Here is a 111,679-nt window from a genome sequence, read left to right on the forward strand (position 1 = left end):
GACAGGAAGTCGGAGGACATATCGGTAATCAGCGGCGCCGATGCTGCGGTATCGCAGACCGGAAACTGCAAGCCCTCCACGGTCTCGTTCGACACATAGTGGAGATAAGCAGCGCCGGGCGCGACGTCGAGGCGGTCGAGCGCGGGCAACTGCCGATATCCGGTCGCGCGGCCATCCCATGCAACCTTGCGATGGGTCACTTTGGCGGCTTCGGCAGTCGCCCGATTGCTCCAGTAGCCGGAAGTCACGTATTCGGGCGGCGCCTTCGCGCGCGCAGCAAAGTTCATCGGAATCATCGCGAACTGCAGACTGCTGCCGCCCTGAAGAAACGTCACCGCGTAGTCGGCCGGGATGTCGAGCAGATGCCGCAGGTTCTGCTCGGCCTCGTCCAGAATCGCGCGGAACCAGTCCGACCGGTGACTCATGCCGAGCACGGGCAGGCCGGTTTCAGGCAACGCGACGATCGCGTCGCGTGTTTGCGCCAGCACCGCGTCCGGCAGCGCACCGGGACCGCCGGAAAAGTTCAGGGCGTTGTGGGTCATGGTCAGGTCGAAAGTCTTTAGTCAGGTTGATGTGGGCGCAATGAGGCAGATGCCGATAGAGCGGTCCGTATCGTCAGACTATCAGTGCCAGAGACTCGACAAAGGACGGAGGAAAGGACAGAAGCGCGGTCAATTCAGCGCCGCAGCCGCATTGGCTTTCGGACAGATGACACAATCTTCGCTTTCCTCCTGCAACGTGGCCCGCCCGTTCTGACCACTCTCCGCAGCGATGAACCCAACCCACTGAACCGTGACCACCCACGCGGGCCTGTAACCCACCCACCACCGCTTCTGTGCTGGTAGAATGAAATCATCATGCGACACAGCAGCCGATTCCCCTCCGTTCTCCTCTTCTTCGCCTGGCGTTAAGCCAGCCGAGTTCTCACACGCCCTGCGCGGGCATCCCCCATCTGCATGGGGTCAAACAGGAATGGGTTGAAATCCGGGTGAAAAATCACGCCCGATGCCCTCAGAATCTGCAAACTCCACTACTTTCAATAAGTTAGGAGCAATCATGCTGCTCATGATCGACAACTACGACTCGTTCACCTATAACCTGGTCCAGTACTTCGGCGAACTCGGCGAAGACGTAGAGACCTACCGCAACGACGAAATCACCCTCGACGAGATCGCAAAGCTCAATCCCGAGCGCATCTGCCTGTCGCCTGGACCGAGCAATCCGCAACACGCGGGCATCACGCTCGACGTGCTACGCAGGTTTTCGGGCACGATTCCGATTCTCGGCGTATGCCTCGGCCATCAGGCGATCGGCGAAGCGTTCGGCGGGCGCGTCGTGCGCGCGCAGACCATCATGCACGGCAAGGTGAGCCAGATCGAAACCGACTGCAAAGGCGTGTTCGCCGACCTGCCGAAGCATTTCACCGTGACGCGCTACCATTCGCTCGCCATCGAGCGCGAGTCGCTGCCTGACTGTCTCGAGGTGTCGGCCTGGACCGACGACGGCGAGATCATGGGCGTGCGTCACAAGGAACTGGCCGTCGAAGGCGTGCAGTTCCACCCGGAATCGATCCTGTCCGAACACGGCCATGCACTGCTCGAAAACTTCGTGAAGCAGTCGAAGCTCGTCCACGCTGGCGCGGCCCACCGCAACGCCTGAAGAAAAGAGGAAACAACATGTCGATCACTCCGCAGGAAGCGTTGCAGCGCACGATCGAGCATCGTGAAATTTTCCACGACGAAATGCTGCATCTGATGCGTCTCATCATGCGCGGCGAACTCTCGCCGGTGATGTCGTCGGCGATCATCACGGGCTTGCGCGTCAAAAAAGAGACCATCGGCGAAATCACGGCCGCCGCCACCGTGATGCGTGAATTCGCCAGACAGGTCGAAGTGAAGGACAACTCGAACTTCGTCGATATTGTCGGCACCGGCGGCGACGGCTCGCACACCTTCAATATCTCGACGGCCACCATGTTCGTCACGGCCGCTGCGGGCGCGAAGGTCGCGAAGCACGGCAATCGCGGCGTGTCGAGCAAGTCGGGCAGCGCCGACGTCCTCGAGGCGCTCGGCGTCAATATCGATCTGCAGCCCGAGCAGGTGGCGGCATCGATCGCTGAAACCGGCATGGGTTTCATGTTCGCGCCGAACCACCATCCGGCAATGAAGAACATCGCGCCGGTGCGTCGCGAACTCGGCGTGCGGACCATCTTCAACATACTCGGGCCGCTGACTAACCCGGCCGGCGCGCCGAACCAGTTAATGGGCGTCTTCCATCCGGATCTCGTCGGCATCCAGGTGCGCGTGATGCAGCGGCTTGGCGCAAAGCACGTGCTGGTCGTCTACGGCATGGACGGCATGGACGAGGTTTCGCTCGGCGCGGCCACCCAGGTCGGCGAACTGCGCGACGGCGAGGTTCATGAGTACGAGATCCATCCGGAAGACTTCGGCATGCAGATGGTGTCGAACCGGACGCTGAAAGTTGCCAATGCCAGCGAATCGAAGGTCATGCTGCTCGAAGCGCTCGATAACAAACCGGGCGTCGCGCGCGAGATCGTCGTGCTGAACTCAGGCACGGCGCTGTACTCGGCAAACGTGGTGGCGTCGATTGCGGACGGCATCCAGATCGCACGCGAAACGATCGCGAGCGGCCGCGCGCGCGCGAAGGTCGATGAACTGGTGCGCTTTACCCAGCAATTCAAGCAGTAATTTCTGTATCGGGACACCCATGAGCGATATTCTGGAACGCATTATCGCGGTCAAGCGCGACGAAGTCCGCGCCGCGGAAATGAGCGCACCGCTCGAAGAACTGCGCCTTGAAGCATCGGCGCGCGACAAACGCGATTTCGTCGGCGCCTTGCGTGCAAAGCACGCGGCAGGTCAGGCTGCCGTGATCGCCGAAGTGAAAAAGGCGAGTCCGTCAAAGGGTGTAATGCGTGACCCTTTCGTGCCGGCCGACATCGCACGCTCGTACGCGAAGCACGGCGCGGCCTGCCTTTCCGTTCTCACCGATGTCCAGTTCTTCCAGGGCAGCGCCGCCTATCTGGAAGAAGCGCGCGCCGCGTGTGATCTGCCGGTGCTGCGCAAGGACTTCATCATCGATCCGTACCAGATCGTCGAAGCCCGGGCGATGGGCGCCGATGCGATCCTGCTGATCGCCGCCGCGCTCGAAACGTCGCAGATGCAGGATCTCGAAGCGTTCGCCCACTCGCTGGGGCTGGCGGTGCTCGTCGAAGTGCACGACAGGGACGAACTGATGGAAGCCCTCACGCTGAAGACGCCGCTCATCGGCATCAACAACCGCAATCTGCGCACCTTCGAAACGTCGATCGAAACGACAATCGGCATGCTCGAATCGATGCCTGACGACCGCATCGTCGTAACCGAATCCGGGATCCTGTCGCGCCTTGATGTGGAGCGGCTGCGGGCGATGGACGTGCATACATTCCTCGTCGGCGAGGCGTTCATGCGCGCGGAAGAACCGGGCGCGGAACTCGCGCGGATGTTCTTCTGATCGAAGCGGACGAGGTGCGCGATGGGTATGGAGCGTGAAATCAAGCTGGCGTTGCCGGCAGATCAGTTTGATATGGCCACGCAGCTTTTCATCACGCGCACGGGCAACACCGGTCACGCAATCAGGCTCGAAAACATTTACTTCGATACGCCTGCATGGACGCTCGCCCGTTCGAAAAGCGCACTTCGGCTGAGACGCACGCCGGATGGCTGGCTTCAGACGTTCAAGACAGCAGGCGCGGCGAAGGACGGACTGCATAGCCGCCATGAGTGGGAAATGCCGGTGGCGGGCGAAGCGCTGGAAATCGATGCGCTGCTGCGCGAGTGCGATGTACCCGATGTCGCAGCGGCGCTTCGTCAGGCCGCGCCGAAGTTGATCGAACTGTTCCGCACCGATTTCACGCGAACGCTTTGGCTGGTGCAGCAGGATGGCGCCGAAATCGAAGTGGCGATCGATCAGGGCGAAGTCATCGCCGAGGTGAACGGCGCCACTCGCCGTGCGCCCATTTCCGAAGTCGAACTGGAACTGAAGCACGGCGACGAAGCGGCGCTACACGCGCTTGCCCGGGAACTATCGGCGCACATTCCCGGCCTCGCGCCCGACGATATCAGCAAGGCTCAGCGCGGATACCGTCTACGCGAGCAGTGAACCGCGCTCGTGTGAGAAGTCACACGTCTTGAGCTACGCACAGTTTGCTGCGACACTCCCCGGTCATGACCTCCGCTACCCGCTCCCGTTCTCCGTCGTCGCAGGCTTCGCTGTTCAGCGACCAGACAGACAGTCACGACAAGGCTTCGTCGTCGACCCAATCGACAGACATCATCACGCTCGAAGCCCAGTTCGACGCACTGCCGCCCGCCTGGCGCACACATCTGCGTCCGTTCATCGACAGTGATGCCTACGCACCGCTTTGCCGTTTCGTCGACGGTGAGCGCGCAGCGGGCAAAACCGTCTATCCCGTCGACGTTTTTCGCGCACTGCGCCTCACCAGCCCCGACGACGTCAAGGTCGTGATCCTCGGCCAGGATCCATATCACGGTGAAGATCGCGGCACCCCGCAGGCGCATGGACTTGCGTTCTCTGTACCGCCGTCGGTTCGGCCGCCACCGTCGCTGCGCAACATCTTCAAGGAAATCGCCGCGAATTTCGGTCATGACACGCCGCGTCACGGCTGTCTCGACACCTGGGCACGGCAAGGCGTGCTGTTGCTGAACACGGTGCTGACCGTTGAGCGTGATTCGGCGGCAAGCCATGCAAAACGCGGCTGGGAAAAATGCACCGACACGCTGATTCACGAACTCGCGATGCGTCACGAAGGGCTCGTGTTCATGTTGTGGGGCGCGCATGCGCAGGCAAAGCGCGGGTTGCTCGGCGGTCGATCGCACTGCGTGCTGGAGGCGCCGCACCCATCGCCATTGTCGGCACATCGCGGTTTTCTCGGTTGCCGGCATTTCGTGCTGGCCAACGAATACCTTAAACAACGCGGTCGCCAGCCGATTGACTGGCGTCTGCCGGAAGAAGCGCAGACCCTGGCCTAGGCTTCGGCGACCGGAAATACGATGCGCTCTATGGTGCGCAGGCGAAAAACACCCTCCATGCATCCGGCCACCCGCGCAAAAAAAACGCCACGAAATCCGATTCCGTGGCGTTTTTTTTCGTGCGGGATGACGGACGAGCCGTCAACCCGCAGCACCAGCCTCACACAGCAGCGATGGCTTCGCGTGCACCGGCGAGAGCGGCATTCGCTACTTCCGGGCCCATGTTCAAGCCTTCAGCGTAGATGAAGTTCACGTCGGTCATGCCGAGGAAGCCGAGGAACGTCTTCAGGTACGGCGTCTGGCTGTCGCCCGGCGTGCCAGCGTACTTGCCGCCGCGTGCCGACACGACGTGCACCTTCTTGCCCGTCACGAGGCCTTCCGGACCATTCGCGCCGTACTTGAACGTGATGCCAGCGCGGGCGATGAAGTCGAAATAGGTCTTCAATTGCGACGACACGCCGAAGTTGTACAGCGGCGCGGCAATCACAATGACGTCAGCGGCTTGCAGTTCGGCGATCAGCGCTTCGCTGCGAGCAGCAATAGCCTGCTGTTCCGGCGTGCGCTGCTCTGCGGGCGTGAAGAACGCGCCGAGGATCGCGTCGTCGAGGTGGGGCAGCGGCTCGGCCTGCAGGTTACGGACGACGACTTGCGCGCCCGGTTTCGACTGTTGCAGCTTCGCGGTCAGTTCGTTGGCAAGCAGCGTCGAGTTTGCGCCTTGCGAGCGGGCTGCCGAGTTGATTTGCAGAATCGTGGTCATGGTTGACTCCAGTTGGGGCGCGCAGTGTTGCGCGAGTGGAGCCATTGTGTTTTTTTAACGGGGTGGGAAAAAGTACCGCGCAAGCGACGGATTGTTGCATGAGTAGAACAATCCGTCGGATGGCCCGTGAGCCGGTGGCTGGTCGGCTGAATCTGGAAGCCGGAACCGGAGCCGGTGGCCGGTGATCGTTGGCCGGGCGACCTGCAAGCCGTCAGCCCGCGAGCCAGCGCTCGCGCCAGTTACGCGCCGCCCGCTTATCGGTCACCGAAAGCTTGTACCGCGTCACCTCCGGGCCGTCGAGCTTGACCTGCGCCGTGCGAAGCTCATCGCGCCGGAACGCGTGAACCTCCACTTTTGCGCCCGGCAGATAGCGCGACAGCAACGCATCGAGATTGGAGCCTGTGACGCGCAGGCCATCGATCGCGACGAGCACGTCGCCGGCCGACAGGCCCGCCTTCTGCGCCGCGCTGCCGTCGTGCACGGCCGTCAGCGTGCAGTCCGCGCCGCCGCGCACGCGCGCGCCGAGCGAGGGCTTGCCGTTTTTGTCCGTCTCCGGCGCCATGCCCACCCCGAACGGCGCGAGCAGCGTCTCGAGCGGCAGGTCGCGCGTGCCGTGCACGCCCTGGGCGAACACCTCGACAAGATCCGCGCCCGTCGCTTCCGCGAACAGCGCCTCGATCTGTGCCTCGGAAACGCCGACCGGATTGCCGCGATAGAAATCGCGGCCAAAGCGGTGCCACAGCAGCCGCATCACGTCGTCGAGCGATTTGCGGTTGCCGGTCTGCGCGCGAATCGTCAAATCGAACGCGAGCGCGACGAGCGAGCCCTTCGTGTAATAGCTGACGATGGCATTGGGGGCATTCTCGTCCTGGCGGTAATACTTGACCCATGTGTCGAACGAGCTTTCCGCCACCGTCTGTTTCTGCCGCCCGCTGCCGCGCAGCACGCCGCCCACCACCTTGCCGAGCAGGCCGAAATAGTCATCCGGGGTGATGAGTCCGCTGCGCACCAGAATCAGATCGTCGTAGTACGAGGTGAAGCCTTCGAAGAGCCACAGCAGCGACGTGTAGTTCTCGCGCGTTAGATCGTACGGCACGAAGGCCGCCGGCTTGATGCGCTTCACATTCCACGTGTGGAAGTATTCATGGCTGCAAAGGCCCAGATAGGTCCGGTAGCCCTCGCTGGTCTCGGGCCGTCCCGTGACCGGCAGATCGGCGCGATTGCAGATCAGCGCGGTGGAAGCGCGGTGCTCGAGGCCCCCATAGCCATCGCTGACCGCCTGCGTCATGAACACGTAGCGATCGACAGGCGCCTTCTTCGATTTCGGTTCGAACAGCGCGATCTGCGCTTCGCAGACGCGCTTCAGGTCGGCGGCAAGACGGTCCATGTCGAGCGCAACCACGCGACCGGCGATGACGATATCGTGCGGCACACCGTGCGCCTTGAACGTCCCCAGCGCGAACTCGCCGAGCGTCACAGGATGATCCACGAGCTCATCGTAGTTGTGCGCGCGATACTCGCCGAAGCCGTAGCGACGTGTGCCGCGCGCCTCGGGCAGCGCGGTCGCGACGCGCCAGTTGCGGTATTCGTTGCCCGCTGGCTTCTGGATGTCGACGACACACTGCGCTTCCTCGTGCCCCACCGCCGACAGAAACACGCTCGTGCCGTTGAAGAATCCCGTCGTGTCGTCGAGATGCGCGGCACGCACCGACATATCCCACGCGTAGACCTCGTAACGCAGCGTCAGCTCGCCTTTGACCGGTGCGGCCTGCCACGACTGCTTGTCGGTTTTCTCGATGCGGACCTTGCGGCCCGCGTCATTGAAGGCGCGCAGCGTCACGATGTTGCGCGCGAATTCGCGCACCATGTAGCTCCCCGGAATCCACACGGGCAGCATGAAACGCTGGCCGGCCGGATCAGGATCGGCGACGGTGACGGTGACTTCGAACAGATGGGCGGCGGGTTGCTTCGGGACGATGGTGTAGCGGATCGGCTTCATCGGCAGGACATCAGGCAAGGGGCGTTAAAACGGCAGGAGGCGCATGACGCGCCTCCTGATCGACGACGGGCGATGCGCGCCCTCAATGTACGGCGGACAGTTCCTTGTCCAGCCGGTCGGCCGGCACGGCGCCCGGCAGGCGACGGCCGTCCGCGAGGAAGACCGTCGGCGTGCCGTTGACGTTCATCTGCTGGCCGAGCGCCAGGTTCTTGTCGATGGCGGTCGTGTCGCAACTGGCGGCTGCCGTCGGCACATGACGGTCGAGCATCCACGATTCCCACGCCTTGGCGCGATCGGCCGAACACCAGATCGCCTTCGACTTCGCCGTCGAATCGGCCGATAGCACCGGATACAGGAACGTGTAGACCGTGACGTTATCGATCGACTTCAGCGTCGTCTCGAGCTGCTTGCAGTACGGGCAGTTCGGGTCGGAGAACACGGCGATCTTGCGCGCGCCGTTACCCTTCACGACCTTCACGGCGTCGCCGAACGGCAGGTTGGCGAAGTCGATCTTGTTGGTTTCCGCGAGACGCGCTTCGGTGACGTTGGTGCGCGACTTCGCATCGACGATGTCGCCCAGCACGAGGTAGTCGCCGATTGCATCGCTATAGATGATCTGCGTGCCGAGGTTCACCTCGTACAGCCCCGCGATCGGCGATTTCGAGATGCTCTTGATCGTTGCGTCGCCAAGGCGCGGTTGCAGCGTGGCCTTCAGCTTGTCGGTGGTCTGGTCGGCCTGCGCGGAACAGCCGAGTGTGGCGGCGGCAACGGCCAGCGCCATTGTCGCGATACGGATACGTCTTTTCATGTTCGATTCCCTGAGTCAGTCGCACGCGCTGCGGCGTGCGTTCGTGTGTTCTTGTGTTCTGTGAAGCCCTGCGTGCCTGAAGTTCAGCCCAGCGCCGCCGACACCAGCCAGCGCTTGAGCAACGGCTGCGCGCCGACGAAAGCCATACCGGTATTGCGAACCGCTCGTGCAATCGTGCCCGGGACGGCGAAAAGCTTTTGCAGGCCATCGGTCGCGATCATCAGGCCGCGGATGTCCTCGCGACGCGAGCGTTCGTAGCGACGCAGCAGCACTGTGTCGCCGAGATCGCGGAATGCTTCCTTGCCGGCGATCACGTCGACGAGCGACGCCGCATCGCGCAAACCCAGATTCATGCCCTGACCGGCCAGCGGATGAATCAGATGCGCGGCGTCGCCGATGAGCGCGACACGCGGCGCGATCAACCGGTCGACGGTCTGCAGCGCGAGCGGGAAGCCTTTGGCCGGTGTCACGCACTCGAGCGCGCCAGACATGCCTTGCGTGACGCGCTCGACCTCGGCCGCGAGTTGCGCCGGATCGAGTTCCAGCAGTTCGCGCGCGTGTTGGCTGGCCGCCGACCAGACGAGCGATACATGTCCGTCCGGCAACGGCAGCAGCGCGATGATCTCGCCGTCCCTGAACCACTGGTAAGCGGTATCGCCGTGAGGGCGCGCCGCCTTGAAGTTCGCGACGACGCCCGTCTGCCTGTAATCGCGCCGGTGAACCTTCGAGCCGATCTGCGCGCGTACCCACGAATGGGCGCCATCCGCGCCGACAACCAGATCCGCCTCCAGCACATCGCCGTTCGCGAGGCCGATCGCTGCGGCGTCGGCCTTGACGTCGAGCCCCTGTGCGCGCGTATCGAGCCACGTCAGATTGGGCTGGAAACGCAGCGCAGCATCGAGCGCACGCTCGATCAGCGACGATTCGGCAATCCATGCCAGTTGCGGCACGGACGCCTGAAACGCGGAGAAATGGAGTTCGGCGGCGGCATCGCCGAACACGCGCATGTCGTAGACGGGCGCGAGGCGCGACGGATCGAGCGCCTGCCAGACGCGCAACCGCTCCAGCAGCGCTTGCGAACTGGCGGACAGCGCATAGACGCGCGCGTCGAAGGCCGCCCCGGCCGGCGGCGCCGCGCAAGGCTGCGCGAGCAGCGCGACGCGCTTGCCGCCCTGCGTCAGCGCGAGCGCCGCCGTCTTGCCGACAAGGCCGCCGCCGATCACGACGGCGTCAAAGGTCTGATGGTGAACATTCATGTACGCATTATAGCTGTGGGGATTCGCGGGGCCGGATGCGGCGTGCGCGGCATTTCCGCTCTTGTACAGGCGGCTTCCCGGACCACGGTTTTGAAGACAAACAGGCCCGGCCAGGGCCGCGGAGTTCGCCGACGGCACGGGTACGGCCCCGGACAGGGTTACAATTGCGGTTTTCGGTGACAGCCGTCACCGGCACAAGACGTCTGCCTGCGCCGCGACGTCCGGCGCTGTCCCGCTCGCGGACTTTTGCCGGCGCGCAATGTCGATACCGGAGCTGTTCGTCCGCCCGTTCGATGCTGGACCCACGTAAGGCACGTCACCACCCGATTTTTAGAGAAACTCCATGAGCCTCCAATGCGGCATCGTCGGCCTGCCTAACGTCGGCAAGTCCACCCTGTTCAACGCCCTGACCAAGGCGGGCATCGCCGCCGAAAACTATCCGTTCTGCACAATCGAGCCGAACGTCGGCATCGTTGAAGTGCCGGATGCGCGGCTTCAGGCGCTGGCCGCCATCGTCAAGCCGGAGCGCATCCTGCCGGCGGTGGTCGAATTCGTCGATATCGCGGGCCTCGTGGCCGGCGCGAGCAAGGGCGAAGGGCTCGGCAACCAGTTCCTCGCGAACATCCGCGAAACCGACGCGATTACGCACGTCGTGCGCTGCTTCGAAGACGAGAATGTGATCCACGTCGCGGGGAAGGTCGATCCGCTGTCGGATATAGAAGTCATCAACACCGAACTCGCGCTGGCTGACCTCGCGACGGTCGAAAAATCGCTGACCCGCTACGCCAAGGCTGCCAGGTCGGGCAACGACAAGGAAGCGGTCAAGCTTGCGGCCGTGCTGGAAAAGGTCCGCGCCCATCTGGATCAGGCGAGGCCAGTGCGCGCGCTCAGCCTGTCGGACGAAGATCAGGCGCTGCTCAAGCCGTTCTGCCTGATCACCGCGAAGCCGACGATGTACGTCGCCAACGTGAAGGAAAACGGCTTCGAGAACAACCCGCATCTGGACGCGGTGCGCAAGTATGCGGAAGCGGAAAAGGCGCCGGTGGTCGCGGTGTGCGCCGCGATCGAAGCGGAAATCGCCGATCTCGCCGACGAAGACAAGGAAGTGTTTCTCGCCGATATGGGCATGGAAGAGCCGGGCCTGAACCGCGTGGCCCGCGCCGCCTTCAAGCTGCTCGGCCTGCAGACGTACTTCACGGCCGGCGTGAAGGAGGTGCGCGCATGGACGATCCATATCGGCGATACGGCACCGCAGGCGGCGGGCGTGATTCACACCGATTTCGAACGCGGCTTCATTCGTGCACAGACGATCGGCTTCAATGACTTTGTGGCCTTCAAGGGCGAACAGGGCGCGAAGGAAGCGGGCAAGATGCGCGCAGAAGGCAAGGAATATGTTGTGCATGACGGCGACGTAATGAACTTCCTGTTTAACGTGTAAGGACTGCGGCGCTCTCGCCGCTCATCCCGCAAACCTCGCGGAAAACCCCGTAAGCCCAGGTGGCTACGGGGTTTTTTCATGCCTTGCAACAAGCAGACGCCGCTCGCGCGTCACCCTTTCGCTTCAGAATCGCTGGTGCTAGATTGCGGCTTTTGCAAGCCCAAAACGCCTGCTCAAGTACAGCGGCGCCGCAACCCTGCGCCAGCAAGCCACGAAATATGACCGTTCATTGCGTGCGCAACGAGGATCATCGCGTGACTGTCATCGAACGTAACTAGAATCGCGCAACCCAACCCTGCGCTCGACCCGAAGAAGGAGACCATCGATGAGTTGCAAGCCCCTGTTCCGTTCGTTTTCCATTGCTGCGATGCTGGCCTTTGGCACCGGCCAGGCCGCCCATGCCGCGACAGAAATCCAGTTCTGGCACGCGATGGAGGCTGCACTCGGCGAGAGACTGAACGACATCGCGAATGACTTCAACGCCTCCCAAAGCGACTACAGGATTGTCCCGGTGTTCAAGGGCAGCTACGACCAGACGCTCGCCGCGGGTATCGCAGCGTATCGCAGCGGCAATGCTCCCGCGCTCCTGCAGGTCTACGAAGTGGGCACCGCCACGATGATGCAGGCGAAGAAGGCCGTGATCCCGGTTTCGGACGTGTTCAAACAGGCCGGCGTGCCATTCGACGAAAAGGCATTCGTGCCGACCATCGCGGGCTACTACAGCGATGCAAAGACCGGCCATCTGATCTCGATGCCGTTCAACAGCTCGACGCCAGTGCTGTACTACAACAAGGACGCCTTCAAAAAGGCCGGCCTCGATCCCAACCAGCCGCCGAAAACCTGGGCCGAACTGCAACAGGATGCGCAGAAGCTGAAGGCGTCGGGCATGTCATGCGGCTATTCGTCAGGCTGGCAGAGCTGGATCCAGCTCGAGAACTACAGCGCGTGGCATGGCGCACCGTTCGCGTCGAAGAACAACGGTTTCGACGGCGCCGAGGCGCAGCTCGAATTAAACAAGCCGCTCCAGGTCGCGCACATCCAGTTCCTGCAGAACATGGCGAAGGACGGCACGTTCACCTACGTCGGTCGCAAGGACGAGCCGGTATCGAAGTTCTATAGCGGCGACTGCGGAATCATCACGAACTCGTCGGGCTCGCTTGCCACGATCAGGAAGTACGCGAAGTTCAGCTTCGGCACCGGCATGATGCCGTACGACGCGAGCGTGAAAGGCGCGCCGCAGAATGCAATCATCGGTGGCGCGAGCCTCTGGGTGCTGTCGGGCAAGGATCCAGCCGTCTACAACGGCGTGGCGAAATTCCTCGCGTATCTGAGCTCGCCGCCGGTGGCGGCGAAGTGGCATCAGGACACGGGCTACCTGCCCGTTACTACAGCAGCCTATCAACTGACGCAGCAACAGGGCTTCTACGAGAAGAATCCAGGCAGCGACACGGCGATCCGCCAGATGCTCAACAAGCCGCCGCTGCCGTACACCAAAGGACTGCGTCTGGGCAACATGCCGCAGATCCGCACGATCATCGACGAGGAGCTCGAGCAGGTCTGGGCACAGAAGAAGTCCCCGCAGGAAGCGCTCGACTCCTCGGTCTCGCGCGGCGACGAGTTGCTGCGTCGCTTCGAAAAGGCCGGCGGCTGAGCGACGGCCACGTTCAGTGCGTGATCAGAACCGGTGCACGTCGTCACGGCACCGTCTGACGCACTGAACGCCGGCTGGTTTCTGCGGGCGCAACGAACGCGCTCGCGTGCATCCTCTTCGGGAACACTCGATGGAAAAGCGATCCCGCTTCGGCACAGGCGTCCTGCCTTATCTGCTGGTCGCGCCGCAACTCGCAATCACGCTGCTGTTCTTTCTGTGGCCTGCCGCCGTGGCGCTATGGCAGTCCACGCAAACCCAGGATGCGTTCGGCACGTCCAGCGAATTCGTCGGGCTCGGCAATTTCAGACAGCTCTTCGCCGACCCGCTCTATCTGGCGTCGCTCGAGACGACGCTGATTTTCTGTTCGCTCGTCACGGTCAGCGGGCTCGTCATTTCGCTTCTACTCGCGGCCTGCGCCGACCGCGTGACGCGCGGCGCAAAAGCCTATCAGACGCTGCTCATCTGGCCGTATGCGGTCGCGCCCGCCATCGCCGCCGTGCTCTGGTCGTTTCTCTTCAATCCGAGCATCGGGCTTGTGACCTATGCGCTCGCCCGATACGGCATCGTATGGAATCACGCGCTCAACGCCGGACAGGCCATGTTCCTGGTCGTGCTCGCCTCGGTCTGGAAACAGGTCAGCTATAACTTCCTGTTCTTCTACGCCGGGCTGCAGGCCATTCCGCGATCGCTGATCGAAGCAGCCGCCATCGATGGTGCGGGTCCGGTGCGCCGTTTCTTCGGCATCGCGTTGCCCCTGCTGTCACCGACGAGCTTCTTCCTGCTCGTCGTCAATCTCGTCTACGCGTTTTTCGACACCTTCCCGATCATCGATGCAGCCACCGGCGGCGGCCCCGCGCAATCGACCCGGACGCTGATCTACAAGATCTTCGCCGAAGGCTTTCAGGGGCTCGATATCGGCAGTTCAGGCGCGCAGTCGGTCGTGCTGATGGTGATCGTCATCGCACTGACCGTCGTGCAGTTCCGTTTCATCGAGCGCAGGGTCCAGTACTCATGATCGAGAACCGACGCGCGTTCGACCTCTTCTGCCACGCGGTGCTGATCATCGGTGTGGTGCTGGTCGCGTTTCCGGTGTACGTCGCATTTTGTGCCGCGACGATGAATGAGCACCAGGTCTTCAGCGTGCCGCTTGCGCTCGCGCCCAGCACGCATCTGTTCGACAACATCGCGACCGTGTGGTCGCACGGCAGCGGCAACGCCGCGAGTCCGTTCGGCCGCATGCTGCTCAACAGCCTCGTGATGGCGCTCGTCATTACGATCGGCAAGATCGCTGTATCGATGCTCTCCGCTTACGCGATCGTGTTCTTCCGCTTTCCGTTCAAGAATCTTTCGTTCTGGCTGATCTTCATCACGCTGATGCTGCCGGTCGAAGTGCGTATCTTCCCGACCGTGCAGGTGGTCTCGTCGCTGCACCTGAGCAACACATACGCCGGGCTGACGCTGCCCTTGATCGCCTCGGCCACGGCAACCTTCCTGTTCCGGCAGTTCTTCATGACGCTGCCGGACGAGCTGATGGAAGCCGCGCGTATCGATGGCGCCGGGCCGCTGCGTTTCTTCTGGGACATAGTCGTGCCGCTGTCGAAGACGAACATGGCGGCGCTGTTCGTTATCACCTTCATATACGGCTGGAACCAGTATCTGTGGCCGATCCTGATCACCAGCCAGCAATCGATGACCACGGCGGTGGTCGGCATCCGGAGCATGATCGCGTCCGGCGATACGGCGACTGAATGGCATCTCGTCATGACCGCGACGCTGCTCGCGATGCTGCCGCCACTCGTCGTCGTGCTGGTGATGCAGCGCTGGTTCGTGCGTGGCCTCGTGGATGCCGAAAAATAGGCGGCTCAGGCTTTTGTCCTCAACTGAAAACATCGCGGTCGCGCATTTCGAGCATGGCGCGACTGAAAAAAGGTGAGCGGGAATGGCTGCACTGACGTTGAAGAGCGTGAAAAAGACCTACGACGGCAAACAGTTCGTGCTGCACGGCATCGACGTGGATGTTGCCGACGGCGAATTCGTCGTCATGGTCGGGCCGTCAGGCTGCGGCAAGTCGACACTGCTGCGCATGGTGGCAGGACTCGAGCGCATATCCGAAGGAACGATCTCAATCGACGGCAAGGTCGTCAATACGCTCGAGCCCAAGGACCGCAACATCGCGATGGTGTTCCAGAACTACGCGCTCTATCCGCACATGAGCGTCGCGCAGAACATGGGGTACGCGCTGAAGATCGGCGGCGTGGATCGCGCGACCATCGAACGGCGCGTCGAGGCCGCGGCGAAGATTCTCGAACTCGAACCGCTGCTGGCCCGCAAGCCGCGTGAGCTGTCCGGCGGACAGCGGCAACGCGTCGCGATGGGCCGGGCGATCGTGCGCGAACCGGCAGTGTTTCTATTCGACGAGCCGCTCTCGAATCTCGACGCGCGGCTGCGGGTGCAAATGCGCCTGGAAATCCAGCGCCTGCATGCGCGGCTCGCCACGACGAGCCTCTACGTCACCCACGACCAGATCGAAGCGATGACCCTGGCCCGGCGGGTGATCGTGATGAACCGCGGCCACGCGGAGCAGATTGGCGCGCCCACCGATGTCTACGAGCGCCCGGCGACGGTGTTCGTCGCCAGTTTCATCGGCTCGCCGGGCATGAATCTGCTGGAAGGCCGCGTATCCGGCGACGGCGCGTTTTTTGAAGTGGCGGGCAGCGGGCCGAAGCTGCCGCTAGCGGGGATGCCGGGCATCGGTGGCGCACTGGCGGCTGGACGCGAGTGGGTTGTCGGCATCCGTCCCGAGCATATGACGCCCGGTCAGCCGGGCGTTGCGCACGTGACGCTCCCGGTCGACTCCTGCGAGTTGCTGGGGGCCGACAATCTGGTCCACGGTCGTTGGGGCAAGCACGACGTTACGGTCCGCCTGCCTCACGCACACCGGCCGGCGCGCGGCGAGGCGCTGGAAGTGGCGCTTCCCGCTCAACGGCTCCACTTTTTCGACCCGTCGACAGGCAAGCGCATCAATTGACTGATCCGCAACCGAGCGGCGCAACGGTGCTTTCGCCCTGGAGCGCGAAGTACAATGGCGTTTCTCCCACGCGCGCCGGCCTGCCGGCGCCGGCCGGGAACCCGACAAACCCATATCCATCCACCCACGACCGCCGCCGTTCGCGGCAGGCGGCGTCAACGCGTGACTTCAAGCAAATGGCCCAATACGTATTCACCATGAACCGGGTCGGCAAAATCGTGCCGCCCAAGCGTCAGATCCTCAAAGACATTTCGCTGTCGTTTTTCCCCGGCGCGAAAATCGGCCTGCTCGGCCTGAACGGCTCGGGTAAGTCGACGCTGATCCGCATCATGGCGGGCGTCGACAAGGACATCGAAGGCGAAGCCACGCCGATGCCGAACCTGAACATCGGCTATCTGCCACAGGAGCCGCAACTCGATCCGCAAAAGACGGTGCGCGAAGCAGTCGAAGAAGGTCTTGGCGACGTGTTCAACGCGCAAAAGAAGCTCGATGAAATCTATGCCGCATACGCGGAGCCGGACGCCGACTTCGACGCGCTCGCTGCCGAGCAGGCCAAATACGAAGCGATCCTCGCCACGGCCGACGGCGGCAGCCCGGAGCAGCAGATCGAAGTCGCCGCTGACGCACTGCGCCTGCCCGCCTGGGACGCGAAGATCGAGCATCTGTCGGGCGGCGAGAAACGCCGCGTCGCGCTATGCAAGCTGCTGCTGGAAAAGCCGGACATGCTGCTGCTCGACGAGCCGACCAACCACCTGGACGCCGAGTCGGTCGAATGGCTGGAGCAGTTCCTCACGCGCTTCCCGGGCACAGTGGTTGCTGTGACCCACGACAGATACTTCCTAGACAACGCCGCGGAATGGATTCTCGAACTCGACCGTGGCTACGGCATTCCGTGGAAGGGCAACTACAGCAGTTGGCTCGACCAGAAGGAAGAGCGGCTGAAGCAGGAAGAAGCATCGGAATCGGCGCGCCAGAAGGCGATCAAGAAGGAGCTGGAGTGGGTGCGCCAGAATCCGAAGGGCCGTCAGGCGAAGTCGAAGGCGCGGATTGCGCGCTTTGAAGAATTGAACAGCCAGGATTACCAGAAGCGCAACGAAACGTCGGAAATCTTCATTCCGGTCGGTGACCGGCTCGGCAATGAAGTGATCGAGTTCAAGAACGTAAGCAAGTCATACGGCGACCGTCTGCTGATCGACAATCTGAGCTTCAAGATTCCGGCGGGCGCGATCGTCGGCATCATCGGGCCGAACGGCGCCGGTAAGTCGACGCTGTTCCGCATGCTGACCGGCAAGGAACAGCCGGATTCGGGCGAGATCGCACAAGGCCCGACCGTGAAGCTCGCTTACGTCGATCAGAGCCGCGATGCCCTCGATGGTTCGAAGTCCGTGTTCGAAGAGATTTCCGGCGGCGCGGACGTGCTGACGGTGGGCAAGTACGAGACGCCGTCGCGTGCGTATATCGGCCGCTTCAACTTCAAGGGTGGCGACCAGCAGAAGATTGTCGGCAACCTGTCAGGCGGTGAGCGCGGCCGGCTGCATCTGGCGAAAACGCTGATTGCGGGCGGCAACGTGCTACTGCTCGACGAACCGTCGAACGACCTCGACGTCGAAACGCTGCGCGCGCTCGAAGACGCGTTGCTCGAATTCGCGGGCTCGGTGCTGGTGATTTCGCACGATCGCTGGTTCCTCGACCGGATCGCGACCCACATTCTGGCCTTCGAAGGCGATTCGCAGGCGACGTTCTTCGACGGCAACTATCAGGAATACGAGGCGGACAAGCGTAACCGTCTTGGCGAGGAAGGCGCGCGGCCGAAGCGACTGCGCTACAAACCGATCAGCCGATAAGGAACGCGGGCGGCAACCCGGGCGGCGGCCAAGGCCACGCACCTTGAGCGGCCGGGCGACGAGGAGGCAGGCATGGCGTTGTCGAAGGGCGGGCGCGTGGCCGTTGCAGTCGCTGGCGTCGTTGCTGCGCTGATCGTCGCCGCGCTCGCCGGCCTCTATTTCGTCCAGCACGAAGTAAAAGAGCGCGTGATTCAGGCGCTCGGCCCGCTTGGCAGCGCCGACTCGATCGATGTCGGCCTGACCTCCGTCCGCCTCACCAACGTTCGTCTAAAGCCACCCGAAGGCTGGCCCGCGGGCGACCCGCTGCACGCCGACGAGATCACGGTGACGCCGGACGTCCACGAGCTGATCCAGCGGCGCGTGCATCTGCGCAGTGTCGTGATTAGCGGTTTCACGCTCACCGTGGTGCGAACACCGGACGGCAAGCTCAAGTTGCTGCCGAATCTGCGAGAGTCGTTGAGCAGCCCCAGCAGCACCGGCCCGAACACTGCGAGCAGTACGGAAAAAACGCCGCTGCCGCCCGAAAAGCTCTTCGATCACATCGAATTCCGCCAAGGCACGTTCGTGTTCTACGACTTCGAAGTGAGCAAACCAGCGTACAAGATCATCGTTAGCGACGCTAACGCCAGCATCAATCACATCCATCTGCCCGATCTCAACGAACCCACCACTGTCGCCGTCAACGGCTCGATCAAGGGGCCAGCACATACCGGCAAGGTTTCGTTTGACGGGTGGATAAAAATCGCCAGAAAGGATTCGCAGACCACCACGACGCTACGCGGCGTCGACATCAAGACGCTCGATCCGTATCTGTTGAAGAAAGCCCGGTCAAGGGTCTCGGCAACGCACTGCTGAACCTGATCGGGAAGTAATCGCCCGCATCGCACCGATGCGATACGGGTTGGAGCGCTCGTCAACTCAAACCGGCAGCCCTAGTTCGCGCAGCTTCGCATCGGTCTTCGCGGCGCTCGTGTGATGAACGCCATGCCAGCCGAGCGCGGTCGCGGCTTCGGCGTTCTTCCGGTCATCGTCGATAAAGACGAGTTCCGCCGGCTGGATACCTGGAAGATGGCTTTCGACGCGCTTCACCATCTCGGCGAAAATCGCCGGATCAGGCTTGACGAGTTTTACGCGGCCTGACACCACGATGTCCTTGAAGCGTCGCAGCACGGGGAAGTTTTCCCACGCATAAGGGAACGTCTCCGCCGACCAGTTCGTCAGGCCGAACAGCGGCACGCCAGCCGAGTCGAGTTTCTCGAGCGTTGCGATGCCATCGTCAAGCACCCCTGCGATCATCTCGTGCCACCGTTCATAGAACGCTCGGATCAGCGTTTCATGCTCGGGAAACTTCGCGATCAGTTCGGCGGTGCCCTCGACGATCGTCTGGCCGCCGTCCTGCTGGATCACCCAGTCCATCGCGCAAACGTCGGTCAGAAACCAGCGGCGCTCCGTTTCGTCCGGAATCAGCGTCCGGTACAGGTATTCGGGGCTCCAGTCGATCAATACGCCGCCGAAATCGAAAACGACTGCCTTGATGCTCATGCAAACTCCCTCACAAGCACATCGGAAAGCGGGCTCACGCAGACGCGATTGCCCGCCATAGACGAATTCGCCCACACCCAGTTGTGATGGGCGACGATCTGCTCAGGCATGAGATGCGCTCTTTGCTGCGTGGTATGCAGATCGGAAACGACCGTGGTCCGGTAGCCGAGCGTGACGGCCCGGCGCGCTGCCGTGTCGACGCAGAACTCGGTCGCGTAGCCGCAAACCAGCAGGCGGTCGATGCTGAGGCGTTCGAGCTGTCCGTCCAGCGTCGTCTCGTGAAAGGAATCGCCGACGGTCTTATGCACGACGCAGTCATCGCCAGTTCGTAAAAGCGCCGGATGCAGTTGCCAGCCTTCGGTGCCGAGCGCGACTTCCGCACCAGGCGCGCCGTCATGCTGAACGAAAAACACCGGCGCGAGCGCCAGACGCGCGGCAGCGGTAAGTCGGTTGATACCGCCGATCACTTCATCGCTTCGATACGACGCTGACGGGCCACAGAAAAACTCCCGCTGCACGTCGATAACCATCACCGCCACGCCTGCCATGTATCAGGTTCCCCTATGAATTCGCTATAGCCCCGGGCGCCCTCGCCTGCCTCGCCCGGCAATGACTCTCCGCACCGGCGGGCCGCGCTCGAGCCCGCGCGACAATGAACCGCCGGTTGCCGGCCCGCCTCAGACCGGTTGCGTACGCATTTCGAGCCACGCCTTTGCATCGCCCGAAACATGCGGCGATACGCGAGTGCGCACCGTCTCGTGATACGCGTTGAGCCACGCGCGCTCGTCGTCACGCAGCAGCGCGAGATCGACGCACCGTGTGTCGATCGGACACAGGGTCAGCGTCTCGAACTTCAGGAAATCGCCGAACTCGGTCTGTTCAGCCGGGCGGTTCAGCACGAGGTTCTCGATCCGGATGCCCCACTTGCCCGGTCGGTAGATGCCCGGCTCGATCGATGTGATCATCCCTTCTTCCATTGCCGTCCACGCTTCGGCCGGCGCGTAGTGCGAAATCACCTGCGGACCTTCGTGCACATTCAGGAAGTAGCCGACGCCGTGACCCGTTCCGTGGCCATAGTCCGCGCCTGCCTCCCAGATCGGCGCGCGCGCAATCGAATCGAGCATCGGCGAGCGGATGCCACGCGGGAACTGCGCGCGCGACAGCGCCATCGTGCCCCTGAGCACCGTGGTGAAATCCCCACGGTGTTCGGCCGTGATCGAGCCGATCGGCACCACGCGCGTGACGTCCGTCGTGCCGCTCAGGTACTGGCCGCCCGAATCGATCAGCAACAGCCCGTTGCCCTCGATCGTCGCGTGCGACGCTTCGGTCGCGCGGTAATGCGGCATCGCGCCGTTCGCGTTGAAGCCCGCAATGGTGCCGAAGCTCAGCGTGACAAACCCCGGCCGACGCGCACGCGCAGCCGTCAGGCGCTCGTCGATGGTCAGCTCAGTGATCGTTTCGCGACCCAGCGCGCCTTCGAACCACGCAAAGAATTCGGCAAGCGCCGCGCCGTCCTGCTCCATCGTCGCGCGGACGTATTCGGCCTCGGCCTCGGTCTTGCGCGATTTGAGGAACGTCGACGGGTTCACTGCCTCGACGATCTTCACCTCCGGCGGCACCGCTTTCAGCAGGCCGAAGGTAATGCGGCGCGGATCGATCAGCAGAGTGGCGCCTACCGGCAGGGCGGAGAGCGCGTCGGCGGCCCTGGCGTACGGCTCGACGCGGATGCCGTCGCTCGCCAGCGCGTCGGCGAGTGCCTGCGGCACCTTGCCGTCAGCGACGAACAGGGACGCACGATCGAGCCCGACCAGCGCGTGCGCAACGAATACCGGGTTGTAGCTGACGTCGGCGCCACGCAGATTCAGAAGCCACGCGAGATCGTCGAGCGTCGAGATGAAATGCCACTGCGCGCCCTTTTCCTGCATCGCGCGACGGATCTGGTCAAGCTTGTCGGCGCGCGCGACGCTCGCGTGCGGAGCCGCGTGTTCGTACACCGCTTCGGCCGGCAACGAAGGCCGCTGCGGCCAGATCGCGTCCAGTAGATCGACGTCGGTGCGTAGCTTGACGTCGCGCGCTGTCAGCATTTCGGTCAGCGTGCGCGCGGCAGCGACGCCGAGCACGGCGCCGTCGACGCCCACCGTCGCGCCGCTCTCGACGTTCTGAGCGAGCCAGTCGACATGAGGCGTGCTTTGCTGGCCGGCCATCATCTTCATCAGTTGCACCCCGGTGCCGGCGAGTTGCGCTTCGGCCTGGACCCAGTAGCGGCTATCGACCCACAGGCCGGCGAAGCTATCCGTCACGACCAGCGTGCCAACCGAGCCAGTGAAGCCCGACAGCCATTGCCGCCCCTGCCATCGCCCGGGCAGATATTCGGAGAGGTGCGGATCGGCGGACGGCACCAGGTACGCAGCGAGACCTTCGCGCGCCATCGCACCGCGCAGCAACGCGATGCGTTCAGGAATGGAGGAGATTTCGGGGAGTCGGGCGTTCATTGTTCACCTGCAGGTTCATCGACGGGATAACAGGCCGACCGTCACGGCGACGGCGACCAGCGCAAAAGTGGTACACGCCAGCCACTCGAGCGTATCACCATCATGGAAGAGACCGGTCACGTTACCGGCCATCAGCGCAAAAGCCGAGCCGGCCACGCCGGCGATGAGCGCGACCCACACGCGTGCGCGTCTGCCGCGCCGCAGCGGATGCAACCACCAGCCCACGAAGCCGACCACCGCACCGAGGATCACGATTCCCACCCAGCCCATCAGCGACACACCTTGTGCGCTTTCGGACTGATCCTATAGGTTCGGGTCGTTTCCAAAGCTAGCATTTTTGTCTCATTAACCAACAGGTCAGCACGGCGCTTTCCGCGTAGCGGTTGAGTTTAGGGGCCGGGATAACGTAAGGCAAGCCACAGCACGGCATGTGCTGTCAGCCCATCCCGCCTGCCACGCTGAAAGCGCACCATGCGAATTGCCCTCATCGAGCCCGACCGGCGTCATGCCGAAATGGTTGTCCGCCTGCTGTTCGCGGGCGGTCACGCGTGCCAGCATTTCATCTCCGTGAAATCGTTCCTCGCCCACGCCGCCGGCGAAACCTTCGATCTTCTCCTGACCGACATCCGGCCCAGCGATCTCGCCGCCGAAGACGCCATCCCACTCGCCCGCCAGATCCTGCCCGGTTTGCCCGTGATCGTCCTGATGACGGTGCCACGCGAAAGCGAGATCGTCGCAAGCCTGCGCGCCGGCGCCGACGATTGCCTGTCCAAACCCGTACGCGGCCCGGAAATGCTGGCCCGCGTCGATGCGGCGCGCCGGCGTCCGCCGCCCGTCGAAGCGGCCGCGCAACGTGTTCGGTGACTACGCGTTCGATACGTCGGGCGGCGTCGTCGCGTTCCGCGGGGAGCGAGTCGAACTGACACCGAAGGAATTCCTGTTTGCGCTCCTGCTGTTCACCAACCTGTCGCGTCCAGTCTCGCGCGCGCAGATCCGCGAAAACGTCTGGACGCACAGCCGCGAAGTTAAGTCACGCACGCTGGATACGCACGCGTGTCGCCTGCGTACGAAACTCCAGCTACGCCCGGAGAACGGCTATTTGCTGACGCCGCTGTACGGTTACGGCTACCAGCTCGACCGGATCGGAGAAGCGTAAGCCGTCCCCAATCTGGCGGCGTCAATGAAAGAATCGCCGAAACGCTATAATATTGGGCTAAATCATAGAGTCCCACGATTGCGCCCCTAATGTTGCGCCTCCTATGCAGCTTTTAACGATCGGAATCAATCACCACACCGCGCCCGTCGCTTTGCGCGAACGCGTGGCGTTTCCGCTCGAACAGATCAAGCCTGCACTGGCAACCTTCAAGGAAATCTGGCTGGGCCCGGCAGCCCGCACAGCGCCGGAAGCAGCGATTCTTTCCACCTGTAACCGTACCGAACTCTACTGCGCCACCGACGACCAGGCCGCCCGCGACGCGGCGATCCACTGGCTGTCCCGCTACCACCGCCTTCCTATCGACGAACTCGCGCCGCACGTCTATGCGTTGCCGCAGTCCGAAGCGGTGCGCCACGCGTTTCGCGTCGCGTCGGGGCTGGATTCGATGGTGCTTGGCGAAACCCAGATCGTCGGCCAGATGAAAGATGCCGTCCGCACCGCGTCCGAAGCCGGCGCGATGGGCACGTATCTGAACCAGTTGTTCCAGCGCACCTTCGCGGTCGCGAAAGAAGTGCGCAGCACGACGGAAATCGGGGCGCAATCGGTATCGATGGCAGCCGCGGCCGTGCGGCTCGCGCAGCGCATCTTCGACAAGGTGTCCAATCAGCGCGTGCTGTTCATCGGCGCGGGCGAGATGATCGAGTTGTGCGCGGCGCACTTCGCTGCCCAGCAGCCGCGCGAACTGGTGGTTGCGAATCGCACTGCCGAGCGTGGCGCACGGCTCGCGGAGCGTTTCAACGGGCGCGCGATTCCTTTGTCCGAACTGCCTGCGCGGATGCACGAATTCGACATCATCGTGTCGTGCACTGCCTCGACGCTGCCGATCATCGGTCTGGGCGCCGTCGAGCGCGCCGTGAAGGCGCGGCGTCACCGGCCGATCTTCATGGTCGATCTGGCCGTGCCGCGCGACATCGAACCCGAAGTCGGCCAGCTCGAAGACGTGTTTCTGTACACCGTCGACGACCTCGGCGCGATTGTCCGCGAAGGCAACGCGTCGCGTCAGGCTGCGGTCGCGCAGGCCGAAGCGATCATCGAAACGCGCGTGCAGAATTTCATGCAGTGGCTCGATGCGCGTAGCATCGTGCCGGTCATCCGCCACATGCACACGCAGGCTGATGCACTTCGCCGCGCCGAAGTCGAACGCGCGCAGAAGATGCTCGCGCGCGGCGAAGATCCGGCAGCGGTGCTCGAAGCGCTGTCGCAGTCGCTCACCAACAAGCTGATCCACGGCCCGACGCACGCGCTCAACCGCGCCAGCACGGAGAACCGTGACAAGCTCATCGAACTGATGAGCGGTTTCTACCGGCACTCCGGCTCGTCCGACCCGTCCAACCGTTAGCGACGCTGCCGCCGCCAGCTGACGGGGCCACCCGTCGCGTTCCGACCAGGGCTTTCGGCCCGCTTCCTCGATACCCGCCGTCCTTTCCGGAGCCCGCTCCGATCCGTCCGATGAAAACGAGCATGCAAAGCAAGCTCGACCAGCTCACAACCCGGCTGGCCGAACTGAACGATCTGTTGAGCCGCGAGGACATTACCTCCAATCTCGACCAATACCGCAAGCTCACGCGCGAGCATGCGGAACTCGGCCCTGTTGTCGAGCAATACGGACTGTGGCGCCAGGCGCTCAATGACGAAGCAACCGCGCAGGAACTGCTGTCGGACGCGTCGATGCGCGATTTCGCCGAGGAAGAAATCCGCGCGGCACGCGAACAGAAGGTGAAGCTCGAAAGCGAATTGCAGACGATGCTGCTACCGAAAGATCCGAACGATTCGCGCAATATCTTCCTGGAAATTCGCGCGGGCACGGGCGGCGACGAGTCCGCTCTGTTCGCGGGCGACCTGCTGCGGATGTACCTGCGCTACGCGGAACGAAACCGCTGGCAGGTCGAGATGATGTCGGCGAGCGAATCGGATCTGGGCGGCTATAAGGAAGTGATCGTGCGGATCGCCGGCGACGCCGCGTATTCGAAGCTGAAATTCGAATCCGGCGGCCATCGGGTGCAGCGGGTGCCCGCCACCGAAACGCAGGGTCGCATTCACACCTCGGCGTGCACGGTCGCGGTCATGCCGGAAGCGGACGAAATCGGCGAAGTCGAGATCAATCCCGCCGATCTGCGCATCGACACGTTCCGTGCGTCAGGCGCCGGCGGCCAGCACATCAACAAGACAGACTCGGCGGTGCGCGTGACGCACCTTCCGACTGGCATCGTCGTCGAATGTCAGGACGACCGGTCGCAGCACAAGAACAAGGATCGCGCGTTGAAGGTGCTCGCCGCGCGCATCAAGGACAAACAGTCCCACGAGCAGCAGGCGAAGGAAGCCGCGACGCGCAAGAGCCTGATCGGCTCGGGCGACCGGTCGGAACGGATCCGCACGTACAACTTCCCGCAGGGGCGCCTCACCGATCACCGGATCAACCTGACGCTGTATAGGCTCGAAGCGATCATGGATGGCGACCTGGACGAACTGATCGCCGCGCTTGTCAGCGAGCATCAGGCGGAGTTGCTGGCGTCGCTCGGTGACGCGGAATAAGGCGCTGCCGCCATGGAAAATGTCGCTACGCTGTTGCGGGCCTCACCGCTGCCAGCGCTCGAAGCGCGGATTCTGCTTGCGCACGTGCTCGGCTGGCGGCGCACGGAGTTGATCACGCGTAGCGATGAGCCGCTCGATGCGGCGCTGGTGGCGCGCTATCAGGAGCTGGAGGCGCGCCGTGTGGCGGGCGAGCCAGTCGCACAACTGGTTGGGGTGCGGGAGTTTTTCGGACTGGATTTCGAAGTCACGCCCGATGTGCTGATTCCGCGCCCGGATACCGAACTGCTGGTCGAAACGACACTGGATGCGCTGGACGGCCTGAAGCGGCCGTGCGTGCTCGATCTAGGCACCGGAACCGGCGCTATTGCCATCGCGATTGCCGACGCGCGACCTGACGCGCAGGTGTGGGCCGTGGACTGTTCGCCGGAAGCACTGAAGGTAGCCACCCGTAACGCCATGCGCCTGCTCGATCCGGCGCGCCCCGGCGGGCTGCTGCATCTGGCGCAGGGCGACTGGTACGCGGCGCTCGCCGACGGCGCGCTGCGCTTTCACACCATCGTGAGCAACCCGCCGTACATTGCAAGTGGCGATCCGCACCTGTCCGAAGGCGACCTGCGCTACGAGCCGCGCGGCGCGCTCACCGACGAAGCCGACGGCCTTTGCGCGATCCGCGCCATTATCTCAGGCGCTCCGGCGTGGCTTACGCCAGGCGGGGCGCTGTGGATCGAGCATGGGTACGATCAGGCCGAGGCGGTTCGCGCGCTACTCGATGCTGAAGGTTTCGCCGAGGTCCAGTCCCTACGCGATCTGGCGGACATCGAACGTATCAGCGGGGGCGTGCTGCCCGGCTGAAGCGGGACCAGCCGGAGGTTGCCTCGGCGGTACGCCGGCAGCTCAGCCCCGCGCGGCCCTCAGCCTGTGGCAACGAAATCCGCTATCATTTGAACCTATCCCGCAATCATTCCGGAACCGCAAGGTCAGTCATGGATACGCAACAACGCATCAAGCAGATCGTCGACGAAAACACCGTCGTACTCTTCATGAAGGGCAACGCACAGTTTCCGATGTGTGGCTTTTCGGGCCGCGCCGTCCAGATCCTGAAGGCGTGCGGCGTTGACGAATTCAAAACCGTCAACGTTCTCGACGACGAAGGCGTGCGCCAGGGCATCAAGGAATTCTCCAACTGGCCGACCATTCCGCAGCTCTACGTGAAGGGCGAGTTCATCGGTGGCTCGGACATCATGATGGAGATGTACCAGTCCGGCGAACTGCAGCAGCTGTTTGCCGCTGCGTAATTCCGCCCACGCGGCGCACGCCATGGAAACCCGGGCTGCGCCGCCGCGCCGGCTGATCATTGCCATCACCGGCGCGACGGGTGCCATCTATGGCATCCGGCTGCTCGAAACGCTGAAGAAGCTTGGCGGCGTCGAGAGCCACCTGCTGATCTCCAGCGCTGGCTGGCTCAACATCCAGCACGAACTCCAGCTGACCAAAGACGACGTGCATCCGCTTGCGGATGTCGTTCATTCTGTGCGCGACATCGGCGCGAGCATCGCGTCCGGCTCGTTCGCAACCGACGGCATGATCGTCGCTCCCTGCTCGATGAAGACGCTCGCCAGCGTGGCGCATGGCCTCTCCGACAACCTGATCAGCCGCGCCGCTGACGTCACGCTCAAGGAACGTCGCCGGCTCGTGCTGATGGTGCGCGAGACGCCATTGAACCTCGCGCATCTGCGCAATATGACGGCGGTCACGGAAATGGGTGGGGTGATCTTTCCGCCACTCCCGGCGTTCTACAACCAGCCGGCGTCAATCGACGAGATGGTCGATCACACCGTGGCGCATGCGCTGGACCTGTTCGGGCTCGGCCCGGCGCTCGCGCCCGCGTGGCCAGGATTGCACGCCCCAGAGGACTAAAGGCGCTCGTCATCGGCGCGCATTAACAACATTGGCGACACAATCAAATGTCTTTTTAGCCGTTTATTAATCGACGGTGCGGGCCTATATTCAATGCAACCGAAAACTTCCCGGTCGCAGCCGATGCGGCCTTGATGCAATGACCCAGTTGCCTACCCTTTTCCTGTCGCACGGCGCGCCGACGCTGCCTATCGACCCGTCTCTGCCGTCTGCGGAATTTGCCACGTTGTCGGCGCAATTGCCGCGCCCGAAGGCGATCCTGATGCTGTCTGCGCACTGGGGCACGGCGCAGCCGGTTGTCAGCACGTCGAGCGCGCCCGAGACCATTCACGATTTCTACGGTTTCCCGCGCCAGTTATACGAGATCCAGTATCCCGCGCCTGGCGCACCGGATGTCGCGCAGCGCGCGGCCGAACTACTCGGCCAACATGGCATTCCAACGGCGACACAGCCGCACGGGCTCGATCATGGCGCATGGGTGCCACTGCTGCTGATGTTTCCGGAAGCGGATGTGCCCGTCGCCCAGTTGTCGATCCAGCCGCGCATGGATGCCGCGTATCACTTCAGAATCGGCCGCGCGCTGCGGGCACTGAAGGACGAAGGCGTGATGGTGATCGGCTCAGGTCAGATCACGCACAATCTTCGCGCCGCCGATTTTTCGGCGCGTCCAGAGGACGCCGATCCTCGCGTGAAGGAGTTCACCGACTGGTTCGAAGCGCGCCTCGCTGCGCGAGACGTCGACGCGTTGCTCGACTATCGTGCAAAGGCGCCGCACGCCGTGTTGATGCACCCCACCGACGAGCATTTGCTGCCCGTTTTCTCGGCCCTCGGTGCCGCCGCCGACGACTACACGCTGTCGATCCAGTCGCTTGGCACCTATCAACGTTCGTTGGCGATGACGAACTATGTGTTCGGCAGCGCAGCCTGACTCGAACTGGATGGATTGAGCGTCCGCGCTCCCCGCTGGGTACAAAGAAAAAGCCCGCCTGATTGTGTTCGGGCGGGCTTTTTCGTTTCGACTCAGCCAGCTCGAAACCAAACCACGACGCAGAAATTACGCGCCGACGCCTTCGAGAACGTCTTCATGCGACTCGCGCTCTTCAAGATACTCAGTGCGATAGCCCGTACGCACGCCCCAGAAATAGAAGACCAGCGAGAAAACGATGACGACCAGCATGTCCCAGCCGTAGGGCAGCACGCCCCAGCCGCCAAACTCCTTGCTGCCGGTCAGCGACAGCACCGCCATCACCGGCAGATAGGCCACCAGCCACCAGGCGGCCTTCAGGTCGCGGCCCCAGCCACCGAAGCCCGACTTCGCCTGGAAGTAGAAGTACACCGGCAGCGCGACGACCATCAGCAGGATGATTTCACCCGTCAGCGGCCACCTTGCCCAGTACAGGATCAGCGACGCGCAAACGAACGCGAACGGCGCGATCACTGACATGCCACGGATATGCAACGGCCGATGGAGGTCAGTTGCCGCGCGGCGCAGCGACATCAGGCTGATCGGGCCCGTCAGATACGAGATCACAGTTGCCACCGAAATCACCGCTGCCAGCGAACTCCAGCCCCGGAAGAAGAACAGGAAGATGAACGACACCAGCAGGTTGAACCACATCGCCTGACGCGGCACGCCGTACAGCGGGTGCACGTTGCCGAACATCTTCGGCATTGTGTTGTTGCGCTCCATCGCGTAGATCATGCGGGTGGTCGTCGCCATATAGGTCGTGCCGGTGCCACTCGGGCTGACGAACGCGTCGATGTACAGCAGGATAGCGAGCCAGTTCAGGTTAAGCGCAATCGCCAGTTCCGCAAACGGCGACGCGAAGTTGAAGTGGCTCCAGCCCTTCATCACATCGCCCGGGCTCACCGCGCCGATATAGGCGACCTGTAGCAGGACGTAGATCACGAGCGCGATCAGGATCGAGCCGATCACCGCAAACGGCACGCTCTTCGAAGGGTTGCGCGCCTCGCCCGCAAGGTTGATCGGGCTCTGGAAACCGTTGAACGCGAACACGATGCCGCTCGTCGCAACGGCCGTCAGCACCGCCGACCAGCCGTATGGCGCGAAATTGCTCGCCTCGCCGAAGTTCTCCTTGTGAAAGCCGGTCAGCATGAGGCCGAGGATCGTCGCGCCCGGAATCAGGAACTTGAATACGGTGATCGCCGAATTGGCTCGTGCGAACAGCTTCACGCCCCAGTAGTTCAGCAGGAAGTACACGATGACAAGCGCCGCCGACAGCAATAAACCCGGCGTGGTCAGCGAACCATTGACGAATAGCGCATGCGCCCACTCATACGGCCAGGTGCTCATGTACTGGATCGACGCTTCCGCTTCGATCGGAATCACCGACACGATTGCGATCCAGTTTGCCCAGGCGCTGATGAAGCCGACCAGCGCGCCATGCGAGTAGCGTGCGTAGCGCACCATCCCGCCCGATTCCGGAAACATCGCGCCCAGTTCGGCGTAGGTCAGTGCGATCGCGAGAATCACGACGGCGCCGATCACCCATGCGCAGATTGCCGCCGGCCCTGCAATTTTTGCCGCCTTCCACGCACCGAACAGCCAGCCCGAGCCGATGATCGAACCCAGCCCGGTCAGCATCAGCGCGAACGGCCCGATGTTTCGTTGAATAGAACTTTTCACTTCCTCTCCTGTATCGAAAGCATGTCGACTCCGCCCCGCTGCTCGTGACACTCGAAGACGGTCTCCTTCCATGCATGCGCAACGCCAACCAGCTGATGCAGGTGCAACCGCCACGCGGCGCGTAGTTTACCGGTTGCACCCATCGCGTGCAGCCGAATGCGCTATGGCCCTACAAAAAATATGCTCGAATAGCAAGCTTTGTAAGCGAGAACCACTCATGTCTCAAAATCTTGTACATATTGGGGCAGTGGGTGTTGACCTTCATCCGAAATCGCCGTATAACGTTCGGGCAGGATTTCAAGCGGCGAGTGAAGGTCTTTCGTAGTTCGCCCATCAACGGTACTCCGGTTGGTCCCATTGCCCCTTCCTTGATTTTCATGCACCCATTGGGCTTCGGCCTTATTCACCATCTTTAGGAACAAGTAATATGGAAACCGGTACCGTCAAGTGGTTCAATGACGCAAAGGGCTTTGGCTTCATCACGCCGGACGGCGGTGGCGAAGATCTGTTCGCGCATTTCTCGGAAATCCGCACGGAAGGCTTCAAGACGCTGCAAGAAAACCAAAAGGTAACGTTTGAAGTGAAGACGGGCCCGAAGGGCAAGCAAGCTGCTAACATCAAGCCGGTGTAAGCACACGCTTCCTTCTGGACGCAAAATAACCCCGCCTCGGCGGGGTTTTTTCATTTCTGGCGCCGCAATCCGGCGGCTGCCGAGGTATCAACGTCGCAGCGCCATTCAGCCGATCAGCGAAAGATGCGCCGGGCGTGAATCCCGAGGCCGGTCGCCACGCTCGCTAGGCGGTCGCCGAACACCGGCTTCGCGGCCGGAAATGCCGCCGCCAGCGCGTTCGAGAGGAACGCGAGGCCCGTCGAGCCGCCCGTAAAGTAAACGGCGCTCACGTCGCGTGGAGCGACGCCTGCGGCCTGCACTGTGTCGCGGGCGGCCTGCACGATGCGCTGCATGTCGTCGTGACCGGCCTGCACGAGTTGCGCTTCGTCGAATGCGAGGCGCAGATCGTCTTCAACCTGCTCCAGATCGATCATCGTTTCGCCCCCAGCCGCAACGCCGATCTTCGCCTCTTCCGCGAACGCTGCCAGCGCATGCCCCAGCCGCCGCTCGACGACGCGCATCAGCCGGTCGTGCTGACGCATGTCGACGTACAGATGCCGCATCAGGCCAAGTTCGCTGACCCGCTTCGGGGAGTAGACCGTGTTGATCAGGTGCCAGGTTGCGAGATCGAAATACACGCGGCTCGGCAGCTCACGACCTTCCGGATCACGCGACTGGTAGCCGAGTTCACGCAGGATCGTCGCGAGTTCCACGCGGCGGTCGAAGTCCGTACCGGCGACGTGCACGCCGTGATGCGCCAGGACATCGTCCTTGCGCTCGATGCGCTTCATTCGCTCGGGGCCAACCCGCACCAGCGAAAAGTCCGATGTACCCCCGCCGATGTCGGCCACCAGCACCAGTCCTTCTTCGGTCAGATGCGATTCGTAGTCGAACGCGGCCGCGATCGGCTCATACTGGAAGTGGATCTCGCGCAACCCGACGGAACGCGCCGCCGCTTCCAGCTGTTGCTGGGCGAGCAGGTCGGCACGCGGGTCGTCGTCGACGAAAAACACGGGGCGGCCCAGCACCGCGCGCTCGATCGAAGCGCCCGCCGCCCTTTCAGCCTTGCGCTTGAGGTGGTCGACGAAGAGGCCGATCACATCCGTGTAGCGGATCGCTGAGCCGTCGCCAAGGTCCGTCGTACTGTCGGCAAGCGCGGAACCGAGAATGCTCTTCATCGAGCGCATCAGCCGGCCGTCGAAGCCGTCGACGTAAGCCTCAAGCGCGGCGCGTCCGTACTCGCGGGTGTTTTCGTCGGTGTTGAAGAAGACCGCGGTCGGCAGCGTCGTGTAGTCGCCCTCGACTGGCGCAAGCCGCAGCGAGGCGCCTTCGGGCAAGGCGACAGCCGAATTCGAGGTGCCGAAGTCAATCGCGCAGTAGGTCATGGCAGGAATCGCTCACGGTTGGCGCGGACGGAAAGGGGACGGGCTTTGTATCATGAAAGCGCGACCGGCATCAACCGGCGCGGCGCAGGGTGCCACGGAACAAAAATTGCTCGATTGCACAGGATATGTCGTCAATTTTCAGGAGACCTTTAGCGATGAGCGAGCCGCCCGCCGCTTCGACGCAGGAACATCGTTCCACACCAGTGGGGCCGCCGGAAAATCCAGGTAGCGGTCATGCCCGGCCTGCGATCGTTGAAACCGATCTGCCGTCGCGGCTCGACCGGCTTCCGTGGGGTCACTTCCACACGCTGATCGTCGTTGCGCTGGGCGTGACCTGGCTGCTCGACGGGCTCGAGGTCACACTGGCAGGCGCCGTTGCGAGCGCGCTGAAATCGAGCCCGACATTGGGCTTTTCGAACGCCGACGTCGGCCTGACCGGCAGTGCCTACATTGCGGGCGCGGTCCTTGGCGCGCTCGGCTTCGGCTGGCTCACCGACCGGCTCGGCCGCCGGAAACTGTTCTTCATCACCCTCGCGCTCTACCTCGCCGCAACTGCGGCGACGTCGTTGTCCTGGAGTCTGGCGAGCTTCATTGTGTTCCGTTTTCTGACCGGTGCGGGAATCGGAGGAGAATACACCGCCATCAACTCGACGATCCAGGAATTCACCCCCGCGCGCGTTCGCGGCTGGACCGATCTTGGCATCAACGGCACGTTCTGGATTGGCGCGGCGCTCGGCGCGGCCGGCTCCCTGGTGTTGCTCGACAACAGCCTTCTCCCGGGTGACTGGGGCTGGCGCGCGTGTTTTCTCATCGGCGCGATGCTCGCGCTCGTGATCCTGCCGATGCGCGCCTGGATCCCGGAGAGTCCGCGCTGGCTGCTCACGCACGGCGCGCATCACGAAGCGACGACGATCGTCGAACGCATCGAAGCGCGCTTTCGCGACAACGGCCCGCTCGCTGAGGACGGCCTCCGTCAGCTAAGGCTGCGCGCACGCGACCGTACTCCCCTACGGGAGGTGTTCCACACGCTTTTCAAGCTGCACCGGCGCAGGGCGCTGGTCGGCCTTTCGCTGATGACCGCCCAGGCGTTCTGCTACAACGCGATCTTTTTCACCTACGCGCTCGTACTGACCGATTTCTACGGCGTACCGGGCGACCACGTCGGCTGGTACCTGCTGCCGTTCGCACTTGGCAATTTCCTCGGACCGCTGCTGCTTGGACGGTTGTTCGACGTAGTCGGCCGGCGCAAGATGATCGCGGCGACGTACGCGATCTCAGGCGTGTTGCTGGCGGTCAGCGGCTACCTCTTCGAACAGCACTTGCTGGACGTGACGGCGCAGACAATCGCGTGGATGGTGATTTTCTTCTTCGCGTCGGCCGCGGCAAGCTCGGCGTATCTGACGGTCAGCGAGTCGTTTCCGCTCGAAATCCGCGCGCTTGCGATTGCGGTGTTTTATGCGTTTGGGACGGCGCTCGGCGGGATTGCCGGTCCGGTGTTCTTCGGGCGGCTGATCGACACCCATCAGCGCAGTGCGGTGTTCACCGGTTATCTGGTCGGCGCGGCATTGATGGTGGCCGCTGCGGTGATCGCGGCGATCTGGGGCGTCGATGCGGAAAGGAAGTCGCTGGAAAGCGTCGCATCACCACTTTCCGCAATCGCAGAGGGCGAATAAAGGCACCAAAAAACGCGCGGACAATGCCGCGCGTTTTCATCAGGCCATGCCCAGCGGACGAGCCTTCAGAAAGCCTTTTTCCATGCACCGCCGAAGGCGATCTCGCCGAGCGGCAAACGCGTGCGCACCGACTTCTCGCGCTCGCGCAGCACCGGATCGAGCTTTTCGACCTCGCCATAGTGGCCAATCGAAATCATCGCGATGACCTCGACATCGTCAGGAATCTTGAACGCGTCGCGGAATGCCTTGACGTCGAAGCCGCTCATCTGGTGCGCGGCGAGACCCAGCGCATGCGCCTGCAGGACCAGCGCCATGGCTGCCGCGCCCGCATCATACGAGGCACAACGGTTCACTTCGCCCTTGCTCGTCAGCTTCAGCGTGGTGACGGCGATCAGGACGGGTGCCGGCGCATTCCAGCCCTGGTTAAACGGTACGAGCGTTGCAAAGGCGCGCTTGTACGCGACCTCGTCGGCGCCGCGATCGAAGACGACGAAGCGCCACGGCTGGGCGTTGTACGACGAAGGCGCCCAGCGCGCCGCCTCGAGCACCGCATGCAGGTCGTCGCGGCTCACCGGTTCGCTCGAATACGCGCGCGGGCTCCAGCGGCCAGCAATCAGTTCGTGGATGGGGACGGCGGTTGGAGCGGGTTTTGTAGTCATGCGCTTCTCTCGGTCGAAATCCATGTCAGCGGGCAAATGCCCGGGAGCCACATAGGATAACCGGCCTTTGCGCTCAGCGCCGTTCGTCCGCCCAGATAGTGGTGCGGGCAGCGACATACCAGACGCGAACGGGGCGGCCTCCGCACCGCCCCGTCGCCCTCATCCCCTTCCGGGGAACGTGTCAGGCAGGTTGCGCCGCTACCGAACGCTCGCCGCGGTTGATCCGCAGCACGATCACGGCCGCCACCAAACACAGGCCGCCGGAAATCATCGACGCCACCGTGTAAGTCCCAAGGCTCGCCCGCAGCATCCCTGCGCCGAGCGCCGCAAACGCCGCGCCGAGCTGATGGCCTGCCACGACCCAGCCGAACACGACCGGCGCGGCTTCCTTGCCGTAGACATCGGTCGCAAGACGCACCGTCGGCGGCACGGTGGCGATCCAGTCGAGTCCGTAGAACAACGCAAAAAGTGGCAACCCAAAGAAGTCGATACCAAACGCGTGCGGCAGATACATCAGCGACAGCCCGCGCAGCCCGTAGTAGAAGAACAGCAGCACGCGGCTGTTGAAGCGATCCGACAGCCAGCCGGACAGCGTGGTCCCGAACAGGTCGAAGATGCCCATCGCCGCGAGCAGCGAAGCGCCCTGCACTTCGGTCATCCCGTAGTCGCCGCACATTGCGATCAGGTGCGTGCCGACGTAACCGTTGGTGCTCGCGCCGCAGATGAAGAAGCTGAAAAACAGCAGCCAGAAATCACGCGTCCTGCTCGCCATCGCCAGGGTGCCGAATGCAATCGCCAGCGGATTCTGCTTCGTGACGCTGGCCGGGACCGGTGCATCCGCCGGCTCGCCATACGGGCGCAGCGCCATATCCGACGGACGTTCGGGCAACAGGAACGCGACCAGCGGCAGCACGATGCCCGCTGCCGCCGCGACCACCAGCACCACCGGACGCCAGCCGTGATGCTGAGCGATCGCCGCGAGCAAGGGCAGAAACACCAGCTGACCCGTCGCCGAGCTGGCGGTGAGAATGCCCATCACGAGACCGCGGTGCGTCGTGAACCAGCGGTTCACAACCGTCGCAGACAGTGAGAGCGCAGCAACGCCGGTCGATCCGCCAACCATCACGCCCCAGATCAGAATCATCTGCCACGGATGCGTCATCAGCGACGACAGCGCCACACCGGCCGCCATCGTGCCAAGCGCGACGAGCAGCGTAGGGCGCACGCCGAAACGCTGCATCGCCGCCGCCGCGAACGGACCCATCAGGCCGTACAATGCAATGTTGACGGAGATTGCGAGCGAAATCGTCGCCCGGCTCCAGCCGAATTGATGCTCGAGCGGCACCATCATCACGCTCGGCGTCGCGCGTGTGCCCGCCGCCGCCAGCAACACCAGGAACACCACCGCAACCGCAAGCCAGCCGTAGTGGAAACGACCGCCAACCAATCTCGCTGCCCAGTTCATTGGTTCTCCGTTCTGCCACCCCCATAAGGCGGGGTCGCTTTTCATTGTTACGATTTTTGCAAGAGACTTGTGACCGATCTGTCACATTCGTGTTGCGATACTAGTTACTGGTCGGTAACATGTCAAGGGCACGTTGACTGAAGGTAGTATGGCCATGACACAGAGCGAAACCCCCAAACCCGGCGCGACGCGCAGCACCCGCACGCAGACGGCCGGCCCGCAGGCGCAGCAGCATCTGCTACGCGCGGCGGACGAACTGTTCTATCGCGAGGGTGTGCGGGCGGTTGGCGTCGATGCTGTCGTGGAACGGGCGGGCGTCAACAAGATGAGCCTGTACCGGCAGTTTTCCTCGAAGGACGATCTGGTCATCGCGTATCTGGAGCGCCAGGACCAGCGGTTCTTCAACTACGTCGAGAAGAGCTTCGCAAAGCATCCGGGAGAACCGGCGAAGCAACTGATCCAGTATTTCGACGATCTGGCGGTGCGCGCGTCGGTGGACGATTACCGCGGGTGCCCATTCGTGAACGTGGCGGTGGAGTTCCCCGACGTCGCACATCCGGCACGCCAGTTCGTCATCGACAACAAGGCGCGTCTGATGGCACGGATCACCGCACTCGCGGCCGAAGCCGGAGCCGACGATCCCGTCGCACTGGCGAATGCGCTGGGTCTTTTGATCGAAGGCGTGTATGCGGCGAGCCAGACTTATGGGCCAGGTTGCGGGCCGATTCTCGCTGCGCCGCGCGTCGCGGCGCAGTTGATAGCGGCGGCTTGTCCGCATGCGCCAAAGCCGGGCTGAGGTCGCAAAAATTTGCCCGCGGCGTGATCAGCCTGGCGAAGCCGACGCCGCGTGCTTCATTGTTACGATCCGGCAAGCCTCTTGCGGCCAGCATCCCCGCTAAAATACCGCCTTCAATGCATTCTTCCGCCTCGCCATGCCGCTTTCCGCCGAATCCCGCGAAACGATCCTCTTCGCGACCCGTCACTGGCTGACGCGCGCGGTCATCGGGCTCAACCTCTGTCCGTTTGCGAAAAGCGTGCATGTGAAGAACCAGATCCGATACACGATCAGCGAAGCCACCGACATGGAAGGCGTCCTGATGGATCTCGAAACGGAATTGCAGACGCTCATCGATGCCGACCCCGCCTCGATCGATACGACGCTACTCGTCATTCCGCATGCGCTGGCAGACTTTCTGAACTACAACGACTGCCTGTTTTTCGCCAACCGGATGCTGAAGCAGATGGGTCTCGAAGGCGAATTGCAGATTGCGAGCTTTCATCCGCAGTATCAGTTCGAAGGCAGCGAGCCGGACGACATCGAGAACTACACGAATCGCGCGCCCTATCCGATCCTGCATCTCCTCCGCGAGGCAAGCATCGAGCGTGCTGTGGAGGCATTCCCCGATGCCGCCGACATCTATGAGCGCAATCAGGAAACGATGCAGCGGCTCGGCCGCGAAGGCTGGCGGAAGTGGATGACCGAGCCCTCTGAAGATTGATGCGGCAACGCAGCGGTTGAAGTTTGAACTACGATCTGAACGACGCCGGCTCAGTCACAAAGAACCGTTCGCGCAGCTCGGTGAGCCCGAGCGTTTCCATGACTTCATTGAGCCGCGCCGCCGGGCGGGCACGTGGCAGATTCTTGTACTGGGCGATGATGAGTTCGTTCTTCATCGAGTGCTCCCAGCCGACCAGTTCCGTCACGCTGACCTGATAGCCGTGCGCCTCGAGTTGCAGGCAGCGCAGCACGTTCGTGATCTGGCTGCCGAACTCTCGCGTGTGCAGCGGATGGCGCCAGATCTCTGTGAGCGCCTGCCCCAGCGACCTGCTCTTGTTGCTGCGCAGCACACCCGCCACCTCAGCCTGACAGCACGGCACCACGACGATGTACTTCGCCTTTTTCTGCAAGGCAAAGCGGATGGCGTCGTCGGTCGCGGTGTTGCAGGCGTGCAGCGCAGTGACGATATCGATGGTCGGCGGCAAACGCTCCGACGTGATCGACTCGGCCACTGACAGGTTCACGAACGACATCCCTTTGAATCCCAGACGCGCAGCCAGTTCTTCCGACTTCGTCACGAGGTCTTCGCGCGTCTCGATCCCGTAGACGTGCGAACCGTCGTTCTGCTCCTTGAAGAACAGGTCGTACAGGATGAAGCCGAGATATGACTTCCCCGCGCCGTGATCGACGAGCGTCAGCTCACCCTTCGTTTCCTTCAAATCTTTCAACAGCGGCTCGATGAACTGGAAGAGGTGATAGACCTGCTTCAGCTTGCGGCGGCTGTCCTGATTCATCTGGCCGTCGCGCGTCAGGATGTGAAGCTCCTTCAGCAGTTCGAGTGACTGATTCGGGCGGATTTCGTGGGTCTTGGCCGGTTTTGGGGATTTAGCGGTTTTGGTCGACATCGAATTTGTGCAGCGCCAACTGCACCGCGAACGTGCGACAGATGACGGAAGGATTCAAAAGTTGCTGCCAGTTTACCCAAAAGCGCGAACAGGAGCCGGGTGTGTACGCGCCGGTCAGTCAGAAAACGGCAAGAGACAGGCATTTCATCCGGATTTACCTGAAATATTTTGTGTGCAAGGACATACGTCGCGGGACACTGCGCCGCCTGTCATCGGGGTGGTACATCGCTGCGGTCTTACGGCTCGCAGCAGAAACAATAAAGACAGGCTGCCGGTCTGACAGGAACGGCAAGCGTGTGGGAGGTCGGCCTCCGGAACATCGGGCCGAACGTTACCTAACCTGCAGCGCGCCGCGACACCGATGAGAAGCGTGCTCAGACGAAATTGAGGCTGCAATGGACGCGATACCCAACGGAAACGCGGAGCAGAAGTTTCAGGAACTGCTCACGAAGCTGCTAGCCACGCCTGCGTGGACGGAGAAACAGCAGCTTGAACTGGAAATGGCGCGCGACATCTCGGCGGAGATGCTGCGCATTGCTGAAGTGATGCGCGATGGCCAGGTTGATATGGAAACGTGTCTCACGCTGCTCAAGTATGCAAAGGTACTCGACTTCGTGATGACGACGCTCGCATCGCGGCGGGACATCAAGCCGCAAACGCTGCGCGTGATCTTCAAGCTAGCCGGACTGAAGGTCGACGAAGCCTATCCAGGCTAGTGTCGCGAGCCGCGACTGCCTTGCGGCTCGCCGGCCGCCAAACGGATGACTCAGTCGCCTGGTTGCTGCGCAGAAATCATCGAAACCCGTACGTGTTCGTCCGTGCGGGTTCTTTAGCGTTTGAGACGCGTCATCAGCCGCGCATATGACGCTTTCAGATGACGCTGCATCATCGCATGCGCCTGCACGGGATCGCGGGCTTCGAGCGCTTCCAGAATCTCGCGATGCTCTTCGAGTGCGGCGGCCCACGTGTCATCGCCTTCGAAATGCACTCTCAGCTTGGATGACAGCGGGCTATGCCGCTCGTCGAACAGCTCGGCGACAGTTTTCACCAGTACTTCGTTTTCCGACATCTGCGCGACGCACAGATGAAACTGGCGGTCGGCGGCGAGTGGCACCTGGCCAGCCGCAACTTCAGCTGCCATTCGTTCGTAGAGCGCACGGAGCGCCTTGAGCGCCTTCGGCTTCGCGAACGGTGCGACGCTTGCCGCGATCGCCCCTTCGATCAGCGAACGCGCGTCCATGATCTCTCGAGGACTTTCACCGAGTGCTTCGGGATCCGGCGTCGCCGTGGTGGCCGCGCGCACGGTGACGTACACGCCCGATCCCATGCGGATTTCCACCCGCCCCTCCAGTTCCAGCGCCACCAGCGCCTCGCGGACCGACGGACGCGACACGCCGAGCGTTTGCGCCAGCTCGCGCTCGGAAGGCAGCCGCCCGTTCGGCGCGAAGCCTTGCTGCCCGATGAGCTCGCGTAGCTTGTCGGCGATCTGCAGGTATAGACGGCGCGTTTCGGCGGGTTTGACTGGCACAGTGGCTCCGGACGGCTAAACGGCAAAACCCGGCGAGGCACGCCTGGCCGACCGCGCTGCACCTGCTCGGGAAAAACGTGAATTGTAATCAGCCGCACCGCCCTCTGGCCTGCCATGCGCCAGCAAGATCGATGCTCGCGATGCAAACTGGCTTGACCAGATCAACTACCCGCTTCTATTATCGCCAACTGGTCAGGCCGAAGCGGTGTAAGTGCATAAAACGCATCGGCCGCATACGCCCCGTCTTTTCGCTCTCCCGGGTCTTTCGACGATCGTCACGAACGTTACCTCGCGTGAGCCGTCCGGCACGCCCAGCATCGCAATGTCTACGGCGTCTCGCCGGTATCGCGCTGACGCGGTTGCGCCAACGGAGGGCTGAGCGTGCCGAATCCCATTCTGCAATTTGGCACCAGCCGCTTTCTGCAGGCCCACGTGGACTTCTTTGTATCGGCGGCGTTAAAGGAAGGGCGCGCGGCTGGCAAGGTGACCGTCGTGCAAACGACGTCGAATCCCGAAAGCCGTGCCCGTATCGACGCGCTGCGCGCGACCTCCCGTTATCCGGTGCGAATCCGCGGCATGCGACGTGACGAGGTCATCGATACGGTCGTCGAATGTGACGCCATCGGCGAAGCGCTCGACGCGAACATCGACTGGCCGCTCGTGCTGCAACGCTTTGCGCACGATGCACGCGTCGTGATTTCGAATACCAGCGACAGCGGCTACGCCTGTTTCCCCGAAGATACGGCCGCCCTCTTGCACAGCAATGCGCCGATGCCCAAAGGTTTCGCCGCCAAGCTCGTCGTGCTGCTGCACGCGCGCTTTCACGCCGGCGCGGCGCCTTTGACACTGTACCCCTGCGAACTGGTATCCAACAACGGCGACACCTTGCGTGCGCTTGTCACCGGCATCGCACGCGAATGGAACGCTGACGCGGCGCTGGTCGCCTACATCGAACACACCTGCATCTGGGTGAACTCGCTCGTTGACCGGATCGTATCGGAACCGATCCGGCCCGTCGGCGCGATTGCCGAACCCTATGCGCTGTGGGCAATCGAGCGCCGTGACGGCATGGTGCTGCCCTGCGAACACGAAGCGATCGTCGTCACCGACGATCTGCCGCATTACGAGCGGCTCAAGTTGCTCCTGCTGAACCTCGGCCACACCTACCTTGCCGGGCGCTGGCAGGCCGACCGCCGCCCCGTCGACGAAAACACGCTGCACGCGATGCGCGATCCCGCACTGCGCGCCGACCTCGAAGCCGTCTGGTGCGACGAAGTGCTGCCTGTATTCGATGCACTCGGCGAGGCTGAAACCGCGCGCGCCTATCTCGTCGACGTGCGCGAACGTTTCGAGAATCCATTCCTCGATCACCGGCTGGCGGACATCGCGCGCAATCACGCGCAGAAGAAGGAACGCCGCTTGCGGCCAGTGATCGAGATGGCGCGTGAACTGGGGCTCAAGCTCCATCAGCCCCGGCTGCGCGCAGCACTCGGAGATCCGTGCACGAGCACCTGATCAAGCATCCGCAGCAATGCAGTGCCGCCGTCAGAGCGGGACGCACAGAACAGACGGGCCGCATGACCGGCATCGCAGCGGACCGCAGGATCCACACTAAAGATGCCGCCCCAAACGGAGGAGACGAAGTCATGAGGAAAATGCGCTGGGTGGTGATCTTTCTATGCTTCCTCGCAATTGCAGTGAACTACATCGATCGCGCGAATCTCGCTGTTGCCGCACCTGAAATCGAAAAGGCGCTGGGCATGGGTCCGGCACAGATGGGGCTCGTGCTGAGCGGCTTTTTCTGGACCTACGCACTAATGCAGATGCCGTTCGGTTGGTTCATCGATCGCATCGGCGCACGGATCGCATTGCCGCTGGCCGTCGCATGGTGGTCATTTTTCACCGCGGCGACGGCGGGCGCAACGAGCGTCGCGGCGATGTTCGGTTGCCGGGCTGATGCTTGGCGTCGGCGAAGCAGGGGCTTATCCGTCGTGTGCGAAACTCGTCAGCCAGTGGTTCAAGCCGGCGCAACGCGCGCTGGCGACCAGCATCTTCGATAGCGGCTCGCGCGTCGGCTCCGCGCTGTCGATTCCCGTCGTGGCGCTGATCATCGCCACGATGGGCTGGAAGGCTTCGTTCATCATCACCGGCCTGCTGGGCGCTGTGTGGGTGGTCGGCTGGTTCATCATCTATCGCAGCCCCGCGCACGGCGACATGACGGGCAAATATGACGTCGCACCCACCCCCGCCGCGCGCCGCGGCGCCCCGGAAGTGACGTGGGCGTCGCTGTTCCGCCATCGCACGCTGTGGGGCATGATGCTCGGCTTCCTCTGCCTGAACTTCGTGATCTATTTCTTCATCACGTGGTTTCCGAGCTACCTCGTGCAAACGCGCGGCTTCTCGCTGAAATCGCTCGGCACGCTCGGCATGATTCCCGCGCTGATGTCGATTCCGGGTGGTTGGATCGGCGGCATTGTCTCCGATGCGCTGTTCCGCCGCGGCTGGAGTCTGACTGCCGCGCGCAAGACCTGCATGGTCGGCGGGATGCTGCTGTCGTCGGTGATCACGCTGTCCGCGTTCACGTCGGATGTTTATCTGATGCTCGCGTTTTTCGGCATCTCATACGGCAGTCTCGCATTCGCCGCCGCCAGCATCTGGTCGTTGCCTGCCGACGTCGCGCCCACGCCCAATCACGTCGCCTCGATGAGCGGCATCCAGAACTTCGCATCGAATCTCGCGGGCATCGTGATCACAACCTTCACCGGCGTGATGGTCGCGCTGACGAAAGGCTCGTTCACCGTACCGCTGGTTGTGGCCGGCGGATTCTGCTTTCTTGGCGCGTTCAGCTATCTTGTGATTGTGGGACGGATCGAGCCGTTGCCCGCCACGCCGGGCGACCGTCGCGTGCCGAAAGGCGCGGAGCCGACGGTTTGAGTTCCTTATCAGATTCGTCCACTGCCCATGTTCGAGGTCCGCTCAATGTCGACTGCCACCCTCAGCGCTCACGCCGTGATCCGGCTGCATCCCAACGACGATGTCGTCATCGCGACCCGTCAGCTCGTGTCCGGCACCCGGATCGAGGCGGAAGATCTGGTCGTCTCCGGGCTGATTCCGCCGGGACACAAGATCGCGACGCGCGCCATCGCCAAAGGCGAGCCGGTCCAGCGCTATAACCAGATCATCGGGGTCGCGCGCGAGAACATCGCACGCGGGCAGCACGTGCATGTGCAGAACCTCGGCATGGCGGAGTTCTCGCGTGAGCATGAATTCGGCGTGGATCTCCATCCCACCGCTTATGTCAGCGAGCCTGCGCACTTCATGGGCATTCGTCGTGACGACGGACGAGTGGCGACGCGCAATTACATCGGCGTGTTGACCAGCGTGAATTGCTCGGCGACGGTCGCGCGAGCCATCGCCGACCACTTCCGGCGCGATGTGCATCCGGAGGCGCTCGCCGATTTTCCGAACGTCGATGGCGTGATCGCCCTCACGCACGGGCTTGGCTGCGGCATCGACATGCAGGGCGAAGGCATCAGGATCCTGCGCCGGACGCTGGCGGGTTACGCGATGCATCCGAACTTCGCGTCGGTGCTGTTCGTCGGACTGGGTTGCGAGACGAACCAGATCGACGGTGTACTCGAAGCGGGCGGCCTGGCCAATGACAGACCGCGGCTGCGCAGCTTCACGATTCAGGACAGCGGCGGCACACGCAAAACGATCGAGCACGGCATCGCGATGGTGCGCGAGATGCTGGTCGACGCCAATCACGCACAGCGAGAACCCGTGCCGGCATCGCATATCGTCGTCGGTCTGCAATGCGGCGGCTCGGACGGCTATTCGGGCATTTCGGCGAATCCGGCACTCGGCGCGGCCGTCGACCGCCTGGTGCGTCACGGCGGCACCGCGATCCTGTCCGAGACGCCGGAAGTGTATGGCGCGGAACATCTGCTGACGCGGCGCGCGGTCAGTCGCGAAGTCGGTGAGAAGCTGCTCGCGCGCATCGCGTGGTGGCAGGACTACTGCGCTCGCAACGGCGCGGCGCTCGACAACAATCCTTCGGCCGGTAACAAGGTCGGCGGCCTGACGACGATTCTGGAAAAGTCGCTCGGCGCGGTCGCAAAAGGCGGCACGACGAATCTCGTCGAAGTCTACGAGTACGCGCAGCCGGTGACGGCAAAGGGCTTCGTCTTCATGGATTCGCCGGGCTACGACCCGATATCCGCGACCGGCCAGGTCGCCTCGGGCGCGAACCTGATCTGCTTCACGACAGGGCGTGGCTCGGCCTATGGATGTGCGCCGTCGCCATCGCTGAAACTCGCCACCAACACCGCACTGTGGGAACGTCAGGAAGACGACATGGATATCAACTGCGGCGGCGTAATCGACGGCACCGCGAGCATCGATGAACTCGGTGAAGCGGTGTTCCGGATGATGCTCGATTGCGCGTCGGGCACCCCGTCAAAGAGCGAACTGCATGGCTACGGGCAGAACGAGTTCGTGCCGTGGCAGGTAGGCGTCGTCACGTAGACCCACGCTGACCGGCGGCACTCGCTCTTGATGTGGGTCTGCGATTACGCCTGTTGCGGCGTGTCGACGGGCGGCGTGCCGTCGTGAAAGAGCGTTTTCAGTTGCGAGCGCAGTTCGGGTGAATCGGCGTGCTTGTGAACCGAGACCGCGTGCTGCACGGCGGCTTCGAGCAGTTCGCCTTCCGAATCGGCTGATAGCGCCACCGTGCAACCCGATTCACTCGGGAACTCACGGCAGTCGATGTACTTGCGGGTCATGATCATCTCCTCGGTCAAACAACAGCAAATGGGGCATGGGGATAACGCCGGGCGAGAGGCCAGGTGTCGTCGGGAAGAAGCAGACGGACGTGGCACGCGATGGCCTTCGTCGAGCGGGAAAGGATGTTGAAAGTATAGGTTTCGCCGGTTGCGAATTCAAAGCACAGGGCCGTGCGCGTTGCCCCACCGGCCCGCGGGTGTGAAAATAGCGGACCTTGCGTCGCTGCCCGCCTGTTGTGCGCACGCGCGGCCCAGCGACGCCGCATTTCCGCCGCCCTCACCTGAACCCGCCGCATGCCTGCTTCCTTCGATTCCCCTTCTGTCGCCGTGATCGGCGGCGGCCCCGCCGGACTGATGGCCGCCGAAGCGCTGGCGCAACAGGGGTTGCGCGTCGATGTGTACGACTCGATGCCTTCCGTCGGACGCAAGTTCCTGATGGCCGGCAAGGGCGGCATGAACATTACGCACTCGGAGCCATTAGGGCCGTTTCTGGGACGCTATGGCGCCCGCCGCGAGCACATCGCGCCGCTGCTCGACGCGTTGGGTCCCGATGCATTGCGTGGGTGGCTGTCGGACCTGGGCGTCGAGACGTTTGTCGGCAGCTCGGGACGCGTTTTTCCGAGCGATATGAAGGCCGCGCCGATGCTGCGCGCCTGGCTGCACCGGCTCAAGGAATCCGGGGTGCGATTCCACATGCGCCATAAATGGATTGGCTGGGATTCCGTCGACGAGCAGCGTGATTCGAAGCAGCACGCGCTACGTTTCGCAACACCCCATGACGAGCTTCACGTCTCTGCAGATGCCGTCGTTTTCGCGCTGGGTGGCGCGAGCTGGCCGCGCCTGGGCTCAGCGGCAACGTGGGTGCCGTTGCTGGACGCGCGTGGCGTTTCGATTGCGACGTTCTTGCCGTCGAACTGTGGTTTCGATGTGGGCTGGAGCGAGCATTTCCGGGAGCGCTTCGCCGGACAGCCCGTGAAGCCGGTCGCCATCACAGTGACCGACGTAGACGGAAAAGTCCAGAATCGAAAAGGTGAGTTCATTTCGACGGAAACGGGCATCGAGGGAAGTCTCGTGTACGCGCTGTCGGCGGCAATTCGTGACCGGTTGCTGGCTGATGGCGAAGCCGTGATCCATCTCGACCTCGCGCCTGCGCATACGCTTGAGCACGTTGTCGAAGAAGTCACGCGGCCGCGCGGCTCGCGTTCGATGTCAAGTCATCTGCACAGCAGGCTTGGCATCACGGGCGTGAAAGCAGGATTGCTGCGCGAGTGTCTTTCGAAGGACGATTTCGCCGACACCACCCGTCTCGCCCACTCGATCAAGGCGCTGCCGCTGCGCCTCACTCGCATGCGCCCGATCGAAGAAGCCATCAGTACAGCCGGCGGCGTCACGTTCGAGGCGCTCGACGCGCATTTGATGCTCAAGCAGATTCCGGGCGCCTTCTGTGCGGGAGAAATGCTCGACTGGGAAGCGCCAACCGGCGGCTATCTGCTGACAGCGTGTTTTGCAAGCGGGCTGGTGGCAGGACGCGGAGCCGCCGCGTACCTCGCCGCCGGGCGCTAAGCGCGAGCGGAATCGCCCCGCGCGCCGATCAACGCAGGTGCAGGCGCCACAGCGAGGTCACCTCTTTGACCCGCGCGGCGTACAGCGGATCGGACGCATCGGACGATTTCGGATGTCGCGGCTTGATGTCCTCGCGCCCGACCAGTTTCAGGCCCGCCTGATCGATCGCTGCCAGCAGGGCATCGCGCGTGCGCAGGCCGAGATGCTCGGCAAAGTCCGAGAGGATCAGCCAGCCTTCGCCGTCCGGTGTCAGATGACTGGCGAGACCGTTCAGGAAGCCCATCAGCATGCGGCTGTCCGGATCGAAGACCGCGTACTCGACCGGCGACGCAGGCCGCGCCGGCACCCACGGTGGGTTGCAGACGACGAGCGGCGCCCGCCCCTCGGGAAACAGATCGGCTTGCACGACCCTGACCTGCCCGTCGTAGCCGAGGCGTGTGAGGTTCTCTTTCGCGCAGGCCAGTGCACGCGGATCCTGATCGGTGGCAACGATTTCTTTCACGCCGCGCATCGCCAGTACGGCCGCAAGGACACCCGTTCCCGTGCCGATGTCGAACGCCTTTTCCAGCGAAGGCAATGGCGTGCTCGCGACCAGATCCACATATTCCCCGCGCACCGGCGAGAACACGCCATAGTGCGGATGAATTCGATCGCCCAGCACGGGAATCTCGACGCCCTTCTTACGCCATTCGTGCGCGCCGATCAGGCCCAGCAACTCACGCAGCGACACGGCCGATTGCTCACCGGCAGGCTCGCCCCAGGTTTCCGTGCAGGCCTGCTGGACATTGGGAGCGCGACGCAGCGGGATCGTGTAGTCGCCATCGAGCGGGACCAGCACCATCCCGAGGATGCGGGCGCGCTGCGACTGCGCCAGACGATGCAGGTTGAACGCGTCTTTCAGCGACGACGCCTCCTTGCGCGGCTTGCGCTCCACGCGACGGGTCATTGCGTGCAATAGCTGGCGAGCGTTCTGGAAATCGCCGCGGTAAAGCAGCGCGGTGCCTTCACAGGCGAGGCGATAGGCGGCGTCGGCGGTCAGGCGGTCGTCGGCGATCGTCACGCGCTTTGGCGGCGGGACGGCCGCTTCGGAGCGCCAGAGAATAGTGCGCGGGCCATCAGCCTCAGGCAGGGTGATCGTGGTGGGTGAGGTCATTGAGGAGCGTGAAAATTCCGGAGGGCGGAACCGCAGCGGCAAACATTCAGCCGCATGCAGCGTTGGCGCGATAGTACCGCTCACGTCCGCGCACGTCTCCCTGTATTTCCGATGATTCAACGCTGCAGCGCGCGGGCGCCATGTCGCTGCACCCCATTGGCTCGCAACGAATGGCATATCCGGTATCGGCGTCCCGCAGCGCCTGGTTCCAGTTGCGCTTCTAGTTCTGGTTCCGGTTCGAGGACAACGAAAGGGCCGCGTGGGTTGAGCCCGTCTGCGCTGCGATGTCCTGTGCGCTCATGCCGCGATTGTCGCGCAGCGCCGGATTGGCGCCCCGTGCGAGCAGGAGCTTGACGGTATCGGCACGGTCATAGCCGGAGGCCCACATGAGCGCGGTCAGGTCGTTCTTGTAGAGGCGATTCACGTCGACGCCATTGTCCAGCAGCAGTTGGACCACCGCCGTCGATCCCTGGCCCGCCGCATATTCCATGGCCGTCTTGCCGACGCGATCCGTGGCCGAGGGATCGGCGCCGTGCGCAAGCAACATCCGCGCGATTTCGTCAGACCCGCCGTAAGCAGCGGCCATCAGTGCTGTGACGCCCTGCGCGTTCGGCTGATTGACCTTGGCCCCGTGATCGATCAGGGTGCGCGCCATGCCGGTCGCCCCCTTCTTGCAGGCCGTGATCAGCGCCGTATCTCCGATGCGATTGCGCGAGTCGACCGCCGCGCCCGCCGCGAGCGCGGCGTTCACCGATGCCTCGTCGCCGCTTCGCGCGGCTGCAATCAATTGCTGGTTCGTGCCGATATCCCCGTCGGCCCGGCTCACGCCAGGATGGGATCCGAACCAGCCAGCCAGCATGGCAACGCTCACCAGAACTCTCGTCGTCGTTTTCATGTGCACCTCGAAGTGTGCTGCGTCCGCTCCATGGCGACCCGCCCGCCGGCGCTACTGCAGATTGGCTATGTATGCGCTCAGGTTCATGATGTCTTCATCGGACAGGCCCTTCGATACGCTCGTCATGTTGCCCGCGTCGTTGGTCCGCCTGCGCTCGCGGAAATCCTGCAACTGCTTGACGATGTACGGGTAGTGCTGACCGGCCACCCGCGGGATCTCGTTCTGACCCGTGAAACCTCCCAGATGACACATCGTGCACAATACTTCCGCCGACTTTCGACGTCCTGCCTCGACCCGCAAGGGATTCGCCTTGAACGGGACGGGGTCCGCACGCTGCGCCGCGAAATAGTCGGCCAGATCGAGCATGTCCTCGCGCGACAATCCCGCAGCCATCGGGCTCATGCGCGGATCGCTGCGGCGCCCTTCCTTGAAATCCCGCAGTTCCAGATAGATGTAACGCGCGCTCTGGCCTGCCAGGATCGGGTACTCGGGATTGGTCGAATTCCCGATCGGTCCGTGGCAAACCACGCAGGTCTGCGCTTTCGCCTTGCCCGCTTCGGCGTCGGCGTGCGCGACGCCTGGCAGGCAAAAGATGTTCGCGCAATACGCCAGAATGCTCACCCTGGCCAGCCAGCGCGTACGTCCATTCTCGATCGCGGCCGTCATGTCCCGTTCATGGCAGCGCGAACACGATGACGGTATTGCCGCGTTTGAAGTCCAGTTGCGTGTTTCCGCCCGCCGCGACGGCGACGTACTGTTTGCCATGCACGGAATAGGACACCGCTGGCGCGTTCACGCCGGCGCCAGACTGGAATTCCCAGAGCTTCTTGCCGGTCGACGCGTCGAACGCGCGGAACATTCCATTTCCTTCGCCGTTGAACACCAGATTCCCGGCAGTCGCCAGCACGCCGCCGATCAAAGGCTGCTCAGTCTTGTAAGCCCACGCGATCTTGCCGGTATCGACATTGACTGCCACCAGCCTGCCCCATTGCGCCTCCGACGGAATGGTCTTGAACGCGCCGCCAAGCCAGAGCTTGCTGCCGCCAGGGTAAGCCGCATCTTCCACCTGGTAGGTCATGGGCTGGTGGAGGTTTGCCGCGTAAGCGAGGCGAGTCCTCGGATTGAAAGCCATCGGTGACCACTCCACCCCGCCATTCGCCCCGGGCAGCATGCGCGCGCCAGCCGCCGTAGGCAGCGTCCACATGTTTTCCTGCGGAATCATCGCTTGCGAGTAGCGGATCAGCTTGCCGGTGCGGCGATCGTTGACGTAGATGTGCCCGGTCTTGCCGCCATGAATGACGGCAGGAACCATATTGCCGCTCCTGTCGCGGACATCGATGAGGATCGGCGGGCTCGCGGCGTCCAGATCCCAGATGTCGTGCGCGATGTACTGGTAGTGCCACTTGTACTCACCGTTGTCCAGGTTCACCGCGACGAGCGAGTCGGTGTAGAGATTGTCTCCCGGACGAATGGCGCCGTAGAGGTCAGGAGACGGATTTCCGACCACAAAAAACGCCGTGTGCGCTTTCCGGTCGATCGCGGGCGTCATCCATACGCCACCGCCGAGCGTCTTGTAGAAGTCGCCGCCCTTGTCGGCAAGCTGCTTCTTTTCGGCGGCGATGTCGCGCTTCATGTCCCGGCCGGTGGCGTCGGTGGTCGCCCAGACACCTTCCTGGCCGGTTTCCGGAATCGTGTAGAAAGTCCACAGGAGGTTTCCGGAAGCGGCATCGTACGCTTTGACGAAACCGCGAATGCCGTATTCGCCGCCGTTGGTGCCGATCAGAACCTTGTCGTCGACGACCGTCGGCGCCATGGTCTCGGAGTAGCCGAGTTCCGGATCGGCAATCTGCGTTTGCCACAGGACATTGCCGGTCTTCGCATCGAGCGCGACCAGTTTGGAATCCAGCGTTCCCATGAACAGCCGGTTACCCGAGATCGCCACACCGCGGTTGTTAGGTCCGCAACAGAAGGTGGTGATCGGTCCCATCTTGTGCTTGTAATGCCAGTACTCCTTGCCGGTCACCGCATCCAGCGCGTAGACGTGGTTGAACGACGTGGTGATGAACATGATGCCGTTCGAGACGATGGGTGCCGTCTCCATCGATTCGTTGACCGCTGTTTGAAAAAGGAAGACCGGCTTCAATTTTGCGACGTTGGCGCTGTTGATCTGCGAGCCGGGGTAATAGCGCGTCTGCGCATACGATCCATTGGAATGAAGCCAGTCGGCAGAATGGGCGGCGGCCGTATCCAGCTGTTGCTGGGAGATCGGCTCGAGCACGGGCGGCATGGGCGCCGACGTGGTCGTGGCGCTGCTTTGTACTTCATCTGCGCCGTATGCTGTGACACTGATTAGCGTCGCGGCAAATAGCAGGACGCAAAGGGACCAGGTATTGCGGGATGAGTGCATGAGTGTCTCCTGATTTATTGCTTTGGGTATTCGTCATGCGATTGCAGCGATTTTCCGCCTTACAGCAGTGCCAATTGCCGGGATGGCAGAAGACCTGGTCGCGCGAAGAGACCGGGATACGGAAACTGGGATAACTCAATTACGGCGTGACGATGCGCAAGATGGGAACCGATGAACGCTCTCCCATCGGAAAGCCGGCTCTAGTAAGAGTAGGCGATGATGCCCTTCTTTTCTACCGCTATCGTAGGGCTCTGGGTGCACGAAAGCGCACTGGACGAGGTGGAGCACTAGCGTTCACTATCTGCGTCGATCCCGACGAAATGACGCCAAACCGCGAATAGAGAATGTGCATTTAATTAATGCGTTACTTCGAATTTATCGCAAACAGAAATTCTGGATGTTTCAGCCGATCGAATATGCGTTTTATTTTCGACTCGGCAATTGCCGGTTATCACGGCGCCATTGAATTGGGCGGTGAACTTCGAAATATTGTTAGCGCGCCGTCAGCTTCAGAGAGCCGGTGCGAGGAAGAATTCGGGTCACCAAAAACAAACGGGTTACGCGAAGATCGCGTAACCCGTCCACTACCTGGTGCCCCCTGTCTGATTCGAACAGACCACCTCATGATTACAAGTCAAGTGCTCTACCAAATGAGCTAAGGGGGCGAGACCGCGATTTTACTTCATTTCACGACCTTGAGGTGACCTCTTCCGCCACCTTTTGATCCATCCTCATCGGGACGTGGAGTATCGCCGGCATCGTCGTTCTTTTCCGCCGAAGACGACACCGCACTCCCCGTCTCCACTTCCACCGCAACCGGCGCGGCACCGCCAGCGGTAGCCGGCGACTCAAGTTCGCCCGCATCGTCTTCCGCGCCCGAATCCGCCGCCTCACCGCCTGCGGAATCGACCGGGAACGCCATGCCTTGGCCGTTCTCGCGGGCGTAGATCGCGAGAACATTCGCCACCGGCACTTCGATCCTGTGCGACTTGCCAGAGAAGCGCGCATTGAACTCGATCAGTTCATTGCCCATCTGCAACTGGCTCGTGGCCTCGAAGCTGATGTTCAGCACGATTTCGTTGTCCCGCACGAACTGCCGCGGCACACGCGTCTGGTTGTCGACCCGTACCGCGATGTGCGGCGTATAGCCATTGTCCGTGCACCACTCATACAGCGCGCGGAGCAGATAGGGCTTCGTGGAAATCTCTTGCATCAACAGTCCTCTTACCGGGCGAAGGCGTCACGCAGTGCGCAACGCCCTGGCCCCAAAGCCAAACTCAACGACGCATCACCTTTTCCGAAGGCGTCAGCGCTTCGATATAGGCCGGACGGCTGAAAATGCGTTCGGCGTACTTCATCAACGGTGCAGCGTTCTTCGACAGTTCGATCCCATAGTGATCGAGGCGCCACAACAACGGGGCGATTGCCACGTCGAGCATCGAGAACTCTTCGCCGAGCATGTACTTGTTCTTCAGGAAGATCGGCGCGAGCTGCGTCAGGCGATCACGGATGGCGATGCGCGCCTTCTCGTGATTCTTCTCGGCGGCCTTGCCCTTTTCGTTTTCCAGCGTGCCAACGTGCACGAACAGTTCCTTCTCGAAGTTCAGCAGGAACAGACGGGCGCGGGCGCGCTGCACCGGGTCAGCCGGCATCAGCTGCGGGTGCGGGAAGCGCTCGTCAATGTATTCGTTGATGATGTTCGATTCGTACAGAATCAGGTCCCGTTCGACAAGAATCGGCACCTGACCATACGGATTCATCACGGCGATGTCTTCCGGTTTGTTGAACAGGTCGACGTCGCGGATCTCGAAGTCCATGCCCTTTTCGAACAACACCAGCCGGCAGCGCTGGGAGAAGGGGCAAGTAGTGCCTGAGTACAGAACCATCATGTTTACGTTTCCTCAAAAAGCTGAAGGGCCAGCGCGGAAAAACCGCCCAGCGGTCTTTCCCTCGCCGACCCCACGCCGGTGACGGCGTGATTATTTGATATCTTTCCAGTACGCGGCGTTCAGTCGCCAGGCAAAAAAGCTCAGGATGCCAAGGAACATCAGCACCCAGACGCCCAGCCGCTTGCGCGTCTGCTGCGCGGGTTCGGACATCCACGAAAGGTACGACACAAGGTCGGCAACAGCAGAATCATAATCTACCGGCGACAACGTCCCCGGCGTGACCTGCTGGAAGCCAACGAATTTACGGATTTTCTCACCCGTTTTTTCGTCGGTTTTGTCCTCGAACTTCGCGGTGCGCTGGCCCTGAAGCTGCCACAAGACGTGCGGCATGCTCACGTTCTCGTACACCAGGTTGTTCCAGCCTGTCGGCCGGGTGTTGTCCCGGTAGAAGCTGCGCAAATACGTATACAGCCAGTCGCGATTGCGCGCCCGCGCCTCGACCGACAGGTCCGGCGGTTGCGCCCCGAACCACGCTTTCGCGTCCTCGGGCCGCATGGCCACCGTCATCGTGTTACCCACCTTGTCGGTTGTGAAGAGCAGGTTCTTTTCGATTTCCTTCTGCGAAATGCCCAGATCGGTCAGGCGGCTGTATCGCATCAGGTTCGCACTGTGGCAATTCAGGCAATAGTTTACAAACAATTGCGCGCCATGCTGCAACGAGGCGAAATTGTCCGCGTTATCGGGCGCGCGGTCGAGAGGCAAATTCTCCTGCGCGTGCGCCGGAGCCGCAAGCAGCGCGAAAGTCGCCGCGCCGATCAGCGCGAGCGTGGAAAGCAGTTTTTTCATTGTGTTCTCCTGGCGCGCGATTAGTGAGGCTTGAACCGGACCCGTTCAGGCGGCTGTTTAAACCGTCCGAGACGCGTCCAGAACGGCATGCCGAGGAAGAACGCCAAATAAATCAGTGCACAGATCTGCGCGATCAGCGTCGCGGCCGGCGACGGCGGTTTCGTGCCGAGAAACGCCAGGGTGAGGAACGCCAGCACGAAGATCCCGTAGAACACCTTGTGGAAGAACGGCCGGTAGCGAATCGACTTCACCGGTGACTGGTCGAGCCACGGCAGGAAGAATAGCGAAATCACCGCCGTGCCCATCACCACGACACCCCAGAACTTGGACTCGGTGAAATACATCGCCAGAATCACCAGTATCGCAAGCGCGGGCAGCCCCGCTTTCCACTTGCCCCGCGCCCGCACCAGCGCGAGCAGGCCCAGCAACGCGATCACGATCATCAGGACGATCTTGAACGGGTCGGTAGTCGCACGCAGCATCGCGTAGAACGCGGTGAAGTACCAGACCGGCGCGATTTCCGGCGGCGTCTGCAGCGGATTCGCCGGGACGAAGTTGTTGGACTCGAGGAAGTACCCGCCCATCTCCGGCGCGAAGAAAATGATCGCCGCGAAGATAATCAGGAAAATGCACACGCCCATGAAGTCGTGCACGGAGTAGTACGGATGGAACGGGATCCCGTCGAGCGGGACGCCGTTCGCGTCCTTCTTCGCCTTGATCTCGATGCCGTCCGGATTGTTCGAGCCGACTTCATGCAGCGCCACGAGGTGGGCAACCACCAATGCGATCAGCACGAGCGGAATCGCGATCACGTGGAACGCGAAGAAGCGGTTCAACGTGACATCGGACACGACGTAGTCGCCGCGGATCCACAGCGACAGGTCCGGCCCGATAAACGGAATCGCCGAGAACAGGTTGACGATCACCTGCGCGCCCCAGAACGACATCTGGCCCCACGGCAGCAAGTAGCCGAAAAACGCCTCGGCCATCAGGCTCAGGAAAATCATGCAGCCGAAGATCCACACCAGTTCGCGCGGTTTGCGGTAGGAGCCGTACAGGAGCCCGCGAAACATGTGCAGATAGATCACGACGAAGAACATCGACGCGCCCGTGGAGTGCATATAGCGGATCAGCCAGCCCCACGGCACCTCGCGCATGATGTACTCGACCGACGCAAACGCGAGCGTCGCGTCGGGCTTGTAATTCATCACGAGGAAGATGCCGGTGACGATCTGCAGCACCAGCACCAGCAGCGCGAGCGAGCCGAAGAAGTACCAGAAGTTGAAGTTCTTCGGCGCGTAGTACTCGGAAACGTGCTTTTTCCACGTCGCCGTCATCGGAAAGCGGCGGTCGATCCAGCCGGCCAGCCCGGTCGTCTCTACTTCATGTTCGATCGCCATTTACGCTTCTCCTTTCTCGTCCTGACCGATCACGAGCGAATTCTCCGACGTGAACATGAAGGGCGGAATGTCGAGGTTCTGCGGAGCGGGTTTGTTCTTGAAGACCCGGCCGGACAGGTCATAGGTCGAACCGTGGCAGGGGCACAGGAAGCCACCGGGCCAGTCGTCAGGAAGATTCGGCTGCGCGCCCTCCTGGAAACGCGGCGTCGGCGTACAGCCGAGATGGGTGCACACCGCCACGGCGACGAGAATGTTCTTGCGCTCAGGCCTTGAGCGGAATTCGTTATCCGCATACTCCGGCATCGGCATCGAGAAGGGGTTTTGGGACAGCGGATCGGCCAGTTCCGTGTCGGCCTTTTTGATGTCGGCGAGCATGCGGTCGGTGCGATTGAGAATCCAGACCGGCTTGCCACGCCATGCCACGGTCATCATGTCGCCGGGCTTCAAGTTGCTGATATCGACTTCGACCGGGGCGCCAGCTGCCTTGGCCCTTTCAGATGGTGCAAACGAACTAACAAAGGGTACAACGGCGGCTACTCCTCCTACACCGCCTGCTACGGTCGTCGCAATCAGCCAGGTACGGCGGCTGCCGTCGACGCGCTTATCTTCCTTGTCTCGCATCACACGCCCCACTTCTGAGTTGGATTTTTCCGTCATGTCGGCTCTACCGCCGCTAGTTTGCTCGAATGGAGTCGGCATTTACAAGGGCCGATTGCCAAAAAGCGTGCGAAGTCATTGATAAATCAGGGTTTTCCCGCACTGATCGCAAACTTTTTTGCACCTCCTTTTAAGTGTTCCCTCCGTTATCCAGCCTTTTTGTCCACTAATCAGACCGGATTATGGATATCGATAAAAAGATGCTCGAGATCGAATGTCTCCGACAGATGCGTACCGAGTGACTGGATACCAAAGCGTTCGGTTGCATGGTGGCCAGCCGCGAGGAACGCGACACCGCTTTCCGCTGCGGTGTGGGTGGTCGGCTCGGAGATTTCACCGGTCAAAAAGACGTCGGCGCCGGCTTCGATCGCGGCGTCGAAGTAACTCTGCGCGGCGCCCGTGCACCACGCAACGCGGCGCAGTTCCCGTTCAGGGTCGCCCAGCACGAGCGGCGTGCGGCCGAGGGTCTGCTCCACCTGCGCCGTGAAGTGCGCAAGCGTGATCGGCATCGGCAGCGTGCTCATCCAGCCGAGGTTGTGATCGCCGAACCGCATGTCGTCGGCGATCCAGCCCATCTTCGCGCCGAGCTGCGCGTTATTGCCGTAATCGGGATGGTCGTCGAGCGGGAGATGGTAGGCAAAGAGGTTCAGGTCGTTCTGGATCAGAAGCTTGATGCGGCCGTATTTGCGGCCGGTGATCTGTGGCGCCTCATTGCGCCAGAAGTAGCCGTGATGGACCAGCACGGCGTCCGCGCCCCACTCGACGGCAGCCTCGATGAACGCCGCCGACGCGGTCACACCGGTCGCAATCTTTTTGACCCGCCGACGCCCCTCGACCTGCAGCCCGTTGGGGCAATAGTCCTTGAACCGCGCGGTTTCCAGAAGTTTGTTCAAGTACAATTCCAGTTCTATCCGATCCATATAAACCTCTAATATCTTCAGATGCTTAGACGCTTTTGGCTGCTGTTTGCCCAGGCGGTGACCGTGCTGTTGGCGTTGATGTTCATCATCGCAACGCTCAAGCCGCAATGGCTGCAACGTCAGGGTCAATTCGGCAAGCAGCTCGCCGAACCGATCGTCGCCCTGCGTGAAGTGGCGCCTGGCATCGGCAGCGGCAGCGGCCCCGTGCAGGCCTCTTACGCCGACGCAGCCCACAAGGCCATGCCGGCTGTCGTCAACGTGTTCTCCAGCAAGGATGGATCGCTTCCATCCGACCCGCGCGCGAAAGATCCGCTCTTTCGCTATTTCTTCGGCGACAAGAACAACCGCAAGCAGCAGGAACAACCGGCCGCTAATCTCGGCTCGGGTGTCATCGTGAGTTCAGAAGGTTACATTCTAACGAACCAGCACGTCGTCGACGGCGCCGATCAGATCGAAATTGCGCTCGCCGACGGCCGCACCACGAACGCCAAGGTAATCGGCGTCGATCCGGAGACGGATCTGGCCGTGCTGAAGGTCAACATGACCAATCTGCCGACCATCACGCTCGGCCGCATGGACCAGACGCGCGTCGGCGACGTCGTGCTGGCGATCGGCAATCCGTTCGGCGTCGGCCAGACGGTGACGATGGGCATCGTCAGTGCCTTGGGGCGCAATCACCTCGGCATCAACACCTTCGAAAACTTCATTCAGACCGACGCCGCGATCAATCCCGGCAATTCGGGCGGGGCGCTTGTCGATGTGAACGGCAACCTGCTCGGCATCAATACCGCGATCTATTCGCGCTCGGGCGGCTCGCTTGGCATTGGCTTCGCGATTCCTGTGTCGACGGCGCGCAGCGTACTGGAAAGCATCATTACGACGGGCTCGGTTACGCGTGGCTGGATCGGCGTCGAGCCGCAGGACGTCACACCCGAAATCGCCGATTCGTTCGGGCTTCAGCAAAAGTCGGGCGCAATCGTCGCCGGCGTGCTTCAGGGCGGGCCGGCCGACAAGGCGGGCGTCAAGCCCGGCGACATCCTGCTCAGCGTGAACGGCGAAGACATCACCGATACGACCCGGCTCCTGAACGTGATCGCGCAGATCAAGCCCGGAACCGATGCGAAGGTTCACCTCGTGCGCAAGAACAAGGAGATGGATCTGGACGTGATGATCGGCAAACGTCCACCACCGCCGAAGCAGCCGGCCGAGGAAGGCGACAATCAGGGCGACGACGGAGGTTGACGGGCGCAGCGTCCTGAATGCGTCGATGTGAAACGACCGCCCCGAAATGACAAAGGGCAACCCGCTGACGGGTTGCCCTTTCGTTTTGCTGCATTCGTTTTGCCGCTGATCTGGCGCTGATCTGGCGCTGATCTGGCGCTGATCTGAGTGGTGACCGCTTGGAACAGGCTATGACTGCGCCACCCGCTTTCGGCGTGAACCCGCACTCAACTCGTCTGCTTGCTTTCTTCTTCGCTCACAGCGGCCTGTTTGCCTACAAACAGACGCGCCGCGATGATGCCGGCCTCATAAAGCACGATCAGGGGAACCGCAAGAATCAGCTGCGAAAAGACATCCGGCGGCGTCACCACAGCGGAAACCACAAACGCACCGACGATCACGTACGGACGGATCTCCTTGAGCTTTTTCACCGTGACGATGCCCATGCGCACGAGCAGCACGACGACGATCGGTACTTCGAACGTCACGCCGAACGCTATGAACATCGTGAGCACGAAGCTCAGGTAGTTGTCGATATCGGTGGTCATCTGCGCGCCAAGCGGCGCGTTGTAGTGCGCCATCACACGGAAGATGGTCGGGAACACGACGAAGTAGGCGAACGCCATGCCGCAGAGAAAGAGCGCGTAGCTGCTGGCGACGAGCGGCATCACCAGCTTCTTCTCATGCTGATAGAGACCCGGCGCGACAAACGCCCAGATCTGGTACAGCACGAACGGCAGCGCGATGACCAGCGCGACCAGCATCGTCACTTTCATCGGCACGAAGAACGAGCCGGTGACGTCGGTGACGATCATCTTGCCGTCCTTCGGCAGGTTCTGCATCAGCGGGCGCGCGAGCAGCCGGAAGATTTCCGGCGCCCAGTAGACGAGCCCAAGAAACACGACGATGACCGAGATGCCGGCGCGGATGATGCGGTCGCGCAGTTCGACGAGATGCGAGATGAAGGTTTCTTCAGGGGCTTCGCCCTGGTTGCGCTGGGGGTCGCTCACACCGGCCCTCGGTTGGAGTATTTCGCAGGGGACATCAGAAGAAGCGTGTCGGACGACGCAGGCTCACCGGCGTATGCCGTGCAACGCGTGCCGCGCCTGACTGGACCCGCGTGCGCCGCAAGGTGGCGCGCTTGTACCAGTTCGGCGTGGCGGTCTGTTTGACGCGCCAGTTCTTGCGCTTCGGAGTAGGGGTGATGCTGCTGCGCCACGAACCGTCACCCGCCGACGCGAGGTCTTCCGTCGAGGCACCGCTTGCAATGCTCGGAGACACCGACGTACCGGCATTCCACGCATCGTTCAGCTCGGATTCGTGCTTGCGCAAATTGTCGTGAATCGTGCTCTCGACGTTGCTCGCCGCCGACTCGAACTCCGTCTTCATGCGACGCAGTTCGTCGAGCTCGATTTCACGCGTGACTTCGGACTTCACATCGTTGATGTAGCGCTGTGCGCGCCCGAACAGCGCCCCTGCCGTGCGCGCGACGCGCGGCAGGCGCTCCGGCCCGAGAACGACCAGCGCGACGACGCCGATCAGCGCCATCTTGGTTAGACCGAGGTCCAGCATGAAATGAGCTTTCCGTCAGTACGCGGGTGTAGGCAAATGAACGCGAATAAACGCAAACACGCGCGGTTTTAGCGGGAGTCGCCCGAATGCGGCGCTTTTTCCTTCGCGTCGACATCGACGGTACCGGTGCGCGGCAGTTCGCGCGACGGCGTGTCAGCCGGCGTTTCCGCATCCTTCATACCTTCCTTGAAGCCCTTCACCGCGCCACCCAGATCGGTGCCGATGTTGCGCAGCTTCTTCGTGCCGAACACCAGCGCAACGATCAACAAGACGATCAGCCAGTGCCAAATACTCAACGAACCCATGAAAACTCTCCTTAACCCCGCCACCGCGTTTGCACGCCTGTCTGCGGCGAAAACCGTCTGCCTTGCGGCCTGAATCGAAGCGCGTGCGCCTCATCTCCACAATACCGCCGAACTGCGTTGGCCGCATGTGCGCTTCATTATGAATGGATCGTCACTTCGCCGTTATTACATCGCTGCAATGTCGCCGCCATATCTGACCGGTCGCCATTGTGCTCGGTCAAAATCCGGCGGCGAAGGGCGTTCGCAGCGAATCCTGCACACCACCTCAGCCCATTCGCAGCCACGGACGCGGCCCGGCCAGAATATGCGCGTGCAGGTGGTACACCTCCTGTCCGCCGCCGGGGCCCGTGTTGATGACCGTTCGGAAGCCGGTATCGCCACCGGTAAAGGCTACCCCGAGCTTGTCCGCCAGACGCGCGACCAGCACAAGCATTCTACCAAGCAGGGCGGCGTCTCCCTCGGTGCAATTCGACAGCGTTGCAATGTGCTTGCGCGGAATCACCAGGATGTGAGTTTCGGCTGCCGGACGGATATCGCGGAAGGCGACGAATTCGTCGTCTTCGTGAACTTTGGTCGAGGGAATGTCGCCAGCGGCGATCTTGCAGAAAAGGCAGTTTGGATCGTGGCTCATGGGCTTCCTGATGCGCGCAATACGGCGGCTGACCGACTAAATGGATGACTCGGCTGAATGGCTCGGACGAGGCACCTCAAAACCACCCGCGCGAATTCAGCAACGGCTTGTTATCGTAGAGATATAGCCAGCCTTTGATGATACGGTACAACATCCAGATGGCGACAGCCCACAGGATCGGCACGCCAATCAGCACGATAAAAAGCGCAAAGCCGATCAGATGGCCGATCACAGCCATCCAGAAAGTGCGGATCTGCCACTCGAAGTGGGCTTCGTACGGCGTCCCGACAACGTCCGACCGCTTCACATAGTTAATGATGATCGCGACCAGCGCGGTAATCCCGCCGCTCAGCCAGTAGACGGCATAAAGCGCATACAGCACGTGCGTGAGCGTGCGCAGGCTGCGCTGGCGGTCGCCTTCGGTTGCGCTCTGGTAAGAAGGAGGCGGGTATCCGCCTTGCGACTGTTCCATGTTTGCGTCTCCCTCTACAGTGCGTCTGGCCTGCCTGGCTGCGCCGGATGCGCGGGACAGATTCAGTCGCCGTTCTGTTCGCGCTCGCGGCTTTTGCGCAGCGCCTTTTCCTCGATGCCCGACATGCCCTCACGACGCTCCAGTTCGGCGAGCACGTCAGCCGGGCCGAGATCGAAGTGCGAAAGCATCACGAGGCAATGAAACCACAGATCGGCCACTTCGGCGACCAGCGCCTTCGGCGCGCCGCCCTGACGCACGTCTTTGGCCGCCAGCACCACTTCGGTCGCTTCTTCGCCGATCTTCTTCAGCACGGCGTCGTCACCCTTGTGGAAAAGGCGCGAGACATACGAAGCGTCCGGGTTGCCGCCCTTGCGGCCATCGATGACCGCGGCGAGGCGCTGCAGCGTGTCGTTCGTCGATTGGGTGGATTGCGTCATTTGTAAATGTGCTCGGGGTCTTTCAGCACGGGATCAACGGCAACCCAGCTGCCGTCGTCTGCCGAGCCTTCGAATTTCTGGAAAAAGCACGAGTGGCGTCCGGTGTGGCAGGCAATGCCCGACACCTGTTCGACCTTGAGCAGCACCACGTCTTCGTCGCAGTCGAGTCGCACTTCATGAACATGCTGGACGTGGCCCGACTCTTCCCCTTTGAACCACAGGCGCTGGCGCGAGCGCGAGAAGTACACGGCGCGGCCCAGTTCGATGGTTTTGGCGAGCGCTTCGCGGTTCATCCACGCGAACATCAGCACGTCGTTGGTGGCGGCTTCCTGGGCGATCACCGGCACAAGGCCATTCGCGTCCCATTTCACCTTGTCGAGCCAGTCTTCTGCAGCCGAATTCACGTCAACCTCACCGAAATGCCCTGCTCCGCCATGAAGCGCTTCGCTTCGCCCACCGTGTGTTCACCGTAGTGGAAGATGCTCGCGGCGAGTACCGCGTCAGCATGGCCCTCCTTGATGCCGTCCGCGAGGTGCTGCAGCGAGCCGACACCACCCGAGGCGATGACCGGCACCGGCACCGCATCGGACACCGCGCGCGTCAGCGCCAGATCGAAGCCGCTCTTCGTGCCGTCACGATCCATGCTGGTGAGCAGGATTTCGCCCGCGCCGAGTTCCGCCATCCTGCGTGCCCATTCGACAGCGTCGAGGCCCGTGGCCTTGCGCCCACCATGCGTGAACACCTCCCAGCGCGGCGTTTCGCCGTCGGCAGACACGCGTTTCGCGTCGATCGCGACGACGATGCATTGCGAACCGTATTTATCGGTAGCGTCGCGCACGAGTTGCGGATTCGCTACGGCCGACGAATTCATGCTGATCTTGTCCGCGCCCGCGTTCAGGAGGCGCCGTACGTCTTCGACGGCGCGCACGCCGCCGCCAACCGTCAGCGGAATGAATACCTGTGACGCCACCGCCTCGATGATCGGCAGGATCAGATCGCGCTGGTCGGACGTGGCGGTGATGTCGAGAAAGGTGAGCTCGTCGGCGCCCTGGTCGTCGTAGCGGCGCGCGATTTCGACCGGGTCGCCCGCGTCGCGCAGTTCGACGAAGTTGACGCCTTTGACTACGCGTCCCGCCGTGACGTCGAGACAGGGGATGATGCGTTTAGCTAGAGCCATGATCTTGCAAATTCTTGCCAATGCCGCTGGTGAAGCCGCTCCCAGGGAGCGGCTGGATGCCCGGGAAACGGACGGGTGGCGGCGCCTGTTACAAACTTGCTGGTTTGTGCGCAGGCCTGAACTTCGGGCCGCCTCAGTCCATTTCGGCCCGGCTCAGACCGCCGATGCCTGAGAAAGCCGTGGTTCACGCCAGACCTCGCGCGACGCTCAGGCGTCGTCCGATTCGCGCAGCCGGTCCGCGAGGGTCTGGGCCGCCGCGAAATCGAGATCGCCGGAGTAGATCGCGCGACCACAGATCACGCCCTCGATGCCCTCATCCTCGACTTCGCACAGCGATTCGATGTCGGCGAGGTTCGACAGGCCACCGCTCGCGATCACCGGGATCTTCACCGCACGCGCGAGGCGCACGGTTGCGTCGATGTTGATGCCCTGAAGCATGCCGTCGCGACCGATATCGGTATAAATGATCGATTCGCAGCCGTAATCCTCGAACTTGCGCGCCAGATCCGCCACTTCGTGTCCGGTCAGCTTGCTCCAGCCGTCCGTGGCGACCTTGCCGTCTTTCGCGTCGAGCCCGACGATGATGTGGCCGCCGAATGCCGTGCAGGCGTCCTGCAGGAAGCCCGGGTTCTTCACGGCCGCCGTGCCGATGATCACGTAGGACAGGCCGTCATCCAGATAGCGTTCGATCGTGTTCAGATCGCGGATACCCCCGCCCAGCTGGACAGGAATCTCGCCGCCGACCTCGTCGATGATCGCGCGGATCGCGTCTTCATTCCGGGGCTTGCCGGCGAACGCGCCGTTCAGGTCGACGAGATGCAGGCGCCGCGCGCCGCGCTCGACCCAATGTCGGGCCATTGCCGCCGGCTCCTCGGAAAAAATCGTCGCCTGGTCCATATCGCCTTGTTTGAGGCGTACACACTGACCGTCTTTCAGGTCGATGGCCGGAATCAGCAGCATAGCAATCGGGTGGTGTCTGGGAAGAAAATGGAAAGACGGCATCGGGACGAGGCGGGAAGCCTCGACCGGCGCCGTTTCGCTAGTTTAGTACAACTCTTTCGGCGCCCTTGCTGGCATCAACCGGGTTCGGATCCATGCCACGACCGTCCATGCCCGATTGGGCATCTTCGACAGAAGGGAAACGAATGGCGCTCATGGGTTCCAGTGCACGAAATTACGATACACGCGCAGCCCGGTGTCGGCGCTCTTTTCCGGATGGAATTGGGTCGCAAAGATGTTATCCCGCGCCACCGCCGAGGTAAAGGGTACGCCATACACGGTTTCGCCCGCCGTATGTGCCGCATTCTCCGGCACGACGTAGTAGCTGTGCACGAAGTAGAAGAACGCGCCGTCCGGCACGCCGTCCCACAGCGGATGGGGCTGCGCCTGACGCACGCGGTTCCAGCCCATTTGCGGCACCTTGAAGCGCGAACCGTCGTCCTGCAACTGGCCGTCCAGCTCGAAGCGCACCACCTTGCCCGGCAACAGACCGAGCCCGCGGGTGTCGCCTTCGGCGCTCCAGTCGAACAGCATCTGCTCTCCAACGCACACGCCCATCAACGGCTTTGTGCGCGACGCTTCGATGACCGCTTCCTGCAGCCCCGACTCTCCGAGGCAGCGCATGCAGTCGGGCATCGCACCCTGGCCGGGCAGCACGACGCGGTCCGCGGCCCGGATCGCTTCCGGACGGTCGACGATCGCCACCTCCGCCTCCGGCGCGGCTTTCCTCAACGCCTGCGCCACCGAGCGCAGGTTGCCCATGCCGTAATCCACAATCGCAATTGAAGTTTTCATCTCAAGTTAGGCAGCAACGCCTTCAATCCGTCGACGATGAATTCCACCGCCAGCGCCGACAACATCAAACCCATAAGCCGCGTACCGATATTGATACCTGTGCGACCGATCCAGCGGGCGATCGGTTCGGCAAGCCGCAGCGAAAAAAAACAGATCACCGCGAGCAGCGCGCCGATTGCTACAAGACTAACCCGGTCGTACCAATGATGGAAATTAGCCGAATAGACGATGACGGTGCTGATCGAACCTGGCCCGGTCAAAAGCGGAATCGCCAGCGGCACGACCGCGATGTTGTCCTTCAGCTCCGCTTCGTGGCGCTCTTCGGGCGTCGAGCGGCTGTTGCCGATCTGCGCATTGAGCATGCTGATCGCCATCAGCAGCATGATGATGCCCCCGCCCACTTCGAGCGAGCCCACCGAAATGCCGAAGAAACTGATGATCTGCTGCCCGAGCAGCGTCGTCACGGCGATCACGCAGAACACCGAAATCGACGCGATGCGGATCGTCCTGCGCCGCTCATCGTCGGACTGCTGCGACGTCAGGCTCATGAAGAACGGGATGGCGCCGATCGGATTGATCAGCGCCAGCAGCGAAATAAACGACTTGATGATATCCATCGCAAGCCGGCGCGCGGGCACGCGCAACCGGTCCGGTGTGTCTGCTTACAGACTTCCCTTGGTCGACGGAATCTGCCCCGCCGCGCGTTCGTCCAGTTCGACGGCCATCCGCAGCGCCCGGCCGAAGGCCTTGAACACCGTTTCCATCTGGTGATGGGCATTCAGGCCGCGCAGGTTGTCGATATGGAGGGTCACGCCCGCGTGGTTCACAAAGCCGCGGAAGAATTCGATGGAAAGGTCGACGTCGAACGTGCCGATTCGTGCGCGCGTGAACGGCACGTGGAATTCGAGGCCGGGACGGCCGGAAAAGTCGATCACGACGCGCGACAGCGCCTCGTCGAGCGGCACGTATGAATGGCCGTAGCGGCGGATGCCCTTGCGGTCACCGATCGCTTTCGCGACCGCCTGACCCAGCGTGATGCCGGTGTCTTCGACGGTGTGATGGTCGTCGATATGCAGGTCGCCATGCGCTTCGATGTCGAGATCGATCAATCCATGCCGCGCGATCTGGTCGAGCATGTGGTCGAGGAACGGCACGCCGGTGGCCAGCTTCTGCTGACCGGTGCCGTCCAGATTGATCTTCACACGGATCTGCGTTTCGCTGGTGTTGCGAACGACTTCCGCCTGGCGCATGGGAATTCCTTGAATCGAGCTAGAAAATGGGGGGTGTCGGGGAACGCGGGCGGCTCAATGCAGCACGAGTTTCAGCGCGGCGAGCAACTGGGCGTTTTCTTCAGGAGATCCGACCGTCAGACGCACACAATTCGCCAGCAATGGGTGCATTTTACTCACGTTTTTGATCAAGATCCGCGCGGCGAGCAGCGTCTCGAACAGGATCGAAGCGTCTGGCACGCGCACCAGCAGGAAATTGCCCGCGCTCGGGAAAACTTCAGCCCCCGGCAATTCACCAACCGCCTCGGCCAGTTTTGCTCTTTCTGCGCGCAACCCGGTGGCCTGATCGTCGAGCACATCGATGTGATCGAGCAGGAAGCTGGCGGCCGCCTGCGTGAGCACGTTCACGTTGTACGGCGGGCGCACCTTGTCGATCTCGGTGAGCCATGCACTCCGGCCGGCCAGATAGCCAAGGCGGATACCCGCGAGACCGAGCTTCGACACCGTGCGCATCACGACGACGTTGTCGAACTGATCCGCGCGCGGCAGCCAGCTTTGCTGCGCGAACGGCTGATAGGCCTCGTCGATCACGACGAGGCTCCGGTTCGCCGCAGCGATGATGCGCTCCATGTCGGCTTCGTCGTACAGCGTGCCGGTCGGATTGTTCGGATAGGCCAGATAGACGATCGCCGGTTGGTGCTCCGCGATCGCCGCGAGCATCGCGTCCGTATCGAGCGTGAAGTCGGCTTTCAACGGCACGCCGATGAACTCCTGATGCGCGAACTTCGCCGATATCTGATACATAACGAAGCCCGGCACCGGCGCAAGCACCTTCGCGCCGGGAATCGCGCTGGCCACCGAGATCATGCTGATGATCTCGTCAGAGCCATTGCCAAGCAGGACATCGCACCCCGCCGGCACGCTCATTACACGCTTGATCTTCTCGATCAGCGCTTCCGGGCGGGGTGCGGGATAGCGGTTCAGCGCGACGCCGGCGAGGTGTTCGCCGAGATGCGCGGCCAGCACGGGGGGCAATGGAAACGGATTTTCCATCGCGTCCAGCTTGATAAAACCCGTCGCGTCCGGCACGGGATAGCTCGTCATCGCGAGCACGTCGCGGCGAATGATGTCTTGTGGCGTCGTCATGATGTGGGGAGCCGGCGCGCGCGGCGCGCCGGCTGACATGGGCGGCCCGCTGGCCGCCCTGGTTGGTCTCAGTATCTTGTTATCTGTGCGACGTGTCGTGCGCTCAGCCGGTCTGCTTCATCCGGTATTCGGCGCTGCGTGCGTGCGCCTGAAGGCCTTCGCCATACGCCAGCTCAGCCGCGATCTCACCTAAAGTCTGCGCGCCCTCCGCGCTGACCTCGATCACGCTGGACCGCTTGAAGAAATCATAGACGCCGAGCGGCGACGAGAACCGTGCGGTACGAGACGTAGGCAGCACGTGATTTGGCCCCGCGCAGTAATCGCCGAGACTCTCGCTCGTGTAGCGGCCAAGGAAGATCGCCCCTGCATGGCGGATCAGGTTGCCCCACTGATGCGGTTCCAGCGCCGAGATTTCGAGGTGCTCCGGCGCGATCTCGTTGGCGATCGCGCAGGCTTCCGCCATGTCGCGCACCTTGACGAGCGCGCCGCGCCCTTCGAGCGATGCGCGGATCACGTCCTGGCGCGGCATCGTGGGCAGCAGTTCGTCGATGGCGTCCTTCACGCGACCGATGAACGCGTCGTCCGGACACAGCAGGATCGACTGCGCGAGTTCGTCGTGCTCGGCCTGCGAGAACAGGTCCATCGCGACCCAGCGCGGATCGGTGGTGCCGTCGCATAGCACGAGGATCTCCGACGGCCCGGCGATCATGTCGATGCCGACCGTGCCGAACACGCGGCGTTTCGCCGAGGCGACATACGCATTGCCCGGGCCGCAGATCTTGTCGACCGCCGGCACGGTTTCTGTACCGTACGCGAGCGCGGCCACCGCCTGCGCGCCGCCGATCGTGAATACCCGGTCGACGCCGCCCAGCAGCGCCGCCGCCAGCACGAGCGGATTCTTCACGCCGTCCGGCGTCGGCACCACCATGACAATCTCGCGCACGCCAGCGACGCGCGCCGGAATCGCGTTCATCAGCACCGACGACGGATAGGCTGCCTTGCCACCCGGCACATAGATACCGGCGCGATCGAGCGGCGTTACCTTCTGGCCGAGCACGGTGCCGTCGGCTTCCGTGTAGTGCCAGCTATGGCTGCCGCATTCGATCTTCTGCTTCTCGTGATACCCGCGCACGCGCGCGGCGGCCGCTTCGAGCGACGCCCGGCGCTTCGGTTCGAGGCTTTCGAGTGCCGCGTCCAGTTCCGACATCGGCAGTTCGAGCGCGGCGACGTTTTGCGCGTCGAGACGGTCGAAGCGGTTCGTGTAATCGAGCACGGCGGCATCGCCGCGGGCCTTCACGTCGGCCAGGATCTGCGCGACCGAGCGCTCGATCGCTTCATCCTCGCTCGCCTCGAACGCGAGCACCGCGTGCAGCGCGCGACGAAAATCAGCGGCGCTGGAATCGAGTTTGCGAATCTTGATAGACATACGGGTATCCGTTTCGGTAAAACGCGCGGGCAATTCGTCACGCGGCCGCGCTGTCGTGCCGCGACGCGCGTTCGAACGCGTCGAGAATCGGCCGGAGCGCGGCACGCTTCAACTTCAGCGCCGCCTGGTTCACGACGAGGCGCGACGAGATCTGCATGATCTCCTCGACCTCGACCAGATTGTTGGCGCGCAGCGTGCCGCCTGAGCTGACCAGATCGACGATCGCATCAGCCAGCCCGACGAGCGGCGCGAGTTCCATCGATCCATACAGCTTGATCAGGTCGACGTGCACGCCTTTCGCGGCAAAATGCTCGCGCGCGGTTTCCACATATTTCGTCGCGACGCGCAGGCGCGCGCCCTGGCGCACCGCGTTCGCGTAGTCGAAGCCCGACTTCACCGCCACCGACATCCGGCAACGCGCAATGTCGAGATCGGTCGGCTGGTACAGGCCGCTGCCGCCATGTTCGAGCAGCACGTCCTTGCCCGCCACACCGAAATCGGCTGCGCCGTATTCGACGTAGGTCGGCACATCGGTCGCGCGGACGATGATCACGCGGACGTTCGGATCGTTGGTCGGCAGGATCAGCTTGCGCGACGTCTCCGGATCTTCAGTCACCTCGATGCCGGCCGCCGCGAGCAGCGGCAAGGTTTCCTCGAAGATACGCCCTTTGGACAACGCGAGCGTCAACGGCGCATTCACCGCCGGCGACGACGACGTCTGCGGCACCGGACTCATGCCTGGCTCCCTGAGATGCGACGCACCTGCGCACCGATGCCGGTGAGCTTCTTTTCCATCCGGTCATAGCCGCGATCCAGATGATAGATACGGTCGATCAGCGTCTCACCTTCGGCGCGCAGTCCGGCGATCACGAGACTTGCCGAGGCGCGCAGGTCGGTCGCCATCACCTTCGCGCCGGACAGTTCGCCGACCCCGTTCACGAGCGCCGTATTGCCGTCGATCGTGATGTTCGCGCCGAGGCGGTTGAGTTCCTGCACGTGCATGAAGCGGTTTTCGAAGATCGTTTCGACGACCTGCGACGTGCCGTTCGCAATCGTGTTGAGCGCCATGAACTGCGCCTGCATGTCGGTCGGGAACGCCGGGTATTCGGACGTGCGCACGCTTACCGCATGCGGACGCTGATTCATGCGGACGCGCATCCAGTCATCGCCTTCCTCGATGGTCACGCCGGCTTCGCGCAGCTTTTCCGTCACCGCTTCGAGGATCAACGGACGCACATGGCGCAGCACGACGTCGCCGCCGGCCGCCGCAACCGCGCACAGGAACGTGCCGGCTTCGATACGATCCGGGATGACCGTATGCTGCGCGCCATGCAGCCTGTCAACGCCCTGAATGACGAGGCGATCCGTGCCGATGCCTTCGATCTGCGCACCCATCTTCACCAGCAGATGAGCGAGATCGCCGACTTCCGGCTCGCGCGCGGCGTTCTCGATCACCGTTTCGCCTTCGGCCAGCACCGCTGCCATCAGCAGGTTTTCCGTGCCGGTCACCGTGATCATGTCGGTCACGATGCGCGCGCCCTTCAGACGCTTCGCGCGTGCTTCGATAAAGCCGTGCTCGATGTTGATCTCGGCGCCCATCGCCTGCAGGCCCTTGATGTGCTGGTCGACCGGACGCGCGCCGATCGCGCAGCCTCCCGGCAGCGACACCTTCGCCTCGCCGAAACGCGCCACGAGCGGGCCGAGCACGAGTATCGATGCGCGCATCGTCTTCACGAGTTCGTATGGCGCGACGAGATTGTCGACCTTCGACGCGTCGAGCGACACACGCCCACCGCCGTCTTCAGTGCGCACGCCCATCTGGCGCAGCAGTTTGAGCGTCGTGCGGACGTCCTGCAGGTCAGGCACGTTGTCGAGATGCACTGGGTCCGCCGTCAGCAGACCCGCACACAGAATCGGCAACGCCGCGTTCTTTGCACCCGACACAACGATCTCACCCGCGAGCCGCTGGCCCCCAACGATAACGAGTTTGTCCATGCCTGTCTGTTCCTGAACTGCCCGGGGTTCGGCCGGGGTTGCTTTCAAGGTTGCCTGAGCTTCATTTGCGGCGCTGCTTCCGGCGCCGCGTGTGTCTTGAGTAATTCGCACTAACTTTCCAGATTACGCGTTTTGCCATTCGGCGGGCGTCAGCGTTTTCATGCTGAGCGCATGGATTTCCTGTTTCATGCGGTCGCCGAGCGCCGCATAAACGAGTTGATGGCGCTGGATCAGACGCTTGCCTTCAAAGCTCGGGGAAACGATCGTCGCAAAGAAATGCTGACCGTCACCTTCGACTTCGAGATGCTGGCAGGCGAGGCCCGCTGCGATGTAGTCCTTGACCTGTTCGGGAGTCGGCAACATGGAATGCTCCTCGTCAGTGGCGCAGCTTGTAGCCGGATGCGAGCATACGCATCGCCAGCACGGCCAGCACCACAAAGAAACCGCCGACAATCGCGAGGCTCACGAGCGGATTGATATCCGACATCCCGAAGAAGCCGTAGCGAAAGCCGTCGATCATGTAGAAAAAAGGATTCAGCCGCGACACTTCGCGCCACACCGGCGGCAACGTATGCGTCGAGTAGAACACGCCCGAAAGGAACGTGAGCGGCATGATAAGGAAGTTCTGGAACGCGGCGAGCTGGTCGAACTTCTCGGCCCAGATGCCGGCGATCAAGCCCAGCGTACCGAGGATCGCCGAGCCCAGCACCGCGAACCCGACGATGAAGAACGGCGCGGTGAAGCTGACCGGGATGAACCAGATCGTCACGATGAACACGCCGAAGCCGACCGCGAGCCCGCGCACCACCGAAGCCAGCACGTACGCACCGTACATCTCCCAGTGCGACAGCGGCGGCAGCAGCACGAACACCAGATTGCCGGTGATTTTCGACTGGATCAGCGACGACGAACTGTTCGCGAACGCGTTCTGCAACACGCTCATCATGACGAGCCCCGGAATCAGGAAGCTCGTGTACCCGACGCCCGGATAGACCTGCACATGATCGCGCAACGCGTGGCCGAAGATGGTCAGATACAGCAGCGCGGTGATCACCGGTGCAAGAACGGTCTGGAACGACACCTTCCAGAACCGCAGGATTTCCTTGTAAAACAGCGTGCGAAAACCGCTCATGCAAGCCCCTCGATCACTTCCGGACCGTTCATCACCTGGACAAACACATCTTCGAGGTCGGCCTTGCGAACCTCGATTTCTTCGAATGTACAGCCCGCCGCGCGGCACTGCGCGAGAATCCGTTCGACGTCGTCATAACTCGCAAGACGCAGCAGATGCTGACGGCTCTGGATGTTGTGCGGATCGACTTCAAGCGAGCGCAACTCGGACGGCAATGCTCCCCCGGCAAAGCGCACGAAAAGCTGCAGGCCCGCAAAGCGCTGCAACAACGCGCTGGTGCGTTCGAGCGCGACGACTTCACCACGGCGCAACATCGCAATGCGGTCGCACAGCGACTCGGCTTCTTCCAGGTAGTGGGTCGTCAGTACGATCGTGTGGCCTTCGCGGTTCAAACGCGAAATGAATTTCCACAGCGTCTGACGCAACTCGACATCGACGCCCGCGGTCGGCTCGTCGAGCACGATCACTGGCGGCCGGTGAACCAGCGCCTGCGCGACCAGCACGCGACGCTTCATCCCGCCCGACAGCGCGCGCATGTTGGCGTCGGCCTTTTCGGTGAGGTCGAGATTGGCCATCACTTCGTCGATCCACGCGTCGTTGTTGCGCAGCCCGTAATAGCCCGACTGGATGCGCAGGGTCTCGCGAACGGTGAAGAACGGATCGAACACGAGTTCCTGCGGAACGACGCCGAGCGCGCGACGCGCGTCGCGGAAATCGTCGACCACGTCGTGGCCGCGCACGGCGATCGAGCCTTCGTCGGCGCGCGCGAGACCGGCAAGGATGCTGATGAGCGTCGTCTTGCCTGCGCCGTTCGGACCGAGCAGTCCGAAAAACTCGCCTTCTTCGACTGAGAGGCTGACGCCCTTGAGCGCCTGCAGATCCTTGTAGCGCTTCTTGACGTTACGGATTTCTATGGCTGGCATGACTGTGCGCCGCTTTGGATCGCGGTGCCGGATAGGTGCGCAAAGTGCGGAGAAAAACGAAATTGGGGCCGGTTGAAAGCCCCAAAAAACGTTTGATTATAGGACAAAGTCGGACGGACCGACCTGGCCCTACAGAAGGGAAAGGAAAGACGCGTGGAGCGTCAATGTCGCGCCGACAGGAGGATATCGACGCCGTAGGCAAGCGCGAGGCTGGCAAGACCAGCCGGCAGGTTGACGATTTCGAGCGGGGCGCCGCGTTTGTGCGCGGCGCGCTGCCACGCGAGCAGCACGGCTAGCGCAGACGAATCGAACTGCGTGAGCGGCGCGCAGTCGACGCCGGTCGCGCCGCCGGCGATACGTTCGAGACCCGCCGCGAGCGCTGCTTTCGCGCTCGCGTGGGTCAACGTGGCGCCGGTTTCGAACCGGCTCACGACGCGCGTGACGTCATGATTCACGACGCTATTCACGACGATTTGCTCGCAGCAAGCTGCTGGTTTCGTTGCGTGAGGAACTGGACCAGTCCGTCGATGCCATGCTGCTGGATCTGCTCGTTGAACTGCTGTTGATATGCCTGGATCAGCCATGCGCCAAGCACGTTGATGTCGTACACGCGCCAGCCTTGCGGCGTTTTGTACAGGCGGTAATCGAGTTCGATCGGCTGGCCGTTGTTCATCACGATCGAGCGCACGACGACATCGGTGTCGTCCGGGTTCGCGCGGAACGGCTTGTACTGGATCTGCTGGTCCCGCACCTGCGCGAGCGCACCTGAATATGTACGGATCAGCAGCATCTTGAACTGCTCGATAATCTGCGTCTGCTGGTCAGGCGTGGCTGCACGCCAGTTGCGGCCCATCGCCAGCTGCGTAGTGCGGCGGAAGTCCATGTACGGCAGGATCTTCTCGTTGACGAGCCTGGTGATCTGGCTGATGTCGCCGGACTGGATCGATTTGTCGGCGCGGATTGCATCGATCACCTGGCCGGTCACGGTTTTGACCATGCCGTCGGGCGAATTGGTATCGACAGTTTGCGCAAATGCTGCGCTACCGAACGAAAAAAACGCGGCGAACAGCGGAAAGAGAAAGAATTTTTTCATATCGAGCCCTGCGTTAAAAATTGCGACAACCTTTTGAGGCGACGATATCACGCGAGTTCATCTGCGATCCATGTGGAAACTGCGAGAGTCGTTTCGAGGTGTTACCGACGTTGACCAAAATTGCCTAGCGCAGCTTGAGCGCCGGGAAATTGAGCTTCGGCGGCACGATCTGACCGGCCGGGACCTGCGTCTCCTGCCCGCCCTGCGTCTGATCCTGCCCTTGCGTACCTTCTGTCCCTTCCGTGCCCGATGCCGGCGTAGCCGCGCCAGCGGCAGAGGCCGCCCCGGGCGCCGACGCGCCAGCCGCCGCCTTGCCGCCCGCAGGGACAGCGGCGCCCTCGTCGACGTCCTCGTACTTCGGCAGCGGCACGCTGCCGTCATCCGGCAAGCCCGCCGACGAAGAACCCTCCGACAGCAGATACCGGCGGCGTTGCAGATACGCGTTGCGGACGAAAGAGTACCTGTCGAGTGCGGCGTTTTCCAGCACGTCGGTTGCGCCGAGCAGGTTCGCACGCGTGCTCACGATATTCAGCCCATACAGCGCCCAGCTCAGGCCGTCCGGATGAATATACGACAGCGGGTTGACATAGTAATTGCCGACCGAGCCGACCGCATCGCGCACCGTGCTTGGCCCAAACAGCGGCAGCACCAGGTACGGACCCGGCGGCACGCCGTAGTGGCCAAGCGTAAGGCCTAGGTCGGCGGTGTGCTTCGGCAGTTTTGCGAGCGTCGCGACGTCGAACAGGCCGCCAACACCGAAAACCGTGTTGATCACGATCCGCATGATGTCCTGTACGCCGTCAGTGATTTTCAGCTGCAGCAGGTTGTTCGCCGCAATGTAGACGTCGCCGATGTTCGAGAAGAAGTTGGTCACGCTGTCGCGCACCGGCTGCGGCGTAACAAAGACGTAGCCCTTCGCCACCGGCTTCAGCGCGTACTGGTCGACCTTGTCGTTGAAGACGAAGACGGTGCGATTGAAGCCTTCGAAGGGGTCTTCCTTTGCCGGAGTCTGGACAGTCGCACAGCCGGCGAGCGTTGCCGCCGTCAGCGCGAGCGCCGCTGTACGGACGCGCATGGTCTTCATTCTTGTTCTCCTTATTGGCCTGCCGCGCCGGAGGCGGGCGACGCCGGTGCCGCTATGGCCGGGGCGGCCGGAACCGCCGCTGCCGGCGCCGACGCGCCCGATTTGGCGGCACCCGAATCCGCCGCCTTGCTGTACAGAAACTGCCCGATCAGGTTTTCGAGGACGATCGCCGACTGCGTCATCGAGATCGTGTCGCCCGCTTTCAGCATCTCGCTGTCGCCGCCAGGCTCGAGTCCGATGTACTGCTCGCCGAGCAGACCCGACGTCAGGATCTTGGCGGAGGTGTCTTTCGGAAACTGGTATTGCCTGTCGAGATCAAGTGTGACGAGGGCCTGATACGTGTTGGTGTCAAAGCCGATCGACGCCACGCGGCCCACCGTCACGCCCGCGCTCTTCACCGGCGCGCGCGGCTTCAATCCGCCGATATTGTCGAATTTGAGCTTGACCGGGTAGGTGGCCTGAAACGACAGCGAACTCATGTTACCGGCCTTCAGCGCAAGAAACAGCAGCGCCACGAAGCCCAGTACCACGAACAGGCCGACCCAGAAGTCGAGAACAGTCTTTTTCATCGTTATCCCAAAGAGAATCCGCTGCGGCGGCAACCCACCCGCGCGACGCGGCAGAACGCGCACCGTCTCGCGGATGCAACCCCGCACAGTCTTAGCTGAACATCAGCGCGGTCAGCAGGAAATCGAGGCCGAGCACGGCGAGCGACGCGTACACAACCGTTTTCGTCGTCGCGCGCGAAACGCCTTCCGGAGTGGGCCGTGCTTCATAGCCCTGAAAGAGCGCGATGAACGTCACCGCGAAACCGAACACGATACTTTTGATTACGCCATTGCCGACGTCGCGCCACACATCGACGCCGCCCTGCATCTGCGACCAGAACGCACCAGAATCGACACCGATCATCAGCACGCCCACCACATACCCGCCGATCACGCCGACCGCGCTGAAAATCGCCGCAAGGATCGGCATCGCAATGATGCCGGCCCACATGCGCGGCGCGACCACGACCTTGACCGGATCGACGGCCATCATTTCCATTGCCGTCAGTTGCTCGCCCGCCTTCATCAGACCGATTTCGGCGGTCAGCGACGTGCCAGCGCGGCCGGCGAACAGCAGCGCCGTCACCACAGGCCCGAGTTCACGCACCAGCGACAGCGCGACCAGCAGACCCAGCGCCTGTTCGGAGCCGTAGCGGTTCAGCGTGTAATAGCCCTGCAGCCCCAGCACGAAGCCGACGAAGAGGCCCGACACCGCAATGATGACCAGCGAATAATTACCCACGAAGTGGATCTGCTTCGTGACAAGCCGTGGCCGGCGCAGCAGCGGAAAGAACTCGAACACGAGCCGCAGGAACATCCGCGACGCATAACCGGCCTGCACGAGGCCGTCGATGACCGAGCGTCCGATCGTACTGATCATGGCTGACCTCCGCCGATGCCGAAGTCTGCCGCCAGTGGCGTTTTGCTCGGATAGTGGAACTTGAACGGGCCGTCGGGGGCACCGTCGATGAACTGACGGACGGTCGGATCTGTAGACGCCCGCAACTCAGCCGGCGTGCCTTCGGCATGAACGCCGCCGTTGGCGACGAAGTACACGTAGTCGGCGATGGCGAACGATTCGGGCACGTCGTGCGTCACCAGAATCGACGTCGCACCGAGCGCGCTGTTCAGCGCGCGGATCAGGTTGGCCGTGATGCCCAGCGAAATCGGGTCGAGGCCGGCGAACGGCTCGTCGTACATCATGAGTTCGGGATCGAGCGCAATCGCGCGGGCGAGCGCCACGCGGCGCGCCATGCCCCCTGAAATCTCGGACGGCGCGAGATCGCGGGCCCCGCGCAAACCGACGGCGTTGAGCTTCATCAACACCAGGTCGCGGATCAACTCTTCGGGGAGGTCGGTGTGTTCGCGCAGCGCGAAGGCGACGTTTTCGAACACCGACATATCGGTGAACAACGCGCCGAACTGGAACAGCATGCCCATCTTGCGGCGTAGCGCGTACAGGCCATCGCGGGTCTGCGCGCCGATGTCCTGCCCGTGGAACAGCACCTGGCCGCGGTTGGCGCGCACAAGGCCGCCGATCAGCCGCAGCACCGTGGTCTTGCCGCAACCCGAGCCGCCCATGACCGCCACCACCTGGCCGCGCGGAAAGCGCAGGTTCAGGCCGGACAGGACGAGCCGGTCGCCATAACCGAAGTCGACGTCGCGTAGCTCGAGGAGATTCTCGGAAGAGGAAGGCACGAAGCTGACAGTCCTTTTACACTGAACACGAAGGCCGGATTATAGGGCCATCGTGAAAAAGCTGCCGTGACGTGCCCTGTCCCTGTTAAGGGTATCCCCCTATTATTGCAGAAACGCGCGTTGCAGCGCAGAAACCGCAGCCGCGGGATCGGCGGCCTCAGTGACGGCGCGCACGACGGCCGCGCAGCCGACCCCGGTCGCCAGTACCTGCGGCAACACCTGGCCGTCGATACCGCCGATCGCAACCAGCGGCACGACGCCATCGAGCAGCTTCACATAGCGGGCGAGCCGTGCGAGACCCTGCGGCGCGGTCGGCATGACCTTGGTCGTGGTCGGGAAGACGGCGCCCAATGCAATATAGCTCGGCCGGAAATGCAGCGCGGTCAGCATCTCGAAGTAGCCGTGCGTCGACAGGCCAAGCCGCATGCCGGTGGCCGCGAGCCGGTGCAAGTCGGCGGTGTGCACGTCCTCCTGACCGAGGTGGACGCCGTATGCGCCCGCGTCGAGTGCGGCCTGCCAGTGATCGTTGATGAACACCTGCGCATCGTGCTTGCGGCCTGCGACGACGCATCGTTCGATTTCGCCCGTGAGGCCCGCATCCGCGGCCTTGTGGCGCAACTGGACCGTCTTCACGCCGAAGTCCAGCACGCGCTCGACCCAGTCGGCCGTCGGCAGCACGGGATACAGGCCGAGCCGGTCCGGGCAGCGCGCAAACGGCTGCGACGGCGCTTCCGGCAAGCCGGTGACGCGCGGAAAGCGCGACAGATCGGTCGGCCAGGCGTCGGGGTGGGCGGTTTCGTCGCCGTCGCGCCAGGCCATCGCGAGCGTCAGGGCGTCGTGGGGATCGAATCCACAGTCGAGGAATGCGGCCAGCGCCGCGATCCAGTCTTCGGCGAGATGCCCTGCGAGGGCGTAGCGTTCGCCGCCCAGATGCAAGGTGGCGCTGTCGTCCGATGCCTCGATGACGCCCGCGCCCTTCACGAGCCATTTCGCGACGTGGTCGCCATGGTGCTGTAGATCGGCGACGATGATGAGGTCGCCGCCATTCGGTTCGTCAGGCGCGGTGAGGCAAATGCGCCACGGCGCGTGTGTGGTCGGCCAGTCGCCGAGGCGCGAGCGAATCCGCTCAGCCGCTTCGGTGAGTTCGTCGGCGGGCGGCCAGAAAAGGTCGCGCCCCGTCGGCGGCAAGGTTTGCGTCATGCGGCGCTCCCATCCTGATGCCAGAACGGCATGCCGACAACCGGCGTGCTCGCGTGGGCAGTTTCACGCTCGGCCATTGGGCCGGCAAGGTAAGCGCTGCGCCCGGCCTCGACGCCCAGCGCGAACGCACGGGCCATCGTCTCCGGATGCGTCGCCTGCGACACCGCCGTGTTCAGCAGCACGCCGTCGAAGCCCCACTCCATCACCTGGCACGCATGCGACGGCACGCCAAGCCCTGCATCGACGATCAGCGGCACGTCCGGCAGGCGCTCGCGCAGCACGCGCAGACCGTACGGGTTGATGACGCCCTTGCCGGTGCCGATCGGCGCGCCCCAGGGCATCAGCGCTTCGCAACCTGCATCCAGCAGACGCCGGCCGATCACGAGATCTTCCGTGCAATAAGGCAGCACCTTGAAGCCGTCCTTCACGAGCCGGGCGGCAGCCTCGATCAGGCCGACCGGGTCGGGCTGCAGCGTGTAGTCGTCCCCGATGAGCTCGAGCTTGATCCAGTCGGTTTCGAACACTTCGCGCGCCATGTGCGCGGTCGTGACAGCTTCACCGACGGTCAGACAGCCCGCCGTATTCGGCAGCAACGGCACGCCGTGCCGTTTGAGCAGATCGAAGAAGCCGGCTTCCGCGCCGCCTTCGTTCATCTGACGGCGCAGCGCGACGGTAATCATGCCGGGACGGCTCGCGTCGATCGAATCGGACAGCGATTGCAGCGACGGATAGCGCGACGTGCCAAGCAGCACGCGGCTCGCGAAAGTTTCGCCGTATAGCGTGAGCGCGTCGGCTGGCGCCGCAGCGGTGGTGGTGACGGTGGCGGTGGCGGAAGAAGTCATTTCAGGATCCTTGCGTCTGGCGGGCAAGCGCGGCGAAGTGGCAGGCCAATCAGGACTGTCAAATCAGCCGCCGGCGACGGGTTGCACGACGTCGAGCCGGTCGCCCGGCTTTAAAGCGCGGGCCGCATGCTGCGTCCGCGCGACGAAATCGCCATTCAACGCGACGGCAAACGGCGGACGTGCGCCGAAAGCGGTGAGCGCGTCGGCGACCGTGGCCCCCTCGGGCAGAGACAACGGCTTCTGGTTGATGTGAATATCCATGGTGTTCGTATGCAGCTAGATCAATGGCAGCGCAGCTCCGCTCAGGCCAGCGCCGGCCGGGTGTCCTGATGAAAAAGGTCGGTCCAGCGCGCGTCGCGCCGCCATTCCCCGAAGGCGTCAGCGTCCACGATCCGTCCTTCGAGCAAGGCGTCGGCGAACCGCACGGCTTCGTCGGCGACTTCCGGTGCGATCATGTAGCCGTGCCGGTACAGGCCGTTCACGCGCAACATGTTCGCGCCATCCCAGACGAGCGCGGGACGGTGATCCGGCAGCGTCGGCCGGCACTGCGAATTCAGTTCAAGAATCCGCGCCTCGCCGAAACCCGGATGGACCGAAAACGCGGCGCTCAGCAACTCGAGCGCCGAGCGCACGCTGACGGGCGACATATCCTCACCTTCGATTTCCGTCGCACCGATCACGTACAGATCGTTCTGCTTCGGCGCGATGTACAGCGGGTAACGCGGATGCAGCAGGCGCACCGGCCGCGTCAGCCCGATACCCGGGGCGTGTACCCGCGCAACCTCGCCGCGAATGCCACGCAGCGTCGGCCAGACCGGCCTTGCACCCAGGCCCCGGCAATCGATCGTCACGCGTGCAGCAGGGAGCGCCTGATCGTCGACCGGCGTATTCCAGTGCGTTTCGACGCCGCGCTCGGCGAGGCCGGCCGCGAGCGCGGCGAGCACCTGTCGGTTATCGAGCTGGCCTTCGTGCGGCAGCAGCCAGCCTTGCGGGAAGCGGCCGGCCAGCGCAGGCTCGGTTGCGCCGAGCTGCGCACCCGACAGGGGCACGAAACCGCCGGCCAGCAGCGCCGCCGGCGCATTCGCGCGCACGCGGCGCTCGAACAGCGGCGCTTCGGTACGATCCCGGTGATGCCAGACGACGAGCGTCCCGTTGCGCTGGAAGAACACCGGCTCCGGCAGTTCCGCAAGCATTTGCGGCCACTTCTCGAGCGAAGCGGCGCCGAGTTCGGTAATCAGCAGTTCGGCACTGGCTGCTTCGGCCAGTGGCGCCAGCATCGCGGCGGCCACCCATGCGGCCGCCTGCGTGCCCGCCGCGTCACCGCGCTCGTACAGCGCGACGCGACGTCCCGCGCCGGCCAGCCGCCACGCGACAAGACGCCCGCACAGGCCGCCGCCGAGCACGGCGAAATCCGGTTGTCGAGCAGAAGCGTTCATCGCGACCCGCCCGGCGCGCTCAAGGCGATGCCAGTAAAGGTGACGCAAACGACGCAAAAAACTGAAGAATGAGCGGTCATCGAATCCTTTCCGTACGGCAAAAAGCGCACGTACCCAAGGACGAAACCGGCGGGCGAGGCCGGCCGGGCGTAACACGCATCCAGTAACGGATGCCGCCCGGCGGGGAAATGGAAGATGTGGAAACTTCCGGAAACTTCCCGCGCCGGTATTACCCGGATCGGGTGCGAAGGGTCTCTCTCAGCCTCGCCGCTGCCGTATCGACAACCCGCATCGACACCATATGGCCCGCTTGCGAAGCACCCCTGTTTCGTCAAAAGTCATTAGACCATAAAAGGCGCGACAGCCGCAAACCGGCCAGTTCGAGGTCGATTCAATATGGCTGGCGACGGCGTCTGGCACAATGGCACGCGTTGACGGGCGCACGCCAGGCATCGCCGCGCCATCCCGGGCGGGGTTGCCGGCGCCCCCATTACACGATTTAAGTTCAGGTTAAGCCAGGGCCACGACAATCCCGGCCCTGAGCGCACCGCGCGCCGCCTCATCCATGCGTTACAGGCCACGGCCGCGCATAGCGCACTCAGCACTAAAGGACGCTTATGACTGAAAAGCCGACGAGTTCCGTGAATACGGATATCACCGCATGGGGCCTCATCAAGCCATACTGGGTGTCTGAAGACCGATGGCGCGCGCGCGGCCTGCTCGCGCTCGTGGTCGCGATGAACATGACGATGGTCGCGGCGAATGTCTGGTTCAACAACTGGCAACGCATCTTCTTCGACGCGATCCAGCAATACAACTTTCCCGTCTTCAAGTATTCGCTGCTGCAGTTCACCGTTATCGCCATGGCGCTGATTCTGCTCGGTTCGTACCGCACGTACTTCCGGCAGATGCTCGAATTCCGCTGGCGGCAGTGGCTGACAAGCCAATACCTGCACGACTGGCTCGGCGACCGCGCGTACTACCGCATCGAGCGCGACAGCCTTGCGGACAACCCCGACCAGCGGGTATCGGTCGATCTGCAGGCGCTTGCGAGTTCGACGCTCAACCTGGCGCTCGGCCTGCTGTCGACCACCGTCACACTGTTCTCGTTCATCGTTATCCTGTGGAATCTGTCCGGCGCATTGGCGTTCCATCTGTTTGGCACGGCGTTCTCGATTCCGGGCTACATGGTGTGGGCCGCGCTGATCTACGCGGCCGCCGGTTCGTATGTGACCCACAAGGTCAACCATCCGCTCGTGTCGATCAACTATCAGCAACAGCGAGTCGAGGCAGACTTCCGTTTTTCGCTGATCCGCATCCGCGAGAACGCCGACCAGATCGCGCTCTATCAGGGCGAGCCGGCAGAAGAGCGGGCGCTCAAAGGCGTGTTCGGACACATCCGCGACAACTGGCGTCTGGTCATGCGCTTTACGCGGCGCTTCAATATCGTCGTGATCAGCTATTCGCAGTTGGCGATCGTGTTTCCGTATATTGCGGCGGCCCCCAAATACTTTTCGAAGAGCATTTCTCTCGGCGTCTATCAGCAGGTGACGGGTGCGTTCGGCACGGTCAGCGATTCGTTTTCCTGGTTCATCAACAATTACGATTCGCTCGCTGAGTGGCGCGCTACGGTCAACCGTCTGCGGGAATTCCACCGCGTGATGGGCGATCAGCATCTGCGCGAGTCGGTCTCGGGCGGCACCTTCCATGGCGGCATCAATATCCGCATGACCGACACGCAATCGCTCGTCGTCGAAGATCTGCGGCTGCAGCATCCCAACGGCACGCCGATGTCGAACGTCGGATCGTTCAGCATTGCGCCGAAATCGCGCTGGCTCGTGCGCGGGCCGTCCGGCGCCGGCAAGAGCACCCTGATGCGTACGCTTGCCGGTCTGTGGCCGTTCGGCGAAGGCTCGATCGATTCGCCCGTCGGCGCGAAGCTGATGTTCGTGCCGCAACGCAGCTATCTGCCGATCGGCACGCTCAAGGCCGCACTGACCTACCCGTCGGACGAAAGCGCGTTCACCGACGAAGCCTGTCGCGAAGTGCTGGTGGTCTGCAATCTGTCAGACTTCGCGGACCGCTTGCGCGAGTCGGCACACTGGGAGCGCATGCTGTCACCGGGCGAACAGCAGCGTCTGGCCGCCGCGCGCGTGCTGCTGCAAAAGCCCGACTTCCTGTTTCTCGACGAAGCAACCAGCGCACTCGATCCCGACAATGAAACGGTTATCTACCGGGTGCTCAACGAACGTCTGCCGAGCGCGGCGATCGTCAGCGTCGCGCACCGGAAGTCGCTCGAAGCGTTCCATGATCAGACGCTCTTCGTCGAACGCGCAATGGAGCGCGCGGCCGCATGAACACGGCGTCGTTCGATCGCGTCGTGCTGATCACCGGTGCGGGCTCCGGCATCGGCGCCGCGCTGGCGCGACGCCTCGCCGCCCCGCGCGTCGCGTTGATGTTGCATGCGCGCGGTGCGGATGCAGCCTCGCGCCAGCGCCTCGACGCGGTGGCGGCCGACTGCGCATTGAATGGCGCGTCCTGCGCCACGGTGTACGGCGATCTTGCTGAACGCGGCGCTTCGGAACATGCGGTTCACCAAACGCTCGCCACATTCGGCGCGCTCGATCAGCTCGTCGCCAACGCGGGGCACGCGCAGCGCCAAACGCTGGGTGCGCTCGACGCCGACGCGCTCGCCGAATCGTTCGCCGCGATGCCCTGCGCGTTTGCAGCGCTCGTGAAACGGGCGACAGCCGCCCTTGAAACGTCGAAGCGAGGACGTGTGGTCGCCGTGAGTTCGTTCGTCGCGCATCGTTACCACGCGGACGCGCCGTTCGCCGCGACGGCGGCAGCCAAGGCCGCGATCGAATCGCTTGCAAAAACAGCCGCCGCCGAACTGGCGCCGCACGGCGTGACGGTGAATTGCGTCGCGCCTGGCTACACACGCAAGGATCGCGGCCCAAGCGCCGACAATGCGCCCGCATGGGCGCGCGCTGCCGAAGCGACTCCGCTCGGCCATGTCGCTGAACCGGACGACATCGCCGCCCTGGTGGCGTTCCTGCTGTCGGACGAAGCGCGGCACATCACCGGCCAGGTGATTCACGTCGATGGCGGCCTCACGCTCAGCTGATACTTCGGCTCGAAGCAACCGCCCCCTCTGCCCCAGCCTGGGCGACATCGAGGCAGCGTTGCACAGCAACGCCTTAGCAACCTCGGGAAACATCCGGAAAGCAACAAGAAGAGTTTGAAAGCACTTACGAAGCGCGCGGGCTGTTCGCCGCTTTGAAAAAGTCGCAGTGGAGCGAGTATTGGCATGCGCGCAGGCCATCGCGCGCCGCACGCTGCCACATCACTCGTTACCGGATTCCGCATATGTCACTCGACCGCCGCTCCAATCTTCTGCCCCACCGTTTCGAACGCGCGAGCCGCTTCACCTTCGCACGTCAAGCCGCTGCGCTGGGTGCGGCAGCGTTGCTGCTGTCGGTGGCGCACGGCGCGCTCGCGACCGAATCGGCCGATGTCTGCCCGGCGCTCAAACAGATCGTCGCCGCCTCCGATTTCAACCACTTGCGCAGCGAGCCTACCGCCCGGTTGCCAGGCGTTGCCGCGGCGGAAGATTGCCGCACGACCACCAACACGTTCGACTGCCACTGGCGCGCGCACTGGCCGGCCGATGGCGTCATCAACGATCCGCTCGAAGAAATGGGCGCGGACATCGCCGCGTGCCTGCCGAACGTGATCCACGACGTCAACACGCCGACGCGCCAGCACTTCGTCGTGACGGGCATGGACCGCCGCGTCTCCGTGACCGCGAGCGTCGTTGCGCCGAACGAACTGCGTCTACACATCACGCGTTAACGCGCGGCCGCACGCGTGCTCCCAGCCGGCTCCGACCCTATTGCATCCATGCCCGCCATCGCCATTCGCGCCCGCCTCGCGACCGCACGTGCCCCGCTTGCACGCGCTGCCCTGCGCCGGCGGGGCGCGAGCTTCGCGCTCGCCGCATCGCTGGCGCTAGGGCTGAACGGCTGCGCGTGGACACTGATCACCGCCGCCGACGCCACCGGCTCGGTGATCCAGGCGGGCTACGCGATCGCGGGAAACTATTCGTCGCCGACCTTCATCAATGGACGCCCTGCTTCGCTGCGCTCGATCTGCATTGAGTTGAATTCGACCGTTTCGGTCAGCGATTTCGTGCCTGCCCTGCAACTGGCACTCCAGCGGCGCGGCGTAGAGTCCAACGTCTATTACCCGGGCACCTCGCCGTCGAGTTGCGAGGCGCAGCTCGTCTACAACGCAGCCATCGATTACGGGCGCCGTTCATTCTCTGACGAACCGAAGGCCTATCTTTCGATGATCGATCTCACGCTGCTGCAGCGTGGCCGCATTCTCGTCACTGCCCGTTACGAAACCGGCGGCCTCGGCCTTGACCGTTTCTCGAACGCAACCACCAAGCTGACCGGATTGATCGACCGGATGGTGGTCGATCAACACGACCTCCCGCCCGAGACGGTCCAGACTTCGCAGGCCAACTGACCCTGGCCCGCCCAGGCTAAAACTTTCCGCGCCGCTCACGCTGGAAAGATTTGGAAAGCACTGCGCGCTTTCCTGCGCTGCGATCAATCCTTAATATCGGCCGCATGAGCAAACATATCCTGATTGTCGACGACGACCCGGTGGTCCGCGACCTCGTGCGTGAGTATCTGCAATCGCGCGGCTATGCGGTGTCGGTGCTGCATCACGGCATGGGTCTGCAACGTCGCCTGCAGGTCGAGCGGCCGGACCTCGTGGTGCTCGACATCATGATGCCGGAGCTGGACGGCATCAGCGCGCTGCGCACACTGCGCATCGCCGGCGACGAGATTCCGGTGATCCTGCTGACTGCGCGCGCCGATGTGATCGATCGCGTCATCGGCCTCGAACTCGGCGCCGACGACTATCTCGGCAAGCCGTTCGATCCGAGCGAGCTGGTCGCGCGCATCCGCACGGTGCTGCGACGTCGCGGCATCGTGCCGCTGTCGGGCGCGGCACCCGAGCAGCGGGCGCCGTATCGCTTCGGACGTTTCGAGATCAACTTCCCGGCGCGCGAGTTGCGTCACGACGGCGAACGCATCCCGCTGCGCTCCAGCGAGTTCGCCATGCTAAAGATATTCGTCACTCACGCGATGACCGTGCTGACCCGCGCGCAATTGCTGGAGAAGCTTCACGGCAGCAGTTCCGAGCACCGGAACCGGAGCCTCGATGTGTCGATCTGGCGTCTGCGGCGGCTGATCGAAATCGACCCGTCGGAGCCGCGCTACGTGCAGACCGTGTGGGGACAGGGCTACGTCTTCGTGCCGGACGGCGAGATCGGCGCGGCCGAGCGCTGCATGCCGGCGTCCCCCAGCATCCAGGCTACCCCCTGAAGCGCGCCCGTGCGTGCGCCTCTCGCGTGCTGCGCACGCGAAATGCATCAGAACGTCAGCACGCTCATGAAGAGTCGCTGCAGCCAGCCCATCGTCGTCGAATCGGCCAGCATGCCCACCCCTGCCTGTTCGATGCGCGCATTGGCAACCTTGCTCGACGCGACATAGTTGCCGGCTTCGATGTCCTTCGGATTGACGATGCCCGACAGCCTCAGGCGATCGTTGTTGCCACCCATCGCGATCAGCTTTTCTCCCGACACGACGAGATTGCCGGTCGGCATCGTGCCTATCACCGTGACGGCCAGCGTGCCGGTCATGCCGTTCGTATCGGAGATCGCGCCTTTCCCGTTGAACGTCGTGGCCGCCGAGCCGATGTTGAAAAGTCTGGCGAGCCGGGCGGCGGTGCCCGTCGATTTGTCGGCCGCCTCGGCCGTGATTTCACTCGCGCGGCTCGCGGATGCGTTCGCGCTGTTGCTTCCGGTGTAAGCCTCCGACAGTCGGATCGTGAGCACGTCGCCGATGCGTTGCGCGCGCGGCGTTTCGTAGAACAGCAGCGAATTGCCCGCCTGATAGATCGCGCCCTGCGAGTTGACGTTAAGCGGCGCGGACGCGAGCGGCGGCGTCATCGGCGTATCGACGATCGATTGGGGCGGACTGACGCACGCGGCGCAGGACGTCGTCGCGAGGATGGCCGCAATGAGACGAAGTGGAATCATGGGTAGTCCCGATCTATGGTGAACATCGGAGCCGGAAGAAAGCAAACCAGGCTTCAACCCGCGTCCGGGCTGCTGGCCTGCCATTGCCGCGCAACCGACTTGACCCACGCGGCCGGGTCTTTCAGCAGGTAAGTGAGCGTGCCGTTGCGCGTTCCTGGCAGAAAACACAGCGTGATCGAACTCACCGCGTTCTCCCACACGTAGACCGGCATCGCTGCGCCCGCCGAAACCGCTTCGGCAGACGACACAGCACGCGCTGGCATCCGCGGCGCGCCGTAGCGGTCTGCGAGCGCCGCGCGCAGGTCGTTCGCCGTGAGCTCGTCGACGACGAACGAGATCTCGTACAGGCGGAACGACGTTTCTCCGGCCGCCCGTGCGAAGCGCAGCACGTGATCCTGCGCCGGCGCGCCATCGACGACCGCGCGCGACAGTTGCCAACTCTCGTCCGACCGGTGCGCCCAACGGCAGGCGACGGTGAGACTGTTGTCCGTCTTCAAGCCCATGCCGAGCGCGCCCGCCATCACGTCAGTCTCGCAGACCGGCACGCTGCCGGGCGGGGTCGCGCGGACCGGCTGGTTGGCGCGAAACGAATCGAGCGTAATGCCAAGCGGAATTCCGCGAAATGCGAAGGGCTCGTCCTTGATGCGCTTGCGCGCATCCAGCATCGCGGACTTCGCCGGGCTTCGATGGGACTTCGCCGGAGGCTCCGGCTCATGAGCGCTCGAGAGGGTCGCGACGCACAAGATCCCCGCGAGCAGCAGAGCGATACGGACGGACAGTCGGGTGTTCATCGTTCAGTCGATGGCTGCTGCGCACGCATCGAACGGCACCGCTGCGGCGTGGCCCACCACGGGCACGATTTTCAGCGTGGCCGCGCTCAGGCGGCACGGCAACGCGGCAACGGCGCAGCCGCCTAGCGGCAGCAGCGTCGCGCCAAGCGCCAGCCATGCGGCCATGCACGCGCATCGGTTGAGGGATTTTGCAAATCGCACGTCGCGCACCGGTAATCTCAGGCCGTCGTATCGACGTGATTGCCGACAAGACCGGTCGGCAAGGTCGGCGCCGGCGTGCTGGATTCGGGGGTAGTGGGTCGGGTAGCGGTCGTGCTTTCGCCCGACGGCTTCCCGGTTGGGCGTGTGGCCGGCTTCAGCGATGGAATGCTGGGCGCCTTGAAATTGCCTTGAATGGTCATGGTAAGCCTCGCGTGTCACGTGTCGTTCAGAGGGAGCGCCGCGTACCGGGCATCCGCAGGTTCGCGGAAACCCATGTGGCAGCAGGAACGTACTGCGTGACGAATCATCCCGCCCCGAGTGCGGGCGCGAAGCAGGAAGGAACGCGTGCTTTTCGCCGGTGCTTACGAGCCGTTTCGGGTAGCTCCCAAATCTTTCCCGGGAAGGATTTCGTACGACGATTGACGGAGCGTCGTAAGTGTTGGTAAGGAAAACTGTTACCTCGAAATTCGCTCGCCGGTCTAGAATTTCGCGATGAATCCACAGGTCCTAATCGTCGACGACGACCCGGTCGTACGCGATCTGCTTTGCCGCTTCCTGCAATCGAACGGGCTTGATGCATCCGTGCTGCATGACGGCACCCATCTGCAGCGGCGGCTCGAACGCGAACGCCCGTCGGTCGTCGTGCTCGACATCATGATGCCGGACACCGACGGCCTGCGCGCGCTCACCGCGCTGCGCGCCGCGGGCGACGACATCCCGGTCATTTTCGTCACCGCGCGCGGCACGGTCGCGGATCGCATCGTCGGTCTGTCGCTCGGCGCCGACGATTATCTGACGAAGCCCTTCGACCCCCGCGAACTTCTGGCGCGCATCCATACCGTGCTGCGCCGGCGCGGGCCGGCCACGACAAGCGCACCGGAGGCCCGCAAGCGTTTCAGCTTCGGTCCGTTCGAACTCGACTTCACGACGCGCACCCTGCTGCGCGACGGCAACCGGCTCGCGTTGCGCGACAGCGAATTCGCGCTCCTGAAGATCTTCGTCAACAATCCGTACAAGGTGCTCTCGCGTGTACTGATCCACGATCTCGTGCACCGCGACGACCTCGCCTTTCGCGATCGCAGTCTCGATGTGCCCATCTGGCGACTGCGCCGCGTGATCGAGGACGACCCGTCGAATCCGTGCTACGTGCAGACCGTGCGCGGCAAGGGCTATGTGTTCGTGCCCGACGCTGAAGGCACCTCGTTCGCCGAGGCCGCAATCGGCACATGAGGAATCCGCTGAACACGCTGTTCGGCAGGATGGCTCTACTGTCGGCAGCGGTGCTGCTCGCCATCCAGGCGGGCTGGTTCGTGCTGATCGTGATGCAGCCGCCGCACCACGAGGTCGACGGTTTCGCGCGCGGCATTCTGCTCGTCCTGCAGGCCGCGAACGGCGAAGCGGTGAGCGGCGCCGATCTCGCGCCCGCAATGCGGGTGCATACGGTGCCGACGTGGAACATGCCTTCGACCGTGCATCTAAGCGAGCCTACCGATCCGCCATTGATCGACCTGAGCCGCCACCTGCGCGCCAAACTGCCGCCCGGTAGCGAAATCGCCGTCGATGACGCCCGGCCGCCGCGTCTGTGGGTGCGCTATCCGGGCAAATCGATGTGGATAGTCGTGCCCGTGGATATTCCGCCCCGGCCGCGCTTTCTGATCGAAACCGTCTCGATGTTGCTGGCGGCGCTGATCCTCTCGCTGCTGGTGGCGTGGCAGATGCAGCGGCCGCTGTCGCGCGTTGCGCGAGCGGCCCGTGCGTTCGGCTCGGGCGGCCGCCCCGTGCCGGTCACCGAACAGGGCCCCCGCGAACTGCGCGACCTGATCGGCGCGTTCAACGACATGATGCGGCGCCTGAACGAAGCCGACGACGACCAGGCCGTGATGCTGGCCGGCGTCGCCCACGACCTGAAAGCGCCGCTGACCCGCCTCAAGCTGCGCGCGAGCGTGTCGATCGCCGAGCGCGAGCGGGCGGGCTTCATTCGCGACGTCGATTCGCTGTCCAACATCGTGCAGCAGTTCCTCGAGTTTGCCGGGCAATCCGTCGACAAGGGACCGCCCGTTGCCGTCGAGGCGTTTCTGCGTGAGCAGTTCCCGGCGACGGACAGCACGGACGCTCCGCTCTTTACGCTGAACCTGCATGCCGGGCCGGAGTTCACCTTGCCGCGCACACTGTTCGACCGGCTCGTCACGAACCTCGTCGACAATGCGCTCGAACACGGCGCACCGCCCGTCGAAATCGAAACGGCGCGCGACGGCAACCACTGGATCGTCGCCGTGCGCGATCACGGCCCCGGGATTCCGGAAGACCGGATCGCCGCGGCGATGAAGCCGTTCGTGCGGCTGGACGCCGCGCGCGGTGGCGAGGGACATTGCGGACTTGGACTCGCGATCGTCTCGCGTCTTGCGCACGACCGCGGCGGCCGCTGCGATGTAAGCAATCATCCGGGAGGTGGGTTGCGCGTGCAGATTGCATTGCCGATCGAGCACGGGCAGCGGTAGGTGCAACGCCCGTGCGGACGGTGCATGCGCACCGCTTACGCCGCCTTACCGGAGGAGCGAGTCAGGCAATCGGACGACTATAGTCGCCCCTGGCTCTCTCGAGGCCACTTCGGCCCGCTCCTGCTTCCATGAGAGCGGGCCACTCTTTTTGAGCGCCGCGCATCCGTCACGCTCCTGCCACGCTCCTGCCCTACGCGCTCAGACAACGAGTTTGTCGCGCAACGCATCGATGGTCTCCTGCGACAGCCCTAGACCTTGTGTCAGATAGTTCGCCATCGTGCCGTAGCTCGCCTGCACCTGATCGAAGCCTGCCTGCAGAAAGCTCGCCTGTACGTTGAAAAGCGGTGCTTCGTTGGCAGCGACGGTATCGCCCTGCTGCGCGCGCACCGTATCGAGATTCGACTGGATCGACGCCGCCGCGACCGTGTTCGTCAAAAGATAGTCTTCCATGATCACGTCGAACGGCACGTTCGCGATGCTGAGCAACATGGCCGCTACCCAGCCGGTGGCGTCGGCGCCCGTCGCGTCGTGAAAAAGCTGCGCGCCCGGCGTGTTCGCAAGATCCGTCAACAACATGCGAAAACCTGCTCGCGGCGCGGCGCCGGTAACGTATGAGCGCTCCGTGCTTTCTTTCAGCGCGACTGCGTCGGCCGGCGTGGCGAACTGCGGGAGTTGCACGCTATCCGTGCCGGCAATATTGATTGTCACGTACGTGGCGCGCAAAGGCAGCACGTCCGGCACGCTCGCAAGCTCTCCTGGCGTGCGCAGGTCGTACACGGCGACGATACCCAGGACGTCCAGCGCGGCCTCGTCGGCGGCGCTCAACGCAAGCACATTCGAGCGGTAGAACATGCCACGCCGCACACGGTGGCCGTCGACGGTCGGATAGCCATCGCCGGTGCCCGCCACGTCGCGGAAATTGTCGACCGAGGCGAGACGCGGCGTCGCCACCATCTCGACCGGTCCGCCGCCACACGCGGTCAGCATCATGCTGCCGAACCCCGACATCAACACGATGCCGGCCGTTCCCCGCAGGAAGCTGCGGCGCATTTCGACCATGGGCTTCGGTCCTGAATCCGGGTAGCGCGATGCCACACGGGGCCTGGAAGGCAGGCGATCTTTCGCGATGAAATCCATTGAACGTTTCGGTAAGGGGCGGGGTAGCCGAAGGGATATCGAAGGGTGCGGATGATCCACGTCGCGCCGGAGTGTAACGGGGGTCATAAACCACAGGGTTACAAGGTAGGGAACGGTAAGGATTGGAAAGTGCGTGCCGCCGCGCCGCCCATTGCAACCGCAACCATCTTTTTATTCCGGCTGGCTCGCTGTATTACCGCGCCGTAAAATACGCACCAGTTTGCGGCGCGCGCCGCCCCCACGAACCACGCCACCGAACAAAAAGGAGACCCGATGCGGTCATTTCAATGGTTCACGGAGCTGACCACGCGCGAGCGCCGCACGCTATACGCCGGCTTCGGTGGCTATGCGGTCGATGCGTTCGACTTCATGATCTACTCGTTCCTGATCCCGACACTGATCGCCACGTGGGGCATGACGAAGAGCCAGGCGGGCATGATCGCGACCAGTTCGCTGATTTCGTCGGCGATAGGCGGCTGGCTGGCCGGGATTCTTGCGGACCGTTACGGCCGTGTGCGCGTGCTGCAGTGGACCATCGCCACCTTTGCCGTGTTTACCTGCCTGTCCGGCTTTACGAACTCTTTCTGGCAATTGCTGACGACGCGGACGCTGCAGGGCATCGGCTTCGGCGGAGAGTGGTCGGTCGTGACGATCATGATGGCGGAGACAATCCGCTCGCCGCAGCATCGTGCGAAAGCGGTCGGCACCGTGCAGAGCAGCTGGTCGTTCGGCTGGGCGGCCGCGGCGATCATCTACTGGGCTTCCTTCGCGTTGCTGCCGGAGCAGTACGCGTGGCGTGCGTGCTTCTGGGTCGGCCTGCTGCCTGCGCTGTGGATCATCTACATTCGCCGCAACGTGAGCGATCCGGAAATCTACGTCGCGACCCGCCGCGCCCGTGAAAGCGGCTTCGACACGTCGCACTTCCTCGAGATCTTCGCTTCCCCGCATCTGAAGACCACGTTGCTCGGCAGCATCCTGTGCACGGGCATGCTCGGCGGCTATTACGCGATCACCACATGGCTGCCGACCTATCTGAAAACGGTGCGCCATCTTTCAGTGTTCAACACGAGCGGCTATCTGATCGTGCTGATCGCCGGCTCGTTCACCGGCTACATCGTCGGTGCGATCCTGTCGGACAGGATCGGGCGGCGCGCGTCGTTCATCCTGTTTGCGGTCGGCTCGTTCGTGCTCGGCATGGTCTACACGATGCTGCCCGTCACCGACGCCATGATGCTTGCGCTCGGTTTTCCGCTCGGCATCGTGGTGCAGGGGATTTTCGCGGGCGTCGGCGCGTATCTGTCGGAGCTGTACCCGAACGCGATTCGCGGCTCCGGCCAGGGCTTCTGCTATAACCTGGGGCGTGGCCTCGGCTCGTTCTTCCCGATTCTGGTCGGCACCCTGTCGCAAACGATGACCCTTGTGAAAGCGATGGGCATCGTCGCCGGCTCGGGCTATCTGCTCGTGATCGTCGCCGCGCTGTGCCTGCCGGAGACGAAGGGCAAATCGCTTGCCGTGGCGTTGCCGACCTCGGCCGCTTCCTGAAACCAGCATCACCGAAATGAATACGATTGTTCTCGGCGCAGGCGTAATCGGCGTCGCTACCGCCTTCTATCTGCGCGAGCAGGGGTGCGACGTCACCGTCGTCGAACGCGAGCCCGATGTTGCCCTGGCAACCAGTTTCGGCAACGCAGGGGTGATCGCGCCTGGGTACGTCACGCCATGGGCCGCGCCGGGCATGCCCACGAAAATCCTGAAGTACCTGTTCAAGCCCGCGTCCCCGTTGATCTTCCGGCCCGCACTCGACCCGGCGCAGTGGCGCTGGATCGCGCGGTGGCTGCGCGAATGTGATCTCGCGCGGTTTCGCGTGAACAAGCAGCGGATGCAACGCATCGCGTACTACAGCCGTGCGTGTCTGCATCAATTCCGCGCCTGTTATCCGTTCGACTACGGGCGCAGCCAGGGTTATCTGCAGCTGTTCCGCAGTGAGTACGACGTCGAACTCGCGCAACCGGCGCTGGCCATCCTGCGTGACGCGGGTATCGCGCATCGCGAAGTCAGCGCACGGGAATGCGAGCAGATCGAGCCGGGGCTACGCTGGGCGCGCAACGCGCCGCTCGCGGGGCTCTATCTGCCCGACGACGAAGCCGGCGACTGCGCGCGCTTCACCCGCGAACTGCGCGCAATCTGCGAACGTAACGGCGTGAAGTTTCGCTTCGACACACGCGTGTCCGGTCTGGATGTGCAGGGTGGATCGGCGCGCGGAGTCCGCATCCACAGCGAGCGTGGCAGCGAGACACTGCCGGCGGGAGCGGTCGTCGTCGCGCTGGGTGTCGACAGTGCGGACCTGCTTGCGCCGCTTGGCGTGCGGGTGCCGCTCTATCCGGTGAAGGGCTATTCGGCCACGCTGCCTGTCACCGACGATCAGAAGGCACCCCACGCCGCACTGATGGACGAATCGCTGAAAACCGCGATCACGCGCTTTGGCCCAAACCTGCGCGTAGCGGGGACGGCGGAACTCGGCAACCGTCAGACGACACTGCGCGAACAGGCGCTGCAGACGCTAATGAAGGTGCTCGACGACTGGTTTCCGCACGCGACGCAACCCTCGTCGGCGCAGTTCTGGGTGGGCCGCCGGCCGATGACACCCGATGGTGCGCCACTGCTCGGTCCGAGCGGGATCGACGGGCTCTGGGTGAATCTTGGGCATGGGTCGACCGGATGGGCGATGTCGATGGGATCGGGGCGCGTAGTCGCCGATCTCGTTACGCAGCGCACGCCGGAGATCGACCTCGACGGCTTGACGCTCGAACGCTATCGCCGCCGGTAGAGTCATCAATCAAGCCGCCAGTGCGTCGCGCGCGCCTCAGACGAGTGGCACGCTTGCCAACGCGCTGTAACGGGCGCCATGCCGGGCAAGTGTGCTCGAGTACAGCACCAGAGATTCGAATCGCGCGGCCAGATCCGCAGACATCGGCGGCGCACCGTCGATTGCACGGGCCTCGCGGCCGAACCGCGCGAGGGTGATATGCGGCCGGAACGCACGGGCATCGACGGGCAGATCGAGATCCAGCATCAGTGACCGGATCCGCCAGTCGAGCGCGACGAATTCATCCGACATCGCGAGCGTTGCCACGGTCAGACGCGGATGCGTCGCGTTCGGCCAGTGCTCGATTCGCGTGATGGCGGTAGCGCTCAGCGAGGTGGCGCTGGCCGCCAGACCTTCCGCGAGCGCTTCGCCCCGTTCCACCGACAGCGCGCCGATAAACGTCACCGTCAGATGCAGTTGCTCGTATGGCACGCGACGCGCCACGGGCGCGAGCGGCACGGTGGCGAGCGCGTCGCGCGTCGTCGCGTCAGGCGCGAGCGCGATGAAGCAGCGTTGCCAGCCTTCGGTCATGGGCATCGTTCCCGTCGATAAAGCGGTGGATGGGCGTGCCTTACTGTAACCCGAACCGCTTCCGCGCGAGCCATGGCGCGACCGACGTAAAAAAGCCGGGTCGTCCTTAAGGACGCCCGGCTTTTGGGTACTGCCTTGTCGTCTCCACCTCTTCCTGCAAACGTTCGCCGGCGCGTTTTATCGCTTACCGCAATCACGCGCCGGCGGGAGACTTAACGCGGCAGTTCCGAATGCCCCATCAGGTACGCATCGACCGAACGCGCACATTGACGGCCCTCCCGAATCGCCCACACGACGAGCGACTGGCCGCGACGCATGTCGCCCGCCGTGAACACCTTGTCCACCGACGTGTAGTACGCCTTGTCGCCTTCCGTCGAGGCACGCACATTGCCGCGCGCATCCTTGTCGACGCCGAACGCTTCAAGCACCGGCGACACCGGCTGCGTGAAGCCCATTGCGAGCAGCACGAGGTCGGCCTTCATCTCGAACTCGGAGCCCGGCACCTCCTGCATCTTGCCGTCCTTCCATTCGACACGCGCTGCGATCAGCTTCTCGACCTTGCCGTTCTTGCCTTCAAGCCGCTTGGTCGCCACCGCCCAATCGCGCTCGCAGCCTTCCTCATGCGACGACGACGTGCGCAGCTTGACCGGCCAGTACGGCCACACGAGTGGCTTGTTCTCTTCTTCCGGCGGCTGCGGCAAAAGTTCGAACTGCGTGACGCTCTTCGCACCATGACGGTTCGACGTGCCGACGCAGTCCGAGCCCGTGTCGCCACCGCCAATCACCACGACGTGCTTGCCCTTCGCGAGCAGCTGGTCCGCCACCTTGTCGCCGGCGTTGACCTTGTTTTGCTGCGGCAGGAATTCCATCGCATAGTGAATGCCCGCGAGTTCGCGGCCCGGCACCGGCAGATCGCGCGGCATTTCCGAACCGCCAGCGATCACGACCGCGTCGAACTGTTCCTTCAGTTCGTCCGGCGTGATGGTTTCCTTTGCCGTGTTGCCGATATGCACGGGCAGCGAATCCTTCTTGCCGACGAACACGTTTGCGCGGAACGTCACGCCTTCGGCTTCCATCTGACGCATACGACGATCGATCAGCCATTTCTCCAGCTTGAAATCGGGGATGCCGTAACGCAGCAGGCCGCCGATACGATCGTTCTTCTCGAACACTGTGACATCGTGCCCCGCGCGCGCGAGTTGCTGCGCGACGGCGAGTCCGGCGGGGCCGGATCCGACGACCGCGACCTTCTTGCCCGTCTTGTGATTCGGCGGCTGCGGTGCGACCCAGCCTTCGGCCCACGCCTTGTCGATGATGGCGTGCTCGATCGACTTGATGCCGACCGGGTCGTCATTGATGCCAAGCGTGCAGGCGGCCTCACACGGCGCCGGACAGATGCGGCCCGTGAACTCCGGGAAATTGTTCGTCGAGTGCAGCACTTCGATCGCGTTCTTCCAGTCCTGATGGAACACCAGGTCGTTAAAGTCCGGGATGATGTTGTTCACCGGGCAGCCGTTATTGCAGAACGGAATGCCGCAGTCCATGCAACGTGCGCCCTGGACCTTCGCTTCATCGTCGGACAGTGCCGCGACGAACTCCTTGTAATGCTTCACACGCGTGAGCGGAGCTTCGTACACCTCGTGGCGGCGTTCGAACTCGAGAAAACCGGTTGCCTTGCCCATATGGTTCTCTTCTCTATCTATATCAGGTGGGGTAGTCAGCGCCCGCCACCGTGAAGCGGCAGGCGCATGTTGTGTCGTCGGTGGCCGTGGGATGGCCGTGGGTCAAGCTCAGGCAGCGAGGCTTTCCTTTGCTGCCTTCTTCGCACCCATTTCGCCCAGCGCGCGCTTGTATTCGGTCGGGAACACCTTCACGAACTGGCGTCGAGACGCATCCCAGTTTTCGAGCAGCGCCTTTGCACGCGGCGAACCCGTGAACTGGAAGTGGCGTTCGATCAGCCCCTTGAGCAACGCTTCGTCGGTCGTGCCGGTGTGCCACAGTGCACGGTCGACCGTGCGTTCCTGCTCGGCCTGCTGCAGCACTGGATCGAGCGCGACCATCGACTTGTTGCACTTGCCGGCGAACGTGTTGTCCGGGTCGAACACGTAAGCGATACCGCCCGACATGCCAGCCGCGAAGTTACGGCCGGTTTCGCCGAGCACGATGACCGTGCCGCCCGTCATGTATTCGCAGCCGTGGTCGCCTGTGCCTTCGACAACCGCCGTCGCGCCGGAGTTACGCACGCAGAAGCGCTCGCCTGCCACGCCACGGAAGAACGATTCGCCTTCGATCGCGCCATACATCACCGTGTTGCCACAGATGATGTTTTCTTCCGACTTGCCGCGGAAATCGTTGGTCGGACGGATGATGATGCGGCCGCCCGACAGACCCTTGCCGACGTAGTCGTTGCCGTCGCCGACGAGATCCAGCGTGACACCCTTCGCGAGGAATGCGCCAAAGCTCTGACCCGCCGTGCCCTTCAACTGGATGTGAATCGTGTCGTCAGGCAGGCCGTCGTGGCCGTACTTCTTCGCGATCGTGCCGGACAGCATCGCGCCCACCGTGCGGTTCACATTGCGTACCGGCTGGATGAACGAGACGTGCTCGCCCTTCTCGATTGAAGCCTTCGCCTTTTCGATCAGCGTGTGATCGAGCGCGCGGTCGAGACCGTGATCCTGCACTTCGACGTGCTTGCGTGCCACTTCCGCGGGGACCTGCGGCTGATAGAACACGCGCGAGAAATCGAGCCCCCTCGCCTTCCAGTGTTCGACACCCTTCTTCATGTCGAGCAGTTCCGAATGGCCGATCAGGTCATCGAACTTGCGGATGCCCAGTTGCGCCATGAGTTCGCGCGCTTCTTCCGCAACGAAGAAGAAGAAGTTGACGACGTGTTCCGGCTGGCCCTGGAACTTCGCACGCAGCACCGGATCCTGCGTCGCCACGCCGACCGGGCAGGTGTTCAGATGGCACTTGCGCATCATGATGCAGCCTTCGACGACGAGCGGCGCCGTCGCAAAACCGAACTCATCCGCGCCGAGCAGCGCGCCGATCACGACGTCGCGCCCGGTCTTCATCTGGCCGTCGGCCTGCACGCGGATGCGGCCGCGCAGCTGGTTCAGCACCAGCGTTTGCTGCGTTTCGGCAATGCCGAGTTCCCACGGCGTGCCGGCGTGCTTGATCGACGACAGCGGCGACGCGCCCGTGCCGCCATCATGGCCGGCGATCACGACGTGATCCGCCTTCGCCTTGGCGACACCGGCTGCGACCGTACCGACGCCCGATTCAGACACCAGCTTCACCGAGATGCTCGCGGCGGAGTTAGCGTTCTTCAGGTCGTGGATCAACTGCGCCAGATCTTCGATCGAATAGATGTCGTGGTGCGGCGGCGGCGAAATCAGGCCGACGCCCGGCACCGAGTAACGCAGCTTGCCGATGTACTCGGACACCTTGTGACCCGGCAGCTGGCCGCCTTCGCCCGGCTTCGCGCCCTGGGCCATCTTGATCTGGATCTGGTCGGCCGACGCGAGGTACTCCGCCGTCACGCCGAAGCGCCCCGACGCCACCTGCTTGATCTTCGAGCGCAGCGAATCGCCGTCCTTCAGCGGGATGTCGACGATCACTTCATCACCGATCACCGACTTCATCGTGTCGCCGTTCTTGATCGGAATGCCGCGCAGCTCGTTGCGATAACGGTTTTCGTCCTCGCCGCCTTCGCCCGTGTTCGACTTGCCGCCAATGCGGTTCATCGCCACCGCCAGCGTGGCGTGCGCTTCCGTGCTGATCGAGCCGAGCGACATGGCGCCCGTCGCAAAGCGCTTGACGATTTCCTTCGCGGGTTCCACTTCGTCGAGCGGGATGGCCTTCGACGGATCGAGCCTGAATTCGAACAGGCCGCGGAACGTCATGTGACGCTTCGTCTGATCGTTGATCAGATGTGCGTATTCCTTATACGTCTGGTACGAGTTGCTGCGCGCCGAGTGTTGCAGCTTGGCGATCGCATCCGGCGTCCACATGTGCTCTTCGCCGCGCACGCGGTACGCGTACTCGCCGCCCGCGTCGAGCATGTTGGCCAGCACCGGGCTGTCGCCGAACGCTTCGCGATGCAGGCGGATCGCCTCTTCAGCCACATCGAAGAGACCAATGCCGCCAACCTTCGACGACGTGCCATGGAAGTACTTCAGCACCAGATCTTCGGCGAGGCCGACGGCCTCGAAAATCTGCGCGCCGGTGTATGACATGTACGTCGAGATACCCATCTTCGACATGACCTTCTGCAGGCCCTTGCCGACTGCCTTCGTAAAGTTGTAGATCGCCTTGTCCGCCGACAGGTCGCCCTTCAAACCCTGTGCGAGTTGCGCCAGTGTTTCCAATGCGAGATACGGATGCACGGCTTCGGCGCCATAGCCGGCGAGCAGCGCGAAGTGGTGCGTTTCACGCGCCGAACCGGTTTCGACGACCAGACCCGTGCTCGTGCGCAGACCATGCTGCACGAGGTGCGTGTGGATCGCCGCCGTAGCCAGCAGCGCCGGAATCGCGACGTTGTCGCGGTCCGTCCTGCGGTCTGACACGATCAGCATGTTGTAGCCGGACTTGACGGCATCGACCGCTTCCGCGCACAGCGACGCGAGGCGCGCCTCGATGCCTTCCTTGCCCCAGGCCACCGGATAGCAGATGTTCAGTTCATAGGAACTGAACTTGCCGCCCGTGTACTGATCGATCGCGCGGATCTTCGCGATGTCGCGGAAATCGAGCACCGGCTGCGACACTTCAAGACGCATCGGCGGGTTGATGTTGTTCGTGTCGAGCAGGTTCGGCTTCGGACCGATGAACGACACCAGCGACATCACCATGTTTTCGCGAATCGGATCGATCGGCGGGTTCGTCACCTGTGCGAATAGTTGCTTGAAGTAGTGATAGAGCGTCTTGTTCTTGCTCGACATCACCGCGAGCGGCGAGTCGTTGCCCATCGAACCGACGGCTTCTTCACCGGCCTGCGCCATCGGCGCCATCAGGAACTTGAGGTCTTCCTGCGTGTAGCCGAACGCCTGCTGGCGATCGAGCAGCGCAGCGGCTTCGCGGCGTTCCGTCACGACGTCCTCGGCCTTCGGCTCGATCTCGTCGAGCTTGATGCGGACCGCGTCGATCCAGCTCTTGTACGGCTTGGCGTTCGCGAGGTTGTCCTTCAGTTCCTTGTCGTCGATGATGCGGCCGTGCTCCATGTCGATCAGGAACATCTTGCCCGGCTGCAGCCGCCATTTCTTGACGATCTTCGACTCAGGAATAGGCAGCACGCCGGCTTCCGACGCCATGATCACGAGGTCGTCGTCGGTGATGAGGTAGCGCGCCGGACGCAGGCCGTTACGGTCGAGCGTCGCGCCGATCTGACGGCCGTCAGTAAAGGCAATCGCGGCGGGGCCGTCCCACGGCTCCATCATCGCGGCGTGGTATTCGTAGAACGCGCGGCGGTTGTCGTCCATCAGCGTGTGCTGTTCCCACGCCTCGGGGATCATCATCATCATCGCGTGGACGAGCGGATAACCGGCCATCACGAGCAGTTCGAGGCAGTTGTCGAACGATGCGGTATCCGACTGGCCCGGATAGATCAGCGGCCAGAGTTTCGGCAGGTCGTCCCCGAGCACGTGGCTCGCGATGGCGCCGGTACGGGCGTTGAGCCAGTTGACGTTGCCCTTCACCGTGTTGATTTCGCCGTTGTGGGCGATCATGCGGTACGGGTGAGCCAGTTCCCACGCCGGGAACGTGTTGGTCGAGAAGCGCTGATGCACGAGCGCGAGCGCCGACACCACCCGTTCGTCCTGCAGGTCGCGGTAGTACACGCCGACCTGGCCCGCCAGCAGCAGCCCCTTGTAGACGACCGTGCGCGCCGACATCGACGGCACGAAGTATTCCTTGCCGTGCTTGAGCTTGAGCGCCTGGATGCGGTGGCTCGCGGTCTTGCGGATCACGTACAGCTTCCGTTCGAGCGCGTCGGTGACCATGATGTCCTTGCCGCGACCGATGAAGATCTGGCGGATCAGCGGCTCGCTGGCCTTCACGGTGGGCGAAATCGGCATTGCGTGGTCGACCGGGACGTCACGCCAGCCGAGGACGACCTGACCTTCCGCCTTCACCGTACGCTCGAGTTCCTGTTCGCACGCGAGGCGCGACGCATGTTCCTTCGGCAGGAAGATCATGCCGACGCCATATTCGCCGGCCGGCGGCAAGGTCACGCCCTGCTTTGCCATTTCCTCACGGTAAAAGCCGTCGGGGATCTGGATCAGGATGCCCGCGCCGTCACCCATGAGCGGATCGGCACCGACTGCGCCGCGGTGATCGAGGTTCTCGAGAATCTTCAGGCCTTGCTGAATGATCTCGTGACTTTTTTTGCCCTTGATGTGGGCAACGAAGCCGACGCCGCAGGCGTCGTGCTCGTTTTGCGGGTCATACAGACCTTGCTCGGCGGGAACCGAAGACGTCGGTTGCAGGTGGTCGTTCATGGGGACACCGTCTGTGAGGGGCCGATCGGCCGTTAAACCATTTTTTGTTGCCCGCAGCTCGAACTTCGACCGCGCGGGCGGTCGAGCTTCCGAAGCGGCGCGCGCCCGGAGACCGCCGGAATTCGGAATATACGCGACGAATCAATGGAATAGCAAATAAATGTCGACGGTACGACCCCTATTATCAGATTGGTGCATTGAAGCAATTTTTAATTGGTTCCACATCAAAAAAGGGGCAAAAGAAAACGGCATGCGAAGATGCCGTTTCCTGGTAGTCCGTTGATCCGGAAGACTTTATTGCGTCTGCGGCGTTTCGCGGACTTTACGGGGCCGGCCGCGCGGCAAAGGCGACACGCGCCGGTTCGCCGCCCGCGCCGCCCACTCGCGATAGGACTCGCTGCCGAGCACCCAGCCCTTTAACGTGGCTTGCTGAAGCTGATTGGTCTCGCGCTCGTCCATCGGCTGCTCGCACAGCTCGCGGTACGCTCGTTGCCGTTCAAACGGCGTGTTGCCGAGCGACCAGTACAACGGGTGATCGGTGATAAGGCTGTCGAGCGTGAGTCCGATGTGATGGCGGTAACTCGACCATCGATAGTCTTCGGGGGCACTTACCAGTTGAGTTCGTACCGGGCACAACTCCACCACGCGACTGGCCAGCAGAAAGTAGCGCTCGCCTTCTATCACGGTCGCCCGGTAGCGACCTTCCCACAACGTGCCGCGGCGAGCATAGCGCCGGTTGAAGTGTGCAACGTAGCGCCTGCCGACCGCCTGCATCGCCTTCGGCAAGCTCGCCTCGTCGGATGGCGTGACGAGCAGTTGTACAGCGCCCGGCATCAGGACATAAGCGTGAATTGCGAGGTGATGATCGCGCGAAGCCGCCTTGAGGCAGTCGACGAAGAGCTCGTAATCCTGGTCGTCAACGAATGCGGGCTGCTGATCGAGTCCGCGCAGGATCACGTGCTGCGGCTGGTCGGGAACATAAAGACGTGCAAGCCGTGCCATGCTGGATTATCCAATAGTCGCGTTAGTGATTACCCGAAGGTCTGAAAAGCCGCACGACCGTGCAGTTCGGCGTGGCGCGGCTCAGCGAGAAGCCATGCCAGCCCTAGGGAGAATGCTCTAACCGACGCGTATGGTTTGTTTCTAACGTTCTGGTCATAATGGGCGGGCCTTTTTTGGAGGAGCACATATGAAATTAAGACAGGCTGTAACGGGGCTCGCGGCTTTCGCGTGCATGACAGCAGCTCACGCGCAATCTGCCGGAAGTATTTTCCTTTCAACAGGTTGGTTCCATTTCGCACCTCAGTCCAGTAGTGACCCGCTCACGCTGACAACTCCACTCGGTAGCGCCACGGTCCCTAACACCGGCGCAAGCATTAGCTCCGCCGATACCATCGGCTTCTCGCTAGGCTACTTCATCACCGACCACATCGCGGCGCAATTCGATATCGGCGTGCCTCCTTCATTCGATATTGAAGGCAGTGGCCAGCTCGGTGCGTTCGGCAAACTCGGTCAGGCGAAACAGTGGAGTCCTGCGCTGCTGTTCAAATACTATTTCAATGCACCGCAATCGAAATTCCGTCCTTATCTTGGTATTGGCGTGAGCCGCGTCTGGTTCACCGACGCAAAGATCACGAACGGCGTGTTCGAGCAGTCAGTGTTTCACGGTCCGACCTCCGTATCTACGGATAGTTCGTGGGCTCCGGTTTTCAATGGTGGTTTCTCTTACGCATTCACCGACCACTGGTTCGCCGGTGTCTCGATCTCGTATCTGCCGATCAGCACCCACGCAACGATAAGCAGCCCACTCGTTCAGGCGCAAACCAAGATCAAGATCAACCCGATCGTCACGTACGTCAATGTTGGCTACAGCTTCTAGGTTAAGCGTAGTCGAGATTTCGGGGCTTGAACAAGAAACGCCGTCACACATGTTGTGACGGCGTTTTGATTTTAGGCCCTGAGCCACTCCAGGACTGACTGCGGCAATGGATTGTAATTTCGACCACGACGCGCCTCCTGCAGTGCAAATTCTCCAGCTACCGGGCGGTTCAATGGTCAGCTGGAAGGCTGCTGGGGGGTGTGGCATCGAAGTTGCGTGAGTTAATGTTTCCCGCGCGAAGAAGCGGGTGCCTTTAAACCCACCATCGACGGAGCCACCATGACTGCACTACCGAATACGCGAGACGCCATTGGAGAATCGTTGAACTCGACCGGCCGCCGTGCGCGCCGCATCGCGCGACACGGTCGACACGCCGCCGAGGACATCGGCTCGGAACTGCGCTCACTGATGTCAGAACTCGAAGAAGCGCTGGCCGACGGTACACAGGCTGATGCCGCGGCCCTTCGCTCGCAATTGCGCAAACGTCTTGATGCCACTCGCGCACGCCTCGGCGACACGCGTGAAGCTGTGCGTGAACGCGCCGAAGTCGCGCTCGCCGACGCCGACGAATACGTGCATGAAAATCCGTGGAAGACGATTGCAATCGTCGGCGGCCTGGCGCTTGCTGCTGGAGCTTTGCTGGCGCGCAGCCCCCGTTGATAGCGGTATTTGCGCGACATCATTAAATCTCGCGCGCCACACGGCTGCCGATTGTCGATCGCCAGGCGGGCGCGTGGCGGCTGGCGAATGCGCTACGCAATTTTCGGTGCGGCACACGCACGCTTATGTGTACTGCCCGCCGCGCTGCCGCGCCGCGTCAGTTGTCGTCGATGACGAAAAGACGCCGGTACTCCTTCAAGGCATACCGATCCGTCATGCCGGCGATGTAATGGGCAATCAGTCGCGGCTGCTTCGCCGGCTCTTCAGTCTGATAGGCCGGCGGCAATAGCCGCGGATCGTCCGTGAACGCGTCGAATAAACCGACCACGACCCGTCTGGCCTTGTTTGCCATTCGCATCACGCGGTAATGGCGATACAGGTTCTTGAACAGGAAACGCTTGAGCGACGCCGCCTGTGCGGCGACGCGCTCACTATGCTCGACAAGCGGCGGGGCGGTCCGCACCGCTTCAAGAGAGGCGGGTGCGTATCGCGCCAGATTGTTCGTGGTGGTGTCGATCAGATCGACGATCAGCGTGTTAATGATCCGGCGCACTGTTTCATGGACGAGGCGACGCCCCTCGATGCGCGGGTATTCGCTGCGCGCCGCCTGATGGTGGGTGTGCCACAACTCGACGTCCGCGAGCTGCTCGATGGTCAAAAGGCCCGACCGCAGGCCATCGTCGACATCGTGATTGTTGTACGCGATCTCATCGGCCACGTTTGCGATCTGCGCTTCCAGCGACGGCTGCTGCCCTTGTAGGAATCGCTCGCCAAGCGCGCCGAGCTTGCGGGCATTCTCGCGCGAACAGTGCTTCAGAATGCCCTCACGCGTTTCAAAACACAGGTTCAGCCCGTCGAATCCGCCGTAGTGCTCTTCGAGATCGTCGACGACTGCGAGACTTTGCAGATTGTGTTCGAAGCCGCCATGCTCACGCATGCATTCGTTGAGCGCGTCCTGCCCGGCATGGCCGAACGGCGTATGGCCGAGGTCGTGGGCCAGCGAAATGGCTTCCACCAGATCCTCGTTGACGCGCAGATTGCGCGCGACCGAGCGCGCAATCTGCGCAACCTCCAGGCTATGTGTCAGACGCGTGCGGAAAAGGTCCCCCTCGTGGTTCACGAATACCTGCGTCTTGTACTCGAGCCTGCGAAATGCGGTGGAATGGACAATCCGATCCCGGTCACGCTGAAATTCGGTGCGCGCGCTGGGTGGCGGTTCAGGATACCGGCGACCACGCGATCGCGCCGAATGCGCTGCGTAGGGGGCGAGATGCCCTTCGAGCGCAGCCAGTGCAGGCGTCGCGGTCAAGCCGGGAGCCTGCGTGCTGTGTGGATGAGTCAGGATGTCGCTGCGCCTTTCAGTCACCGGGTTCTCCAATCATGGGCGGCGACTCTGCGAGTCCCGGTCGGCGGCCTGGTTGCAGCCGATCGCAGCCGTTAGATGGGTGCCGCAGTTGCCGCGAGCGTCGCGCGGACGGCATCGTCGGGTGCTTCCGTGATCAGCGTGTCACCAAACCGCTTCAGCAGAATGAACTTGATCGCACCTGCTTCGGCTTTCTTATCGACCTTCATCAGCTCGATATAGCGCGAATCACCGAGTGTGGGGCCGCGAACCGGCAGATTGGCCGCGACAATCAAATCGACCAGACGCCGGCGCGCCACGTCATCGAGATAACCGAGGCGCACTGACAGATCCGCCGCCATCACCATCCCGCAACCGACCGCCTCGCCATGCAGCCACTCGCCATAGCCGAGGCCCGCCTCGATCGCATGACCGAACGTGTGACCGAAATTGAGAATCGCCCGCAGGCCGCCCTCTCGCTCGTCGGCAGCCACGACTGAGGCCTTGATCTCGCACGAGCGCCTGACCGCTTCAGCCAGCGCCTGGGGTTCGCATCGGTTCAGCGCATCGATGCTGGTTTCGATCCAGTCGAAAAAGCCTGCATCGGCGATAGCACCCGTCTTGATGACTTCAGCAACGCCCGCAGCCAGTTCGCGCGCCGGCAGCGTGCGCAACGCGCTGATGTCGGCGATCACGGCCTGCGGCTGGTAAAACGCGCCGATCATGTTCTTGCCAAGCGGGTGATTGATACCCGTCTTGCCGCCAACCGACGAATCGACCTGCGACAACAGGGTAGTCGGCACCTGGATGAACGGCACACCCCGCATGTAGCAGGCGGCGGCGAACCCCGTCATGTCGCCAATCACGCCGCCACCCAGCGCGATCAGCGTGGTCTTGCGGTCGGCATGCGCGTTGAGGAGCGCATCGAAGATCAGGTTGAGCGTTTCCCAGTTCTTGTGTGCTTCGCCGTCCGGCAGAACGACGGTCGAAACCTGCTTGCCGAGCGGTGCCAATGCGCGGCGCAGCGCCTCGCCGTACAGCGGATCGACAGTCGTATTCGTGACGATGGTGACGGAGGAGCCCGCGATATACGGTGAGAAAAGCTCGGTTCGTCCGATCAGATCGGGGCCGATATGGATGGGATAGGCGCGCTCGCCCAGTTCGACGTTAACGGTAATCATGCTCGCATTATGACGCAGGATGTCGCGCGACGCCGGCCATCTCGAGCTGCATCAACACCATATTGACGAGCCCGTTGACTGACGGACGCCCGGTTTCGATGACGAAATCGGCGCATTCGCGATACAGCGGATCGCGTACTTCGTACAGCGCTTCGAGCCGCCCCTTCGGGTCATCGGTTTGCAGCAATGGCCGGTTCTTGTCGCGCCGCGTCCTCAGCCACAGGTCGTGTGGATTCGCGCGCAGATAGACGACGAGACCGCGGCTCTTCAGGACTTCCCGATTTTCCGGCCTCAGCACCGCGCCGCCGCCGGTGGCGAGGACGATGTTGTCGCGGCCGGACAGCTCGGCGATGGTCTGGGCCTCCCGGTCGCGAAAGCCTGCTTCGCCTTCGAGTTCAAAGATGGTTGAAATGCGCGCACCCGTGCGCGCCTCGATTTCGTGGTCGGAATCGAAGAACGGCCGATCCAGCCGGCGCGCCACCGCCCGGCCCACGGTGGTTTTACCCGCCCCCATGAGCCCTACAAAAAATACATTGGCGTTTGCGTCCCGCGGTTGCAACGGTGTCCTCTGGCTAATCCGGTATGGTTCGTGCCGCAGCTTAAAGGCAAAGCGCCCGCCTTGTCGAGCCTGCCGCCCGACGCTGCGGCAGACCCTCAATTTGTCTGCACAACGCGTGGCGTGATGAAAACGACCAGTTCGCTGCGCTGGTCGCGGTGAGCGTGATGGCGAAAAAGCGCGCCCAAAAGCGGTATTTTGCCCAGGAGCGGCACGCGCGTCACATCATTGCGGTCGTCGGCCGCGTAGATGCCTCCGATCGACACCGTTCCGCCGTCCTCCACCTCGACGCGCGTCTGGACATGTTTGGTGTTGATGGCGGGTCCCGCATCCGTCTGTTCGCCGACGCTGTCTTCGCCACGTCGAGGTCGAGAATCACCCTCCCATCGGGGGTAATCTGCGGCTCAACCTCCAGTTTGAGGGTTGCCCGCCTGAACTGGACGCCCGAGACGCCCTGCCCGACCTTCGCCTGGTACGGCAGCTCGGTGCCCTGCTCGACGACCGCCTTCATCCGGTCCGCCGTCACGACACGCGGGCTCGACACGATCTGCCCCCGTCCTTCCTGCTCCAGCGCGCTCAGTTCGATGTTGAGCAGGCGAGTCGCGCGTGCGGCGAACAGCGTCAGCCCGGCCGTCGCTGCATCGAAGCCCGAGATCGGGCGCGCGGAAAGATCGTAGACCGCGCCGTCGCTACCGCCCACCACGCCCCGGGAGGTGCCGTCAGCGCTCGTGCCGCTCATCGAGAGCCGTACCCCAAGGTTACGCGAGAAACCCTGATCGCCTTCGACGATGCGCGCCTCAATTAGCACCTGGCGCGCCGGGCGGTCTATCGATGCAAGCAAAGCGGCGATCTGCGCAAGCCGCGCGTCGAGGTCGGTCACAAACAGCAGATTGGTGCGCGGATCGGCCATCGCGGCGCCACGTTTCGACAGCACACGCTGTGCGCCCGATGCGGTGAGAAGCTTTCGGACATCTTCGGCGTGCGCGTAGTGAAGCTCGAATGTGCGGCTCGCCAGCGGCTCCAGGTCCGCCGCCCGCGCGTGCGCCTCGAAACGCTGCTTCTGCCGCGCGGCAAGTTCGGCAAGGGGCGCCACCCAGATCACGTTGCCGCGCCGCTCCATCGCGAGACCGTTGACCTCCAGCAAGGTGTCGAACGCGGTGCGCCAGGGCACCTTGTCGAGTCGCAGCGATACGAAGCCGCGCGCCCGCTCGCTCGCAACGATGTTCAAACCCGTGAGACGCGCAAACGCGTTCAGTACTGCGCCCAGTTCGGCATGCTGAAAACTGAGCGTAACGGGTTTGCTGGCATCGGGACCTTCACCTTGCCCGCTCTCCGGCGTGCCGCCCAATCGCTGCGCAGGTGGAAGCGGCACCGGTGGACCCTCGAGCGCCTGGCCCGCCACCCCGTCGGCACGCGGCAGCGGGTTCGCGGAGCCGTCGCCGGCGGACGTGCTGGTACTCGCCGGTTCATCGCCTGGTGCTTCGCTGGAAACCGGTGCGGTAGGAGCGTCCGCGGACGCCTCCGCGTCCTGCGTCGCTTCCAGGCGAAAGGGATTGGGCACCCCGCCGCCCGCGCCGTGCGGCAGCGGTGGCACCCCTTGGGATTCCAGCGCGTCATCGGGCGGCATCTGCTCCGGGAGCGGCTGCAATGAAGCGTGCGCGGCGGTCGCAACAAGCGACATGCAGCAGATCGCGCGGCAGAGTGCTTTCGTGCGCCTCACGGCGACACCTCGGCGAGCGCCAGTGTATGCGTGCCGTCGGGACTGGACAGGGTGACGCCGAAAGCGCCGATATCGGCTACCCGTTCTTCGCCCAGGTCGTCGCCCCGCGCGACCGCTGCGAGGCCGTCGGGTGTTTCCAGCAGCGCAAGTCGGCGCACATCGTCGCGCAGCAAACCCGCAAGACGCAAAAACGCCCCGTCGGACGCTGCGGTCCGATTAGATGCAGAGAACGGATCGTAGAAAAGCACGTCGTCATCCGATTGCCTGTCGGCGTCCTCGCTGGTTTGCGTTGCAGCGGGACGCAGCGCATCGAACGCATCGAGCGTGGCGCTAATCACCAGCACCCCGGTGCTTCGCTTAATCGAGACGTCCCGTGGCACGACGAGCATCGGCAAGTTCGGCAGCCCTCGCAGGAAGCCGAACAATACCGGAAAGCTGGCTCGTGCAGAAAGATGTATCGGCCGTATCGCGTTCACCCCGGCACCGGTCACCGGCTGCGGCTCCAGTGCCAGTAACTCGATGTTGTATTGAGTGGCGAGTTGCGATATGACGTGCAAGTCGTCCGCGGACGTCCGTTCAATCGTATCGCGCACCACCGCGCCGTCATTCGCGGCGCGCCGCAAGGCTGGCAATTGCGCAATCGCCCGCCTGGCTTCGACAAGATGCCGACTGGCTTCGTCGAGCAGAACGCGCCTGGATTGCACACCGCTCGCGTCAGCAGCGATCCAGCCGTTCGCGCCGGCCACGAATACCGCGATCGCTATCAACAAAGCCGTGGCGGCGCGTCGACGCATGCTCCACGCTTCAAGTGGCAAACGCATCCACTGGCGCCATGCGCTCGCAAAATCGCCTGAACTCAAACCGCTGTCGCGATAGGCAACTGCACTGTTCATTGGTCACCTCGATTGGTATGTGGCGCGACGGGAGACGCCGTCGCGTTCGGACCCGGATGCGCTGAACCGGGTGGCGGGCCGGACCAGCGCAGCCGGGCAGCAAAGTCGACGGACGCACCGTTCGACGACAGGTCGGTTTGAGAAACCGACGCAACGTTGTGATGGAGCTCATCGATCTCGACGCTTCTGGCGTCATGAACGGAGCCCAGTTGCTTTAGCCACGCAGCAGATGCGCCAGGGCCGTGAGCTGTTGCACGCAACTCGGTCTCTTGCGCCCGATGCCTCAATTCCCGGACGACCACGCCGCCCCCCGACTCATCGCTCAGCACATCCAGCAGATCGAGAAGATGCGCCAGCGGCGCAGACACGGCGTCTGTAAGTGCTGAGCGTGTACGGCGCTCTTCTGCGTCGCGAACAAGGCGTGCATGTTCGGCTAACGGGACGCCAAGTTCCGCGAGCATATGTGCAAGCGACGCACGCCGAGCGTCGAGCCGTACACCTTCGAACGCCTGCCAGCCCGCAAGAACCAGCACCGCGACACCACCGGCGAGCGCGGCACCCAGCCAATCCCTGACGCAGCGCCGCCGGGCAAGACGCGCGTTGCGCTGCCGATATGGCAACAGATTGAAGCCGCCGGGTCGCATACGCTGCGCTCGCGAACGGGTTTTCAGGAACGCGCTCAACAGGCCCATGCGCCTCACTCCATGAGCCCGCGCAAGGCGAGCCCGAACGCAACCGCCAGCGACGGCTCACGAAGCAAGGCAACCGGAAGCGCAGACGCGCCGCTGTCGAGCAGCGCGCACTCAAACGGCAGCACGGTGCAGCCCAGCGCGTCGCCGATGTCGGCGGCGGAAAATCCCACGTCATCGAGCAGTCCGGTCTGACCGCCCACAATGGCACAGCTAACGCCTCCTTCCCCAAGTTCACGCAGGGCGTCGACCAGATCGGCATGCTCCGGCGCGGGGTAACGCATCTCGCTCGCGATCGACTCGTCGACGATACGCCAGCCATGCACGCCGTCATCCCCGATCCAGATCGCCGCGTATGACTCATGCGCCTCCAGTTCCAACGATGCGGTGTGGCGCATTGCCCGCAAAGCGGCGTGTGGCTCGCCGTCGACCGCGGTCAGCGTGATGCCCGCAGCAGCAGCGCACTCGACACGCGCCTCGAGGTGCGCTCTCGCAGTCGCGGCGATCGTCACGCAGCCGGCGCGATGCGGCGATTCGTCGATGAACCAGTCGACGGCAAGCGCATGACGTTCGATTCCGGCAGCCCGCTCCGCTTCTGCCATCACCGCCGGTTCCAGTGCCGTGAGCGTGTGACTCCCGGTTGCTGATTCCCGCGCGACGTGACCTGACGAGGCAAACCGGCTCAACGGCACCGAAGTCGCGAGCGTGGCCGACGCAGGCATCGCCATCGCGCATCGCAGCACATGAGCCGAGCAATCTCCCGGCAACTGCGCAAAAACGTCCCGTAACGCGGCGCCGACAGCGGATCGATTGACTATCTCGGCTCCCGCCATCGCGCCCGGAAACAGCGGCGCGGCCGCGAGGCATTCGACCCGCACAGGACTACCCTCGCAAAGCCGCCGGCTCAGTACGGCAAGCCGGACTTCCCGCTGGGCAAGGTCGATTCCGGCTGCAAAACGACGCACCGCGAGCAATGAATTTTTAAACGCCATGACGCCCCCCTCGGACATGCGCGCCGAACCGTTCGGACGCGACAACAGTGGGGATTCTGCTGACCGGCGTGAATGCGCGATATTCGGCCAAATGGCTAATGCGGTCAGCCGCGCCACCCGCGCCGAGGCAAAACGGCTACAGTTAAGTCATCCCTGCACGGCGCGCCGCCCCAGCGTAAGCACGCCGAAAGCTGAAAACCCGGGCGGCTATAATCGCGGGACTGTTTTTTGGTATTCATATGCAATCTTCGTCCCCTACGTCACCGCCGCCCGCCCCGCAAAAGCGCAAGCGCCCGCTTTGGCTCAAGCTCATACTCGGCTTTGTGGGGCTCATCGTGGCAGGCATCGTGTCCGGCGCGCTGGTGCTGGGCTACGCGCTGGTGGTCGCTACGCCGAACCTGCCGTCGCTGGAGGCGCTCACCGACTATCGGCCGAAAGTCCCGCTGCGTATTTACACAGCCGACCATGTGCTGATCGGTGAATTCGGCGAGGAGCGTCGGGATATCGTTCACATCAAGGACGTGCCCGACAGCCTCAAAAAAGCGGTGCTCGCGATCGAAGATGCGCGCTTCTACGAGCACGGCGGTGTCGATCTGGCTGGGATCGCACGGGCCGGCTTCGTCGCGCTATCGAACGGTCGCGCCACACAGGGCGCGAGCACGATCACGATGCAGGTCGCGCGCAACTTCTTTCTGTCGAGCGAAAAGACGTACACGCGCAAGATCTACGAGATGCTGCTCGCGTACAAGATCGAGTCGAAGCTGTCGAAGGATCAGATTCTGGAGGTCTACATGAACCAGATCTATCTCGGCCAGCGCGCATACGGGTTTGCCAGTGCGGCGCGCGTGTATTTCGGCAAAGATATGAAAGACCTTACGCTCGCCGAATCGGCCATGCTTGCGGGCCTGCCGAAAGCACCATCGGCCTACAACCCGGTGGTGAACCCGAAGCGCGCGAAGATCCGTCAGGAATACATCCTGCAACGCATGCTCGAACTGCACTACATCACGCAGGAACAGTACGACGAGGCAGCGAAGCAGCCGCTCATAGTCAAGGGCGCGGGCAAGGAATTCAGCGTGCACGCGGAATACGTCGCTGAGATGGTGCGCCAGATGATATATGCGCAATATCGCGAAGAGGCTTATACGAGGGGCTTCAACGTGGTGACGACGATCGATTCGGCTGATCAGGACGTCGCATACCGTGCGCTTCGCAGGGGTTTGATGGACTACGAGCGGCGCCACGGTTATCGCGGCCCGGAAGCGTTCATCGATCTGCCGTCGGATGCGGACGACCGCGAACAGGCGATCGACGACGCGTTGCTCGAACATCCCGACAACGGCGAGATCATCGCC

The 111,679-nt window shown here is 63.0% G+C and carries 109 protein-coding genes, 1 tRNA gene, 3 pseudogenes and 1 riboswitch (2 of these 114 running past the window's edge); of the genes and pseudogenes, 41 read left to right on the forward strand and 72 right to left on the reverse strand.

Annotated features, from left to right (window positions below):
- Positions 1 to 542, reverse strand: partial view of a 3-phosphoserine/phosphohydroxythreonine transaminase gene (gene serC, locus B0G77_RS04790; RefSeq protein ID WP_133661088.1) — the 5' portion only. Its footprint begins 553 nt before the window's first position; the window shows 542 of its 1,095 coding nt (coding positions 1–542); its start codon is at positions 540 to 542; its stop codon lies beyond the left edge, outside the window.
- 514 nt (positions 543 to 1,056) lie between these two features.
- Between serC and B0G77_RS04795 the strand changes: the two genes are divergently transcribed.
- From B0G77_RS04795 to B0G77_RS04815, 5 genes are all read left to right on the forward strand, one after another.
- Complete coding sequence (locus B0G77_RS04795; RefSeq protein WP_133661089.1) at positions 1,057 to 1,659, forward strand: aminodeoxychorismate/anthranilate synthase component II; 603 nt, start codon at positions 1,057 to 1,059, stop codon at positions 1,657 to 1,659.
- Between the two features lie 17 nt (positions 1,660 to 1,676).
- Entirely contained in the window at positions 1,677 to 2,708 is a 1,032-nt protein-coding gene (trpD, locus tag B0G77_RS04800; RefSeq protein WP_133661090.1) for an anthranilate phosphoribosyltransferase, read from the forward strand.
- 19 nt (positions 2,709 to 2,727) lie between these two features.
- Positions 2,728 to 3,513, forward strand: coding sequence for an indole-3-glycerol phosphate synthase TrpC (gene trpC / locus B0G77_RS04805; protein ID WP_133661091.1), 786 nt, complete (start codon positions 2,728 to 2,730; stop codon positions 3,511 to 3,513).
- Between the two features lie 21 nt (positions 3,514 to 3,534).
- A complete protein-coding gene (locus B0G77_RS04810) occupies positions 3,535 to 4,161 on the forward strand; it encodes a CYTH domain-containing protein (RefSeq protein WP_133661092.1) in 627 nt (208 codons plus the stop codon).
- A gap of 65 nt (positions 4,162 to 4,226) precedes the next feature.
- Complete coding sequence (locus B0G77_RS04815; RefSeq protein ID WP_133661093.1) at positions 4,227 to 5,051, forward strand: uracil-DNA glycosylase; 825 nt, start codon at positions 4,227 to 4,229, stop codon at positions 5,049 to 5,051.
- 160 nt (positions 5,052 to 5,211) lie between these two features.
- Here the strand turns inward: B0G77_RS04815 and B0G77_RS04820 are convergent, their stop codons facing one another.
- The 4 genes from B0G77_RS04820 to B0G77_RS04835 form a co-directional block, all read right to left on the reverse strand.
- A complete protein-coding gene (locus B0G77_RS04820) occupies positions 5,212 to 5,808 on the reverse strand; it encodes an NAD(P)H-dependent oxidoreductase (RefSeq protein WP_133661094.1) in 597 nt (198 codons plus the stop codon).
- A 211-nt stretch (positions 5,809 to 6,019) separates the two neighbouring features.
- Complete coding sequence (locus B0G77_RS04825) at positions 6,020 to 7,807, reverse strand: PDZ domain-containing protein (protein WP_133661095.1); 1,788 nt, start codon at positions 7,805 to 7,807, stop codon at positions 6,020 to 6,022.
- A gap of 82 nt (positions 7,808 to 7,889) precedes the next feature.
- Positions 7,890 to 8,615, reverse strand: a complete 726-nt coding sequence (locus tag B0G77_RS04830; protein ID WP_133661096.1) for a DsbC family protein — start codon at positions 8,613 to 8,615, stop codon at positions 7,890 to 7,892.
- 83 nt (positions 8,616 to 8,698) lie between these two features.
- Entirely contained in the window at positions 8,699 to 9,871 is a 1,173-nt protein-coding gene (locus B0G77_RS04835) for a UbiH/UbiF family hydroxylase (RefSeq protein WP_133661097.1), read from the reverse strand.
- Between the two features lie 343 nt (positions 9,872 to 10,214).
- On the opposite strand from B0G77_RS04835, the gene ychF reads away from it, so the two are divergent.
- The 7 genes from ychF to B0G77_RS04870 all read left to right on the forward strand — a co-directional run bounded on the left by ychF (position 10,215) and on the right by B0G77_RS04870 (position 18,687).
- Positions 10,215 to 11,309: a redox-regulated ATPase YchF gene (gene ychF, locus B0G77_RS04840; RefSeq protein ID WP_133661098.1), complete on the forward strand. Its 1,095-nt coding sequence runs from the start codon at positions 10,215 to 10,217 to the stop codon at positions 11,307 to 11,309.
- A 325-nt stretch (positions 11,310 to 11,634) separates the two neighbouring features.
- The gene (gene ugpB, locus B0G77_RS04845) at positions 11,635 to 12,960 is read left to right on the forward strand and encodes a sn-glycerol-3-phosphate ABC transporter substrate-binding protein UgpB (protein WP_133661099.1); all 1,326 of its coding nucleotides are present in this window, start codon (positions 11,635 to 11,637) and stop codon (positions 12,958 to 12,960) included.
- A gap of 130 nt (positions 12,961 to 13,090) precedes the next feature.
- Entirely contained in the window at positions 13,091 to 13,975 is an 885-nt protein-coding gene (gene ugpA / locus B0G77_RS04850; RefSeq protein ID WP_133661100.1) for a sn-glycerol-3-phosphate ABC transporter permease UgpA, read from the forward strand.
- Complete coding sequence (gene ugpE / locus B0G77_RS04855; protein WP_133661101.1) at positions 13,972 to 14,817, forward strand: sn-glycerol-3-phosphate ABC transporter permease UgpE; 846 nt, start codon at positions 13,972 to 13,974, stop codon at positions 14,815 to 14,817. Before ugpA ends, ugpE begins: the two co-directional genes overlap by 4 nt.
- An 82-nt stretch (positions 14,818 to 14,899) precedes the next feature.
- Positions 14,900 to 15,988 (forward strand): sn-glycerol-3-phosphate import ATP-binding protein UgpC, encoded by a 1,089-nt coding sequence (locus tag B0G77_RS04860; RefSeq protein ID WP_133661102.1) that lies wholly within the window; start codon positions 14,900 to 14,902, stop codon positions 15,986 to 15,988.
- Between the two features lie 176 nt (positions 15,989 to 16,164).
- Positions 16,165 to 17,832: an energy-dependent translational throttle protein EttA gene (ettA, locus tag B0G77_RS04865; RefSeq protein ID WP_133661103.1), complete on the forward strand. Its 1,668-nt coding sequence runs from the start codon at positions 16,165 to 16,167 to the stop codon at positions 17,830 to 17,832.
- A 72-nt stretch (positions 17,833 to 17,904) separates the two neighbouring features.
- On the forward strand, positions 17,905 to 18,687 hold the full coding sequence (locus B0G77_RS04870; RefSeq protein ID WP_133661104.1) for a DUF748 domain-containing protein: 783 nt from the start codon (positions 17,905 to 17,907) through the stop codon (positions 18,685 to 18,687).
- 63 nt (positions 18,688 to 18,750) lie between these two features.
- Here B0G77_RS04870 and B0G77_RS04875 read toward each other — a convergent pair whose 3' ends face one another.
- The 4 genes from B0G77_RS04875 to B0G77_RS04890 form a co-directional block, all read right to left on the reverse strand.
- Positions 18,751 to 19,374, reverse strand: a complete 624-nt coding sequence (locus B0G77_RS04875) for an HAD family phosphatase (protein WP_133661105.1) — start codon at positions 19,372 to 19,374, stop codon at positions 18,751 to 18,753.
- Positions 19,371 to 19,922 carry an isochorismatase family protein gene (locus B0G77_RS04880; RefSeq protein ID WP_133661106.1) on the reverse strand — a complete coding sequence of 184 codons (552 nt, stop codon included), beginning with the start codon at positions 19,920 to 19,922 and terminating at the stop codon, positions 19,371 to 19,373. Before B0G77_RS04880 ends, B0G77_RS04875 begins: the two co-directional genes overlap by 4 nt.
- Positions 19,923 to 20,051: 129 nt before the next feature.
- Positions 20,052 to 21,866 carry an aminopeptidase P family protein gene (locus B0G77_RS04885; RefSeq protein ID WP_133661107.1) on the reverse strand — a complete coding sequence of 605 codons (1,815 nt, stop codon included), beginning with the start codon at positions 21,864 to 21,866 and terminating at the stop codon, positions 20,052 to 20,054.
- 15 nt (positions 21,867 to 21,881) lie between these two features.
- Positions 21,882 to 22,136 (reverse strand): hypothetical protein, encoded by a 255-nt coding sequence (locus tag B0G77_RS04890; RefSeq protein ID WP_133661108.1) that lies wholly within the window; start codon positions 22,134 to 22,136, stop codon positions 21,882 to 21,884.
- A gap of 201 nt (positions 22,137 to 22,337) precedes the next feature.
- On the opposite strand from B0G77_RS04890, the pseudogene B0G77_RS04895 reads away from it, so the two are divergent.
- The 7 genes and pseudogenes from B0G77_RS04895 to B0G77_RS04925 all read left to right on the forward strand — a co-directional run bounded on the left by B0G77_RS04895 (position 22,338) and on the right by B0G77_RS04925 (position 28,459).
- Positions 22,338 to 23,022, forward strand: a pseudogene (locus B0G77_RS04895) (response regulator transcription factor).
- A gap of 103 nt (positions 23,023 to 23,125) precedes the next feature.
- On the forward strand, positions 23,126 to 24,421 hold the full coding sequence (gene hemA / locus B0G77_RS04900) for a glutamyl-tRNA reductase (protein WP_133661109.1): 1,296 nt from the start codon (positions 23,126 to 23,128) through the stop codon (positions 24,419 to 24,421).
- A 110-nt stretch (positions 24,422 to 24,531) separates the two neighbouring features.
- On the forward strand, positions 24,532 to 25,614 hold the full coding sequence (gene prfA / locus B0G77_RS04905) for a peptide chain release factor 1 (RefSeq protein WP_133661110.1): 1,083 nt from the start codon (positions 24,532 to 24,534) through the stop codon (positions 25,612 to 25,614).
- A 12-nt stretch (positions 25,615 to 25,626) separates the two neighbouring features.
- Positions 25,627 to 26,466 carry a peptide chain release factor N(5)-glutamine methyltransferase gene (gene prmC / locus B0G77_RS04910; protein ID WP_133661111.1) on the forward strand — a complete coding sequence of 280 codons (840 nt, stop codon included), beginning with the start codon at positions 25,627 to 25,629 and terminating at the stop codon, positions 26,464 to 26,466.
- Positions 26,467 to 26,597: 131 nt separating this feature from the next.
- Entirely contained in the window at positions 26,598 to 26,909 is a 312-nt protein-coding gene (gene grxD / locus B0G77_RS04915) for a Grx4 family monothiol glutaredoxin (RefSeq protein WP_133661112.1), read from the forward strand.
- Positions 26,910 to 26,931: 22 nt separating this feature from the next.
- Complete coding sequence (locus tag B0G77_RS04920) at positions 26,932 to 27,531, forward strand: UbiX family flavin prenyltransferase (RefSeq protein WP_133661113.1); 600 nt, start codon at positions 26,932 to 26,934, stop codon at positions 27,529 to 27,531.
- A gap of 139 nt (positions 27,532 to 27,670) precedes the next feature.
- Complete coding sequence (locus B0G77_RS04925) at positions 27,671 to 28,459, forward strand: class III extradiol ring-cleavage dioxygenase (RefSeq protein ID WP_133661114.1); 789 nt, start codon at positions 27,671 to 27,673, stop codon at positions 28,457 to 28,459.
- A 126-nt stretch (positions 28,460 to 28,585) separates the two neighbouring features.
- Here the strand turns inward: B0G77_RS04925 and B0G77_RS04930 are convergent, their stop codons facing one another.
- Positions 28,586 to 30,178, reverse strand: a complete 1,593-nt coding sequence (locus B0G77_RS04930) for an APC family permease (protein ID WP_133661115.1) — start codon at positions 30,176 to 30,178, stop codon at positions 28,586 to 28,588.
- Positions 30,179 to 30,605: 427 nt separating this feature from the next.
- Here B0G77_RS04930 and B0G77_RS04935 point away from each other — a divergent pair, with 427 nt between their 5' ends.
- On the forward strand, positions 30,606 to 30,809 hold the full coding sequence (locus B0G77_RS04935; protein ID WP_007180251.1) for a cold-shock protein: 204 nt from the start codon (positions 30,606 to 30,608) through the stop codon (positions 30,807 to 30,809).
- A 113-nt stretch (positions 30,810 to 30,922) separates the two neighbouring features.
- On the opposite strand, the gene B0G77_RS04940 is transcribed toward B0G77_RS04935, so the two are convergent.
- Entirely contained in the window at positions 30,923 to 32,173 is a 1,251-nt protein-coding gene (locus B0G77_RS04940; protein WP_133661116.1) for an Hsp70 family protein, read from the reverse strand.
- A gap of 155 nt (positions 32,174 to 32,328) precedes the next feature.
- Here B0G77_RS04940 and B0G77_RS04945 point away from each other — a divergent pair, with 155 nt between their 5' ends.
- A complete protein-coding gene (locus B0G77_RS04945) occupies positions 32,329 to 33,846 on the forward strand; it encodes an MFS transporter (protein ID WP_133661117.1) in 1,518 nt (505 codons plus the stop codon).
- 65 nt (positions 33,847 to 33,911) lie between these two features.
- Here the strand turns inward: B0G77_RS04945 and B0G77_RS04950 are convergent, their stop codons facing one another.
- Together B0G77_RS04950 and B0G77_RS04955 are read right to left on the reverse strand one after the other, a co-directional pair.
- Positions 33,912 to 34,505, reverse strand: a complete 594-nt coding sequence (locus B0G77_RS04950) for a nitroreductase family protein (protein ID WP_208116397.1) — start codon at positions 34,503 to 34,505, stop codon at positions 33,912 to 33,914.
- Positions 34,506 to 34,686: 181 nt separating this feature from the next.
- Positions 34,687 to 35,970: an MFS transporter gene (locus B0G77_RS04955; protein WP_133661119.1), complete on the reverse strand. Its 1,284-nt coding sequence runs from the start codon at positions 35,968 to 35,970 to the stop codon at positions 34,687 to 34,689.
- Positions 35,971 to 36,124: 154 nt separating this feature from the next.
- On the opposite strand from B0G77_RS04955, the gene B0G77_RS04960 reads away from it, so the two are divergent.
- The gene (locus B0G77_RS04960; protein WP_133661120.1) at positions 36,125 to 36,766 is read left to right on the forward strand and encodes a TetR/AcrR family transcriptional regulator; all 642 of its coding nucleotides are present in this window, start codon (positions 36,125 to 36,127) and stop codon (positions 36,764 to 36,766) included.
- 136 nt (positions 36,767 to 36,902) lie between these two features.
- Entirely contained in the window at positions 36,903 to 37,469 is a 567-nt protein-coding gene (locus tag B0G77_RS04965; protein ID WP_133661121.1) for a DUF1415 domain-containing protein, read from the forward strand.
- 28 nt (positions 37,470 to 37,497) lie between these two features.
- Here B0G77_RS04965 and B0G77_RS04970 read toward each other — a convergent pair whose 3' ends face one another.
- Entirely contained in the window at positions 37,498 to 38,373 is an 876-nt protein-coding gene (locus B0G77_RS04970; protein ID WP_133661122.1) for an SAM-dependent methyltransferase, read from the reverse strand.
- A 395-nt stretch (positions 38,374 to 38,768) separates the two neighbouring features.
- Between B0G77_RS04970 and B0G77_RS04975 the strand changes: the two genes are divergently transcribed.
- Complete coding sequence (locus B0G77_RS04975) at positions 38,769 to 39,089, forward strand: DNA-binding protein (protein ID WP_133661123.1); 321 nt, start codon at positions 38,769 to 38,771, stop codon at positions 39,087 to 39,089.
- Positions 39,090 to 39,202: 113 nt separating this feature from the next.
- Here B0G77_RS04975 and B0G77_RS04980 read toward each other — a convergent pair whose 3' ends face one another.
- Entirely contained in the window at positions 39,203 to 39,901 is a 699-nt protein-coding gene (locus B0G77_RS04980) for a FadR/GntR family transcriptional regulator (RefSeq protein ID WP_133661124.1), read from the reverse strand.
- Between the two features lie 381 nt (positions 39,902 to 40,282).
- Here B0G77_RS04980 and B0G77_RS04985 point away from each other — a divergent pair, with 381 nt between their 5' ends.
- The 3 genes and pseudogenes from B0G77_RS04985 to B0G77_RS04995 all read left to right on the forward strand — a co-directional run bounded on the left by B0G77_RS04985 (position 40,283) and on the right by B0G77_RS04995 (position 44,428).
- Positions 40,283 to 41,416 (forward strand): mannitol dehydrogenase family protein, encoded by a 1,134-nt coding sequence (locus tag B0G77_RS04985; RefSeq protein WP_133661125.1) that lies wholly within the window; start codon positions 40,283 to 40,285, stop codon positions 41,414 to 41,416.
- Positions 41,417 to 41,547: 131 nt separating this feature from the next.
- A pseudogene (locus B0G77_RS04990) lies at positions 41,548 to 42,835 on the forward strand (MFS transporter).
- Positions 42,836 to 42,880: 45 nt separating this feature from the next.
- Positions 42,881 to 44,428, forward strand: coding sequence for an altronate dehydratase family protein (locus tag B0G77_RS04995; protein WP_133661126.1), 1,548 nt, complete (start codon positions 42,881 to 42,883; stop codon positions 44,426 to 44,428).
- Positions 44,429 to 44,472: 44 nt separating this feature from the next.
- On the opposite strand, the gene B0G77_RS05000 is transcribed toward B0G77_RS04995, so the two are convergent.
- Positions 44,473 to 44,685, reverse strand: a complete 213-nt coding sequence (locus B0G77_RS05000; RefSeq protein ID WP_133661127.1) for a DUF1059 domain-containing protein — start codon at positions 44,683 to 44,685, stop codon at positions 44,473 to 44,475.
- Between the two features lie 294 nt (positions 44,686 to 44,979).
- Between B0G77_RS05000 and B0G77_RS05005 the strand changes: the two genes are divergently transcribed.
- Positions 44,980 to 46,248 (forward strand): TIGR03862 family flavoprotein, encoded by a 1,269-nt coding sequence (locus B0G77_RS05005; RefSeq protein ID WP_133661128.1) that lies wholly within the window; start codon positions 44,980 to 44,982, stop codon positions 46,246 to 46,248.
- Between the two features lie 28 nt (positions 46,249 to 46,276).
- Here B0G77_RS05005 and B0G77_RS05010 read toward each other — a convergent pair whose 3' ends face one another.
- The 11 genes from B0G77_RS05010 to B0G77_RS05060 form a co-directional block, all read right to left on the reverse strand.
- Positions 46,277 to 47,401, reverse strand: coding sequence for a class I SAM-dependent methyltransferase (locus tag B0G77_RS05010; protein ID WP_133664039.1), 1,125 nt, complete (start codon positions 47,399 to 47,401; stop codon positions 46,277 to 46,279).
- A 220-nt stretch (positions 47,402 to 47,621) separates the two neighbouring features.
- The gene (locus tag B0G77_RS05015; protein ID WP_133661129.1) at positions 47,622 to 48,296 is read right to left on the reverse strand and encodes an ankyrin repeat domain-containing protein; all 675 of its coding nucleotides are present in this window, start codon (positions 48,294 to 48,296) and stop codon (positions 47,622 to 47,624) included.
- Between the two features lie 51 nt (positions 48,297 to 48,347).
- On the reverse strand, positions 48,348 to 48,962 hold the full coding sequence (locus B0G77_RS05020; RefSeq protein WP_133661130.1) for a c-type cytochrome: 615 nt from the start codon (positions 48,960 to 48,962) through the stop codon (positions 48,348 to 48,350).
- 7 nt (positions 48,963 to 48,969) lie between these two features.
- The gene (locus B0G77_RS05025) at positions 48,970 to 50,703 is read right to left on the reverse strand and encodes a PQQ-binding-like beta-propeller repeat protein (protein WP_133661131.1); all 1,734 of its coding nucleotides are present in this window, start codon (positions 50,701 to 50,703) and stop codon (positions 48,970 to 48,972) included.
- 589 nt (positions 50,704 to 51,292) lie between these two features.
- Positions 51,293 to 51,368 (reverse strand) — tRNA-Thr (locus tag B0G77_RS05030).
- 17 nt (positions 51,369 to 51,385) lie between these two features.
- On the reverse strand, positions 51,386 to 51,916 hold the full coding sequence (locus B0G77_RS05035; protein ID WP_133661132.1) for a ClpXP protease specificity-enhancing factor: 531 nt from the start codon (positions 51,914 to 51,916) through the stop codon (positions 51,386 to 51,388).
- A gap of 64 nt (positions 51,917 to 51,980) precedes the next feature.
- Complete coding sequence (locus tag B0G77_RS05040; RefSeq protein ID WP_090537322.1) at positions 51,981 to 52,592, reverse strand: glutathione S-transferase N-terminal domain-containing protein; 612 nt, start codon at positions 52,590 to 52,592, stop codon at positions 51,981 to 51,983.
- Positions 52,593 to 52,682: 90 nt separating this feature from the next.
- Entirely contained in the window at positions 52,683 to 53,438 is a 756-nt protein-coding gene (locus tag B0G77_RS05045; RefSeq protein WP_133661133.1) for a cytochrome c1, read from the reverse strand.
- A 20-nt stretch (positions 53,439 to 53,458) separates the two neighbouring features.
- A complete protein-coding gene (locus B0G77_RS05050) occupies positions 53,459 to 54,838 on the reverse strand; it encodes a cytochrome bc complex cytochrome b subunit (RefSeq protein ID WP_133661134.1) in 1,380 nt (459 codons plus the stop codon).
- Positions 54,839 to 55,459 carry a ubiquinol-cytochrome c reductase iron-sulfur subunit gene (gene petA / locus B0G77_RS05055; protein WP_133664040.1) on the reverse strand — a complete coding sequence of 207 codons (621 nt, stop codon included), beginning with the start codon at positions 55,457 to 55,459 and terminating at the stop codon, positions 54,839 to 54,841.
- Between the two features lie 206 nt (positions 55,460 to 55,665).
- Positions 55,666 to 56,415 carry a Nif3-like dinuclear metal center hexameric protein gene (locus B0G77_RS05060; protein WP_133661135.1) on the reverse strand — a complete coding sequence of 250 codons (750 nt, stop codon included), beginning with the start codon at positions 56,413 to 56,415 and terminating at the stop codon, positions 55,666 to 55,668.
- Between the two features lie 21 nt (positions 56,416 to 56,436).
- On the opposite strand from B0G77_RS05060, the gene B0G77_RS05065 reads away from it, so the two are divergent.
- Positions 56,437 to 57,657, forward strand: a complete 1,221-nt coding sequence (locus B0G77_RS05065; RefSeq protein WP_133661136.1) for a Do family serine endopeptidase — start codon at positions 56,437 to 56,439, stop codon at positions 57,655 to 57,657.
- Between the two features lie 206 nt (positions 57,658 to 57,863).
- Here B0G77_RS05065 and tatC read toward each other — a convergent pair whose 3' ends face one another.
- The 29 genes from tatC to B0G77_RS05210 form a co-directional block, all read right to left on the reverse strand.
- Positions 57,864 to 58,646, reverse strand: coding sequence for a twin-arginine translocase subunit TatC (tatC, locus tag B0G77_RS05070; RefSeq protein WP_133661137.1), 783 nt, complete (start codon positions 58,644 to 58,646; stop codon positions 57,864 to 57,866).
- A 34-nt stretch (positions 58,647 to 58,680) separates the two neighbouring features.
- Positions 58,681 to 59,208: a Sec-independent protein translocase protein TatB gene (gene tatB, locus B0G77_RS05075; protein ID WP_133661138.1), complete on the reverse strand. Its 528-nt coding sequence runs from the start codon at positions 59,206 to 59,208 to the stop codon at positions 58,681 to 58,683.
- 68 nt (positions 59,209 to 59,276) lie between these two features.
- Complete coding sequence (gene tatA / locus B0G77_RS05080) at positions 59,277 to 59,513, reverse strand: Sec-independent protein translocase subunit TatA (RefSeq protein WP_133661139.1); 237 nt, start codon at positions 59,511 to 59,513, stop codon at positions 59,277 to 59,279.
- A gap of 265 nt (positions 59,514 to 59,778) precedes the next feature.
- On the reverse strand, positions 59,779 to 60,144 hold the full coding sequence (locus tag B0G77_RS05085) for a histidine triad nucleotide-binding protein (RefSeq protein ID WP_133661140.1): 366 nt from the start codon (positions 60,142 to 60,144) through the stop codon (positions 59,779 to 59,781).
- Between the two features lie 76 nt (positions 60,145 to 60,220).
- Positions 60,221 to 60,616 (reverse strand): hypothetical protein, encoded by a 396-nt coding sequence (locus B0G77_RS05090; RefSeq protein ID WP_133661141.1) that lies wholly within the window; start codon positions 60,614 to 60,616, stop codon positions 60,221 to 60,223.
- A gap of 62 nt (positions 60,617 to 60,678) precedes the next feature.
- Positions 60,679 to 61,053, reverse strand: coding sequence for a phosphoribosyl-ATP diphosphatase (locus tag B0G77_RS05095; protein WP_133661142.1), 375 nt, complete (start codon positions 61,051 to 61,053; stop codon positions 60,679 to 60,681).
- Positions 61,050 to 61,457, reverse strand: coding sequence for a phosphoribosyl-AMP cyclohydrolase (gene hisI / locus B0G77_RS05100; protein WP_133661143.1), 408 nt, complete (start codon positions 61,455 to 61,457; stop codon positions 61,050 to 61,052). The genes B0G77_RS05095 and hisI overlap by 4 nt, the downstream gene beginning before the upstream one ends.
- Positions 61,454 to 62,230 carry an imidazole glycerol phosphate synthase subunit HisF gene (gene hisF / locus B0G77_RS05105; protein WP_133661144.1) on the reverse strand — a complete coding sequence of 259 codons (777 nt, stop codon included), beginning with the start codon at positions 62,228 to 62,230 and terminating at the stop codon, positions 61,454 to 61,456. Before hisF ends, hisI begins: the two co-directional genes overlap by 4 nt.
- Positions 62,231 to 62,437: 207 nt before the next feature.
- Positions 62,438 to 63,190, reverse strand: coding sequence for a 1-(5-phosphoribosyl)-5-[(5-phosphoribosylamino)methylideneamino]imidazole-4-carboxamide isomerase (gene hisA / locus B0G77_RS05110; RefSeq protein WP_133661145.1), 753 nt, complete (start codon positions 63,188 to 63,190; stop codon positions 62,438 to 62,440).
- Positions 63,191 to 63,382: 192 nt separating this feature from the next.
- The gene (hisH, locus tag B0G77_RS05115; protein WP_133661146.1) at positions 63,383 to 64,024 is read right to left on the reverse strand and encodes an imidazole glycerol phosphate synthase subunit HisH; all 642 of its coding nucleotides are present in this window, start codon (positions 64,022 to 64,024) and stop codon (positions 63,383 to 63,385) included.
- Positions 64,021 to 64,641 (reverse strand): YchE family NAAT transporter, encoded by a 621-nt coding sequence (locus B0G77_RS05120; RefSeq protein WP_133661147.1) that lies wholly within the window; start codon positions 64,639 to 64,641, stop codon positions 64,021 to 64,023. Before B0G77_RS05120 ends, hisH begins: the two co-directional genes overlap by 4 nt.
- A 45-nt stretch (positions 64,642 to 64,686) precedes the next feature.
- Entirely contained in the window at positions 64,687 to 65,274 is a 588-nt protein-coding gene (gene hisB, locus B0G77_RS05125; protein WP_133661148.1) for an imidazoleglycerol-phosphate dehydratase HisB, read from the reverse strand.
- A gap of 54 nt (positions 65,275 to 65,328) precedes the next feature.
- Positions 65,329 to 66,399 (reverse strand): histidinol-phosphate transaminase, encoded by a 1,071-nt coding sequence (gene hisC / locus B0G77_RS05130; RefSeq protein ID WP_133661149.1) that lies wholly within the window; start codon positions 66,397 to 66,399, stop codon positions 65,329 to 65,331.
- A gap of 103 nt (positions 66,400 to 66,502) precedes the next feature.
- Positions 66,503 to 67,825, reverse strand: a complete 1,323-nt coding sequence (gene hisD, locus B0G77_RS05135; protein WP_133661150.1) for a histidinol dehydrogenase — start codon at positions 67,823 to 67,825, stop codon at positions 66,503 to 66,505.
- A gap of 37 nt (positions 67,826 to 67,862) precedes the next feature.
- Positions 67,863 to 68,561: an ATP phosphoribosyltransferase gene (gene hisG / locus B0G77_RS05140; protein ID WP_133661151.1), complete on the reverse strand. Its 699-nt coding sequence runs from the start codon at positions 68,559 to 68,561 to the stop codon at positions 67,863 to 67,865.
- The gene (murA, locus tag B0G77_RS05145; RefSeq protein WP_133661152.1) at positions 68,558 to 69,820 is read right to left on the reverse strand and encodes a UDP-N-acetylglucosamine 1-carboxyvinyltransferase; all 1,263 of its coding nucleotides are present in this window, start codon (positions 69,818 to 69,820) and stop codon (positions 68,558 to 68,560) included. Before murA ends, hisG begins: the two co-directional genes overlap by 4 nt.
- 123 nt (positions 69,821 to 69,943) lie before the next feature.
- A complete protein-coding gene (locus B0G77_RS05150; protein ID WP_133661153.1) occupies positions 69,944 to 70,183 on the reverse strand; it encodes a BolA family protein in 240 nt (79 codons plus the stop codon).
- 13 nt (positions 70,184 to 70,196) lie between these two features.
- The gene (locus B0G77_RS05155; RefSeq protein WP_133661154.1) at positions 70,197 to 70,952 is read right to left on the reverse strand and encodes an ABC transporter permease; all 756 of its coding nucleotides are present in this window, start codon (positions 70,950 to 70,952) and stop codon (positions 70,197 to 70,199) included.
- Positions 70,949 to 71,875 carry an ABC transporter ATP-binding protein gene (locus tag B0G77_RS05160; RefSeq protein ID WP_133661155.1) on the reverse strand — a complete coding sequence of 309 codons (927 nt, stop codon included), beginning with the start codon at positions 71,873 to 71,875 and terminating at the stop codon, positions 70,949 to 70,951. The genes B0G77_RS05155 and B0G77_RS05160 overlap by 4 nt, the downstream gene beginning before the upstream one ends.
- A gap of 161 nt (positions 71,876 to 72,036) precedes the next feature.
- Positions 72,037 to 72,330: an STAS domain-containing protein gene (locus tag B0G77_RS05165; RefSeq protein WP_133664041.1), complete on the reverse strand. Its 294-nt coding sequence runs from the start codon at positions 72,328 to 72,330 to the stop codon at positions 72,037 to 72,039.
- Between the two features lie 8 nt (positions 72,331 to 72,338).
- Positions 72,339 to 72,968 (reverse strand): ABC transporter substrate-binding protein, encoded by a 630-nt coding sequence (locus tag B0G77_RS05170; RefSeq protein WP_133661156.1) that lies wholly within the window; start codon positions 72,966 to 72,968, stop codon positions 72,339 to 72,341.
- Between the two features lie 124 nt (positions 72,969 to 73,092).
- A complete protein-coding gene (locus B0G77_RS05175) occupies positions 73,093 to 74,052 on the reverse strand; it encodes a VacJ family lipoprotein (RefSeq protein ID WP_133661157.1) in 960 nt (319 codons plus the stop codon).
- Positions 74,053 to 74,063: 11 nt separating this feature from the next.
- Entirely contained in the window at positions 74,064 to 74,621 is a 558-nt protein-coding gene (gene mlaD, locus B0G77_RS05180) for an outer membrane lipid asymmetry maintenance protein MlaD (RefSeq protein WP_133661158.1), read from the reverse strand.
- 91 nt (positions 74,622 to 74,712) lie between these two features.
- On the reverse strand, positions 74,713 to 75,480 hold the full coding sequence (gene mlaE, locus B0G77_RS05185) for a lipid asymmetry maintenance ABC transporter permease subunit MlaE (RefSeq protein WP_133661159.1): 768 nt from the start codon (positions 75,478 to 75,480) through the stop codon (positions 74,713 to 74,715).
- Complete coding sequence (locus B0G77_RS05190) at positions 75,477 to 76,298, reverse strand: ABC transporter ATP-binding protein (protein ID WP_133661160.1); 822 nt, start codon at positions 76,296 to 76,298, stop codon at positions 75,477 to 75,479. The genes mlaE and B0G77_RS05190 overlap by 4 nt, the downstream gene beginning before the upstream one ends.
- A gap of 102 nt (positions 76,299 to 76,400) precedes the next feature.
- Entirely contained in the window at positions 76,401 to 77,498 is a 1,098-nt protein-coding gene (gene thiE / locus B0G77_RS05195) for a thiamine phosphate synthase (RefSeq protein ID WP_133661161.1), read from the reverse strand.
- The gene (locus B0G77_RS05200; RefSeq protein ID WP_133661162.1) at positions 77,495 to 78,340 is read right to left on the reverse strand and encodes a thiazole synthase; all 846 of its coding nucleotides are present in this window, start codon (positions 78,338 to 78,340) and stop codon (positions 77,495 to 77,497) included. Before B0G77_RS05200 ends, thiE begins: the two co-directional genes overlap by 4 nt.
- A 63-nt stretch (positions 78,341 to 78,403) precedes the next feature.
- Complete coding sequence (gene thiS, locus B0G77_RS05205; RefSeq protein WP_133661163.1) at positions 78,404 to 78,601, reverse strand: sulfur carrier protein ThiS; 198 nt, start codon at positions 78,599 to 78,601, stop codon at positions 78,404 to 78,406.
- Positions 78,602 to 78,642: 41 nt separating this feature from the next.
- Positions 78,643 to 79,776 carry an FAD-dependent oxidoreductase gene (locus B0G77_RS05210; RefSeq protein ID WP_133661164.1) on the reverse strand — a complete coding sequence of 378 codons (1,134 nt, stop codon included), beginning with the start codon at positions 79,774 to 79,776 and terminating at the stop codon, positions 78,643 to 78,645.
- A gap of 198 nt (positions 79,777 to 79,974) precedes the next feature.
- Positions 79,975 to 80,111, reverse strand: a riboswitch (TPP riboswitch).
- A gap of 282 nt (positions 80,112 to 80,393) precedes the next feature.
- Between B0G77_RS05210 and B0G77_RS05215 the strand changes: the two genes are divergently transcribed.
- The 5 genes from B0G77_RS05215 (at position 80,394) to B0G77_RS05235 (ending at position 85,178) form a co-directional block, all read left to right on the forward strand.
- On the forward strand, positions 80,394 to 82,133 hold the full coding sequence (locus B0G77_RS05215; protein ID WP_133661165.1) for an ABC transporter ATP-binding protein/permease: 1,740 nt from the start codon (positions 80,394 to 80,396) through the stop codon (positions 82,131 to 82,133).
- Positions 82,130 to 82,903 carry an SDR family oxidoreductase gene (locus B0G77_RS05220; RefSeq protein ID WP_133661166.1) on the forward strand — a complete coding sequence of 258 codons (774 nt, stop codon included), beginning with the start codon at positions 82,130 to 82,132 and terminating at the stop codon, positions 82,901 to 82,903. The genes B0G77_RS05215 and B0G77_RS05220 overlap by 4 nt, the downstream gene beginning before the upstream one ends.
- A 242-nt stretch (positions 82,904 to 83,145) precedes the next feature.
- Entirely contained in the window at positions 83,146 to 83,631 is a 486-nt protein-coding gene (locus tag B0G77_RS05225; RefSeq protein WP_208116398.1) for a hypothetical protein, read from the forward strand.
- A gap of 48 nt (positions 83,632 to 83,679) precedes the next feature.
- Positions 83,680 to 84,309, forward strand: coding sequence for a hypothetical protein (locus B0G77_RS05230; protein WP_133661167.1), 630 nt, complete (start codon positions 83,680 to 83,682; stop codon positions 84,307 to 84,309).
- 104 nt (positions 84,310 to 84,413) lie between these two features.
- On the forward strand, positions 84,414 to 85,178 hold the full coding sequence (locus tag B0G77_RS05235) for a response regulator (RefSeq protein WP_133661168.1): 765 nt from the start codon (positions 84,414 to 84,416) through the stop codon (positions 85,176 to 85,178).
- 47 nt (positions 85,179 to 85,225) lie between these two features.
- Here the strand turns inward: B0G77_RS05235 and B0G77_RS05240 are convergent, their stop codons facing one another.
- The 4 genes from B0G77_RS05240 to B0G77_RS05250 are packed head-to-tail and all read right to left on the reverse strand — an operon-like array spanning position 85,226 to position 87,086.
- On the reverse strand, positions 85,226 to 85,894 hold the full coding sequence (locus B0G77_RS05240; RefSeq protein ID WP_133661169.1) for a flagellar basal body L-ring protein FlgH: 669 nt from the start codon (positions 85,892 to 85,894) through the stop codon (positions 85,226 to 85,228).
- Positions 85,895 to 85,947: 53 nt separating this feature from the next.
- Positions 85,948 to 86,685, reverse strand: a complete 738-nt coding sequence (locus B0G77_RS05245; RefSeq protein ID WP_133661170.1) for a hypothetical protein — start codon at positions 86,683 to 86,685, stop codon at positions 85,948 to 85,950.
- A gap of 3 nt (positions 86,686 to 86,688) precedes the next feature.
- The gene (locus B0G77_RS43080) at positions 86,689 to 86,850 is read right to left on the reverse strand and encodes a DUF6726 family protein (RefSeq protein WP_166656118.1); all 162 of its coding nucleotides are present in this window, start codon (positions 86,848 to 86,850) and stop codon (positions 86,689 to 86,691) included.
- Between the two features lie 53 nt (positions 86,851 to 86,903).
- Positions 86,904 to 87,086 (reverse strand): hypothetical protein, encoded by a 183-nt coding sequence (locus B0G77_RS05250; RefSeq protein WP_133661171.1) that lies wholly within the window; start codon positions 87,084 to 87,086, stop codon positions 86,904 to 86,906.
- A 292-nt stretch (positions 87,087 to 87,378) separates the two neighbouring features.
- Here B0G77_RS05250 and B0G77_RS05255 point away from each other — a divergent pair, with 292 nt between their 5' ends.
- Together B0G77_RS05255 and B0G77_RS05260 are read left to right on the forward strand one after the other, a co-directional pair.
- Entirely contained in the window at positions 87,379 to 88,116 is a 738-nt protein-coding gene (locus B0G77_RS05255) for a response regulator (RefSeq protein WP_133661172.1), read from the forward strand.
- On the forward strand, positions 88,113 to 89,384 hold the full coding sequence (locus tag B0G77_RS05260) for an ATP-binding protein (protein ID WP_133661173.1): 1,272 nt from the start codon (positions 88,113 to 88,115) through the stop codon (positions 89,382 to 89,384). Before B0G77_RS05255 ends, B0G77_RS05260 begins: the two co-directional genes overlap by 4 nt.
- A 198-nt stretch (positions 89,385 to 89,582) precedes the next feature.
- On the opposite strand, the gene B0G77_RS05265 is transcribed toward B0G77_RS05260, so the two are convergent.
- The gene (locus B0G77_RS05265) at positions 89,583 to 90,443 is read right to left on the reverse strand and encodes a tyrosine-protein phosphatase (protein ID WP_243750932.1); all 861 of its coding nucleotides are present in this window, start codon (positions 90,441 to 90,443) and stop codon (positions 89,583 to 89,585) included.
- Positions 90,444 to 90,794: 351 nt separating this feature from the next.
- Here B0G77_RS05265 and B0G77_RS05270 point away from each other — a divergent pair, with 351 nt between their 5' ends.
- Both B0G77_RS05270 and B0G77_RS05275 read left to right on the forward strand, forming a co-directional pair.
- On the forward strand, positions 90,795 to 92,063 hold the full coding sequence (locus B0G77_RS05270) for an MFS transporter (RefSeq protein ID WP_133661175.1): 1,269 nt from the start codon (positions 90,795 to 90,797) through the stop codon (positions 92,061 to 92,063).
- 16 nt (positions 92,064 to 92,079) lie between these two features.
- The gene (locus B0G77_RS05275) at positions 92,080 to 93,348 is read left to right on the forward strand and encodes a D-amino acid dehydrogenase (protein ID WP_133661176.1); all 1,269 of its coding nucleotides are present in this window, start codon (positions 92,080 to 92,082) and stop codon (positions 93,346 to 93,348) included.
- Positions 93,349 to 93,384: 36 nt separating this feature from the next.
- Here B0G77_RS05275 and thpR read toward each other — a convergent pair whose 3' ends face one another.
- From thpR to B0G77_RS05295, 4 genes are all read right to left on the reverse strand, one after another.
- Positions 93,385 to 93,918, reverse strand: a complete 534-nt coding sequence (thpR, locus tag B0G77_RS05280; RefSeq protein WP_243750933.1) for an RNA 2',3'-cyclic phosphodiesterase — start codon at positions 93,916 to 93,918, stop codon at positions 93,385 to 93,387.
- Between the two features lie 212 nt (positions 93,919 to 94,130).
- On the reverse strand, positions 94,131 to 95,600 hold the full coding sequence (locus B0G77_RS05285; RefSeq protein ID WP_133661178.1) for a glutamate synthase subunit beta: 1,470 nt from the start codon (positions 95,598 to 95,600) through the stop codon (positions 94,131 to 94,133).
- A gap of 108 nt (positions 95,601 to 95,708) precedes the next feature.
- Entirely contained in the window at positions 95,709 to 100,412 is a 4,704-nt protein-coding gene (locus tag B0G77_RS05290) for a glutamate synthase-related protein (RefSeq protein WP_133661179.1), read from the reverse strand.
- Positions 100,413 to 100,706: 294 nt separating this feature from the next.
- The gene (locus tag B0G77_RS05295; protein ID WP_133661180.1) at positions 100,707 to 101,414 is read right to left on the reverse strand and encodes a transposase; all 708 of its coding nucleotides are present in this window, start codon (positions 101,412 to 101,414) and stop codon (positions 100,707 to 100,709) included.
- 187 nt (positions 101,415 to 101,601) lie between these two features.
- Here B0G77_RS05295 and B0G77_RS05300 point away from each other — a divergent pair, with 187 nt between their 5' ends.
- Both B0G77_RS05300 and B0G77_RS05305 read left to right on the forward strand, forming a co-directional pair.
- Positions 101,602 to 102,291 (forward strand): OmpW family outer membrane protein, encoded by a 690-nt coding sequence (locus B0G77_RS05300; protein ID WP_133661181.1) that lies wholly within the window; start codon positions 101,602 to 101,604, stop codon positions 102,289 to 102,291.
- 279 nt (positions 102,292 to 102,570) lie between these two features.
- Positions 102,571 to 102,951, forward strand: coding sequence for a DUF883 family protein (locus tag B0G77_RS05305; RefSeq protein WP_133661182.1), 381 nt, complete (start codon positions 102,571 to 102,573; stop codon positions 102,949 to 102,951).
- Between the two features lie 157 nt (positions 102,952 to 103,108).
- On the opposite strand, the gene B0G77_RS05310 is transcribed toward B0G77_RS05305, so the two are convergent.
- The 7 genes and pseudogenes from B0G77_RS05310 to pilM form a co-directional block, all read right to left on the reverse strand.
- Positions 103,109 to 104,296 carry a deoxyguanosinetriphosphate triphosphohydrolase gene (locus B0G77_RS05310; RefSeq protein ID WP_243751101.1) on the reverse strand — a complete coding sequence of 396 codons (1,188 nt, stop codon included), beginning with the start codon at positions 104,294 to 104,296 and terminating at the stop codon, positions 103,109 to 103,111.
- Between the two features lie 92 nt (positions 104,297 to 104,388).
- Entirely contained in the window at positions 104,389 to 105,474 is a 1,086-nt protein-coding gene (gene aroB / locus B0G77_RS05315) for a 3-dehydroquinate synthase (protein ID WP_133661184.1), read from the reverse strand.
- Between the two features lie 7 nt (positions 105,475 to 105,481).
- On the reverse strand, positions 105,482 to 106,033 hold the full coding sequence (locus B0G77_RS05320) for a shikimate kinase (protein WP_133661185.1): 552 nt from the start codon (positions 106,031 to 106,033) through the stop codon (positions 105,482 to 105,484).
- Between the two features lie 95 nt (positions 106,034 to 106,128).
- A pseudogene (gene pilQ / locus B0G77_RS05325) lies at positions 106,129 to 107,711 on the reverse strand (type IV pilus secretin PilQ).
- 35 nt (positions 107,712 to 107,746) lie between these two features.
- Positions 107,747 to 108,643 carry a hypothetical protein gene (locus B0G77_RS05330; protein ID WP_243750935.1) on the reverse strand — a complete coding sequence of 299 codons (897 nt, stop codon included), beginning with the start codon at positions 108,641 to 108,643 and terminating at the stop codon, positions 107,747 to 107,749.
- Entirely contained in the window at positions 108,640 to 109,335 is a 696-nt protein-coding gene (locus B0G77_RS05335) for a fimbrial assembly protein (protein WP_243750936.1), read from the reverse strand. The genes B0G77_RS05330 and B0G77_RS05335 overlap by 4 nt, the downstream gene beginning before the upstream one ends.
- Positions 109,336 to 109,340: 5 nt before the next feature.
- Positions 109,341 to 110,324 (reverse strand): pilus assembly protein PilM, encoded by a 984-nt coding sequence (gene pilM / locus B0G77_RS05340; RefSeq protein WP_133661186.1) that lies wholly within the window; start codon positions 110,322 to 110,324, stop codon positions 109,341 to 109,343.
- Positions 110,325 to 110,563: 239 nt separating this feature from the next.
- Here pilM and B0G77_RS05345 point away from each other — a divergent pair, with 239 nt between their 5' ends.
- On the forward strand, positions 110,564 to 111,679 hold the 5' end (the start) of the coding sequence (locus tag B0G77_RS05345; RefSeq protein ID WP_133661187.1) for a penicillin-binding protein 1A. 1,284 nt of this gene lie beyond the right edge of the window; the window shows 1,116 of its 2,400 coding nt (coding positions 1–1,116); its start codon is at positions 110,564 to 110,566; its stop codon lies off the right edge, out of view.

The organism is Paraburkholderia sp. BL10I2N1 (assembly GCF_004361815.1).
Classification (GTDB): Bacteria; Pseudomonadota; Gammaproteobacteria; order Burkholderiales; family Burkholderiaceae; genus Paraburkholderia.

What these genes read in the sequence shown, in the direction of transcription:
- thpR (WP_243750933.1), bottom strand. Translation starts at nt 93,918, where the DNA reads ATGACCGAAGGCTGGCAACGCTGCTTCATCGCGCTCGCGCCTGACGCG.
- B0G77_RS05010 (WP_133664039.1), bottom strand. Translation starts at nt 47,401, where the DNA reads ATGACCTCACCCACCACGATCACCCTGCCTGAGGCTGATGGCCCGCGC.
- ettA (WP_133661103.1), top strand. Translation starts at nt 16,165, where the DNA reads ATGGCCCAATACGTATTCACCATGAACCGGGTCGGCAAAATCGTGCCG.
- ugpB (WP_133661099.1), top strand. Translation starts at nt 11,635, where the DNA reads ATGAGTTGCAAGCCCCTGTTCCGTTCGTTTTCCATTGCTGCGATGCTG.
- B0G77_RS05035 (WP_133661132.1), bottom strand. Translation starts at nt 51,916, where the DNA reads ATGCAAGAGATTTCCACGAAGCCCTATCTGCTCCGCGCGCTGTATGAG.
- B0G77_RS04935 (WP_007180251.1), top strand. Translation starts at nt 30,606, where the DNA reads ATGGAAACCGGTACCGTCAAGTGGTTCAATGACGCAAAGGGCTTTGGC.
- B0G77_RS05260 (WP_133661173.1), top strand. Translation starts at nt 88,113, where the DNA reads ATGAGGAATCCGCTGAACACGCTGTTCGGCAGGATGGCTCTACTGTCG.
- B0G77_RS04860 (WP_133661102.1), top strand. Translation starts at nt 14,900, where the DNA reads ATGGCTGCACTGACGTTGAAGAGCGTGAAAAAGACCTACGACGGCAAA.
- B0G77_RS05270 (WP_133661175.1), top strand. Translation starts at nt 90,795, where the DNA reads ATGCGGTCATTTCAATGGTTCACGGAGCTGACCACGCGCGAGCGCCGC.
- B0G77_RS05025 (WP_133661131.1), bottom strand. Translation starts at nt 50,703, where the DNA reads ATGCACTCATCCCGCAATACCTGGTCCCTTTGCGTCCTGCTATTTGCC.
- petA (WP_133664040.1), bottom strand. Translation starts at nt 55,459, where the DNA reads ATGCGAGACAAGGAAGATAAGCGCGTCGACGGCAGCCGCCGTACCTGG.
- B0G77_RS04965 (WP_133661121.1), top strand. Translation starts at nt 36,903, where the DNA reads ATGCCGCTTTCCGCCGAATCCCGCGAAACGATCCTCTTCGCGACCCGT.
- B0G77_RS05000 (WP_133661127.1), bottom strand. Translation starts at nt 44,685, where the DNA reads ATGACCCGCAAGTACATCGACTGCCGTGAGTTCCCGAGTGAATCGGGT.
- trpD (WP_133661090.1), top strand. Translation starts at nt 1,677, where the DNA reads ATGTCGATCACTCCGCAGGAAGCGTTGCAGCGCACGATCGAGCATCGT.
- B0G77_RS04950 (WP_208116397.1), bottom strand. Translation starts at nt 34,505, where the DNA reads ATGACTACAAAACCCGCTCCAACCGCCGTCCCCATCCACGAACTGATT.
- hisB (WP_133661148.1), bottom strand. Translation starts at nt 65,274, where the DNA reads ATGCGCCAGGCGGAAGTCGTTCGCAACACCAGCGAAACGCAGATCCGT.
- B0G77_RS04830 (WP_133661096.1), bottom strand. Translation starts at nt 8,615, where the DNA reads ATGAAAAGACGTATCCGTATCGCGACAATGGCGCTGGCCGTTGCCGCC.
- B0G77_RS04795 (WP_133661089.1), top strand. Translation starts at nt 1,057, where the DNA reads ATGCTGCTCATGATCGACAACTACGACTCGTTCACCTATAACCTGGTC.
- B0G77_RS05150 (WP_133661153.1), bottom strand. Translation starts at nt 70,183, where the DNA reads ATGTTGCCGACTCCCGAACAGGTCAAGGACTACATCGCAGCGGGCCTC.
- B0G77_RS04880 (WP_133661106.1), bottom strand. Translation starts at nt 19,922, where the DNA reads ATGGCAGGCGTGGCGGTGATGGTTATCGACGTGCAGCGGGAGTTTTTC.
- B0G77_RS04945 (WP_133661117.1), top strand. Translation starts at nt 32,329, where the DNA reads ATGAGCGAGCCGCCCGCCGCTTCGACGCAGGAACATCGTTCCACACCA.
- B0G77_RS05225 (WP_208116398.1), top strand. Translation starts at nt 83,146, where the DNA reads ATGTCACTCGACCGCCGCTCCAATCTTCTGCCCCACCGTTTCGAACGC.
- B0G77_RS05045 (WP_133661133.1), bottom strand. Translation starts at nt 53,438, where the DNA reads ATGAAAAAACTGCTTTCCACGCTCGCGCTGATCGGCGCGGCGACTTTC.
- B0G77_RS05015 (WP_133661129.1), bottom strand. Translation starts at nt 48,296, where the DNA reads ATGAAAACGACGACGAGAGTTCTGGTGAGCGTTGCCATGCTGGCTGGC.
- B0G77_RS43080 (WP_166656118.1), bottom strand. Translation starts at nt 86,850, where the DNA reads ATGGCCGCATGGCTGGCGCTTGGCGCGACGCTGCTGCCGCTAGGCGGC.
- B0G77_RS04870 (WP_133661104.1), top strand. Translation starts at nt 17,905, where the DNA reads ATGGCGTTGTCGAAGGGCGGGCGCGTGGCCGTTGCAGTCGCTGGCGTC.
- B0G77_RS05300 (WP_133661181.1), top strand. Translation starts at nt 101,602, where the DNA reads ATGAAATTAAGACAGGCTGTAACGGGGCTCGCGGCTTTCGCGTGCATG.
- B0G77_RS04825 (WP_133661095.1), bottom strand. Translation starts at nt 7,807, where the DNA reads ATGAAGCCGATCCGCTACACCATCGTCCCGAAGCAACCCGCCGCCCAT.
- B0G77_RS05040 (WP_090537322.1), bottom strand. Translation starts at nt 52,592, where the DNA reads ATGATGGTTCTGTACTCAGGCACTACTTGCCCCTTCTCCCAGCGCTGC.
- tatB (WP_133661138.1), bottom strand. Translation starts at nt 59,208, where the DNA reads ATGCTGGACCTCGGTCTAACCAAGATGGCGCTGATCGGCGTCGTCGCG.
- B0G77_RS05305 (WP_133661182.1), top strand. Translation starts at nt 102,571, where the DNA reads ATGACTGCACTACCGAATACGCGAGACGCCATTGGAGAATCGTTGAAC.
- aroB (WP_133661184.1), bottom strand. Translation starts at nt 105,474, where the DNA reads ATGATTACCGTTAACGTCGAACTGGGCGAGCGCGCCTATCCCATCCAT.
- B0G77_RS04835 (WP_133661097.1), bottom strand. Translation starts at nt 9,871, where the DNA reads ATGAATGTTCACCATCAGACCTTTGACGCCGTCGTGATCGGCGGCGGC.
- hisD (WP_133661150.1), bottom strand. Translation starts at nt 67,825, where the DNA reads ATGTCTATCAAGATTCGCAAACTCGATTCCAGCGCCGCTGATTTTCGT.
- B0G77_RS04960 (WP_133661120.1), top strand. Translation starts at nt 36,125, where the DNA reads ATGACACAGAGCGAAACCCCCAAACCCGGCGCGACGCGCAGCACCCGC.
- B0G77_RS05240 (WP_133661169.1), bottom strand. Translation starts at nt 85,894, where the DNA reads ATGATTCCACTTCGTCTCATTGCGGCCATCCTCGCGACGACGTCCTGC.
- ugpE (WP_133661101.1), top strand. Translation starts at nt 13,972, where the DNA reads ATGATCGAGAACCGACGCGCGTTCGACCTCTTCTGCCACGCGGTGCTG.
- B0G77_RS05255 (WP_133661172.1), top strand. Translation starts at nt 87,379, where the DNA reads ATGAATCCACAGGTCCTAATCGTCGACGACGACCCGGTCGTACGCGAT.
- B0G77_RS04995 (WP_133661126.1), top strand. Translation starts at nt 42,881, where the DNA reads ATGTCGACTGCCACCCTCAGCGCTCACGCCGTGATCCGGCTGCATCCC.
- B0G77_RS04920 (WP_133661113.1), top strand. Translation starts at nt 26,932, where the DNA reads ATGGAAACCCGGGCTGCGCCGCCGCGCCGGCTGATCATTGCCATCACC.
- hisC (WP_133661149.1), bottom strand. Translation starts at nt 66,399, where the DNA reads ATGACGACGCCACAAGACATCATTCGCCGCGACGTGCTCGCGATGACG.
- B0G77_RS05095 (WP_133661142.1), bottom strand. Translation starts at nt 61,053, where the DNA reads ATGACGCAATCCACCCAATCGACGAACGACACGCTGCAGCGCCTCGCC.
- B0G77_RS05275 (WP_133661176.1), top strand. Translation starts at nt 92,080, where the DNA reads ATGAATACGATTGTTCTCGGCGCAGGCGTAATCGGCGTCGCTACCGCC.
- mlaE (WP_133661159.1), bottom strand. Translation starts at nt 75,480, where the DNA reads ATGATCAGTACGATCGGACGCTCGGTCATCGACGGCCTCGTGCAGGCC.
- prmC (WP_133661111.1), top strand. Translation starts at nt 25,627, where the DNA reads ATGGAAAATGTCGCTACGCTGTTGCGGGCCTCACCGCTGCCAGCGCTC.
- B0G77_RS05295 (WP_133661180.1), bottom strand. Translation starts at nt 101,414, where the DNA reads ATGGCACGGCTTGCACGTCTTTATGTTCCCGACCAGCCGCAGCACGTG.
- B0G77_RS05160 (WP_133661155.1), bottom strand. Translation starts at nt 71,875, where the DNA reads ATGCCAGCCATAGAAATCCGTAACGTCAAGAAGCGCTACAAGGATCTG.
- tatA (WP_133661139.1), bottom strand. Translation starts at nt 59,513, where the DNA reads ATGGGTTCGTTGAGTATTTGGCACTGGCTGATCGTCTTGTTGATCGTT.
- grxD (WP_133661112.1), top strand. Translation starts at nt 26,598, where the DNA reads ATGGATACGCAACAACGCATCAAGCAGATCGTCGACGAAAACACCGTC.
- B0G77_RS04975 (WP_133661123.1), top strand. Translation starts at nt 38,769, where the DNA reads ATGGACGCGATACCCAACGGAAACGCGGAGCAGAAGTTTCAGGAACTG.
- B0G77_RS05050 (WP_133661134.1), bottom strand. Translation starts at nt 54,838, where the DNA reads ATGGCGATCGAACATGAAGTAGAGACGACCGGGCTGGCCGGCTGGATC.
- B0G77_RS05250 (WP_133661171.1), bottom strand. Translation starts at nt 87,086, where the DNA reads ATGACCATTCAAGGCAATTTCAAGGCGCCCAGCATTCCATCGCTGAAG.
- B0G77_RS05335 (WP_243750936.1), bottom strand. Translation starts at nt 109,335, where the DNA reads ATGGGCCTGTTGAGCGCGTTCCTGAAAACCCGTTCGCGAGCGCAGCGT.
- B0G77_RS04810 (WP_133661092.1), top strand. Translation starts at nt 3,535, where the DNA reads ATGGGTATGGAGCGTGAAATCAAGCTGGCGTTGCCGGCAGATCAGTTT.
- B0G77_RS05120 (WP_133661147.1), bottom strand. Translation starts at nt 64,641, where the DNA reads ATGGATATCATCAAGTCGTTTATTTCGCTGCTGGCGCTGATCAATCCG.
- B0G77_RS05065 (WP_133661136.1), top strand. Translation starts at nt 56,437, where the DNA reads ATGCTTAGACGCTTTTGGCTGCTGTTTGCCCAGGCGGTGACCGTGCTG.
- B0G77_RS05220 (WP_133661166.1), top strand. Translation starts at nt 82,130, where the DNA reads ATGAACACGGCGTCGTTCGATCGCGTCGTGCTGATCACCGGTGCGGGC.
- B0G77_RS04940 (WP_133661116.1), bottom strand. Translation starts at nt 32,173, where the DNA reads ATGACCTACTGCGCGATTGACTTCGGCACCTCGAATTCGGCTGTCGCC.
- B0G77_RS05330 (WP_243750935.1), bottom strand. Translation starts at nt 108,643, where the DNA reads ATGAACAGTGCAGTTGCCTATCGCGACAGCGGTTTGAGTTCAGGCGAT.
- B0G77_RS05155 (WP_133661154.1), bottom strand. Translation starts at nt 70,952, where the DNA reads ATGAGCGGTTTTCGCACGCTGTTTTACAAGGAAATCCTGCGGTTCTGG.
- ychF (WP_133661098.1), top strand. Translation starts at nt 10,215, where the DNA reads ATGAGCCTCCAATGCGGCATCGTCGGCCTGCCTAACGTCGGCAAGTCC.
- pilM (WP_133661186.1), bottom strand. Translation starts at nt 110,324, where the DNA reads ATGGCGTTTAAAAATTCATTGCTCGCGGTGCGTCGTTTTGCAGCCGGA.
- B0G77_RS05290 (WP_133661179.1), bottom strand. Translation starts at nt 100,412, where the DNA reads ATGAACGACCACCTGCAACCGACGTCTTCGGTTCCCGCCGAGCAAGGT.
- hisG (WP_133661151.1), bottom strand. Translation starts at nt 68,561, where the DNA reads ATGAGTCCGGTGCCGCAGACGTCGTCGTCGCCGGCGGTGAATGCGCCG.
- B0G77_RS04955 (WP_133661119.1), bottom strand. Translation starts at nt 35,970, where the DNA reads ATGAACTGGGCAGCGAGATTGGTTGGCGGTCGTTTCCACTACGGCTGG.
- trpC (WP_133661091.1), top strand. Translation starts at nt 2,728, where the DNA reads ATGAGCGATATTCTGGAACGCATTATCGCGGTCAAGCGCGACGAAGTC.
- B0G77_RS05210 (WP_133661164.1), bottom strand. Translation starts at nt 79,776, where the DNA reads ATGAACGCTTCTGCTCGACAACCGGATTTCGCCGTGCTCGGCGGCGGC.
- ugpA (WP_133661100.1), top strand. Translation starts at nt 13,091, where the DNA reads ATGGAAAAGCGATCCCGCTTCGGCACAGGCGTCCTGCCTTATCTGCTG.
- B0G77_RS04885 (WP_133661107.1), bottom strand. Translation starts at nt 21,866, where the DNA reads ATGAACGCCCGACTCCCCGAAATCTCCTCCATTCCTGAACGCATCGCG.
- hemA (WP_133661109.1), top strand. Translation starts at nt 23,126, where the DNA reads ATGCAGCTTTTAACGATCGGAATCAATCACCACACCGCGCCCGTCGCT.
- murA (WP_133661152.1), bottom strand. Translation starts at nt 69,820, where the DNA reads ATGGACAAACTCGTTATCGTTGGGGGCCAGCGGCTCGCGGGTGAGATC.
- B0G77_RS05060 (WP_133661135.1), bottom strand. Translation starts at nt 56,415, where the DNA reads ATGGATCGGATAGAACTGGAATTGTACTTGAACAAACTTCTGGAAACC.
- mlaD (WP_133661158.1), bottom strand. Translation starts at nt 74,621, where the DNA reads ATGAAAAAGACTGTTCTCGACTTCTGGGTCGGCCTGTTCGTGGTACTG.
- B0G77_RS04925 (WP_133661114.1), top strand. Translation starts at nt 27,671, where the DNA reads ATGACCCAGTTGCCTACCCTTTTCCTGTCGCACGGCGCGCCGACGCTG.
- thiE (WP_133661161.1), bottom strand. Translation starts at nt 77,498, where the DNA reads ATGACGCAAACCTTGCCGCCGACGGGGCGCGACCTTTTCTGGCCGCCC.
- B0G77_RS05245 (WP_133661170.1), bottom strand. Translation starts at nt 86,685, where the DNA reads ATGAACACCCGACTGTCCGTCCGTATCGCTCTGCTGCTCGCGGGGATC.
- B0G77_RS04815 (WP_133661093.1), top strand. Translation starts at nt 4,227, where the DNA reads ATGACCTCCGCTACCCGCTCCCGTTCTCCGTCGTCGCAGGCTTCGCTG.
- B0G77_RS05215 (WP_133661165.1), top strand. Translation starts at nt 80,394, where the DNA reads ATGACTGAAAAGCCGACGAGTTCCGTGAATACGGATATCACCGCATGG.
- B0G77_RS05230 (WP_133661167.1), top strand. Translation starts at nt 83,680, where the DNA reads ATGCCCGCCATCGCCATTCGCGCCCGCCTCGCGACCGCACGTGCCCCG.
- B0G77_RS05090 (WP_133661141.1), bottom strand. Translation starts at nt 60,616, where the DNA reads ATGGAACAGTCGCAAGGCGGATACCCGCCTCCTTCTTACCAGAGCGCA.
- B0G77_RS05005 (WP_133661128.1), top strand. Translation starts at nt 44,980, where the DNA reads ATGCCTGCTTCCTTCGATTCCCCTTCTGTCGCCGTGATCGGCGGCGGC.
- B0G77_RS05170 (WP_133661156.1), bottom strand. Translation starts at nt 72,968, where the DNA reads ATGAAAAAATTCTTTCTCTTTCCGCTGTTCGCCGCGTTTTTTTCGTTC.
- B0G77_RS04820 (WP_133661094.1), bottom strand. Translation starts at nt 5,808, where the DNA reads ATGACCACGATTCTGCAAATCAACTCGGCAGCCCGCTCGCAAGGCGCA.
- thiS (WP_133661163.1), bottom strand. Translation starts at nt 78,601, where the DNA reads ATGGATATTCACATCAACCAGAAGCCGTTGTCTCTGCCCGAGGGGGCC.
- B0G77_RS05020 (WP_133661130.1), bottom strand. Translation starts at nt 48,962, where the DNA reads ATGACGGCCGCGATCGAGAATGGACGTACGCGCTGGCTGGCCAGGGTG.
- hisA (WP_133661145.1), bottom strand. Translation starts at nt 63,190, where the DNA reads ATGCTGCTGATTCCGGCCATCGACCTGAAAGACGGTCAGTGTGTACGC.
- B0G77_RS05200 (WP_133661162.1), bottom strand. Translation starts at nt 78,340, where the DNA reads ATGACTTCTTCCGCCACCGCCACCGTCACCACCACCGCTGCGGCGCCA.
- B0G77_RS05265 (WP_243750932.1), bottom strand. Translation starts at nt 90,443, where the DNA reads ATGGTCGAAATGCGCCGCAGCTTCCTGCGGGGAACGGCCGGCATCGTG.
- prfA (WP_133661110.1), top strand. Translation starts at nt 24,532, where the DNA reads ATGAAAACGAGCATGCAAAGCAAGCTCGACCAGCTCACAACCCGGCTG.
- B0G77_RS05175 (WP_133661157.1), bottom strand. Translation starts at nt 74,052, where the DNA reads ATGAAGACCATGCGCGTCCGTACAGCGGCGCTCGCGCTGACGGCGGCA.
- B0G77_RS04970 (WP_133661122.1), bottom strand. Translation starts at nt 38,373, where the DNA reads ATGTCGACCAAAACCGCTAAATCCCCAAAACCGGCCAAGACCCACGAA.
- B0G77_RS05085 (WP_133661140.1), bottom strand. Translation starts at nt 60,144, where the DNA reads ATGAGCCACGATCCAAACTGCCTTTTCTGCAAGATCGCCGCTGGCGAC.
- B0G77_RS05285 (WP_133661178.1), bottom strand. Translation starts at nt 95,600, where the DNA reads ATGGGCAAGGCAACCGGTTTTCTCGAGTTCGAACGCCGCCACGAGGTG.
- B0G77_RS04875 (WP_133661105.1), bottom strand. Translation starts at nt 19,374, where the DNA reads ATGAGCATCAAGGCAGTCGTTTTCGATTTCGGCGGCGTATTGATCGAC.
- B0G77_RS05235 (WP_133661168.1), top strand. Translation starts at nt 84,414, where the DNA reads ATGAGCAAACATATCCTGATTGTCGACGACGACCCGGTGGTCCGCGAC.
- hisF (WP_133661144.1), bottom strand. Translation starts at nt 62,230, where the DNA reads ATGGCTCTAGCTAAACGCATCATCCCCTGTCTCGACGTCACGGCGGGA.
- B0G77_RS04890 (WP_133661108.1), bottom strand. Translation starts at nt 22,136, where the DNA reads ATGGGCTGGGTGGGAATCGTGATCCTCGGTGCGGTGGTCGGCTTCGTG.
- hisH (WP_133661146.1), bottom strand. Translation starts at nt 64,024, where the DNA reads ATGAAAACTTCAATTGCGATTGTGGATTACGGCATGGGCAACCTGCGC.